This window comes from Nocardia sp. GCM10030253 (assembly GCF_042675075.1).
GTDB lineage: Bacteria > Actinomycetota > Actinomycetes > Mycobacteriales > Mycobacteriaceae > Nocardia.
In genome coordinates this window covers 1-112,500 of the sequence record NZ_JBHTDL010000011.1, presented here as the reverse complement: position 1 = coordinate 112,500, position 112,500 = coordinate 1, and the positions used below count along the sequence as shown (strand labels likewise).

The following is a 112,500-nucleotide window of genomic DNA, read 5'->3' as shown; positions in this document are numbered from 1 at the left end:
GGCGCTGATGGGATCGCGGACCAGCCGGATCGAATTGGGCACCGCCGTAGTGCCATTGCAGGCGCAGCACCCGATCGCGCTCGCCCGGCAGGCGCTGGCCGCGCACACCGCCGCCGGTGGCCGGCTCGCGCTCGGGGTCGGGCCGTCGCACCACTGGATCGTGCGGGACATGCTCGGGTTGCCCTACGACCGGCCCGCTGCCTACACCCGCGACTATCTCGAGGTGCTGAACGCGGGGCTGAGCGGGCCGGGCCATGTCGCGGTGGAGAACACCTCGTTCACGGTCCGGAATCAGCTCGACCTGGGGCCGGTGGAACCACTGCCGTTGCTGATCGCGGCGCTCGGTCCGGTGATGCTGCGCATCGCCGGCGAACACGCCGACGGCACCATTCTGTGGATGGCCGACGAACGTGCGATCGCCGACCACGTGGTTCCCAAGATCACCGCGGCGGCCGCCGGCGCCGGCCGGCCCGCACCGCGTATCGTCGCCGGTCTGCCCGTATGCCTGTGCCGCCCAGCCGAAGTCGACGAGGCGCGGGCCCGCGCCAACCGCATCCTGGGTGAGGCCGAGGTGTCGCCGAACTATCAGCGACTGCTCGAGCAGGGCGCTGCCCGCGATATCGGTGACCTCTGCATCGCCGGCGACGAGGACGCCATCGCGGCCGGCCTGCGCCGTTACGCGGCGGCGGGCGCTACCGATCTCTCGGTGCGGCTGCTGCCCCTGGGCGACGATCGGGACGCGCTGGTGGCTTCCAAACGCCGGACCCGCGAGATGATCGCCACGCTGGCAAAGGAATTGCGGTGACCGCGCCCCTGGCCGGTATCCGCGTGCTCGAGGTCGGCACCATGCTGGCCGGGCCGTACGCCACACTGCAGCTGGCGGATCTGGGCGCGGAGGTCATCAAGATCGAACCACCGGCGGGCGACATCTCCCGCCAGGTCGGCGATTCCTACTTCGCCTCTCTCAATCGCGGCAAGCGCAGCCTCCGCCTGGACCTCAACGACCGGGCAGGCCAGCAGCGGTTGGGCGAACTGGCGGCGGAATCCCATGCGCTGCTGGTGAATCTGAAGCCGTCGGCGATCCACCGGCTCGGGCTCACCTACGACGCGCTGCGGCGCTGGAACGAACGGCTCGTCTGCGTCGCCATCACCGGTTTCGGCCTGGACGCGGGCGATCATCCCGCCTTCGACTACGTCATCCAGGCGGCCACCGGCGTCGCGGCACTGACCGGTGACCCCGCCGGACCGCCTACGCTGCCGGGATATTCGGCGGCCGACAATTCCACCGGCCTGACCGCGGCGCTCGGCCTGCTGGCCCAGATCGTGTCCGGCCGGGGCGGGCAGGTGCAGGTGTCGCTGCGCGATGTCATGCTCTCGCAGCTGAACTATCATGCGTCCGCCTATCTGAACACCGCCGCCGTCCCGCAGCGCCGGCCGTTCGGCGCTCATTCGTATTACGTTCCCGCCCAGCTGTTCCCGACCGCCGACGGCTACCTCGCGTTGTTCATCACGCACGACGGCTTCTGGAAATCCTTCGCCGGGGAGACCGGTATCGAAGGGTTCACGACGATGACCGAGCGGGTCACCCGGCGCGCGGAGGTCCTCGCGGTCGTCACCGAGGCGCTGGGCGCCGATACCGCCGACGGGTGGGAACAGCGGCTGCGGCCCTTGGGTGTTCCGGCCGCGGCGGTGCGGACGCTGCCCGAGGCGCTGGCGGCCGCACCGGACGCGGTCGTGGCGGCGGGCGGCTACCGGTTGATCGGCAGTCCCATCCGGGTCGGCGGCTACCGCCCCCGGTACGGAGCACCGCCGCGGCTGGGCGAGTACGGCGATTCGCAGGCGGGGTAGGGCCGGGGCATGACGGATTCGGTGGCGCTCGCTTTCGAGGAGTGCGAGTACAGCCTGCCGCACCTCGACGCACTCGCCGGTGGACTCGCCGCCGTCCTGCGGGCCCGCGGCGTGCGCAGTGGGGACCGGGTCGCGCTGATGTCGTCGAATCGGCCGGAATTCGTGATCGCCGTGCACGCCGTCTGGCGGCTCGGTGCGGCGGTCGTACTGCTCAGCCCGGCCTGGAAGCAGGCCGAAGTCGAACACGCCTTATCGATCACCCGGCCCGCGTACGCCGTGGGGGATCACCCGGTCCTGGCCGGGTTGATGCCGATGCTGTCGCTGGAGGAGCCCATCGCGGCGGCCTCCGGGGTCCATCCGGCCCCCGAGCCCGGTGCCGATGGGGTGCTGGTGTTCAGTTCCGGCACAACAGGTTTGCCGAAGGCGGTGCGGCATACCCATGCTTCGCTGGCCGCGGCCGTCGAACACTGGCGCGCGGCGCTGCGCTTCACCGCGCAGGACCGCATCCAGGTGCTCACTCCGCCCTCCCACATCCTGGGGCTGCTCAATATTCTGCTGGCGCTGCGGACCGGGGCGTGGCTGCGCCTGCACCGGCGGTTCGATCTGGACCTGATGCTGCGGCACATCGAAAAAGACCGTGTCACAGTGGAAATGGCGGTCGCGCCGATCGCGTTGGCGCTGGCCGCGCATCCGGATCTGGAATCCTATGACCTGTCCTCGCTGCGCTACATCATGTGGGGCGCGACGCCTGTCTCGGCGAGCGTCGCCGAGACCGTCACCAGGCGCACAGGTGTCGGGTGGCTACCCGCCTACGGGACCAGCGAACTTCCGGTCATCGCCTGTAATCCGGTCGGGCGAGCGCGCCTGGACAGCGTCGGCCGCCCGGCGCCCGGGGTACGAGTGCGTGTGGTAGCGCCGGAGAGCGGAAAAGTGCTGGGGCCGGGCGAGATCGGTGAGATCCACGCGCGGTCGCCAGGCCTGATGGCCGGGTATCTGCCCGAAGCCGCGACCGCCTCGGTCCTGCGGGACGGGTGGTACCGCACCGGAGATATCGGCGCCCTCGATGCCGATGGTTGGCTGCGGCTCACCGACCGGCTCAAGGAACTGATCAAGGTGCGCGGCTTCCAGGTCGCGCCCGCCGAGGTGGAATCCGTGCTGCACGCGCATCCGGCCGTGACCGACTGTGCGGTGTTCGGCGTACCCGATACCGCCGACGGCGAGGCGATCGTCGCCGCCGTCGCGGTATCGGAGGCGATCGGCCCCGACGAGCTCATCGAATATGTCGGCGCGCGACTCGCCTCCTACAAACGGCCGCGCCGAGTGGTGTTCGTGCCGCGGATTCCCCGTCTTCCCTCCGGCAAGGTTCTGCGCCGGGTTCTGAAGGAGCAGTATGGACGTACGTCTGACGAGTGAGCAGCGCCAGCTGCGCGCTGCCGCCGCCAAACTCGCCGATGATCTCGGCCCCGGATCCGTCTCGGATCTCGCGGACAGTGCCCGGATCGCCCGGCTGGAAAAGGCCGTCGACACAGCGGGCTGGCGCTCCCTGCGCTCCGACGGGGCCTCTGGTGTCGAAATTGCGCTCGTGACAGAGGAATTCGGCCGGCGACTGGTCGATGTGCCGTTCCTTGGCCCGGTCCTCGCCGACGACCTGCGCGGGTATGGGCTCGACAACGATCGGCGCTGGACCATTTCGGCGGGTGACCGGGCCGTGGACGCCCGCGACTGCCAGAGCGTGCTGGTCCTCGACGAGCGGCGCCTGCTGGCCGGCGAGATCGGGCCCGGCATCGAGGGAGCCGATCTGACCCGCGCGGACGCCGAGATCCGCAAGCCCCTGCGTCCTCTCGCCGAACTCCCGGCCGAACAGGCCGAGCGGTGGCACGCCCTGGCACTGGTAGCCACTACCGCCGATCTGGTCGGTATCGCGCGCGGCACGCACACGCTGGCCACCGAGTACGCGAAAGTCCGTGAGCAGTACGGCAAGACGATCGGTTCCTATCAGGCCGTCGCGCATCTGCTCGCGGAGGGACTCGCGCTCATCGAGGGTTCGATCAGCGTGCTGCGTCATGCCGCCTGGGCCGTGGACGAGCTCGCCCCGGCGGAGGCGGTGCGCGCCGCGCGCATTGCCAAGTTGTACTGCGCCCGCGCCGCGCGCACCGTCTCCGAGTCCGCGATCCAGGTGCACGGCGGTATCGGCAATACCTGGGATTGCCTCGCGCATGTCTATCTGCGGCGGGCCCTGGTCTCGACCGAACTGTTTCCCGTCCGGCTGGAGGAAATCGACTGTGGACTTTCGTGATTCATCGCCGGAGGCCGCGTTCCGGTCCCGGCTGCGGGACTGGCTCGGCGGGGTGGCGGGACAGTTCCCCACCTCCGGTGACGAGTACTGGGCCAAACAGGGGCAGTGGCACTCCGCCCTGTACGAGGCCGGATTCTTCGGGCTGTCCTGGCCGACGCACCTGGGCGGGCAGGAGTTGCCGCCGGTGTACGACGTCATCCTCGACGAGGAGCTCGCCGCGGCGGGCGCGCCTCCGCGGCCCAGCCTCGGCTATCTGGTGAGCGGCCTGGGCCGGCACGGCAGCACCGACATCCAGCAGCGCTTCCTGCCCGGGATGATCGACGGCAGCGAACGCTGGTGCCAGGGTTTCAGCGAACCCGGCGCGGGTTCGGACCTGGCCGCGCTGCGCACCACCGCAACCCGCTCGGGTGACCACTACGTCATCCACGGTCACAAGATCTGGACCAGCTACTCCGATGTCGCCGACTGGTGTCTGCTGCTGGCCCGCACCGACCAGGAAGCGCCTCGGCACAAAGGCATCTCGGCGTTCGTCGTCTCGATGAAGCAGCCGGGGGTGCGGCAGCGGCCGCTGCGCATGATCAGTGGCATCACCACCGAGTTCGGTCAGGTCGAGTTCGACGGTGCGGTCGTTCCGGCCGATCAGATGGTCGGCGCGCCCGGCGAAGGCTGGAAGCTGGCCATGACCGTCGTCGGCCACGAACGCGAGCCCGCCACCCTCGGCTATGCGGCGCGCTACGGAAAACTGGTGCGGCAGCTGGCCGCTCGGGCCGAGGGCACCCCGCCGCCCGAACTCGCCTGGGCCACCGTCGAAACCGAGATGCTGCGCCTGCACGTCCGGCGGCGGCTGTCCGAACAGCTGGACGGCGTCTCGCACGGCCCGGAGGGCTCACTGGACAAGCTGCTCATGACCTGGGTCGAGCAGTCGGTGGGCCACGCCGCGCTCGCCGTCACCGGAACCCGCGACCCCGAACTGTTCGGGGCCTATCTATACAGCCGCGCGCAGTCCGTCATGGGCGGCACCTCGCAGATTCAGAAGAACATCATCGCCTCACGCATTCTCGGATTGGAAGTCTGACCGTGTACGACCTGCCTGACGAAATCACCGTCGAAGCCGACGGCGCTCTGCGCATCATCACCCTGAACCGGCCGGACGCGCTCAACGCCGTCAACGACGCGCTGCACACCGGGCTGGCCAAACTGTGGCCGCAACTGTCCGACGACCGCGACGCCCGCGCGGCCGTGCTCACCGGCAGCGGCACCGCCTTCTCGGCCGGCGGCGACTTCGAGTATCTCGCCGAGCTGGCCCGGGATTCGCGATTGCGCACCAAGACCGTCGCGCACGGCCGGGACATCGTGCTCGGCATGGCGCGCTGCCGGGTGCCGATCGTGACGGCCGTGAACGGTCCAGCCGTCGGACTGGGGTGCAGTCTGGTGGCGCTCAGCGACATCGTCTACATCGCGGAGACCGCTTATCTGAAGGATCCGCACGTGCAGGTGGGTCTGGTCGCGGCCGACGGCGGCCCGCTCACCTGGCCCCTGCACACCAGCCTGCTGCTGGCCAAGGAGTACGCGCTCACCGGTGCGCGCATCCCCGCCGCGCGGGCCCGGGAGATGGGCCTGGTCAATCACGTGGTGGCCGACCCGCTCTCGGAGGCGCTGGCCTGCGCCAAACGGATACTGGGACTGCCGCAGCAGGCGGTCGAGAGCACCAAGCGACTGCTGAACCTGCACCTGGAACGCGCGGTCCTGGCGGCTCTCGACTACGCCACCACCGCCGAGGAGATCTCGTTCCAGCACCCGGATTTCCACGCCATCATCGAACAGCTCACGGCGAAGAAGAGCTGAAACCAACTGTGGCCCCGGGCTTCCCGGGGCCACAGATGTTATTTCGGCGGGAAACGCAGCGCGCCGTCGAGGCGAATGACCTCGCCGTTGAGGTAGTCGTTCTCGATGATCGACTGCACCAGCTGTCCGTACTCGGGGGAGCGCCCCATGCGGCGCGGATGCGGGACCTGCTTGCTCCAATGGGCTTCCAGCTGGTCGGCCGCCTTGCCGTAGGCCGGGGTGTTGAAGGTGCCCGGCGCGATGGTGACCACGCGGATGCCCAGCGGCGACAGGTCACGCGCGGCGACCAGCGTCATTCCGACAACCCCGCCTTTGGCGGCGGCATAGGGTAACTGCCCGATCTGGCCCTCGTAGGCGGCGATGGAGGCGGTGTTGACGATGACGCCGCGCGAACCCTCTTCCAGCGCCCCGGTTCTGGCGATGGCCGCCGCGGACAGGCGCAACACGTTGAAGACCGCGGTCAGGTAGAACTCGATGGTCGTGCGGAAACCGTCGAGCGGCAGCGGCGAGCCGTCCTTGCCGACCAGTCGGCCGCCGCTGGCCGGGCCGCCGTGGGTGTCGACCGAAATCCGCAGTGGGGCCAGCGATTCCGCGACCGCGATGGCGGCGAGCACCGAATCCTCGCTCGTGGCATCGGTGTGGACGTAGCGGATGCCGAGTTCGGCCTCGAGCTCCTTGCCCTTGTCGTCGGCGACGTCGGCCACCACCACCTGGGCCCCGGCGGCGTGCAACCGGCGCACCGTGGCCTCGCCCAAGCCGCCGGTGCCGCCGACCACCAGGGCCGAGCTTCCCTTGATCTGCATCTCGCGTCCTCTCTTGCAATTAACGCTCTCGTTCGGAGAGAATAACATTCTCATGAACATCAACATGATTCTCGATATGGTGTCCGCCGGCGGCGACCGCGCGGTGGTGACGGCCGCGGGTCGCTCCCTGACCGCAGCCGAGTTGTCGGCCCTGTCCCGGCGTGCGGCAGGTCGCTTCCGGGGGCATCCGGCGGTGCTCTACCTGGGTGTGAACCATCTCGCCTATCCGGTGGCGCTGTTCGGATCGGTACTGGCCGGGGTTCCGTTCGTGCCGCTCAACTACCGGCTCGGCGCCGAGCAGCTGGATGCGCTGGTCGCCCGTCACCCCGGTGCGCTGGTGTTGCGGCCGCAGGATCTGGACGCCTTGGTGGAAGCCGATGGGGGACAAGATGTTCCGGAGCCGGACGACCTCGACTGGGGCGGTGAGAGCGTCGCGGTCATCATCTACACCAGCGGCACCACCTCCGCGCCCAAGGCGGCACTGCTGCGGCACCGGCACCTCATGGCCTACGTGCTGAACACCCTCGAGTTCGGTTCTGCCGCCGAGTCGGACGCCACGCTCGTTTCGGTGCCGCCATATCACATCGCGGGCCTGACCAATCTGCTGTCGAACCTCTACACCGGTCGCCGCATCGTGTACCTCACGGCCTTCGACGCCCGGGAATGGCTGGAAACCGTTCGGGCCGAACGGGTCACGCACGCCATGCTGGTTCCCACCATGCTGGCGCGCATCGTCGAAGCCGTCGGCGACGCCGGTGCGCGCACCCCCAGCCTGCGGAGCCTGGCCTACGGCGGATCACGCACGCCCCGGCCGGTGCTGGAGCGGGCGCTGCGCCTGTTCCCGGACACCGGGTTCGTCAATGCCTACGGGCTCACCGAAACCGCCTCCTCGATCGCGGTGCTCGGCCCCGAGGAGCACCGGACCGCCTTCGCCTCCGCGGATCCGGCCGTGCGTGATCGGCTCGGCTCCGTGGGCCGTGCCCTGCCCGGGATCGAGATCCAAATCCGCACGGAGGCAGGCGAACCCGCCGGACCAGGCGTGCCCGGCCTGGTGTTCGCACGCGGATCGCAGATCTCCGGTGAATACGGCGGCCGCAGTGCCCTGGACTCCGAAGGCTGGTTCCCCACCCGGGACCTGGGCCGGCTCGATGCCGAGGGCTATCTGTTCATCGAGGGCCGCGCCGACGACACCATCATCCGCGGCGGCGAGAACATCGCGCCCGCCGAGATCGAGGACGTGCTGCTCGAGCATCCAGGTATCGCCGAGGCCGCTGTCATCGGCGTGCCGGATCCCGAGTGGGGGCAGCGCCTGGTCGCGGTCCTGGTCGGCGCCGGTGACCCGGAGGAGATCAAGCGCTGGGTGCGGGCCCGGCTGCGTTCGTCCAAGACACCCGACGCCATCGTGTTCCGCCCCGAACTGCCCAAGACCGAAACCGGAAAGCTGTTGCGCCGCAACCTGGTCGCCGAACTGGAGAGCTCCCATGCCTGAAGCCGTCATCGTATCCGCCCTGCGCACCCCGATCGGCACCGCCCGGCGGGGGACGCTGCGCGACACCACCGCGTTCGATCTCGCCCACCATGTGGTTTCGGCCGCTGCCGACCAGGTGGGCGGCCGGCCGATCGACGATGTGATCCTCGGGGAGGGCCGCTACGGCGGCGGCGTGCTGGCCCGGCACGCGGCGGTCACCGCCGGACTCGACACCGTCCCCGGTCTCGCGCACAACCGGCACTGCGCCGCGGGGATGGCGGCGGTACAGACCGCGGCGGCCTCGATTCGCGCGGGCATGGACGAGGTGATCATCGCCGGCGGTGTGAACTCCGATTCCACCGCGCCCAAGGCGCGATTCCGGACCGGCGCCGACGAATGGACCGATCCCTGGGTTTCGCCCACCCACCCGGACCGTCCCGACGCGCCGAACCTGGACATGTCGATCACGGTCGGCTGGAACACGGCGGTGAAATACGGCCTGACCCGAGAAGAGATGGACGCCTGGGCATTACGGTCGCACCGCAATGCGATCGCCGCCATCGACGCGGGGCGTTTCGACGCCGAGATCCTGCCCATCGACACCCCGCACGGGCGGTTCGCTGTGGATGAGCATCCGCGCCGCGCCACCAGCGCCGAGCAGCTGGCCGCGCTCAAACCGTTGCATCCGGAGATCGAAGGTTTCAGCATCACGGCGGGCAATGCTTCCGGAGCCAACGACGGGGCGGCCGCTCTGGTCATTGCCAGTTCCGCGGCCGGACTTCCGGCGCTGGGCACCATCCGCTCTTGGGCCTCGGCCGGAATCGATCCGGCGCTGACCGGCTTGGCGCCGATCGCCGCCATCCGCAAAGCCCTTGCCCGCGCCGGTGTTTCGATCGGTGACATCCAACTGTTCGAGTTCAACGAGGCGTTCACCTCGGTGCCGGTCGCGATGATCAAGGAGTTCGGCCTCGATCCCGACCGGGTGAACGTGAACGGCAGCGGCTGCTCGCTGGGGCATCCGGTGGCGGCCACCGGCGCGCGCATGATCGTCACCATGGTGCACGAATTGCGGCGTCGTGGTGGGGGACTGGGTCTCACGGCACTGTGCGCCGGCGGCGGTATGGGATCCGCGACGCTGATCGAGGTGCCCGCGCGGTGACCGACGCGATCCGATGAATGTCGCCGAACTGGTGGCCGATGCGCGGACGGGGTCGGTACGCGCGGTGGGGCGGCTGCTGAGCCTGGTCGAAAGCCCGCGCCGCGCAGAGGTATTGGCGGTACTCGAGCCCGCGTCTGTGCGTGTCGTGGGTGTCACGGGCCCGCCAGGCGCGGGCAAGTCGACCACTATCGCCGCCCTGGTCGGGGTCTACCGGGAGCGGGGACTGCGCGTGGCCGTACTCGCCGTGGACCCGTCCTCGCCCTACAGCGGCGGCGCACTACTCGGCGACCGGATCCGGATGGCCGCGCACATCAACGACCCCGATGTCCTGATCCGCTCCGTCGCCACCCGCGGCCACCTGGGTGGCTTGGCCGAAGCGGTACCCGCCGCCATCCGGCTGCTGGCAGCCCTGTCCTATGACCTGATCCTGCTGGAAACGGTCGGCGTCGGCCAATCCGAAATCGAGATCGCCGCTCTCGCCGACCCCACCCTCGTCATCCTGAATCCCGGTGCGGGCGACGCCATTCAAGCCGCCAAGGCCGGCCTGCTCGAGGTCGCGGACCTGATCGTGGTCAACAAGGCCGACCGTGAGGGCGCCGAGCAAACCGTCCGAGACCTGCGCGCCGAAACCGACGCCCCCATCCTCACCCTCAGCGCCGCCCGCGGCGACGGCCTACCCGCCGTCATCCAAGCCATCGAAGCCCACCACCGCACCGACACCCCGACCCGCCGCACCGCTCGCGCCCGAGCGCAAATCCTCTCCCTCGCCCAAACCCGCCTCCGCGTCCACCCGGACCTGGACCGCCTGGCCGCCGCTGTCGCCACCGGCGACACCGACCCCTACGCCGCCGCGGAGCTACTGCTGCCTCCGCCGAATGGGGCAGCAGTGATACGCCCGAATTCGACTACACGACATCCGGACTAAGGCCGGAAGCGGAGCAGAGCCTCCTGGGTGAAGGAGGCGACCAGTGCGCCGTCGGCGGTGAGGACATCGCCGCGGCCGAAACAGCGGCCGTGGGCGAGGACCGGGCTGTGGTGCCGTAGGAGTAGCCAGTCGTCGGCGCGGAAGGGGCGGTGGAACCAGACGGTGTGGGAGGTGGTGGCGGAGGTGAAGGCGGTGCCGTTACCGCGCTGGCCGAAGCCTTCCATCGGACGCAGCGCCGTGCCGATCAGGTTGAGATCGGTGGCGTAGGCGATGAGGGCCTGGCCGAGTTCCGGGGCTACCTCGGGGGTGCGCATCCACAGGTCGTAGTCCGGTGCGGTGGCCGCGGCGGCGTCTAGGTCGCCGACCGCGCGGGTCTCCCACGGTATGAGGTCGAGGTGCACCGCGTGTTGGGCGTCGAGCACCGGCGGCACCTCGTCGACGGTTTGGTGTTCGGGACCGTCCTCGGCGCCGTGCATGGAGACCGCGGCGGTGGCGACCACGTCACCATTCTGGCGGGCGGTGATCGACAGGGTCGCGAAAGAGCGTCCGCGGTGCTGGATCTGGACGACGTAGCGCACCGGTGCGTCGCTCTTGCCCTCGCGCGCGAACAGCACATGCAGCGACTTGACCGTCTTTCCGGGACAGGCGAGGTCGGCCGCGCGCAGGAACTGGCCCAGCAGCTGTCCGCCGAAGATGCGGTGATATTCCAGCTGCTGGTTGGGCCCTTCGAACGTGGCCAATGTGCCATCGCGCGTCGGGGCGGAGCTCAGGCGCAGCTCGAGGCAGGCAAGCAGATCGGTCCAGAGGTCGGGCATAGACCGATGTAATCACAATTCTCGATGAATGAGAACAGTATTCTCGCTACTGACTGCCGGCGAACCCGGTCGAGCAGAATTCCCACACCTCACCGGCGGTGATGGGATGGATGGTCTCCTCGTCGGTGCTGCCGCTGGACTGCGCGGTGAACATGACCGTCTGCATGACGATCGCCGCCATCCGCTTCGGCTCGACGCTCTGCCGTAGCTTGCCCGCCTCGGCCGCGTCGCTCATCAGCTCGGTGAACAGCGCGAGCAGCGGCGCGTGTGCGACTTTGACCTGTGTCGGATGTGAAACCAGCAGGCGCGGTGCGAAGTCGGTGAACAGCGGGCGCTGCGCGGTCGGGTCCGGGCGGCACAGCTCGAAGAGCAGCTCGACCGCGACCTGCAGCCGGTCCAGCGGATCCTTCTTGCCCGCCGCGGCGGCCTGGATCTGATCGGCGGTGCGGACCAGGGCGTCCTCGAACAGGGCTAGGAGCAGTTCATGTTTGCCGTCGAACTGCAGATAGAAGCTGCGCAGTGACTGGCGGGAACGCTCGACGATCTCCTGGACGGTGAAGTCGGTCGTGCCCTTCTCGGTGATGATCGCCTGCGCGGCATCGAGAAAGCGCTGGACCCGTTGCTCGGCGCGCAATTTCGCGCTGCGCAGCGAGCGCTCCACGGCGCGCTGCTTCCATGCCGGCTCGTCGTTCGGAAGGGTCACGGCGCGACCGGTCCTGCGTTATGTGTGGAGAACATGATTGCACCTTACCGGAAATGGGCCTCGTTCAGATGTTAGGGGTACGCGTGTTGCCCCGCTTGAGACACTTACTTTCCTCAAATGAGAATGCTATTCTCGCCGCAGGATGCGCTCAGGCATTGACGAGGGAGGCCGGGATGATCTTCGAGTTCGACTCGGATCAGCGGTTGTGGCAGGAGACCGTGCGCGACGTAGTCGCGAAACGGTGCCCGCCGGCGGTGATCCGCGAGATCGTCGACCACGGCACCGATCCGGCTCCGATATGGCATGCCTATGTGGAGCACGGGTGGACCGAACTCACGGATCCGGCGAACGCCGTCGAGTTGGCCATCGTGCTCGAAGAGCTGGGCCGCGCCACCGACCCCACGCCGTATCTGGCGACCATGACCCAATTCGCCCCGCTGGCACCGGAGTTCGCGCGTCCCGGCGAAACCGGCGCTGCGGTTTTCGAGGGTGTGCTAGCCCGCCGGGAGGGCACCGGGTGGCGCTTGGACGGGACGGCCCGGCATGTGCTGGACGGGGACCGCGCCGATCGGCTGGCCGTGGTCACCGCCGCCGGGGTTTTCGTGGTACCCGCAGCAGCCGTCACGGCCGCGCGCACCGAGATCTTCGATCCGGTCGTACACCTGGCCGAAGTGTCCTTCGAGAACGTGCGGGTCGGCGACGAGGATCGCAGCGCCACCCAGGTGCGCGCCGCGCGTCAGGTTTCGCTGACCGGAATGGCGCTGACCATGGTCGGCGCCTGCCAGCGGATTCTCGATCTGGCGCTCGAGCAGGTGCGCACCCGGGAGCAGTTCGGCGTGCCGATCGGCACGTTCCAGGCGGTCAAGCACAAGGCCGCCGATATGCACGTGGCCGTCGAAAGGGCGCGCGCGCTGGCCTATTACGCGGCGCTGACCATCGCCGAAAACGATCCCGGCCGCGAACTCGCCGCGGCCATGGCCAAGGCCGCCGCCGGCGAATGCCAATCACTGGTGTTCCGCCACGGCGTGCAGTTGTTCGGCGCCATGGGCTTCACCTGGGAAAACGATTTGCAGTTCGCGCTCAAGCGGGCCAAGCTCGGCGAGCTGCTGCTCGGCGGCGCGGCCACCCACCGGGCGCTGATCGCCGAGGAGTACCGTGCGACTCACTTTTGATGCCGACGTCGAGGCCTTCCGCGCCGAATTCGTCGCCTTCCTGACCGAGCATCTGCCCACGACGGCCGAGGTCGCGCAGCGGTCGCGCTCCAGCGCCGACGTCCCGGACTGGGCGCGCCGCTGGCAACGACTGTTGTTCGACAACGGCTGGCTGCTCCCGGCCAATCCGCCCAAATTCGGCGGGCGCAACGCGACGCTGCTCCAGCAGTACGTGCATCTGCAGGAACTGTCCAAGCGGCGGATCTATCACAGCTTCAATCCGCAGGGCCTCGGCATCATCGCGGCTTCGCTGTTGACCTTCGGTACGCCGGAGCAGAAGAAGCAGTGGGCCGCACCGATATTGCGGGCCGAGATCACCGCGGCGCTCGGTATGAGCGAGCCGGCGGCCGGATCGGATCTGGCGTCGCTGCGCACCCGCGCGGTTCTGGACGGCGAGCATTTCGTGGTCGACGGGCAGAAGGTGTGGACCTCCGGTGCGCACAACGCGGATGTCTTGCTCACCTTCGTCCGCACCGACCCGGAGGCGCCAAAGCACAAGGGCATCAGTGTGCTGCTGATCCCCACAGACACCCCGGGCGTGACCCGGCGGCCGTTCGCCTCGGCCTGCGCCGCGGACGATCTCGACTTCAACGAGGTCTTCTTCGAGGACGTGCGGGTGCCCGCGGCGAATCTCGTCGGTGCGCTGCACGGCGGCTGGAAGGTGGCCAACGGCTCGCTCGGCCACGAGCGCACGCTGCTGTGGCTGAGTTTCGCCGATCGGCTCGAGGATCTGGTGGCCGACTCCCGGCCCCGGACCGAGCTGGACCGGGATCGCTACGCGACGCTGGTCATGGACCTGCAGGCGCTGCGGCTGCTCGGCTCGGCCGCGCTGGGTCGCGAAGCCCGTGGGCAGCAAGACGTTCCGGCGCTGTCGGTCCTGAAACTGCTGGGCTCGGAGGCGGTGCAGTCCGCGTCGGAGGCGGCGCTGAACGCGGCCGGACCGGCGGGCCTGCATCATCCTGCCATGACCGGGCCGTACACCCCGATGAGTCTCGAGCACTTCACCAGCAGCTGGTTCGAGCGCTATCTGCGCAGTTTCGCCGGAACCATCGCCGGCGGCACCTCCGAGATTCAACGCAACATCATCGCCGAGCGTGTGCTCGGTCTTCCTAGAAGCTGAAAAGAGTTCCACCATGCGCACTTCCCTCCGTCGAGTCGTCACCGCGTACGGTCTGGCCGCGCTTACCGCCACGGCGATCGTCGGCTGCGGCGACGACGAGTCGACCGCGCCCGCCACATCCACGCCGACCTCCGTCGTGGCTACCACCGCCGCGGTGAGTTCGGCCGCGGACACCAAGGCGATCACGGACGCGTACGTGACGTTCTTCAACGGACAGACGCCCGCCGCCACTCGCGCCGGACTGGTCGAGAAGGGCCCGGCGTTCCAGCAAGCCCTCGACGGCATGGCCGTCAACCCGCAGGCCGCCGGCACCAGCGTCACGGTCGCGGAGGTGAAGCTCAGCGACAGCACGCACGCCGACGTCAAGTACACCCTGCTGCTGAACGGAAATCCGGTGCTGCCCGATCAGTCCGGTCAGGCACTGAAGGAGGCCGGTCAGTGGAAGGTTGCGGCCGCCACCTTCTGCGCTCTGCTCGCCATTCAGAGCGGCGGCCAGACGACGGCCTGCTGAACCGTACGGCTAGCCGAACACGGAAATCGATTGTGAGAGTGAAGGAACCAGCGTGAAAACGCAGCGAATACTCGTCGGGCTGGTGGCGGCGCTGCTGCTGGTCACAGGATGTGGCGGCCGCAGCGGTCCGGGCACCGAGGAATCCACGGCGACCCAGAGCGCGACCTCGGGTGACTTCGGCGATCTGCAGAACGTCTGCGGTCCGGGCAAGCCCGCCGCCGCGAGCGCGCAGGGCGTCACCGCCGCCGAGATCAAGATCGGCGTCTTCTCCGATATGGGGTTCACCAAGAACTCCGAATTCGTGGACGCGGCACAGGTATTCACCTCCTGGTGTAATGCCGCGGGCGGCATCAACGGCCGCAAGATCGTCACCACGACGCGCGACAGCAAGCTGATGGAAGTCCGCCAGCGCATGCTCGACGCGTGCCGCGAGGATTTCGCGCTCGTGGGCGGCGGCTCCGCGCTCGACGCCCTGGGCGCCAAGGAACGGCTCTCCTGCCTGCTGCCCGACTTCCCTGGCCAGATCTCCCAGCAGCAGAACGTGCAATCGGATCTGCAGTACAACGCCTCGGCCAGCGCCTACGTCAACTACTTTCAGTACACCGGCTACTACAAGTGGCTGCTGCAGGAGGCGCATCCCGGATCGGCGGGTGCGGTCGGCATGATCAACGGCGATTCCCCCGTCACCAAGGTGATGGGTGAGAAATTCGCGGAGGCAATGCGGGCTGGCGGCGCGACCTTCATCTACAACGATCTGTATCCAGCCAGCGGCGTGGCGGACTGGACGCCGTACGCGCAGACACTTAAGAGCAAGGGTGTCAAAGGGCTGATGTTCCTGGGTGACTGGCGCCAGCTGGCCAAGCTGGAGGACGTCCTCACCGGCATGGACTACAAGCTGGACTGGATCGACGCGAACAACAGCGCTTACAACAAGTCCTTCCTGGAGACCGCGGGCCGCTCGCTGAGCTTCCAGAACAACTACGCCGACCTCGGCGGCACAGTTCCGGCCGAGAACCCGGCCGCGTCCTCGGCCACGCAGCAGTTGCTCGATCTGTACGAGAAGCATGCCCCGCAGGCCGATATCACCATGGCCGCCATGCGCGCGTTCTCGGCCTGGCTGCTGTTCGCGAAGTCGGCGGGCAGCTGCGGCGATCAGCTCACGCGGGCCTGCCTCATCGCCGCGGCGGCCAAGGAGACCGCGTGGACGGGCGGCGGATTGAACGCGCCCAATGTGGTCGGGGACCGGGAGACGCCACCCAAATGCTTCAACGTGGTGCAGGCTACGCCGGAGGGCTGGAAGCCAGCTGATTTCAAGCCGAACCAGGGACAGTTCCGCTGTGACGTTCCGGCCTACCGCTACATCGGCGCCTACGACCGTCCCTTTACTCTCGCCGACGTCGGCAAGAGCGTGAGCGACGTCAAGTAATGGAACAGTTCATCACCTTCGGGATCGTGGGACTGAGCACCGCCGCCATCTACGCCGTGATCGGCAGCGGCCTGGTGCTCACCTACACCACGACCGGCGTCTTCAACTTCGCGCACGGCGCGGCGGGAATGATGGCGGCTTTCAGCTACTGGCAGCTGACCGTCGGCTGGGACGTTCCGGTCGCGGTGGCGCTGCCGGTCGTATTACTGGTGCTGGCACCGCTTTCCGGGCTGGTGGTGGAACGGGCGATGCGCTCGGTGCAGCGTCTGGGCGAGGCCGAACGCCTGGTGATGACGGTGGCCCTGCTGAGTGGCCTGATCGCCGCGGCGCGGTGGATCTGGGATCCGAACAAGGCGCGCACGCTGCCCGCCTTCTTCGCCGATGACGCGCCCCTGCGCCTCGGCTCGGCCACCATCACCTGGCATCAGGCACTCACCATGGCGGTGGCTGTCGCGGTCGCGATCGGCTTGCGGCTGTTGCTGTTTCGTACCCGGACCGGCGCGGAAATGCGGGCCGGGGTGGACGACCGGGCGCTGGCGGGCCTGACCGGCGCGGATCCCGTGCGGGCCAATCGGGTGGCCTGGATCCTGGGTATCGAACTGGCGGCGGTGGGCGGAATTCTCATCGCCCCCATGGTCAATCTGGACGCGGCGCAACTGTCTCTGCTCATCGTGAGTGCCTATACCGCAGCGGTTTTCGGTCGGCTGCGGAGTCTGCCGATGACCTTCTTCGGCGCTGTGGTGGTGGGCTGTCTGGAGAGCTATCTCGCCGGATACCTGCCACAGAACGCTTACCTGCCCGGACTACGGCTGGCAGCGCCGGCGCTGCTGCTGTTCCTCGCGCTGCTGGTGTTCCCGCACGGCCGCCTGCGCGGGCGGGACCGGCAGCTGAGCCAGGTGCCGGCCCCGACCCTGCGAGGCACGCTGGTCTTCGGTGTGGTCGTGGTGGTGTTCGGCCTGATGCTGGCAACGGTGCTGGGGGAGTCCGATCTGATCAGCTATGGACGCATCTTCGCCTTCGGTGTGATCGCGCTGTCGTTCGTGCCGCTGGCCGGGTACGCCGGGCAGCTGTCGCTGTGCCAGCTGAGCATGGCGGGTATCGGCGCCATCGCCTACGCCCATCTCGGGCCGCAGGGGCAGGCTTGGGCATTGCCGGCGGCTGTCCTGATCGCGGCGGCGGCAGGGGCGGTGATCGCCCTTCCCGCGCTGCGTCTTTCGGGTGTCTACCTGGCACTGGGCACCGCCGCGTTCGCGGTGGTGCTGGATCGCTGGATCTTCACCCTGCCGTCGTTCGAACTCCTGGGCGTGCGGATCGCACTGTTCGATCAGGGATCGATCGAGTTGACCGGGCCGGGATTGTTCGGATTGCGACTGGATACCACCGCCGAGATCACGGTGTTCGCGGCGGTCTGTCTCGCGGTGGCCGGGTTCGGCGTCGTACTGCTGCGACGCGGCCGCTTCGGCCGGCGTCTGATCGCGCTGCGCGACAGCGAGGCTGCCTACGCCACCCTGGGCGGAAATCTCCTGCTGGCGAAGGTCTCGGTATTCGCGCTGTCGGCGGGCATAGCGGGACTCGGCGGTGCGCTCTACGGGATGCAACTGCGCTCCGTCACCGCTGAACAGTTCAATTTCGTTGCGGGCCTGCCGATCTTCTTGGTGGCGGTGTTCGCCGGGCTGGGCGCGATCGGCGCGGGGCTGTTCGTCGGTGTGGCGCTGTTCGGCCCGCTGACCGCGGTGCACACCGTGTGGCCCTCGACCCAGAACATCGTCGAGGTAGTTCCCGCACTGGCGGGCATAGCGTTCGGCGGCGGTGTGGTGCGCGCCGGGGCGGTGGCGCGGATGCGGGTGGGCTGGGATCCGGCGCTGCGCGACCGGCTCGCGCTGGGACTGCTCCTCGGAATTCCCTTACTGCTGTGGTTGCTGCGACTCGCCGATGTCATCGACGGTTGGATGCTGTTCTTCGGCTCGCTGATCGCCGCGCTGGGCATCCGGAGCTGGGCGCAGGCCCGGCAGCGGCCGCCGGGGGAACCCGATGTGCCCGTGGAGTGGTGGGGTGTGCGCCGGCCGTGGCGCGCCCAGGATCGGGAGGTGCTCGACCATGCCATCACTACTGCGAGTTGAGGGCGTGCGCGTCACCTTCGGTGGTCGCCACGCCTTGGACGGCGCCGGGCTGACCGCCGAACGCGGGCGGATCACCGGCCTCATCGGACCGAACGGGGCGGGCAAGAGCACGCTGTTCGATGTCGTCTGCGGGCTGCGCCGTCCTACGGCGGGCACCGTCCAGCTCGACGGGCGCGACATCACCCGGATGGGTCCCACCCGGCGGGCCCGCCACGGCCTGGCGCGCACCTTCCAGCGCCTGGAACTGTTCGGCCGGTTGACCGTGCGCGACAACCTGCTCGTCGCAGCGGAATTGGGGCCACGCCGCCGCCAGGCCGCGGCCACCGTCACCGGCATCATCGACCGGCTCGGACTCGGCAACGTGGCCGACACCTGCGCCGACGAATTGCCCACCGGCTCCGCCCGCCTGGTCGAGGTCGGGCGCGCCATGGCGGCGCAGCCCAGTCTGCTGCTGCTCGACGAACCGGCGGCCGGCCAGGACGGCGTGGAGACAGAACGTTTCGCGGCCCTGCTGCGTGCGATCGCGGCCGACGGCGCCGCGGTCGTGCTGGTGGAGCACGACATGGGCCTGGTCATGAGCGTCTGCGACGAGGTGTTCGTGCTGGATCTCGGCAAGGTCATCTCCTCGGGCCCGCCCGAAATGATCCGCCGCGACGAGACCGTACTGACCGCCTATCTGGGGGACGTATGAGCACCCTGCTCGAATTACGCGGTGTCCGTGCCGCTTACGACGCCATCACGGTGCTGCACGGCGTCGACCTCGCGGTCGCCGCGGGGCAGGTGGTGGCACTGCTCGGGCCCAATGGTGCGGGCAAGACCACCACGCTGCAGGTCGCCGCGGGCGTGCATCCGGTCGTGTCGGGGCAGCTGCTGCTGGGCGGGCGCGATGTCACCGGCGTGAGCCCGCGTGACTTGGCGCGCGCCGGCGTCTGCTTGATTCCGGAGGGCCGGGGCGTGTTCCCGAATCTGTCGGTGCGGGACAACCTGCTGATGATGACTTTCACCGGTCACCCGCTGGAGCGGATCGAGGAGATCGCGTACTCGCGCTTCCCCATCCTCGCCCAGCGTGCGGGTCAGATCGCCGGCACCATGTCCGGCGGCGAACAGCAGATGTTGGCCCTGGCCCGTGGCCTGGCCACCGAGCCTGCCGTGCTGCTACTGGACGAATTGTCCATGGGCCTGGCCCCTTTGGTGGTCGGGCAGCTCTACGACCAGGTCGCAGAGATCGCGCGGACGGGCGTGGCCGTTCTGATCGTCGAACAGTTCGCGGCCGCCGTTCTCGATATCGCCGACCACGCCGCGGTGCTGGTGCGCGGGCAGATCGAACACCAGGGCAGTCCGGGCGACGGACTGCGCGAAGAATTGGCAGCCCTCTATTTAGGAAGTTCCGTATGACCGAGACACGCGCGGACCGCTTCGTCCGCGAGATAGCCGAATTGAGGATCCCGGACCCGGCCGCGGGCCGAAGCGACCTGTGGCTGCGTGTGGGCGCCGCGCTGCTGGTGGGCGGCCCGGTGGTGACCGTGCTGGCATACCTCATGTCGCACAACACTTCCGATCCGCTGGCCCAGCGCGACGCGATCATTATCGCCCTCGCGGGCGTCGCGCTCAGCGTGGTGGGAGCCGCGGTATTCCTACGTTATTCGCTGACCGGGGTCCTGCGTTTCTGGATGGCCCGCCAGTCCTTCGACCTGGCCCAGCTCGGGGATCGGTTGCCCGGAAAGGAGATTCAGCATGACAGCATCGCCACTACGACCAGGTGAGCAGCTCGCCAGCACCGTCTGCGGGACGCGGGTGGTCGCCGTGCGGGTGCCGGCCACCGGCGCGCCCACGCTGACCTGTGGTGGCGCGCCGATGGTTTCGGCCAGCGGCGCGCCCAAGACGGAGCCTGATTCCGGGGCTGCGGTAACCCTCATCGGCAAACGTTATGTCAACGCCGATGAGTCGGTCGAGGTGCTGTGCACCGCATCCGGATCGGGTGCGCTCAGCTGCGACGGCGCACCGATGACAGTCAAGGCCGCAAAAACCCTGCCCGCATCGGACTGAATGGGTGCGAGTGTGACCGTGGAGGAGTGGATATGCCCGGGGGCATGAGTTTCGAGCTGACCGAGGATCAGGAGCTGATCCGCAAGTCGGTTCGTGAACTGCTGAAGAAGTTCGACGACAGCTACTGGTCGGAAAAGGACCGGGCGCACGAATTCCCTACGGAATTCTACGAGACCGTCGCCCGCGGCGGCTGGCTGGGCATCACCATTCCGGAGGAATACGGCGGCCACGGCCTCGGTATCACCGAGGCCTCGCTGCTGGCGGAGGAGGTGTCGCGCTCCGGCGGCGGCATGAACGCCGCGAGTTCGGTTCACATGTCGATCTTCGGAATGCAGCCGGTAGTGGTGCACGGGTCCGCGGAACTCAAACAGCGCACGTTGCCACGCATCGCACAGGGCGATCTGCATGTGTGCTTCGGCGTGACGGAACCCGGTGCGGGACTGGACACCACCCGCATCACCACCTTCGCCCGTCGCGACGGTGACCACTACGTGGTCAACGGCCGCAAGGTGTGGATCTCCAAAGCTCAGGAGTCGGAGAAGATCCTGCTGCTGACCCGCACCCAGCACTACGACGAGGTGACGAAGAAGACCGACGGGATGACGCTGTTCCTGACCGATCTGGACCGCAGCCACGTCGATATCCGGCCGATAGCGAAGATGGGCCGCAATGCGGTGAGTTCCAACGAGCTGTTCATCGACGATCTGCGGATCCCGGTGGCGGACCGCGTCGGTGAAGAGGGCCAGGGCTTCAAATACATTCTCGACGGCCTGAATCCGGAGCGGATGCTGATCGCGGCCGAAGCGCTCGGCCTGGGCCGGGTAGCGCTGGACCGCGCGGTGAAATACGCGAACGAACGTGAGGTGTTCGGCCGCCCCATCGGAATGAATCAGGGCATCCAGTTCCCGCTGGCCGATTCCCTGGCCCATCTCGACGCGGCGGAACTGATACTGCGCAAGGCGACCTGGCTCTACGACAACGGGAAGTCCTGCGGGCGCGAAGCCAACACGGCCAAATACCTGTGCGCCGACGCCGGATTCACCGCGACCGATCGTGCCCTGCAGACCCACGGTGGCATGGGTTACGCCGAGGAATACAACGTGGCCCGCTATTTCCGGGAAGCACGCGTCATGCGGATCGCGCCGATCAGCCAGGAAATGATCCTCAACTATCTGGGATCGCACACTTTGGGAATGCCGAGGAGCTACTGAATGCCTAGCAGCAACGGACTTTTCGATCTCTCCGGGCGCGCGGCGCTGGTGACCGGCGCGGCCGGTGGCATCGGTTCCGCGGTGGCCGCGGCTTTGGCCGAGGCCGGGGCGGCGGTGCTGGTCACCGATCGGGACGGCGCGGGCGCCGCGGCCGTCGCGGCGAAGATCGTCGCGAACGGCGGTGTGGCACAGAGCTTCGCGCTGGATGTGTCGGACCGCGCAGCCGCCGACGCGGCCGCCGCCCGGGCCGCCGCGCTGGCGGGTGGGACCCTGCACATCGTGATCAACAACGCGGGTGTGACCGATCCGGCCATGTTCGCCGCCACCACCGCGGAGTCGGTGCGGCGGCTGTTCGATATCCACGCGGTCGGCACGTTCACCTGCTCACAGGCCGCGCTGCCGCACATGCCGACCGACGGCACCGGGCGGATCATCAATGTCACCTCCTCGGCCGGCATCGTCGGCACGCTGGGCCAGATCAACTATTCCGCCGCCAAGGCCGCCATCATCGGCATGACCAAATCGCTGGCCCGGGAACTGGCTCGCAAACAGATCCTGGTGAACGCGCTCGCGCCGCTGGCCGCCACGCCCATGACGACCACCATCCGTACCGACGAGAAATTCGCGGCCCAGATGCTGAACCGAATCCCGTTGCGGCGCTGGGCGGAACCGGAGGAGGTCGCGGGAGCGTTCGTCTTCCTGGCCTCCGATGCCGCCTCCTTCATCACCGGCCAGGTGCTGCCGGTGGACGGCGGCATGGTGATGTGATGGGCGAAGCCGACCCGTGCGGCCCGCTGTCCGGTGTCACCGTGATCGCGCTGGAACAGGCGGTATCCGCGCCGATGTGCACGCGCACGCTGGCCGACTTCGGGGCCCGCGTCATCAAGATCGAGAACCCGGCGGGCGGTGATTTCGCCCGGCACTACGACGAAGTGGTGGACGGGCAGGCCGCCCACTTCGTGTGGGTCAACCGCGGCAAAGAATCGGTAACCTTGGATCTGAAATCCGCTGCGGGAGTCGATGTTCTGCATCGCCTGCTGGCCCGCGCGGACGTACTGGTATCGAATCTCGCGCCGGGCGCGACCGCCCGCCTGGGTCTGGCGCCCGCGGAGCTGGCCACTCGGCACCCGCACCTGATCGTCGTCGAGATCGACGGTTTCGGTGCGGGCGGGCCGCTGTCACACAAACGCGCCTACGACCTGCTGGTCCAGGCCGAGGCGGGTGTGTGCGCGGTGACCGGCTTCCCGGACTCGCCCGCCAAGCCGGGACCGCCGGTCGCGGACGTGACGACGGGACTGTATGCGGCGCTGACGATTCTGGCGCAGCTGTGCGAACGCCTGCGCTCCGGACCTGGGCCGGGTGCGCGCATCGCGGTCAGCCTGTTCGACACCATGGCTGACGTGATGGGTTACCACCTGACCTACGCCCGGCACGCGGGAGTGGACCAGCAGCCGCTGGGCATGAGCTCACCCGCCGTCGCACCGTACGGCTCTTACGGCACCGCCGATGGGCAGACAGTGGTACTCGGCACCACGAACGACCTGGAATGGCAGCGCTTGGCGCGAGAGATCCTGCGCCGCCCCGATCTGGCCGACGCGGAGCGGTTCCGCACCAATCCCGGCCGGGTGCGCCATCGCGCGGAACTGGACCAGGCGATCGGCGAATGGTGCGTCCGCCATGAGCTGGCCGAGATACAGAAGGTCGCCGATGCCGCAGGCATCGGCAACTCCCGCTACAACCTGCCCAGCGAGGTGCTCGACCATCCACAGTTGGTGCAGCGGGACCGTTGGCGCACGATCGACACACCCGCGGGGCCGATCCCGTCGCTGTTGCCGCCCGCGATCGTGGAGGGCTTCGTCCCGCCCATGAACGCGGTCCCCGGGCTGGGGCAGCACACCGACGCTGTGTTGACCGAATGGGGTTGCAGCCCAGCAGAACTCGATGAATTGCGGGCCAAGGGTGCGATCGGCCCCGCGTACGCCTGAGCACACCGAGGGCACTGCCGCCTGTCTAGGCCGCTTCGAAATCGACTGTGAGAAGAGATCATGACCGATGAACCCGACCTGCTGGTCGAGGACCGCGCCGGTGTCCGGACGCTGACCCTGAACCGGCCCCGCCGCAAGAACGCCGTCACGTGGGAGATGTGGGCGCGCCTGCGAGATGCCTTGATCGCCGCGGGCGACGACCCCGGCGTCCGCGCATTGGTGCTCACCGGCGCCGGCGGCGCGTTCTGCTCGGGCGCGGACGTTTCGGTGCTGACCGCCGGGCATCCGGCCCGCAAGATGCGGCTGCTCAGCCAGGTGGCGTTGCAACTACAGGAGTTGCCGATGCCCGCCATCGCGAAGGTGGACGGCGTCGCTGTCGGTGCGGGCTGGAACCTGGCCCTGGGCTGCGATTTCGTCGTGGCCACACCGGCATCCACGTTCGCGCAGATCTTCGCCCGCCGCGGCCTGTCGGTGGATCTGGGCGGCTCCTGGCTGCTGCCGCAGCTGGTCGGGCTGCACCAGGCCAAACGCCTCGCGCTGCTGGCCGAGACGATCGACGCGAACCAGGCGCGGGACCTGAACCTCGTCACCTGGGTGGTGGCGGGCGCGGAGATCGACGGTTTCGTCGACGATCTCGCCGCGCGCCTGGTCGCCGGGCCACCGGTGGCGCTGGCCCAGACCAAAGCACTGCTCAACGAAGGGGCGGCCAGCGACCTGCGTGCGGCGTTGGCCGCCGAGGCCAGAGCTCAGGGCGTCAATTTCGCGACCACGGATGCACCGGAAGCCTTCTCGGCCTTCACCGAGAAGCGGGAGCCGCGCTTCACCGGCGGCTGGGCCATGGACGACAGCACGCCCCAACCGGAACAGGAGAGAGCACATGCGTGAAGTAGTGATCGTGGAAGCGGTCCGCACACCGGTGGGTAAACGCAACGGGGGACTGTCCGGGATGCACGCGGCCGACCTGTCCGCGGTCGTGCTGAACGCCCTGATCGAACGGACCGGCATCGATCCGGCGGTGATCGACGACGTGGCGTGGGGCTGCGTGTCCCAGGTCGGCGATCAATCCAGCAATATCGGCCGCTACGCGGTGCTGGCGGCGGGCTGGCCGGAGAGCATTCCGGGCACGACCGTCAACCGCGCCTGCGGATCCAGCCAGCAGGCCCTGGATTTCGCGGCCCAGGCGGTCATGTCCGGCCAGCAGGACGTGGTGGTGGCCGGTGGCGTCGAGGTGATGAGCCGGGTGCCGCTGGGCGCCGCCAAAGCCGGCGGCAGCCCGTACGGCCCGAAAGCGCTTGCCCGGTACGAGGATTTTTCGTTCAACCAGGGCATATCCGCGGAGCTGATCGTGCGCAAATGGGGTTTCACCCGGGCCCAGTTGGACGAGTTCTCGGCCCTGTCGCACGAGCGGGCCGCCGCCGCGCAGGACGGCGGCGCGTTCGACGCCCAGATCGTGTCGGTGCCAACGGATTCCGGGATGTTCACCGCGGACGAGGGCATTCGCCGCAGCACCACGGTGGCGAAGCTTGCCGCGCTGAAGCCGGCCTTCGACGCCGACGGGACCATCCACGCGGGCAACTCGTCCCAGATCTCGGACGGCGCGGCGGCATTGCTGGTCACCACCCCGGAGCGGGCAAGGGAACTGGGCCTGACGCCCATCGTCCGGTATCGGGCGGGAGCGGTGGCTGGTTCGGATCCGGTACTCATGCTCACCGGGCCGATTCCCGCGACCGAGAAGGTTCTGGGCAAGGCCGGAATCGCCCTGGATGACATCGGCGTGTTCGAGGTCAACGAGGCGTTCGCTCCGGTCCCACTGGCATGGCTCGCCGAAACCGGCGCCGACTCCGCCCGATGCAATCCACTGGGCGGAGCGATCGCGCTCGGTCACCCGCTGGGCGGTTCGGGTGCGGTGCTGATGACTCGGATGGTCCATCACATGCGCGACAACGGAATTCGCTACGGCCTGCAAACCATGTGCGAGGGCGGTGGCACCGCCAACGCCACCGTCGTCGAGCTCGTGTCCTGAAGGAGGCGAAATGCGCAGGGAAATCTACACTCCGGATCACGAGGCGTTCCGGCAGCTGGCCCGCGAGTTCATCGATAAAGAAGTAGTGCCGAACTATCCGGCCTGGGAGAAGGACGGGCAGATGCCGCGCACGGTCTTCGAACAGCTCGGCGCACTGGGTCTGCTGGGCACGGCGATCCCGGAGGAATTCGGGGGAGCGGGGCTGCCTGATTACCGCTACAACGCGGTACTCCAGGAGGAGGCCCAGCGGGCGCTGGTCACCTTGAGCACGGTGCGCACCCAGATCGACGTCATCCTCCCGTACTTCCTCGAATACGCGAATGCCGAACAGCGGCAACGCTGGTTCCCCGGCCTGGCCTCGGGCCGGCTGCTCACAGCCGTGGCCATGACCGAGCCCGGCACCGGCTCGGACCTGGCGGGCATGCGCAGCACCGCCGTCCGCGACGGCGACGAGTACGTGCTCAACGGCGCGAAGACCTTCATCACCGGCGGTCTGCTCGCCGATCTGGTGGTCGTGGTCGCCCGCAGCTCCACCGTTCCGGAGAACCGCCGCGCCGGACTCACCCTGCTCGTGGTCGAGGACGGCATGCCGGGGTTCGAGAAGGGCCGGGTGCTGGAGAAGATGGGTTGCAAGGTGCAGGACACCGTCGAGCTGTCCTTCGACAATGTCCGGGTCCCCGTCGCCAACCGCCTGGGCGAGGAGGGCGCGGCTTTCGGCTACCTTGGCCACAACCTGCCTCAGGAACGCATGACAGTGGCCGTCGGCTCGGTGGCGCAGGCCCGCGCGGCGCTCACCGCCACCATCGAATATGTGAAGGAGCGCAAGGCATTCGGCACCCCCGTGGCCTCGTTCCAGAACACCAAGTTCGAGCTGGCCGCCATGTCCACTGAGATCGAGGCCGCCCAGGCCCTGGTAGACAATGCAGTCCTGGCGTTGGTGGAGCGCCGGCTCTCCGGCGCGGACGCCGCCCGGGTGAAACTATTCGCGACCGAGGTGCAGGCCCGCGTTGTCGACCGCTGCCTGCAACTGTTCGGCGGTTACGGCTACATGATTGAGTACCCCATCGCCCGCCTGTACACCGACGCCCGGGTGGCCCGAATCTACGCCGGGACAAGCGAAGTCATGAAGGTGATCATCGCGAAATCGCTGGGCGTCTGAAGGTGCCCGAGTCGGCGGATGCGGTCCGGCTCGCTTCAGACCCAACGGGAGGTGCCGCTGGGTCTATCCGGTGACCGGGTGCTCCAGTGCGTCGATAAGCGGCTCCAACGTGCCGAGATCTCCGCCGCTTTCGGCCATGGCGCTGCGGACCTCGGCGACATCCTTGGCCAGGAAACCGTGTACGGCCGTGACGAATTCACCGACTGAACCGCGGGCGGCCGCGCCGGCGAGGGCGCGCCCGCCCGCGCTGCCGTGGGGTAGCGCGCGCAGCACCATAGCTTCGTCGAGCCCGAATCGATCCGCGAGACGGACGATTTCGACGACCATGCCGAGTTGCGCCGCGAACGCGGCGTTGTTGAGCAGCTTGACCTGCTGTCCGGACCCGAGCGGGCCGACATGCAGGATCGGATCGGCGTAGCAGGACAACATTGACCGTACGCGCCGCACAGCTGTGTCGGTGCCACCGAGAAAGATGGTCAGCGTGCCCGCCGCGATATCATGCGGACCGCCGCTGACCGGAGCGTCGAGTACGTCGACACCGTACTGCGCGGCCCGCTCGGCCACCGCGGTCATGGTGTGCGGGCGGGTGGTCGTGTGCACGACGAGCGCGGATCCGGGTGGCATGGCCGCCGGCAGATCGCCGTCCAGGCACACCGCCCGCACCTGCTCGTCGGTGAAGACGCAGACCACCACCGCATCCGCGTCGGTGCCGATCTCGGACAGCTGCAAGGTGGCCGACACCCTCGATTCCGTCAGTGCCGCACGCTTTTCCGGGTCGTGCGCCAACACGTGGACTTCGTGCCCCGCAGTGCTGAGACGGCGGACCATCGGCGCGCCCATCCGCCCGGCCCCGACGAATCCGATTCGCATCGGGCTTCCTTTCAGTTTCCGAGCAGCCGATCCATGACCGACAGGGTGTCCTGGGCGGCATCGAAGACGATGCCGTCCTTGGTTCCGGCTCGCGCGGCCAGGTCGGCGGCCAGGTCGACATCCTTGCGCAGTAGCCCGGCCGCGTGCTGGGCGATGCTGTCGAGCCCGCCGCCCGCGACGACGCGGCCCAGCGCGAAACTGTTCGCGGTGCCCTGGGAGATCAGTTCGCCCAGGCGTTTCGGATCCAGTCCGAGGCTCTCGCCGAGTCGCAGGGTGCTGACGGCAGTGGCGAGATTCGCGGTGAACAGTAGATTGTTGATGATCTTGGTGACCTGCCCCGCGCCGACAGCGCCGAGATGGACCACCTGGCGCGCATAGCTGTCGAACACCGGCCGGCAGCGCTGCACGTCCGGTTCATCACCGCCCACCATGACCAGCAAGGTGCCCGCGGCCGCGGCCGGACCGCCGCCGCTGACCGGCGCGTCGATCAGTGAAACCCCCTGTGCGCGCACAGTTTCGGCGAGCTCGACACAGGTGTCCGGATGGACGGTGCTGTGCACGGCGATCACGCCACCGGGCCGGAGTCCGGCGAGGACCCCGTCCGGCCGGGTGATGATCTCGCGGACGTCGTTGTCGGAGACCACGCACAGGCACACGAGGTCACTGGCGGCAGCGAGTTCGGCGGGGGAGCCCGCGTAGGCCGCTCCGGTGTCGCGAAATGGTTCCAGCGCCTCGGGGCGGCGAGCCCAGAGCGTGGTGGGGTGCCCGGCTTCGGCGATCCGGCGGGCCATCGGCCCACCCTGGATTCCGAGCCCGATGAATCCGACCCGCATCAGTGTTCCTCCGTGATCGTCTCGACCTGTGGTGCAACGGGTTCGGCGGGCTGCGCACACTCGGTCGGCCCGGTTTCGGGCCTCCAGCACACCGCCAGCAGCCCGGCCGTCGCCACCACACCCGCCCCGAGCGCGACCGCGCCACCGCCCCACCCGGTGATCTCGATATCGGCGAGCCGATCTAGGGACCAGCGCCCCGGTCCGAGCACGCCGAGAGCGAGCGCCACGGTCGCGAGCACCAGCACATACTCGTATCCCTCACGGAAGACGAAGAATCCATTGGCCCGGTGCACGAGCAGCCCGGCGACCAACATCATCGAAATCACCGCCGCACACGCCAGCGGGGTCAGCAGCCCGAGCACGAGCAGTGCGCCCGCGCCGATCTCGGTGATGACGCTGAACCACGCTTGTACCGTCGGGTAGCGCAGCCCCAACCCGCCGAACCAGCGGGCGGTGCCGGCGATCCGTCCACCCCCGAGCCAGTGGTTGACACCGTGCGCGGCCATCGTGCCGCCCACTATCAGCCGCACCAGTAGCAGCACGAGATCCGCGGCCATCGGCTCACCTCCAGTCACGCTAGGTATTCCGGCCGCCGTTGACCCCGAGGATCTGCCCGGTGATGTACCCGGCCTCCTCGGAGATCAGGAAGGCGCAGGCGGCGGCGATGTCCTCGGGCTGCCCGACCCGGCGCACCGGTGTGCGCTTGATGTGGTCCTGCACGCTGCCGCCGAGCAAGCGCTTTTCTTCGGCTCCGCGCAGCATCGGGGTGTCGATGAAGCCCGGCGGTACCGCGTTGACGGTGATGCCGGAGGGGCCGAGCTCGAGCGCGAGCGCTTTGGTCAGGCCGTTGACCGCCGATTTGGCCGCGACGTAGTGCGCCATGAACGGCTGCCCCGAATGCGCGCTGGAGGAGGAGATATTGACGATCCGCCCCCAGCCGGTATCCAGCATGTCCGGCAGCGCGGCCTGGACGCAGTGGAACACACCGTGCAGATTCACCGCGATGACCCGCTGCCACTCCTCGAAGGAGAGGTCGGCGAAACGCTTGAACCCTTCCATGCCCGCCGCGTTCACCAAAACCGTGACCGGACCCAGCTTTTCGCGGATGGCGGCGTGTGCGCCGAAGACCTCGACCGGATCGGTGACATCGGCGGTGAACGCCAGCTCGTCGTCGTGAGACGGGGACAGATCGAGGGTGGCCACCGAATAGCCGTCGGCGCGTAGCCGTTTCGCCACGGCCAGGCCGATCCCCGAGGCGCCGCCGGTGACGACCGCCGTTTTCGATGGTGCCGTCACGCCCAGGCCTCCTCGCCCGCGATGGTGGTGCGGTGCATGGTGCGCCGTGACGCCGGGTCGTAGGGCAGCGCGCGGTGCAGCATGCCGGTGTTGTCCCAGACCACCACGTCGTCGACGGCCCATTCGTGGGTGTAGCGGAACCGTTCCTGCGCGGTCCACTCCAGCAGTTCGTCGAGCACCGCCCGGCTTTCGGCGGGGTTCATGCCGACGATGTGGTCGGCGGTCGCGCCGATCACCAGTGAGCGGCGACCGTCGCGGCGCTGCCAGACCAGGGAGGTCTCGTGGCTGCGTAGCCGCCGCCACGCCGCGAGTTCCGCTTCGGAGGGATCCGGATGGGTGAGCCGTTGCGCCGCTTCGAAACTATGCACGACCCGCAATTGCTCATAGCGCTTCTGCTCTTGTTCGGGCAGGGCCTCGAAGGCGGCGTAGGTACTGGCGAACTCGGTACCGCCGCCGGCCATGGCCACATGCCGGGCGGTGAGCATGGTCGCCTTGGCCGGCACCTCGTTGGTGGTGTCGTCGATATGCCAGTGGAATGTGCTCTTGAGGTATTCGGCCGAGGGCTGCACGGCCGGGTCGAGGGAGATCTTGAATATCTCCTTGCCCGCCGGTGCGAGTACCGCGCCGAGCCGTCGGCTGAAGGCCAGCTGGGCCTCGTCGTCGAGATGCAGGCCCCGGATCAGCAGGACGCCCCGCCAGGTGAGCGCCTCCAGGCAGCGACTGATCACGGTCTCGTCGAGCAGGTTCTCGACACCGGTGACCTCGACGCCCAGGGCTGGGCTGAGCGCTCTCGTCTGAATCACAAGAATCTCCCTTCCATAATTGGAGAACGGTACTCTCGCAAATCTGCTCCGGGCAAGCCTGCTGTTCTCGGCATGGGATGGGGGTTACGGAAAGGCGGTTCGCAGGCTAGATTCGCCAAAAGTGACTGCAAGATTCTCCAACTATGAGAATCTAGTTTTCAAGAACTCAGGAGGCGGGATGCACACTCAGGACCAGGCGCCGTCGGGCACGGGCAGCGGGCACCAGAACGGGGAGCCGAAGGAACTGGGGCGGAGACTGCTCATCGACGGGCAGTTGTTGGCACCCGAACGGACCTTCGCCTCGCTCAACCCCGCCACCGGCGCCGTACTCGGCCACGCGCCCGACGCCACGGTGGCCGATGCCGAAGCCGCCATCGCCGCCGCCCGCCGCGCTTTCGACACCACCGATTGGGCCACGAACACCGAACTGCGCGTCCGTTGCCTGGAGCAGTTGCACCAGGCACTGCTCGACCACCGGGAAGAACTGCGCGAGTTGACGATTGCCGAGGTCGGCGCGACCCGCACGCTGACCCTGGGCAATCAGCTCGACATTCCGATCGGCCTGGTGAGCTATTACGCCGAGCTGCTGAAGAACCATCCGCTGATCGAGGAGCTTCCCGAGATCGAGGCCCGCGGGCAGCGGCACCGGCGCTGGGTCGAGAAGGAAGCGGCCGGTGTCGTCGCGGCGATCGTGGCCTACAACTACCCGAACCAACTGGCGCTGGCCAAGCTCGCGCCCGCCCTGGCCGCGGGCTGCACGGTCGTGCTCAAGGGTGCGCCGGACACGCCACTGATCACCCAGGCACTGGGTGAGCTGATCGCGCGCTACACCGACATTCCGGCCGGAGTAGTGAATGTCCTTGCCTCCTCGGAGGTCGCGGTGGGCGAGGTGATGACCACCCATCCCGACGTGGACATGGTCACCTTCACCGGCTCGACCGCCGTGGGCCGGCGCATCATGGCCGCGGCCGGGGAGAGCCTCAAGCGGGTCTTCCTGGAACTGGGCGGCAAGTCCGCCATGGTCGTGCTCGACGACGCCGACTTCGACCTGACCGCGCTGTTCGCGGCCTTCAGCGTCGTCACCCATGCGGGGCAGGGCTGTGCGCTGACCACCCGGCTGCTGGTGCCGCGGGATCGGCACGACGAGATGGTCGGCAAGGTGGCGGCCAACTTCGGCCACGTTCGCCACGGCGATCCGAGCGACCCGAAAACCTATATGGGACCGCTGATCAGCGCCCGCCAGCGCGACAAGGTCGACGCCATGGTGCAGCGCGCGGTGGCCGCGGGCGCGACGCTGGTGACCGGCGGCACCAAGGTCGATCCGGGCTTCTTCTATACGCCGACGCTGCTGTCCGGAGTGGATCCCGACAGCGAGATCGCGCAGGAGGAGGTCTTCGGCCCGGTGCTCGTGGTCATCCCCTACGAGGACGACGACGACGCCGTGCGCATCGCCAACAACTCCATCTACGGACTCTCCGGCGGCGTGTTCAGCGCGAGCGACGACCGCGCGCTCGCCGTCGCCCGCCGGATCCGCACCGGCACGATGAGCATCAACGGCGGCAACTACTTCGCCGCCGACGCGCCATTCGGCGGCTACAAGCAGTCGGGGATCGGCCGTGAATCCGGCGTCGCGGGACTCGAGGAGTTCCTGGAGCGCAAGACCTTCGCGGCGGTGATCCGATGAAACCGCTGGCCGGCATCAGGGTGCTCGAGGTCGCGATGTACGGGTTCGTTCCGTCGGCGGGCGCGGTGCTCGCCGAATGGGGTGCGGAGGTGATCAAGATCGAGCACGCGGTCACCGGCGACCCCCAGCGCGGACTACGCCGGGTGGGGGCGTTCGAGGTGCCGGACGATCCGAATCCGAACTGGGAGCACGCCAATCGCGGCAAACGCAGCGTCGGGCTCGATATGTCCAAACCCGAAGGGCGCGAGGTGCTCTACGCGCTCGCCCAGCGCGCGGATGTGTTCCTGACCAGCTTCCTGCCTGATCACCGGCGTAAGTTCCGGATCGACGTGGAAGAAATCCGCGCGGTGAATCCGCGGATCGTCTACGCGCGCGGCAGTGCACTGGGTCCGCGAGGGGAGGAGTCCGGCAAGGGCGGCTATGACATGACCGCCTTCTGGGCGCGCGGCGGCATCGCCGCCAGCCTCACACCGGCGGGCGTGGCGGGCATGGTTCCACCGCCCGGTCCTGCATTCGGCGACACCATTTCCGGGACCAATCTCGCCGGGGGGATCGCGGCCGCGCTGCTCAAACGGGAGCGCACCGGCGAGCCGTCGATCGTGGATGTTTCGCTGCTGGGCAGCGGTGTGTGGGCGATGGGGCACGGAGTGGCGCTGTCGGTACATCTGGACAAGCCGATGGTGCCGCCCCCGCTGGGTGCGCACGGATCGCCGACCAATCCGCTGTCGGGCCTGTACGTCACCGCGGACGGTCGCTATCTCTCGTTCGTCATGATGCAGCCCGCGAAGTTCTGGGCCGATGTGTGCAAGCACATCGACCGGCCGGAACTGGCACAGGACCCACGCTTCGCCGACGGCGCGCAGCTGGCCGCCAATACCGCTGCGGCCGTGGGCATCCTGCAGGAGGTGATCGCTACGCGCACGCTGGCCGAATGGTCCGAGCGCTTCGCCACCCTGGCGGGCCCGTGGGCTCCGGTGCAGGATTCGCGGCAGGTGGCCGACGACGCGCAGGTACGCGCGAACGATTACCTGGTCCGTGCCGGCGAACTCGAACTGGTGGCCAATCCGGTGCAGTTCGACCTCACCGCGGCCGATACCGGTGCCGCCCCCGAATTCGCGGCGCAGACCGCGGACGTGCTGTTCGAACTGGGCCTGGACTGGGATCGCATCATCGCGCTGAAGACCGCCGGCGTGGTCACCTAGCGCTGGTGCAGTAGAAGGAATTGGGAGAGTTCGATGCCGCACATCGCCGCGATAGGAACCTATCTGCCGTGCTGGGGCGCCGCCGGGCACCGGGTGCCGGGTGACGACGAGGACGCGGTGACGCTGGCCGTGGAGGCCGGGCGGGCCGCGCTCGACGCCGGCGCGGGCGCGGCGCACGTGGTGATCCTGGTCAGCCGGGACCTGCCGCTGCTGGAGGGCGGGAACGCCGCGGCCCTGCTGGCCGGGCTCGGCCTGGACCCCGAACTAGAGGTCGTCGAACGGCTGGGCGGTGCGCCCGCCGCACTGGACGCGGTCAGTTCGGCCCGCCCGCGCACCCTGGTCATCGGTGTCGACCTGGAACCGGCCGGGGCGGTCGCGGTGCTGACCGCCGACCGTGGCCTGGAAGTGCGTACGGCAGCGCGGATTTCACGCAGCCTGCCGGTGCGTACCCGCACCGCGGCCGGTGACGTGCACGACTACGGCGATCCGCGGCTGCTGCACGCGCGCGGACTGCTGGCCTCCTTCGAGGCCACCTGGCTGGACGTGCCCGTCGCGGTGGCGGGCGTGGAACACGAGCGGGCGGTCGAGCTGTGCGCCGGGAACCCGGTCCCGCTGCCGACTTTCGGTGCGAGTGCGGGTCTGTTCGCGTTGGCGGCGTTGGCGGAAGCGGGCGAGACGGGCCCACTGGTCGGCGTGGAGCAGGGGAGCCTGTTCGGCATCACGGTCGCGGGCGGTAGCGCGCGGGTCTATCGCCGGGAACCGGTCGCCCGGCCCAAACCCGAGGGCATGCTCCGGTCCGGCGCCGAACTGCTCATCTCCCTTGCCGCCTACGAGCGAGCCTTCGAGGCGAAGGTGCGCTGGGTTGCCGGAAAGCACCCCGGTGAAACGGAATTGGACTTCCCGCCGCGCTACCGTGTGGGCGAGGACGGCGCGCTCGGCACCAACTACAGCCTGGTACCGCTGCCGCGCACCGGCACCGTATACACCGAGGTCACCGTGCACGTTCCGGTGCCGGGCCTCAAGACGCCCTACTCGCTGGTCATCGTGGAACTCGACGAAGTGGGGGTGCGAGCGCTGGCCAAGGTGACCGGCACCGAGCCGGGCGCCGTCGACATCGGCGACCGCGGCCGCTTGACACTGCGGCGCGTGGCGGTGCGATCGGGTGTACCCGATTACGGCTACGCGTTCGAGCCGGATCAGGAGGACACAGTATGAAGCGGGTTGCCATCGTCGGCGCGGGGATGACGCCCTTCGCCGAACATTTCGCGCTCGGCATCAAGGATTTGCTGCCGATGGCATTCGCCGAATGCGCCGCCACGGTCGACAAGGGCTTGGCCAAGGCAGACCTCCAGGCGGCCTGGTTCGGCGAGTGCGGCACCGCTGACGGATTTCCCTCCGGCATCCTGGCCGACACTCTGGGTCTGCCCGAGATTCCGGTGACTCGGATCGAAAATGCCTGTGCCACCGGTCATGACGCGCTGCGCAACGCACTCTTCGGGATCGCCTCGGGCGCCTGCGACGTGGCCCTCGTGCTCGGCGCGGACAAGCTGCGGGAATCGGCGTCGAAGGACATGCTGTGGGGCTGGGAGGCGATGTCGCGCGACAATGCGTGGGACTACCCGCTCGGGCTGGTCTCACCGGCCGGGTTCGCACTGCACGTCAGCCGTTACCTGCACGAATCACCGGCCACCCGGGAGCATCTCGCGATGGTCGCGGTCAAGAACCATGCCTTCGGCGCCGGTAATCGCAAGGCGCGCTTGCAGTTCGGGATCACCATGGAGCAAGCGCTCGCCGCGCCGACCGTGGTGACGCCGTTCGGACTCTACGACTGCGCACCGCAGAGCGATGGCGCGGCGGCCCTGGTGCTGGCCGCGGAGGACGTGGTGGGCCGCTACACCGACCATCCGGTGTGGGTGCGTGGTGTCGGACTAGGCCTGGACTCGGTGATGCACCAGCACAAGCGGGATATGACCACCTTCCCGGCGAGTGTGCGGGCCGCCCGGCAAGCGTTCGCCATGGCGGGATTGACTCCCTCGGATGTGGACGTCGCCGAGGTGCACGACTTCTTCACCGGCGTCGAGCTGATGAGCTACGAGGATCTGGGTTTCGCCGAACGGTTCGAGGCCTACAAACTCGTCGAATCCGGGGCCACCGGGCCGGGTGGAACGCTGCCGGTGAATACCAGCGGCGGTCTCAAATCCAAGGGGCATCCGCCCGGCGCGACCGGTGTCGCCCAGTGCGTCGAGCTGTTCGAGCAGCTACGCGGAAACGCCCGCCATCAGGTGGACGGTGCCCGAATCGGGTTGGCGCACACCGTGGGCGGGCCGACGGCCGTCGCGGCCGTCACCCTGCTCGAGGGGCCGGAGCGATAGCGATGAACGAAGTCGTCGCCTTGGTCTGCGGGGGCGCAGCCCGCCGGCGGAAGGTGCTCGAACAGGCAGCGCGGCGCGCGGGATTCGGCGGGGCGGTCCATGTCGTCTGCGACGGCTCGCTGACTGTGAATCTGTCGGGCGCGTTCGCGTTCTACGGCGTCGTCCTCGATGCCGACCTCCTCGAGGATGCGAATTTCGCGCAGACCGCGGACACCCTCGCGCCGCACACCTGTGCGTGGACGTGGTCGCACGCCGTGCTGGGTGCGCGGGCCGAAGCGTTCGCGCTGGCCGCCCGGCTCGGTGCGCCACTGGTGCTGACCGCCCGCCCCGCGCTACGCAAGAGCCGAATTATCGTGAACGAGAACGCGGTCGACGTCAGGGTGTGACACACACCGGAAAGGAGTTGTCATGAGTAGCAACGGTTTCGACGGCGAGGACACCGAGCTTGTCGAGGAGGTCCTCGTAGAAGAGGTTTCGATCGATGGAATGTGCGGTGTCTACTGACCCGCCGCGGACCTTTGAACTGGATCTCGCCTGGGGCTTGTCCGAGCAGGTCTCGGTGCGGCCGGAACGATTCGGTGCGCTGCTGTACCACTTCGGCACCCGGCGCCTGTCGTTCTTGAAGAGCCCCACGCTGTTCCAGGTGGTACGCACCCTGGCCGACTCGGCTTCGGCGCGGCAGGCATGCGCACTCGCCGGGGTCACCGCGGCCGAACTCCCCGCCTATCGCAACGCCCTGGCCGGACTGGCCGCCACCAACATGATCCGGAAGAGGGATGCCGTATGACGGCCGCACCGCTGCCCTTGGTCCAGCATTTCCAATCCGGCCTCGATGCCCCGATCTGCCTGACCTGGGAGCTGACCTACGCCTGCAATCTGGCCTGCGTGCACTGCCTGTCGAGTTCGGGCCGGCGCGACCCCCGGGAGCTGAGCACAGCCGAATGCCTGTCGCTGATCGACGAATTCGAGCGGATGCAGGTGTTCTATGTGAACATCGGCGGCGGCGAGCCTACGGTTCGGCCGGACTTCTGGGAGATCGTCGACTACGCGACCGAGCACCACGTGGGAGTGAAGTTCTCCACCAACGGGGTGCGGATCAACCCCGCCGCGGCCACCCGCATCGCCACCAACAGCTATGTGGACGTGCAGATTTCCCTCGACGGCGCATCCGAAGCGGTGAATGACGCGGTCCGCGGCAAGGGGTCCTTCGCCACCGCGATCCGGGCCATGGAACTGCTGGCCTCCGCGGGCGCGGACGGCTTCAAGCTCTCGGTCGTGATGACCCGGCACAATGTCGGCCAGCTCGACGGCCTGCTGGCCATCGCCGACATGTTCGACGCGCAACTGCGCCTCACCCGGCTGCGGCCCTCGGGTCGCGGCGCCGACAGCTGGGACGACCTCCATCTGCTCCCGGAACAGCAGCGGACACTGTACGACTGGCTGCTCGAGCACGGCGACCACGTTCTCACCGGCGACTCGTTCTTCCACCTCGCCGCCTACGGCGCGCCACTGCCCGGCCTGAACCTGTGCGGTGCGGGCCGCGTGGTGTGCCTGGTCGACCCGATCGGCGACGTCTATGCCTGCCCGTTCACCATCCACGAAGAGTTCAAGGCCGGAAACATTCGCTCCGCGGGCGGCTTCACACGGATCTGGCGCGAATCGGAACGCTTCACCGAACTACGCCGCCCGCAAACCGGTGGCGCGTGCACCTCTTGCTCGGCCTTCGACAGCTGCCGCGGCGGGTGTATGGCCGCGAAATTCTTCACCGGCCTCCCGCTCGACGGGCCAGATCCGGAATGTGTTCGCGGACACGGCGAATCGGCTCTGCTGAGTGCCGATCGCGGCCGTGCGCCACGGCCGTCGCAGGATCATTCGAGGACCGGGCGATCGGTGGGGATAGGGATGCCGAGGGTGCCGTCGCGCGCCTGCGATGAAAGTCCGCTGGCGGGTTGAGCCTTTCCCTCGGCTCGTCGCGCGGCAGATCAGACCGGCCGACCGCCCACGATGGTGGCGGCGACGAGCTCGGCGCCGGCGGTCGGATCGGCGACGAGGTCCTCGGGCCCAGCCGACAGCAGGACAAGGTCGGCTGTCGCCCCAGGGCGGATGGTCCGCGGCCGCGCGGGTCGATCGGGGCTGCCGAAGAAGAGAGACAGCGCACGCGGCAACGAAATCGACTCCGCGCCAGAGGCATTCGCCTGCCGTGTGGTGGCGGCCGCGAGTACACGCCAGGGGTCGGCACTGCCGAACGGTGCGTCGGTTCCCGCCGCTACCGCGACCCCGCGCTTCAGCAGTGAACCCAGTCGCCACAGATCCACCCGATCTGCTTCGGGCACCTCCCTGGCGTATTGGGTGGCCCGCTCGACCGGGAAGTGGGGCTGGGTGACCACGGTCAGTGCCGCGGCACGCAACTGGTCTGTGACCGAATCCGGAACTATCGCACCGTGTTCGATGCGGTCGCCGGGGCGCGTACCCGCGCAGTCGAGCGCCGCGAGGGTGAGAATCAGTTGCACTCGGGTCACACAGTGCACGGCGACCGGGCGGTCCGCCGCGTGCGCCGCGCGCATGGTGTCGGCGAGGTCATCAAGCGTCGGGAGCGATGTATCGTCCAGCAGAATCTTGGTGGGCCCCAGCGTGAACCGCTCGACCACTGGGTCGGTGATCGCTGGGGGAGCCATGCAGTGCAGCCGCTGCACTATCCGCCCATCGGCTACCGCGCCGGCCAACTCCGCGACCTCGTGCTGTGTCAGCCCGGGTGTGGCATCGGTGAACCCCGTGATTCCGTAGCGTGCGGCCCGGCGGCTGACCTCCGCGAGATCCAGTGGCAGGGCGGGGATCCGCTCGCCCAGCCAGGAATCCAAACGCCACAGCCGGCCGGTGGGCTGCCCGGTCGCATCGCGTTCCACTCCTGGGGCGGTGCACGCATCGAGACCGATCTCAATGCAGGCGGCCGAATTCAGCATCCACAGCGCGCCGCTGCGATGCTGGATACGGATCGGGCGGGCCGGCAGGGCGCGGTCGAGTATCCGCCGATTCAGTGACCCGGCGACCGACTCGTGATAGCCGATGCCTCGAATCCACCTCCCGGCCGGCTGTTCCGCGTCGAGCCGTCGCAATTCGGCGAGCAGACCGCCGAGATCCGTAATCCGCTCTGGGCCCAGTGACGCCGAATCAGCGCGGGCGGCCAGCGCCCGCAGGTGAATATGGTGATCGTGCAGCCCTGGCAGCAGCCAGCCGCCCCGTACATCGATATCGTCCTCACCGGGCAGCGGGCGCAGCGCGGTCCCGCATTCGACGATGCGCGCCCCGTCCCATCGGACATCGGTGTGCCCGCTACCGAAGATGCGCGCGCGCCGGATCAGCATCGAGCGCCGCCCGCCCGTGGCGCCGATTCCGGAATGGGTGGTGGCAGCACGCGCTGAGTGTGTTCGTAGGCAGTGCACTCCACGTTCCACCCGTCGCCATGCGGGACAACTCGGTGCGGACCGTGGTCGAGGCCCGGAGCCGCCGCGAACGCCGCGGCCGTGGCCCGCATAGACAGATCGATCAGCACCCCGCCGCCGGCCTGCACGGCGGTCGCGACCGCGAGCGCCGCGCAGATTCCGGACAGCGGGTCCGCGATGGCGTCACCGCAGAACACCGGCCCGTCCACGTCCCAGCCCACCAGACCACCCGCCGCGGCGGCGTCGTCACCGAAGGCGACCCGCAGCGGATCCGCCCGCCCATACCCGGTGAGACTCAGCCACACTCGGCCGGGGCGATGCGCCACCTCCTCCGGAGCCAGGCCGAGCTGCCTCAGCGCCCGCGGCCGCGACGCCTCGATGACGACATCCGCCGCGGCGATCAGATCCGCCAATTCCCTGCGCCCGGCGGCAGCGTGAAAATCGACGGTCCGGAACTCCTTGCCCTCATGTAACCAGCCGAACAACTCCGGGCCCACCGCCCGGCCCCCGTCCGGGCGGTGGGCGCTCTCGACCTTCACGACCCGAGCGCCGGCCAGCCCGAGCAGCCGCGCGCACAGCGGCCCTGCCCACAACGCCGAGAGATCGACCACCAGGCAATCCCGCAGGTTCACAGTGGGATCGGAGGAGGCAATGCGGGAGGCTCTCCACGGCAGTGCACTTCTCGCCCCGAATGGCAGTCCGAGCCCGCTGGATGGCCTCGCCGGCACGACCGCCGCGGGTACGCCGAGTAATTGAGCTCGCTCGGCCAGCGCCCCCGCCGACCACTGACGTGCCGCATCGGCGAGCGCCGTCCAAGCGCCGGCTCCCGTTGCGCTACCGAGTATCGCCGGAACAGCGTCGAAATCGTCGGGCCGGGCCAATGTCACCACGCACCAGCCGTCAGCCGTGCGCAGCATCCGGCTCGCGCCGCCCACCGACCGTCGTCCGTCCCGGCCCCGCCCAGACCACCCGGCCCGCCCGAAAACCGTTGCCGCCGCATCGATCACCACTCGCTCACCCACCTGACCGGTCACGAGTGCCAGCGCGTCCGCCACCGTACCGAGCAACTCATAGGCGGGTGCGGGGGACATCACCGGCACCCCGCCACGGTGTCCGGTGAGCGCCATCCCGCCCGAGGACGCCCAGCTCATGACAGGACAATTTCGAAGCTCGCCGGATGCCAGGGCGTGCAGGTGCCGCGGTGTGTTCTCCAACTTTCAGCCCGCCGTTCCGGTGACTTCGTCCACCAGCCCCCACCGCAGCGCCTTGCGAGCGGACAACGGTGTGCCGGTCAGCATCAGCCAGGCGGCGCGCCAGCGGCCGATGCGACGGGGCACGCTCACCGTTCCGCCCGCGCCCGGGATGAGCCCCATCGCGACCTCCGGGAAGCGAAACCAGGTGTCCGGCGCGGCTACGATATGACTAGCGAACGCCGCCATCTCGGCTCCGGCGCCGATGCACGCGCCGTGCACGTGGGCGGTCAACCGCTCGGCGACCCGGTCCAGCACCCGCCACGGCGCGCGGTCCAAGCGCACCAGGTAGGCGGCGACCGGATCTGTGGCGGCGCCGAATTCGTCCAGGTCGCCGCCGCTGCAGAACACGGGCCCCGCACCGCTGAGCGCGACGGCTTCGATGGCAGGGTCGGCCTCGGCCACTGTCAGCGCGCTGAGCAGTTCTTCCCGAAGCCGGACACCGAGCGCATTCCGCCGCGCCGGTTGATTCAGCACGATCGAGAGCCGCGTTCCCTCGCGCTGCATCCGCACCAGATCACCGCCCAGACCTGAGCTACACCCGAAGTCCGCCCCGCCGGTCACCTCCGATACGTCTCCCGGGCCCGAGCCGCCGATTGCGTCCCAAGCACCCCCGGGTCCCATATCCTCGAGAACCCCTGACGCCCGAGCCGGCCGAGCCTCGTCGCGTTGGCCCAGCCAACGCGCGAACTCGTTCCCGCTCAGCAACATCGAGTACACCGCCGCCTCCGCGGCCAGCGCCGACGTGGTCCTCGCACCATCGGTTCGTCTCAGCAGCTGCCCGCATGCCAGCGCCGCCTGCGGCGCATAGGCGACCGCCGCGGTCAATTGTTCCAGCGCCGCATCGACATCGAGCACCGGCACGACCTCGCGGTGCGGCCGCACCGACCGCTGTGCCGACTCTTCGGTGAGCGTCAGAGTGAGTGCGTCGAGCACGGGTTCGATTCCTCGCACGGATGGCGAGCGCAGCACACCGATCGTAAGTGGGAGGCTCTCGCGCAGTACACCTGCGGCGCGCGCAACGGTTGCTGGCGTAGCCGTTGCGAAGTCATCGAGTTCGACGATGATCAGGGGTGTGCCGGGAACCCCGGCCGGGGAGAGGTCCAACCCCGCGTGCAGCAGTTGGGCATGTATCGCTGCGATCCGGTCGGTCCCTGGCATCCGCGAGCCCACTTCACCGGGCGCCGACAAGATGCGGCAAATCTAGGGTGGTTCTTATCCCCGGTGCGGCGGCGCAGAGGGCGGGAACGGCATTAACTGCGCGGTTCGCTGTATAGCCGGGGGAGACCTCGGCCATGCGGGACAGGGGTATCGGGAAGCGGATATCGATGTCCAAGGGTGCGTCGCCGGCGATGTCGAGATGCCAGCCGGTCTCGCGCAGGTGCCATGCGGCATCGATGTCGGTGGTGCAGTACCAGGTGGCGCGGAAGCACAGCGACGCCTGCCCGGGGGATCGGGTGGACACCGTGATGCGCTGGGCAGCAACGGTTCCCGCTTCGATGGTACCGGCGGCGATGGTAATTTTCCGGAGTGCGGTGGCTGTCTCCCCGTGTGCCGTGACAGTCTCGACGGGAGTGCCGAAGGCGTCCGCGAGCAGGCGTAGCGACGGCCCGAAGCTCGCGCCGAGGTAATCGGCTCGGGCCTGGTCGAATTCGGCCGGTGATTGCCCGAACCCCATGATCTGAAAGAGCATCGCGGGGGAGTCGCGCTGGGAGAGGTCGGCGTATTCGTCGATGGTCAGGCTCTCCACCCGGCGCTGGACCGAGGCGAGCACCAAAGGCAGCGCCTCGGTGATGAACCCGGGGCTGCTGCCGGTGCTGTGGATCGAGGATCCGCCGGCGGCGCACGCCGCCTCGATCCGCTCGCGCAGTAGCGGGTCCATGCTCGGCGGGTGATGGAACTGCCCGCATGTCGTCACCACATTGATGCCCGCTCTCAGCAGCGCGACCACCTCCTGCTGGTCGAAAGCGCGCGGCATGTAGAGCACGCAATCCGCGCCCAGCCCGAGGATCTCGTCCACGCTGCCGGTCGCGAGAATTCCCGTCGCGGGCAGTCCGCACAGGTCGCCCGCATCGCGCCGGGCCTTCTCGGCCGAATGCGAATATACCCCGGCCAGAGCAAGATCCGGATGTTCGAGCACCGCTCGCAGCGAGCGTTTGCCGATGGTCCCGGTGGCCCACTGCGCCACCCGATATGCACTCATATTGTCACTCCTGACGTGCGACGCCCCGCGCGCACAGATTCCACACTTCGTCGGCGGTGATCGCATGGGGGCCATTGCGATCGGGGGTACCGGGTGATTGCGCCGTGAACATGACGGTCTGCATGACCAGGGCCGCCATCCGGCGCGGTGTGATCTCGGCGCGAACGTCGCCTTCCGTTTGCGCCTGTGTCATCAGCTCGGTGAACAGCGCCAGCAGTCCGGTGTGCGCGGTCTTGACCTGGGCCGGGTGGGTGGCCAGCAATTGCGGTGCGAAGTCGGTGAATAGCGGGCGCCGGGTTGCCGGGTCGGGGCGGCAGCGTTCGAAGAGCAGCTCGACGGCGATCCGCAGACGTTCGATCGGCGACACGATATCGGCCGTATCGGCGCGGATCTGCTCGGCCGACTGGTTGAGCGCGTCCTCGAACAGCGCCAGCAGCAGCTCGTGTTTGCCGTCGAATTGAAGGTAGAAGCTGCGCAGGGACTGGCCGGAGCGATCGACGACCTCTTGGACGGTGAGGTCGGTGGTGCCTTTTTCGTTGATGATCGCGTGGGCGGCATCGAGGAAGCGCTGAACCCGCAGCTCCGCACGAAGTTTCGCGGTGCGCAGCGAGCGCTCGACGGCACGCTGTTTCCAGGCCGGCTCGTCGGTTGGACTGGTGGTCACGGTCGCTTCGTCCCTCCACCTGTGAGATCCTTGATTCCGTACTGAGAGAATCGAATTCTCCGATTGTTGCACACGGTGGCGTTCAAGACGCGCCTATGAGGAGCCCCCGATGAATATTCGCTACGAGGTCGCGGACAAGGTAGCGACGATCACGCTGAATCGTCCCGAGGTCGCCAATGCCCAGAATGCGGCGCTACTGGACGAACTCGACGCCGCCTGGCGCCGCGCCGCGGACGACGACGAGGTCGCGGTGATCCTGCTGCGCGCCGAGGGCAAGCACTTCTCCGCCGGTCACGATCTGAAGGGCGACAGCTCCGGGCCCCGCCCCGACAAGATCACCCTGGAAATGCTCTACGCCACCGAATCACGGCGTTACCTGGAGTATTCGCTGCGCTGGCGAAATGTGCCGAAACCGTCCATCGCCGCGGTACAGGGCCGCTGTATCGCGGGTGGACTACTGCTGTGCTGGCCGTGCGATCTGATCATCGCCGCCGACGACGCGCAATTCTCCGACCCGGTGGTGCTCATGGGCATCGGCGGTGTCGAATACCACGGGCACACTTGGGAACTCGGACCGCGCAAGGCGAAGGAGATTCTGTTCACGGCCCAGTCGGTCAGCGGGGTGGAGGCCGAGCGGCTCGGAATGGTGAACAAGGTGGTGCCTCGGGCGGAACTGGACACGCAAGCGCTGGCGCTCGCGCACCGGATCGCGAAGATGCCCGCCTTCGGCCTGCGGCAGGCCAAGCGCGCGGTGAATCAGACGCTCGATATCCAGGGCTTCTACGCCGCGATCCAGTCTGTGTTCGACATCCATCAGACCGGGCACGGAAACGCGTTGAGCGTCAACGGCTACCCGATCCTGGTGGATCTGGAAGAGATGAAACACTCGAATCGCTAGCGGGCTCGTGGCCCGGGTCCGATGACCCGGGCTGGTGCTAGCGACCCCGCTTGACCTGATTGAACGGCAGGTCGCGGTCGGCCGCGAATTCACGTGGCATGCCCAGCAGTCGTTCGCTGATGATGTTGCGCGACATTTCGGTACTGCCGCCCGCCAGACTCCACGCCGCGCGGAACAGATAGTCGAGTCCGATCCGATGCTCGGGGTCGTGCGCGCCCGCGGTGGCGGCGGCGGCTCCGGCGATCTTCACGGCCGTATCCGCCTGTAGCGCGGCGTTATCGGCGCTGAACACTCGCACGAGGGAGCCCGCCGCGGGCGGCATCGCACCCGTGGAGATGGCCTGCGAGACATGGGTGATGAGCTGATCACGGACAATACTCCGGGCCCGTGCCGCGCCGATGTCCTCCCGCACCCGGGAATCCTCGATCCCGCCGACCGCGCGCGCCAGCTCGACCAGCGCGGTGACATCGCCGCCCAGATGCGGCCGCGCCCCACTGGTATAGGGCGAGGTACCGCCGACCGCCGCGCGTTCGTGGTTCAGCAGCCGCTGTGTGGCGGTCCAGCCGTCGTCCACCGTGCCCAGCACCGCGTCGGCGGGCAGCCGCACATCGTCGAAGAACTCCTGACAGAACTCGGTAGACCCCGTGACCTGTCTGATGCGCTGAATCGTCACGCCCGGCGCGTGACACGGGACGAGGAACAGGGTGAGCCCATTGTGTTTGGGGACCTCCCAATTCGTGCGCGCCAGGCATAGCCCGTAGTCGGAGCCGTAGGCCCCGGAACTCCAGATCTTGGCGCCGTTGAGAACCCATTCCGCCCCGTCGCGGTCCGCGCGGGTGGTGAGACCGGCCAGATCCGAGCCCCCGCGCGGTTCGGACAAGAACTGCGACAGGATCTCCTGCCCGCGCAGCACCGCCGGCAGGTGGGCGCGCTTCTGCTCCTCGGTGCCGAGATCCAGGATGGTGGCCGCGCAGATGGCCAGCGTCGGCACATTGAGCACCAGCGGCATCTCGTAACCGAGCGACTCTTCGGTGAAGGCTTGCTGATGCGCTGGTGTAAGCCCTTGGCCGCCGTAGGCGTTCGGGAAGCAGATGCCGGCGAACCCGCCGTCGTAAAGTTGTCGCTGCAGCGTGCGAGCGCGGTCCCAGATGGCGTCGTCGTCCGCACCGGTATAGGCCTTGGACGTCGGCGCGAGGTTGTCTTTCAGCCAGTTCCGGGCGCGTTCGCGGAACTCCGGGACGGTCTCGATATCGGTGGCGCTCATGCGGCGGTCTGCTCCAAGAATTCGGTGATGCGGCGGTACTGCTCCTCGGGGGTGCCGTAGAGCGCCCGGCCGAGGGTGACGCGGCGCAGATAAAGATGCAGATCGTGTTCCCAGGTGACCCCGATCCCGCCGTGCAGCTGCACGCAGTCCTGCACGATGACCGGGGCCCGGTCGCCGACATAGGCTTTCGCGACCGCGGCGCACTCCGGCGCGGATTCCGCGCCGTCGTCCCACGCCGCGGCGGCCGCCCGAGCGGTCGCGCGAGCGGCTTCGAGCCAGGTTTTGTTGTCGGCCATCCGATGCTTGAGTGCCTGATAGGACGCCAGCAGACGGCCGAAGGTATAGCGGTCGAACATCCACCCGACGGTGGCATCGAAGGCCCGGTCGGTCGCGCCGACCATCTCGACGGCGGTCAAGGCGGACGCGACTTGAAGCTGGGCGTGCGCGGCCGCCGAGGCGTCCTGGCCGCGCTGTACCACCGTCGCTGGCGCCACGGTCACGTCGGTGAATTCGACTGCCGCCGTAGTCCGGACCAGATCCAGTGTCCAGGTGCGGGTGACCCGTACACCCGCCGCCGTCGCGGGTACGAGTAGCTGCACCGGGCCGCCGGGGCTGTGCGCGGTCACCAGGAACAAGTCCGCGTCCTCGCCGTACTCGACCCGATCCTTGGTCCCCGTCAGGTGATAGCCGTCGCCGTCGGGTGTGGCCAGGCAGCCGGGAACTTCCAGGTCGAGTCCACGCCCAGGCTCATAGAGCGCCCAGGTAGCGATCGAGGTACCGGCGACGATCGCGTTGATCTGCTCGGCGAACCGATCACCCGCCCGCGCCAATCCGGCGAGCACGGCGCTGGTCGCGGCGAGAGGACCGGGCGCGCAGGCTCTGCCGAATTCTGTAGCGACAGCGGCGAGTTCGGTGAGGGGACGTCCGGAAACGCTACCGCCGCCCATGGTTTCAGGGACCAGCGGTGCGGTCCAGCCCAGTTCGGCTCCGCGCCGCCACCAATCGCGATCCAGCCCAGTTCTGCTCTCCCCGAGGGCGCGCACGGTGGTAAGCGGGACCGTGTCGGCGAGGAAGTCTCGCGTGGTCTCCTGAAAAAGCCGCTGGTCGGCCGTGAGTGCGAGGTTCATGGAATCGCGGTCCTCGTTCGGATGATTCGTGATCGGGTGTCAGGTTCCAGTGCGGAGCAGGATCGCGCCGCCCGGAGTGAGTCCGCCGCTCGAGACCACCCCGACCCGCGCGCCCGGCACCTGCCGGTCGCCCGCTTCGCCGCGCAGTTGCGTGACGGCCTCGTGCAACAGGCCCATGCCGTGGGTACGGCCGTGCGAGAGCTGTCCGCCATGAGTGTTCAACGGCAGCAAACCGTCGCGCGCGATGTTCTTCCCGCCCTCGAGGAAATCACCGGCCTCCCCGATCCCGCAGAAGCCGAGCGCCTCGATCCAGGACAGGCAGTTGAAGGTGAAGCCGTCGTAGAGTTCGGCGATGTCGACGTCGCTGGGGCGCAGGGTGGTTCGGGTCCACAGATGTGCGGCCGGGCCGAGCACCTGCGGTTCATGGGTCAGGGTGCTCTGATCCCATTCGATCCGCTCGATGATCTGGGTGCCCACGGCCTCCACCAGTACCGGTGGTTTGGGCAGGTCCCGCGCGGCGTTTATGGCCGAGACGATCACCGCGACCGCCCCGTCGCAGGGGACGTCGCAGTCGTAGAGGCCGAACGGCGTGGTGATGGTGCGGGCCGTGAGATAGTCGTCCATTGTCATCGGATCCCGGTACACCGCACTGGGATTGAGTTCGGCGTTGGCGCGCTGGTTGAGCGCGATCCAGCCCAGGCTCTCGCGGGTAGTGCCGTAACGGTGGAAGTGCCGCTGGGCGTTCTGGGCCAGGGTGTGCGCCGCCGAGGTGGCCCCGAACGGCGCCATCCAGCCAGCGCTGCGCCCGCCGGACGGGGTGATGCGACCGCTGCGCATCAGCTCGTTGAACGTGGCCTCCCAGACGGTGCGGAAGCACAGCACATGCCGGGCCAGCCCGCCCGCGACGGCCAGCATGGCCGCGATGACCGACCCGCCGGGACCGAAGGTTTCGATGCCGCCGTTGTGCCAGGTGGGCCGGATTCCGAGCGCCGCTTCCAGTGCGGTGACCCCGCCTTCGCCGAACCCACCCAGGTTCCCGCCACCGGGATAGGACGAGAGCCCGTCGATGTCGTCCATGGTGAGTCCGGCGTCGGTGACCGCGCGCTCACAGGCGCGCACGGTCAGTTGTAATGGCGGCACCATGAGTCGGCGGCCGATCTCGGACATGCCGACCCCGGTCAGCGCGACCTCGTCCTCGAATTTGCGCTGCCGGATCATCGGGCGCACGTGCCGCCAGATCTCTTGCGGCGCGATCTCGTCGATCGGCAGCGCGGCGGGCTCGGGTTGATCGCGGACCGGCCGGAACAGCGGCAGCCAGACGTCGCCGTCGGCCCGGAACGTCACCTCGACCCGCATGCCGAGTACGAGATCGGCTGGGTCGCAGTCGATCACGTTGGTGGTCAAGCGGACTCGCGGGTCGTCTTCGAGCGCCACCTGTGCCACCACGTAGGGCGCGGGCAGCCCGGGCCCACCGAAACGCTCGTTGACGGTGAACCCGGCCAGCGTGGCGAAGCCCGAGATGGCCCGCACCCCCAGCTCGTGACCTCTGCAGTAGCGGCACACCGGTTGCGGCGGATGGATCAGCGCCGCACAGGAACGGCACTCCTGGATACGCAACCGGCCGTCCGCGCCGGAAGTCCAGAAGAACTCGTTGTCCAGGGTGAGCAGCGGTAGCGGTCGCCCCGAAGCCTCGGCCACATCGTCTCCTCGCAGTGTTGTCAGGATCGGCTCGGGATTCAGATCTGCGCCGCGTCCTTGTGCACCGTGACCGGTTCGGCGAGCCGCTGCTCATCGCAGACCTTTTGCAGCTTCTCCAGCGTCTCCTCGAGCCCCGGGCCCAGTCGCGGACCGGGCGTGAACGTGGCCGGCAGCTTTCGCATGCCCTGGATGACCGCGATCGTGTCGTAGTGCACCGTGGTATCGGGATCGCAGACGTAGTCGGGCATCCGGTCCAGCACCGCCACCAGCATCCGCTTGAACACCGTGCGCGCCACATTGGAACCGATGCACCGGTGCACGCCGAGGCCGAAGCTGTAGTGCCGGTTGCCTTTCCGGTCCAGGATCAGCTGTTCCGGATCGTCGAACACCTGGGGATCCCGATTGGCCATCGCCCAGGACAACCAGACGCGGTCGCCCTCCTCGAACCGCTGGCCGGCCACCTCGCAGTCCTCGGCGATGGTGCGGCCGTCGCCCGGCGCGGGCGTGTAGTAGCGCAGGAACTCCTCGGTCGCCGCGTCGAGCAGCACATCCCGTTCGTTGCTGAGGGTTTCACGCTCGCCCGGATTCTGCGACAGCCATTCCAATGCGTGCGCGGTGAGCGCCGTGGTGGTGTCGAAGCCGCCGCCGATGAGCAGCGCGAGCATGCCCAGCGCCTCCATGTCGGGCAGCGGTTCGCCGTTCAAGGTCGCTTTGGTCAGCGCGTAGATCAATCCGGGGCGGGGATTCTCCTTGATCTCGGCCATGTTCGTGAGCAGGTCGATCCCCATATTCCGATGCATTTCCGCGACCCGCGGATAGTCCTCGGACATCGGGGGCGTGTACACCGCCGCGTGCACCGGCTCGTTGTAGACCTCCCATTTGCGGAGCGGAACGCCGAGCATGGCCAGGGTCAGCACCGCGGGCACGATATTGGCCAGATCGTCGACGAAATCGATCCGCCCGCTTTCGATCTTCTCGTCGATCGCGGCGCGCACCACTTCGTCGATGAACGGCACCCAGCGTTTGACCGCGGCCGGAGACAGGTACGGGTTCAGCACCGAGCGCAATTCGCGATGCTCGGGTTCGTCCATCTCCAGAATGCCGCCGCGGATACCACGCGCCCGGGCCGGCGGCGGAATGCTGATTCCGCGGTAGCCCTTCCGAACCCCTTGTGGGTCATGGTCATTGGAGGTGTGCGGGCACCGGGCGAGGTCGAAAACCTCCCGATTGCCCGCCGCCACCCAGTGCCCGTCGTAGGTATCGGTCCAGGCGAGCGGGCACTTCTGCTGCATTTCCTGGGTGATGGCCTGGAAGTTGTCGCGATAGTCCGGCGCGAACCGGTCGAAATGAAAATTGGGCTGCTTACGCTCAATTGCCTGGTCGGCGTTCTCTACGGTCATGGTCTGCCCTCTATTCGCTGATGGAGATCGCGCGTTCAGGGCAGGAATGCACGGCTTCGCGCACCTCGGCCTCCTGATCGGCGGGGACGTCTGCGCTGACAGGCGACGAGTGACCGTCGATTTCACTGAGCTCGAAAGCTTTCGGGGCGATCATGGCGCACAGTGTGTGACCCTGGCAGCGGTCCGGATCGACTCGGACTTTCACGATTTCGTTCCCTTCAGATGTGGTAGTCGTACCACTTCAGATATCCGCCGGCATCGACGCGTATCTGTGAACCGGTGATGAATCGGGACTCGTCGGAGGCCAGGAACAGCACCGTGTTGGTGATGTCCTCGGGTTCGACATAGGGGACCGGCATCGCCTGCTGGACATGGAACGCGGGCTCGGCGTCGGCGCGCGTCGGCTTTTCGAGATCCGGCCGGAAGGACCGGTACATCGGCTCGCTCTGCAACATAGGGGTATTGCAGTTGGTCGGATGCACGACATTGGCGCGAATCATCTTGGGCGCGAGGTGGGTCGCGAGTTCGTGGACATACTGCGAGAGCAGCCGCTTGGCGACCATGTAGGCGACACCGCCCGGGTCCTTGCCCGGCCGGTCCACCTTGCTGACGTCCATCAGTGCCGCCACCGAGCCGGTCGCGATGATGGAGGAGCCGTCCGCGAGGTGCGGAATAGCGGCCTGCACCGCATTGATGACGCCCACCAGATTGGTGTCGATGACATCGGACCAGGCCTGCCACTGCGGCTGGCCCTTCATGCCGGCGATGCCCGCCTGGGCCACCACCGTGTCGAGGCGGCCGAATTCGGCAATGCCGCGCTCTAGTACGGCCCGCAGCGCGGCGGCGTCGCGCACGTCGGCAGGTTCGGCGACGATCCGCCGTCCGGCCTTCTCCACCAGCCGGACGGTCTCCTCGAGATCCTCCGGGGTGGACAGCGCGTAGCCGATGCTGTCGATATTGCGGCAGATATCGACCGCGATGATATCCGCGCCCTCTTCGGCCAGCCGGACGGCATGGCTGCGGCCCTGGCCGCGGGCTGCCCCGGTGATGAAGGCAACCTTGCCCTCGACTCTTCCCACGGGACTTTCCTTTCGATCGGTGAAACTGGTGTTCAGAAGTTGGGTCAGTGCGCGCGCTGGGCGTAGAGCTCGGCGTATTCCTTGCGCGAGCGGGTCGAGATGTCGACGTCCTGCGCGCGCGCCCGCAGCGCGCCGACGGTGGACTGCTCGCGCGAAGTGCGGGCGAAGGGGTCGATGCCGAAGAACCGGCAGGCGTTCTGCCAGGTGATCTTGTTGATATCGGTGTCGTCCGCGCCGGCGGCCTGCAGCTCGGCCAGCACGAATTCGGGGGCGTTGGGCCACAGCGAATCCGAATGCGGGTAATCGCATTCCCAGGCGATTGAGTCGATGCCGATCTCGTGGCGCAGTTTGAGTGAGGTCTTGTCGGTGACGTAGCAGGCCAGCACATGCTCGCGGAAGACCTCGCTGGGCATCTTGCCGCCGAAGTCGCGCCGCAGCCAGCGCTGATTGGTGTAGTGCCGATCCGAGCGATCCAGGAAGAACGGGATCCAACCGATGCCGCCCTCGGACAGCGCCACCTTCAGCTTGGGGAAGGTGCGGAAGGCCGGGCCCCACAGCAGATCCTGGGCCGCGAGCTGGGAAATGCTGGGGGCCAGCACCATCAGCGCGTCGATGGGGGAGTTGGGCGCCAGCCGCAGGGCGCCGAAGCCCTGGCCGATGTGCAGGTTCATCACCGTCTCGTTCTCCGACAGTGCGGTGAAGACCGGTCCCCAGTAGTCGATGTCGTGATAACTGGGCAGTCCGTCGATGTGCGGCAGTTCGGCCATCGTCACCGAATGACAGCCACGGGCGGCCAGGCGCTCGATCTCGGCGACCGCGAGAGCCGGATCCCACAGCGGCAGAATGGCATTGGGGATGAACCGGTCCGGGTAGGCGCCCACCCAGTCCTCGAGGTGCCAATCGTTGTAGGCCTGGATCATCGCGACGGTGATCTCGTCCTTGAAGTGGCTGAGATGACCCGCGCTGAATCCGGCGAAGGTGGGAAAGCACATCGAGAGGTGAATGCCGTTGACGTTCATGTCTTTGATGCGTTCGTGAATGTCGTAGACCGCCGGGCGCATCTCGGCGTAGCCGGCGGGATCGCGGCCCCATTCCTCCGGCGGCCAGGACACCACGGCGTTGAGCCCGGCCACGCCGGTGGGCCGGCCGCGGTACATCCACCGGTCGATGCCCTTCTCGTCCACCACTACCCGCGGCGTCTCCTCGGCCCACTTGCTCGGCACCCGGCCATCGAACATGTTGTGCGGCTCGACGACGTGGTCGTCGATGCTCACCAGAATGAGGTCGTCGATGTTCATGTGATTCCTCGCTGTGTGACTGGGTCGGCGGGGCTGTACACGCCGGTCCAATAGAGAGAGATTGTCAATCTCACATATAGAGAATGTCACTCTCCAACGACAATAACAGGACTGCGTTAGCGGAGTCGGTCCTTCTGAACTTTTCCGGTGGCGTTGAGCGGCAGTTCATCCATGAACCGCACCGAACGGGGCACCTTGTAGCCCGCCATGTGCGCCTGCGCCCATTCGATCAGCTCCGCTTCGGTGACAGCGCTTCTCGCGACTACGAACGCGGCGCCGACCTGACCGAGCCGCTCATCCGCGACGCCGATGACCGCGGCCTGTGCCACGGCCGGGTGTTGCAGCAGGACGCCCTCGATCTCGGCCGGGTAGGCATTGAAACCGCCGACGATGAACATGTCCTTCTTGCGGCCGATGATCCGGAGTCGGCCGCCGGGATCGAGCTCGCCCAAATCGCCGGTGTGCAGCCAGCCGTCGGCGTCGACGGCCTCGGCGGTGGCCACCGGATCGTCGAGGTAGCCCTGCATGACGGAGTAGCCGCGGACCAGTACTTCGCCATCGTCTGCGATGCGCAGTTCGATTCCCGCGCAGGGTGTTCCGACGGTGGTGGCGATCTGCTTGAAGGTATCGCCCGGGCGGGACGCGGTCGCCGTGCCCGCTTCGGTGAGCCCGTACCCGGTCATGATCGACTGGAACGGCAGTTCGGTGCTGACCCGCCGGATCAACTCCACCGGGATGTCGGCGGCCCCGGTCACCGTGGCGCGCAAGGAGGACAGATCGTACGCGCCCGCGGCCGAGAGCAGCGACGAGAGCAGGGTGGGTGGCCCGGGCAGCATGGTCACCCGCTCGCGCTGCACGAGGTCCAGCACCCGGTCGACGTCGAAGACCGCGACTGGCAGGATGGTCGCGCCGCGGATCAGCGCGGCGACCACACCGGCCTTGTAGCCGAACGTGTGGAAGAACGGATTGACGATCAGGTAGCGATCGCCCTGGCGCAGGTCGGCCAGATCGCACCATTCCGAGTACATCCGGAGCGTCTGGAGGTGGTTCATCATGACGCCCTTGGGTTTTCCGGTCGTACCCGAGGTGTAGACGATGTCGGCGATATCGGTGCCGTCTACCTCGCACGCGAACGGCGCACCTCCAGAGAGGAAATCCGATTTGAGGTCGACCACCGGCACGCCCTCGGGTGCGGTGTGCTCGACACCGAGGAAACCCTGTTGGACCAGAACCATTTTGGCCCCGCTGCGGTGGATGATGTCCGCCGCCTCGGCGGCACGGAACCGGGTGTTGACCGGCACGAGCACGCCGCCAGCGGTCAGCGCGCCGAAGGCGGCGATGATCCATTCGGCCGAGTTCGGCGCCCAGATCGCGACCCGGTCGCCCTTGCCGATCCCCGCCGAGGCGAATGCGCCGGCGGCCCGGCGCACCCGCTCGGCGAGCTCCGTGAAACTCACCCGCAGCTCCCCGTCCACGACCGCTTCGGCAGCGCCGAAGCGGTCGGCCGCGCTCTGCACCAGCTGCGGCAGCGTGGTGATGGGTTCGGTCATACGCCCAGCAGTCGCGCGAGATTGCCGCCCATGATCTTGGCTTGATCCTCGACGGGCAGGTGGGTGAGCATATCGGCGAAGTGGGTGGGTTCGGCCAGTCCCTCCGGATGCGGATAGTCCGAGCCGAACAGCACCTTGTCCACGCCGACCAGGTCGATCAACTCGGTGACGCCCTCCTCGTAGAACGGGCTGACGTGCACGCTCTTCTTGATCGCCGCGACCGGATCCTGCATGCCGAAGCCCTCGGGCGCCTTCTTGTAGACATCGGTGAGCGTCTCGAGCAACGGCTTGAGCCAGGCCGAACCGCTCTCGATGACCGCGAGCTTCAAATCCGGGAAGCGGAACAGCGCGCCGTGGCACACCCAGGAGGCGACGGTGTCCTGCACCGGCCGCCATTCGTTGACCATCCGGAAGGTGTTGGTCTGGAACGGCAGCATCTCGGTCTTGCTGCCCTCCCATTCGGCGTCGAACCGGGAGTAGCCGCTGTCGGAGGAGTGCATCGCGACCAGGATGTCGTGCTCGACGACCCGCTTCCAGAAAGGATCGAACTCCGGTAGCGCGAACGAGCGCGGGCCCTGGAAGCCGGGCACAGGCGCGGGGCGAACCAGGATGGCCTTCGCGCCGTTGGCGACGACCCAGTCCAGTTCCTCGATGGCCTTGTCCAGGATCGGCAGTGAGATCACCGGGGTGGTGAAGATGCGATCCTTGTAGTTGAACTGCCAAGTCTCCAGCAGCCATTCGTTCAGCGCGTGCACCACGGCGTGGATCAGCTCCGGATCGTCGCGCATGCGCTCCTCGACCAGGCTCGCCAGGGTCGGGAACATCAGACTGCGGTCCACCCGCAGCTCGTCCATGAGCGCCAGCCGCGCGGCAGGCTCCCGGAACGCCGGGAGGGCCTTCATGGATTTGCCGAAGATCTCGCGCTTGCTCTTGCCCTCGGGGTTGCCGTTCTTGAAGTAGTCCTCCATCGCGCCGGGCCGCGCCACCACCTCGAAGGTGGGGTTGGGGATGTAGTCGCTGATGTGACCGCGCACGGCGATCTTGGTGCGGCCGTTCACCTGGACGTACTGGATCGCGTTCTTGTACCTGTCGGGCAGGTACTTGGTCAGCGACTCCTCGGTCTCGTAGAGGTGGTTGTCGGCGTCGAACAGCGGGTACGGCAGGGTGTGCGCCGTCATGGAATCCTCCTTCGCGATTTGCGAGAATTGTATTCTCGCGTTGCGAGCGTTGGCAATGCCTGGCCGGAGACAGCTCGCGACGCCGCTCTGAAAAATGTATGGTTAGGCTGTTCTCCGTAGAAGAGAATCAACATTTCAGATTGGAGCGCCGGTCATGGTCGACCTGGAACTGGACGACGGCGTCGCGGTCATCACGATCGACCGTCCACACGCCCGTAATGCCATCGCGCCGGCCACGATGGACGAGCTGGAGAAGGCCATCGCCGCGGCGGCGGGTGCGCGGGCCCTGGTGCTCCGGGGCGCGGGTGACAAGGCCTTCGTGTCGGGCGGAGACCTCAAGGAGCTCAGCGCTTTACGCACCGAGGCCGCCGCCGAGGCGATGGCCTGGCGGATGCGGGGAATCTGCGATCAGCTGGCGGAATTCCCCGCCCCGGTACTCGCGGCCCTGAACGGGCACGCCTTCGGCGGCGGGGCGGAAGTCGCGGTGGCTGCGGATATCCGGGTGGCGGCCGACGACATCAAGATCGGTTTCAATCAGGTTGCGCTGGCGATCATGCCGGCTTGGGGTGGCGCCGAGCGGCTGGCGGCGCTGGTGGGCCGCAGCCAGGCCCTGCTGCTGGCAGGGTCCGGTGTCGCCCTCGACGCCTTCGAGGCGGAGCGGGTCGGTTTGGTGCAAAAAGTCTTGCCCCGTGTGGATTTCGAGGACGGCTGGCGCGCTCTGGCCCGATCGCTGGCCAATCGGCCGGCGGGGGAGATCAAGCGCGTGCTGGAGGGGGTCACGGCGCAGGAGGCGGTGACCGCGTTCGCGCGGCTCTGGGTCCGGGACGCGCATTGGGCGGCCGCGGACCGAGTCATGAAGCGAAGTAGATAGTGCGAGACGAGGGCAAGCCATGACACTCTCAGAATTCGATCTGTTCGAACTGGAGTACGAGCGCCCGGTGCCGGTGGTCGCTGAGGTCGACGGTATCCCGATGACCGGTTTGCTGGCCGAGGCGCACCAGCCGCGCGCGGTACTTCTCGCGCTGCACGGGGGCCAGACCACCTCCGTCTACTTCGACTGCCCCGGCCATCCTCGGCTCTCGCTGCTGCGCACGGCGGCGCGACTCGGATACACCGCGCTCGCACTGGACCGGCCGGGATACGGTGGCAGCGCGGCATATTCGGAGGTGTTCGAGAACCCGCGGCGGCGGATGGAGCTGATGTACGCCGCGCTCGAGGCGGTCCTGGGGTCGCGCCCACGCGGCAAAGGCGTTTTCCTATTGGCGCACTCGGCCGGCTGCGAACTCGCGGTGCACATGGCCAGCGGTGCACACGGTCCGCATCTGCTCGGCATGGAGCTCGGCGGGACGGGCACCGAGCCGAACCTCGCGGCGCCGGCCGGGTCGGGCCGGACGCCGAATGTCCGGCATCTCGTGTGGTATCCAGAGCGGGCCTATCCGCCCGAGCTGGTCGGCGGCGCCGCTATCGGCGCCCCGCGCCCGGCGCACGAGAGCATCGCCGCCCATCTGCGCTCTAAGAACGAATTCCCAGATCTGGCCGCGCGGGTACAGATTCCGCTGCACATCACCGTCGGTCAGCACGAGCAGGTGTGGCGCACCGATGCCGAGGCCCTCGCAGGGTACGCCGGAATGTTCACCGCCGCACCGCGGGTCGAGGTCGAGGTGCAGCGCGACGCCGGACACAATTTGAGCCTGGGCTACACCGCGGCGGCATATCACCTCGAGGTCTTGGCGTTCGCGGAGGAATGCCTGACCAAGGTCAGCGGCCCGCCCAGGGAGCGCTGACCGCCGGCTGCGCTATTCCGACCGCGACCTGGACTCGGTCCTGATAGAAACCGATATGCCCGCGCAGTAGCGCGACTTCCGGATAGGGATCGTGGTACTCCCAGGCCACCGGGTCCGGTCCGGCGCCGGCGCGCCAGTACCGTGCAGTGCCCTTGAAAGGACAGCGCGACGTGTACTCGTCTGGGACGAGCAGATCGAAGTTCACGTCGTCCTCCGGCAAGTAGAACACGATGCCATGATCCTGTTCGGCCACCAGCAGGCTCGCTCTCGATTCCGCGAGTATCGCGCCCGCATGGGTCACCCGGATCAGATTGCGGACGCGCTGGACGGTGACCCGGTAGTCCGGCCACTCCGCGAAACCCGACGGCTGCATCGGTGGTCCCCTTTCAAAGCACGGTGCGGGCCGGCTGCGGGCGATCGAATACGCGGACCATGGCATGCACGGCGTACGAGGCGACCAAGCTGCCCGCCTCGGTATAGACCCGGCCCTCGCTTTGCGCGTGACCGCGCCCGGCGTAGGTAACCCGGGTCGCGTAGAGCAGCCACTGCGTCACGTCGGCCACATCGTGAAACGTGATGGTGGCCATGGTGATTCCCGTGGAGATGGAGTGGTGCGCCATCGACTGACTCAACTCCGCGTGCGGGCGCAGCGCGGCGGCGACCGTCCAGTGCGTGGTGGACTGGGTCAGCAGCGCGGCATGCAGGTACTGGTGTTCGGGTTTGTCCTGAAACCTGGTCCAGACGAACAGTTCCGGCGGTCCGATCCGCGCCGCCTCGTCGGTGTAGGCGTCATCGACCACGCGAATATCGCGGCCCGCGACCACCGTGCCGGGCAGATCGTGCGAGCGCAGCCGATCCGGTGGATCGACGTCGGGGCCCGGTGCCGCCGAGCGGATGAGGTCGGGCGCTTCCGCGTCCAGCAGAACCAGCCCCGCACTGCACAGCGCATCGTGCTGGTGCGCACGGACTTGCGCGGAGCTGAAGGTTCGCCCGCCGCGCAAAACCTCCACTTCCAGCGATATCGGAGCCGTGTGCTCGGCGGCGCGGGAGAAGATCATCGACGCCGAGACCACCCGCTGGTGCGGCACCTGTTTGGCGGCCGCCACCACCGCGCTGCCCAAGAGTTGCCCGGCCTCGACCACATTGCGCTCGGTCGGGCCGTGCGCGGGCGCGAGATATCGGCCCCCGGCCCGGGGCTGCACGTCCAGCAATCGCAGCAGTTCGGCCTGACTCCACACGTCGCTTCCTTCCGTTATCGGTGCGCGGGTAGATGCGGGACGAGGCCGGGCTCGGGCTCGACTTCGAACGCACGCAATGCCATGGCCACCAGCGCGTAGGTGCCCACCGTGAACACGATGTCCATCAGCTGCCGCTCGTCGAACTCCGCCGCCAATGCGTCCCAGGTCGGCTCGGTGACGGTGCCGTCGCTGAGCAGTTCGTCGGCGGCCCGGACCAGAATTCGTTCGATGGGCTGCCAACCGGGAGCCTCGGGGCCGGCCGCCACCCGGGCGATATCCGAGGGCCGATGCCCCGCATCCGCGGCGAGCAGCACATGCTGCGCCCATTCGTAGTCGCTGCCCCGCAGGTGCGCCACCCGCAGAATCAGCAACTCGCGATGCGCGACGGACAGTGAATTGCCCTGGAGCAGATGGCGATTGAACACCAGGAACGGTTTGGCCAGCGCCGGATACCGGGCGAGAGTGCCCAGCAGGTTGGCCCCGCTCTGACGGCCCGGCTTCGGCTTTCCCGCGCGCGCGGAGGCGCGGAACTCCGCGATGAAGGCGGTCATCTCGTCCGACCAGTCCGGCTCGGGCGTGGGTGGAATACGTGGCATCGCCGCTCTTTCGGTAGGGGAGAACCGGACAGCTCAGGTGTTGCGGCCGCCGTTGACGCCGATGATCTGCCCGGTGATGTAGGCCGCTTCGGAGCTCACCAGGAACGCACAGGTGGCGGCGATGTCCTCGGGCCTGCCGACCCGACCGACCGGGGTCTTGGCGACCTGCTGGTCCATGTCGAATACACCTTTGGCCAGGCTGTCTCGCATCATGGGCGTCTCGATGAACCCGGGCGGAATCGTATTGACGGTGATGCCCTGGCGGCCGAATTCGAGGGCCAGCACCTTGGTGAGCCCAACCATGCCGGCCTTCGACGACACATACGCCGCCATCCCGGCCACACCGCTGTGCATGCTGGAGGAGGAGATATTGACGATGCGGCCCCAGCCCTGCGCGATCATGTCCGGCAGCACCGCCTGGCAGCAGTTGAAGGCGCCGGTGAGATTGACCGCCAGCACTCGGTTCCAGGTCTCCGCGGTGAGGTCGAGAAATGGTCCGGTGACGGTGATTCCGGCGCTGTTCACCAGAATGGCGGGCGAGCCCAGGGCCGCGCGCACCTCGGCTACCGCGCTGTCGATGGCGCTGCGATCGGTGACGTCGGCGCCCAGGCCGATGGCTTTGCCGCCCGCCGCGCCGATCTTGGCCGCCGCGTCGCGCGCGGCCGCGCCGTCGACATCGAAGATTGCGACCAGGGCGCCGTCGGCGGCCAGCCGGCTGCTGATCGCCAGGCCGATCCCGGACGCCCCGCCGGTGACAATCGCTGTGCGAGAGGTCATTTGATCGACTCCTCGCCGATGACGGTGGAGCGATGCATGCGGCGTGGCTGCGAGCGGTCGAACTCGCAGGCTCGGTGCACCAGCCCGGTGTTGTCCCACAGCACCAGGTCTCCGACGGACCAGGCGTGGGTCAGGACGCGATCGGGCGTGGTCGCGCGCTGTTCCAGGTCGTCGAGCAGTGCCCGGCTCTCGTCCGGGTCCAGCCCGACGATATGGGACGCGCTGGCCCCGAAGACCAGTGACTTGCGGCCGGATTCGTGGGTCCACACCAGCGGGTGCACCCGATCGGTCCAGCGAGCCCAGTCGACCAGTTGCTCCGGTGTGGGGTCGGGGTAGCTCAGGCGCTGGATCCGCTCCATCCGATGCACGACCCGCAGCCCGGCGAAACGCTTCTTCTCCGCGGCGGACAGTTCGTCGTAGGCGGCGTAGGTGCTGGCAAACGCGGTTTCGCCGCCCTCGTCGGTGATGACGTGCGCACTCAGCACCGACGTCTTGGCCGGAACTTCGTCCATCGCTCCGTCGATATGCCAATAGTCGTTGCTCGGAAAGTATTTGGCGTTGGGATTGTCCGGGTCGAAGCTGATCTCCATCACGTTCGGGTTCGCGTACTTCCCGAACTGCACCAGTTCGCCCAGTTTGCGGGCGAACGCCACCTGCGCCTCGTCGCCGGCGTGCAACCGGCGGAAGAGCACTACGCCGTGCTCTTCGAGCAGCGCCGCGCAGCTCGCGGCGACCTCGTCGTCGTTCAGCAGTCGCTCCACGTCGACATCGAGTACTTCCACGCCGACGCCGGCGCTGAGTTCTCGCGTGGTGAGCGCGGATCTGGTCATGCCTGCGCACTCTCGGGCGCGTACCCCAGAATGCCCTTGGTCTCCAGGTACTCCTCGAAGCCGAATTCGCCCCATTCCCGGCCGTTTCCGCTCTTCTTGTATCCGCCGAACGGGCTGCCGAAATCGAAGCCGTCATTGATCGATACATAGCCCGCCCGAATTCGGCGCGCGACCGCGCGCGCCTGGTCCAGGTCGGCCCCCGCGACATTGGCCGCGAGCCCGTATTCGGTGTCGTTGGCGATAGCCACCGCGTGGTCGATGTCGTCGTAGCCGAGGATGCTGAGCACCGGCCCGAAGATCTCCTCCCTGGCGATGGTCATGTCGTTGCGGACATCGGCGAATACCGTCGGTTTGACGTAGAAGCCGCGCGCCAAGCCCTCCGGCCGGCCCATGCCGCCGGTAACCAGCGTGGCCCCTTCCTCGATACCCCGCTGGATCAGCGATTGAATCCGCTCGAACTGAGATCCGGACACCACGGGGCCGAGCACGGCGTCGCCGGTCGGGTCGCCCACGGTGACCTGTTCGGCCGCCGCGCGCGCCAACTCGACGGCCTCGGCCATCCGGGCGCGGGGAACCAGCATTCGCGTAGTGGCGCTGCATGTTTGGCCGGAATTGAGGGTCACGGCGGCCACGCCCTTGCCGACGTTGGCGGCGAAGTCCGCGTCGTCGAGCACGATGTTCGGGCTCTTGCCGCCCAGCTCCTGGGTCACCCGCTTCACCGTGGGCGCGGCGTTGCGGGCGATCTCGATACCGGCGCGAGTGGATCCGGTGAAGGAGATCATGTCCACGTCCGAATGTGCCGACAGCGGCACTCCCGCGCCGGGCCCATCGCCCTGCAACATGTTGAACACGCCGGCGGGAACGCCTGCGGCATCGAGGATTTCGGCGAAGAGCTGAGCGGTGAACGGGGACCGCTCGGAGGGCTTGAGCACCATCGTGCAGCCGGTGGCCAGCGCCGGGAACACCTTGACCGAGATCAGGCTCAGCGGCCAATTCCACGGCGTGATCAGGCCGCAGACACCGATCGGCTCCTTCACAATCAGGGTCGGGCCGCGCTGCTCGCTGAAGGCGTAGCCCTCGAGCACCTCGATGGCCTGCGCCAGATGCCCGGCCGCCAAGTCCAATTGGAAGCCGTGCGCCAGCGCGGCCGGTGCACCCATCTCCTCGGTGAGCGCCGCGCCCAGTTCCTCGCGGCGCTTCTGATAGGCCTCCCCAATGGCACGCAGGAGGTCGATCCGCTCGGCGACGGTAGTCGCCGACCAGGCGGGAAAGGCCTGCCGGGCCGCGGCCACGGCACGGTCGATGTCGGCGGCCGTGCCCGCGGCGACGATGCCGGCGACCTCCTCGGTGGCCGGGTTGATCACCTCGAAGGTGTCCGGCCCCGCCGGATCCAGCCACTGGCCGCCGATATAGAACTTCCGATATTCGCGCATCACTGCATTCCTTCTGCGTACCAGGTACGGAATTCGTCGTAGCTGGGCATCTCCTCCGAATTCGCCTTCGGATCGACGGCCACATGGATGACGCCGGGTTTGCCGCTGGCGTAGGCGCGTTTGACGGCGGGCGCGATGTCGGCGTCCCGCTCGACGTATTCGCCGTAGCAGCCGAAGCCCTCGGCCACCTTGTCCAGCCGCGTCGCGGTGCACCAATGCACCCCGGTTTCGAGCGAACCCTGGCCGAATGTCCGCTTGTAGACCCCGACCTCCAGACCCCAGGCGTAGTCGACGGCCACGACGCACACCAGCGGCAGGTTCAGGCGCGCCGCTGTCTCGAGTTCCGCGATGTGGAATTGGAAGGACGAATCACCGGTGACGAGCATGACCGGCCGGTTGCCCCCGTCGGCGACGGACGCGCCGACGGCATAGGGGAGCCCGGTGCCGAGATGGCCGAAGTTCTGGTTCCAGATCACGTCGTGCGGTTTGGCCTGGGAGTAGGTCCAGCCGAAGATCGTGGTGGCCCCGCCGTCGCGGACCATGATGCCGTCGGACGGAAATGCCTGGGTCGCTTCGACTATCAGGCGCGCGGGATGCACGGGGGACATGCCGGACGGCGCGGACGCGGCCAACTCCGCGAGCCGCGCCGCGTCCTGCTCGATCCAGCCCGCCAATTCCGCGGTCGGTGTGCGCGGCGCGTCCTTCAGAGCCGCGGTCAGCTGCGGCACGATCGCGCGCAGGTCACCGACCAGCGGCACATCGATGGGACGGTTCACGCCGATGGCGGTGGGGTCCTGCTCGATCATGATCCACTTGCGCGCCGCCTCGCCCGCGACCCAGTGCCGGCCCCGACCGTAGTGCACCGGTTCGCCGAGTTCGGTGCCGATGGCCAGGCACAGGTCCGATTTCACCACCGCGTCCACCGCCGCGGGGGAGAAGCCGTACGGGAAGGTGCGGTCCTCCAGGCCTTCGATATACGAAGTGCCGCCGGAGGTTTGGATGATCGGGCAGGCCATTTCCTCGGCCAATGCGCGGACCGCCTGCCCGGCGCGGGAGGTGTGGATTCCGTGACCGGCCAGCAGGATGGGCTGTTTCGCGGCGCGGATGAGGGCCACCGCTTCGGCCACAACGTCCGAACCGGCGGTCTGACTGATCAGCCGATACCTGTTGGGCGGCAAGACCGGTGGAACGTCGAGCTCCTCCTGGATGACCTGCGAGGGGTACTCGATGTATACCGGCCCGGGTGTTCCCGACAGTGCCCGGCGCAGGCCCTCGCGGATGATCTCATCGGTCTGGTCGGCGTATTCGATGCTCGCGGCATACTTCACCGACGGTTCGAACAATCCCGACTGCTTCACGAATTGGATGCGCCCGCGCCGCACCCGCTGCTCGGTGATCCTGGCGCGCTGCCCGCCCAGGAAGATGACCGGCGAATTCTCAACCTTGGCGCACATCATCGCGCCTGCCAGATTCGCGACGCCCGGGCCGAGCGTGCCGATGCAGACGGCGGCCTTGCCGGTCATGCGGGAGACGGCCTCGGCCATGAATCCGGCGGATTCCTCGTGGTGCGGCGCGACCACATTCCAGCCGCGCTCCTGCGCGAGATGGAACAGGTGCACGAAATTCGGGTCCGGGATGCCGAAGAGGGTGTTGATCCCCTCGGCCTCGAACAGGTCCAGAATGCGTTCGTAGACTTTCACTCCCATAGTCACTGCCCTTCGGTGGCCAAGGCGAAGCTCTTGGTGATGTGGTCGATGTGTGCGGAGGGGACGACCGGCAGAATCCAGTTGCGGCCGTCGGTGTCGCGAATGGCGTCCAGATGCCCGGCGATTTGCTCGATGGTCCAGGAGGGCTGGTATACGCCGGGGGTCTCGGCGATATAGGCGCGGGCCACTCGGCCCGCGATGGCGACCAGCATTTCGCCGGTGACAGAACAGGATTCGTGGGCGAGCCAGCCCACCGCGGGCGCCACCAGTTCCGGCTGCATGGGCGGGTAGTCGGAGGTGTCGATGCCCTCGGCCATGCGGGTCAGCGCGGCGGGCACGATCACATTGGATTTCACGCCCACCGCCGCGCCCTCGAGCGCGATCACGTTGGACAGCCCGATCATCGCGGATTTGGCGACGGCGTAATTGGCGACCTTCTGATTGCCGTAGAGCCCGCCGATGGAGGAGGTGAGCACCACCCGCCCGTACCCGGCCGCGCACATCCGCGGGAAAGCGGCCCGGACGAGATGGAACGCCCCGCGCAGGTGCACGTCGAGTACGGCCTCGAAATCCTCGAAGCTCATTTCCGTCAGCGAGCCGGGGCGGACGTTGCCGGCGTTGTGGATGAGAATGTCGATGCGGCCGTAGGTGTTCAGGGCCGTGTCGATGATCGATTCCCCGCCCGCGGGCGTGGCGACCGAGTCGGTGCTGGCGACCGCCGTCCCGCCGAACCCGCGGATCTCGCGCACCACCTCGGCCGCGACGTCGGCTTCGACCGCGTCCCCGCGCATGGTGCCGCCGGAATCGTTGACGACCACGCGGGCACCGCGCGCGGCAAGCAGTTCGGCGTAGGCGCGCCCCAGGCCGCGTCCCGCTCCGGTGATGACCGCGACGCGATCATCGAATCTGAGTTGGGTCATGCCACGTCCTGGGTTCCGAGGGTCAAGCCGGGCAGGTCCCCGGTCGCGCGCCACGCCTCCAGCAGATCCTCGAAGGCGTAGAAGCCGGGCCAGTAGGGCTCACCGAGGTGCGATCGAATCTGCTGCTCGCCCTCGTTGTTGTAGTAACCGGGCGTGCATTCGCGCTGGAAGTTGGAATTGTCGACCGCCGTTTCGCGGACGGTGGTGCACCACTCGTCGACGGCCTCCGGGGTGGGCTCGACCGTGTTGGCTCCGGATTCGAAAGCACGGGCCAGGATGTAGGCGATGTGACCCGCCTGCTGGTCGAACATATCGGTGGTGCTGGCGGTGACCCCGCCCTGCAAAAAGCCGGTGAAGAAGACGTTCGGGAAGCCGCTCGTGGTGAGCCCGTGCAGGGTCCGATAACCCCGGGCCCAATGGTCGTAGAGCGACAGGCCGTCCCGGCCGGTGAACGGTTTGATGCCGAGGCGACGGTCCAGATCAGTGGTGATCTCGAAGCCGCTGGCGAAGATGATGCAATCCACCTCGTGCTCGACGCCGTGCGCGTGGATACCCCGGGCGGTAATGCGTTCCACGCCTTTGGTTTCGGACACGTCGACGAGGGTGACGTTCTCGCGATTGAAGGTCGGCAGATATTCGTCGCTGAAACACGGCCGCTTGCAGAGGAATCGGTAGTAGGGCTTGAGCGCCGCCGCGGTCTCCGGATCGCGGACCACTTCGTCGACGCGCTGCCGGACTCGCTCCATCGCCCGGTAATCCTCGATCTCGCGCAACTCCATGAACTTCTCGGGCGTCAGCGTCGCCCAGCCGTCGGTAGCGGTCAGACGTGCCGCCAGATTGCGGCTGACCTCGGTCCAGCCGTCGCAGATCAGATCCGGCTGACCGGGTGCGAACGCCTCGAACGCGGCGGTGTGGAAGTTGCGTTTGCGCTCACGGGTCCAGCCCGGCCGCAGGGAGGCGGCCCATTCCGGATCGGTCGGCATATCGCCGCGGTCGTAGATATAGGAGGGTGTGCGCTGGAAGACGTAGAGGTGCTCCGCGGATCGCGCCAGATGCGGAATCACCTGGACGCCACTGGCTCCCGTGCCGATCACGGCGACCCGTTTGCCGGCCAGCTTGTCCAGCCCACCCCGCACGCTGCCACCGGTGTAGGCGTAATCCCAGCGGGCGCTGTGGAAGGTGTGGCCCTGGAATTCGGTGATGCCCGGGATGCCAGGCAGCTTCGGTTTGTTGAACGGACCCTGCGCCATAACCACGAACCGGGCGCGAATATCGTCGTCCCGATTGGTGCCGATCCGCCAGCGGCCGATCGCCTCATCCCATTCCAGCGATTGCACCAGCGTGCTGAAGACGGTGCGCTCGTAGAGATTGAAGTGCTTGCCGATCCGCTGGGCGTGCTCGAAGCATTCGTCGCCCCGAGCGTACTTCTCGGTGGGCATGTACCCGGTTTCCTCGAGCAGCGGCAGATAGCTGTAGCTGTCGGTATCGACCTGGATGCCGGGATATCTGTTCCAATACCAGGCCCCGCCGAAATCGCCGCCCAGTTCGATGATCCGGAAATCGGCGACACCGGCCTGCTCGAGCCGGGCCGCGGCGATCAGGCCCGCCCAGCCTCCGCCCAGGATGGCCACGCCGATCTCGGCGGTGATCGGTGCGCGCGGCACGACCGCCGTGTACGGGTCGGCTTCGTAGAACTCGGTGAAGCCGTCCTCGGTCACCAGGTACTGGCCCTGGCCCTCGGTGCGCAGACGCTTGTCGCGTTCGGCGAGATAGCGGTCCCGCAGAGCCGTCGGATCGATCTCGGGAGTCTGGGTGGGCGCACAGTCGTGCATTCGAACGTCCTTGCTGGGGTGGATGATTCAGGCCAGATCGCGGGGCTCGCCGGTGCCCATGTACGCGGCGAGATTGTGGTGCAGGTTGACGACGCTGCGTTCGCGATAGGGATTGGGTTTCGGGCCGGAGAAGCCGCGGCTCTTCATGCCCTGCTGAACGGCGGCCATATTGTCGAAGTCCTGGGGCAGCACCGAGCGCCAGTTCGGGTCGCCCACCGGGGTGTACTCCCATTCGGTGTGCGGTTCCTCGCCGGGCGGGAAGAGCTCGAAGACGGCGGCCTCGAAGACGCACTTGTCCGGGTCGGTGCCGAAGGGGCGGAACCGGTAGCAGAGCATGTTGTTCAGCGCGTGGCCGATCTGGAAATTGGGGAAGATCTGCCAGGCGGTGCCGGCTGCGGCGACGACGGCCGGATCGACCTTGGGCCACACGACGCCGCGGGCCTCGTCCTCGGAGCGGGCGGTGTCGAGCCAGTACCGCAGCACCTCGGGCGCCGGTGTGCCCTCGGGCAATTCGTCGACCAGGCGGTTGGCGACGTCGACCAGCGTGCGGGTGGTGTTGGTATTGGCGTTTTCCCAGGTGAAGTTCTGCAGGGTGGCCGTCGACACGCGGGCGTCGGGACCGCTGCCCAGGCGCACTTTGGCCTGGTTCTCCTCCATGCCCTTGGGTGCGTCGTACCCGATATTGCTGTGCTTGCCCTGCACCCGCGCCCAGCCCAGGAACTGACCGAAATTCATGAACTCCGGGTGGGTGTAGGGCACGTGGTAGGTTTCCATGAACGCCTCGAACGCGACTTTCCAGTTGCAGTCGAATGTCAGCCACCGCCGCCAGCGGTACCGCATGTTCTCCAGCTCGAAATGCTCTAGCAGGCCGGCCGCCGGTTCCAGGTAGTCGCGCAGCGGTTCGCAGTCCGGATCCATATTGATCCAGACCCAGCCACCCCAGGTATCGACCTGGACCGGGTTCAGGCCGTCGTTGCGTTCGGTCAGCCCGCACGGCCAGTCCGCGCGCTCGGCCGCGAAGGTGTTGCGGCCCTCCAGGTCATAGCGCCAGCCGTGGAAACCGCAGACGAACTGTTTGCGACTGCCACGCGCGTCGTGCGCGCCGGGCGGAACGTCGACGAGCCGGCGGCCGCGATGGGCGCAGACATTGTGGTGGGCGCGGATGGTGTCCGGCGCGGTGCGCACCACAATGATCGAGTCGACCCCGATCTCGTAGGTGAGGAAGTCGCCGGGGCGCGGGATCTCCTCGACTCGGCAGACCTGCTGCCACACCTTGGCCCAGAGCTTGTCGCCCTCGGCCCGGGCGTAGTCGGGGGAGATGTAGGCCTCCACACCGATCGTCATCGGGGTCGACAGCGGATCGGCCGGTCCGGTTTCGGTTTCGGTCATGGCGTCCTCCTGGGAAACCGGGTGTCAGTGCGTGATGGCAGCGCGGAAGCCGTCGTCCTCGAGGAACAGGGAGGTGTGGTCCGCGCCGAGGTGGGTCCACTTGAGATTCAGGCCGCCGTCGACCAGCAAGGTCTGCCCGGTGATGTAGCCGGCCAGCTCGGACAGCAGGAACAGCACCGCGCCCGCCTGCTCTTGCGGCCGCCCGCGCCGGCCCATGGCGATGGCGCGGCGATCCCGGTCCGGGTCCGCGCCGACATAGGCACGCGAGGCCGGGGTTTCGGTGACGCCCGGCGCGACGGCATTGACCCGGATGTCGTGCTGGGCCAGCTCGACCGCCAGCGTGCGGGTCGCGGCGACCAGGGCCGCCTTGGCGGTGCCGTAGGCGATGTGGAAGGGCGCGGTGTTCATCCCGCTGATCGAGGAGAGCGACACGATCGACCCGGGCCGGCCGTGCGAGGTCAGCTCGGCCGCGACGGCCTGGCTCATGAAGAACATGGTTTCCAGGTTCTGGGTGAAAAGTGCGCGCCAGTCCGTGCGCGTGACCCGGGTGGCGGGCATCCAGGTCGCGGGTGCGGCTCCGCCGGCCACATTGACAAGGCCGTACAGCTCGCCCTCGGTCTGACGGGCCTGCGCGAGCACCGTGGCGATTCCCGCGTCGGTGGCCGCGTCCGCCGCCACCGCAATGACCGGAAGTCCTTCGGCGGCAAGCGGTTCGATATGGGTGGCGAGGTTCTCTTGCGACCGGCTGACGGCGATGACCGTCGCCCCGGCTTCGGCGACCAGCCGGGTCACCGCGGTGCCGATACCGCCACCGCCCGCACCGGAGACGATGACGACGCGTCCGGCCAAGCCGGGAAAAGCATTGTGCGCCATGGCTGCCCTACTCGGCGAACCGCAGCGCCAGCACGCTGCCCTCGGCGTCGGCCGAGAGGTAGACGGTGCCGTCCGGCCCCGCGGTGATACCCGCGAACGGACCCATCGGGCCGGAGAACGGGGGAGTGCCGCGTAGCGGTTTGGCGACTATCCCGGGTGGCGCGCCGACCGGAAGCTTCGCGGCCAGGGTCTGGCGCGCCTTGGTCTCCAGATCGACGGCGATCAGCGCCTTCAGGCCCACATCGACGATGAGCAATTGCTTGCCGCGCACCAGAATGCCCTGCGGTGTCTCCAATCCGTCCACCACCGTGTCCACGCCGCCGCCGCTGATCGCGACGATCCGCCCGGCCCCGGATTCGGAGACCAGCACTGTGCCGTCCGGGCCGAAGGCGACACCCATCGGGGCATTCAAGCCGGAGGCCAGTACCGAGACCTCGCCCGAGCGGATCGAGAGCACTCGGCCGGTGCCGAGTTCGGCGGCCACGATCATCCGATCCGCGGTGGCCACGACACCGTAGAGCTGGTCGAAACCCTGGGCCACGACCTTGGTCTGCGCGTCCGGGCCCTGGCGGTAGTAGGAGACCTCACCGGTGGAGGTGGTGCACAGCAGTTCGTCCGGGCCGACGGCGGTGACGCCGCGCACGTAGCCGGGCGTGCCGGGGCTGAAAAGCGAAGCGATCTGGTGCAATTGGCCACTGCGCAGGACGTAGAGGTAGGTGCCGTCCGCCAGATAGAGGGTGCCGTCGGGTCCGACGGTGAGATCCAGCGGCCACATCAGGCCGCCCTCCAGAATCTCCCGAGTCTCGCCGCCGGCACGGATCTCGGTGATCTCGCCGGTGAAGCTCGAGACGAACAGCCGATCGCCGACGAACGTGCAGTTGTCCAGGCCCGGTGCCAGACGCGCCAGCACCTCCCGGTCGCCGGTGCGCGGATCGATGCGCAGCACCTCACCGGTCTGTACCTGGGTGGAGACGATGAATCCCGCGGCGTCGAACTTGACCGAGTCGGGCACGCCGAGATCGCCGGCCACCCGTTCGGGGACACCGCCGTCGGGATCAATGCGCCAGATGTCGTTGGTGCCCATGACCGGGTAGTAGAGGAGGCCGTCCGGCCCGACCTCCATCGCGTTGGGCATCGGCAGGTTGTCCTGGAGCACGCGCGGCGCACTGCCGTCGAGCGGCAACTCCATGAGGCGACCGCCGACGCGGCACTCGTTGACGAACAACCGGCCGCGGTGCACGGTGATGCCGTTCGCGCCGGGCAAATCGTCGCGGATGACGCGGGTCCGACCATCCTTGCCGCGCAAGCTGACTCGCGCGTCCATGTACTCGGTGGCGAGGAGATTGCCGTCGGAATCGAAGGCGATGTCGTCGGGGGCGATGATGTCGCCGCCCTTGGCGCTGATGGTCTCTATATCGCCGGTGCCGACGTCGAGGGCGCTGATCTGGCTGCCCGCCACCTGGGCGACGTAGATGCGATCGTCGGCGCCGGTGCGCAGGCCGTTCGCGCCGAACAGGCGGCTCGGCGGCGTGAGCCGCTCGACGCTTACCCCTGCGGCAAGGGTGATGGATGTGGTGCTGCTGTAGCGCGCGCCCTGACTCAAGGCGGCCTCCCTGAACGGTGAGAACGTCGATGTGCGTGGCGATCTGCGCGACGGCCGGATCGGGCCGTTTCGTGATGCAGGCCACTGGTTTGTGGGGCCACAGTACGACAATCCTCATAAGGATAGCAATACTTGACATTTCGACGCCCGCACACGAAAAAGCCTGGCGCGCGAACGGATTCGCGGGCCAGGCTGGAAGGGCAGATCTAGATCCGCATGCCCCGGCTGGATTGCATGGCCTGGCGCACCACGTCCGCGGAGGCGTTGACGACGCCGTTGTCGAAGCGGTCCAGGACCAAGGTCTGGGTGGCGGCCAGATGGCTGCGGTAGTAGCGCTCGGCCCCGGCGTCGTCACCGGCCGCGATCGCCTCGGTGATCCGCTTATGGGTCTGCACGGCCTCGGCGGAATCGGCGGGGGAAGGGTATTCGCCGCGCTTGGTGAGCACTTCGGCCCACGCCTCTTCCTGGGCCGACCAGAGTGCGACCAGGCTGCTCACCACGTAGCGCATCGTGGCGTTCGGGATAAACGACACGACGAGGTCGTGGAATTCGCGTGCGGTGTGGGTGAATTCGATGCCCTCGCCGATCAAGGCCTCGCAGGCCGCGATATTGGCTCGCAGGGCCGGGACCACGACCTCGGCTCGGTCAACGCGCCGGGCGCACTCCGCGGCGCCCATGGGCTCCAGGGTGCGCAGGCCGGAGGCCAGGTCGCCCAGGGTGACCCGTGCGCCCTGGAGCGCGAGCCCCAGGTGGTAGGCCGCCGAGGATTCGTTCGGCCGGTGCACCTCGGCGCCGCCGACATTGCCGCGCCGGACGGTCACCAAGCCCTCGGTCTCCAGGATGCGCAGGGCCTCTCGGATGGAGGGATAGCTGACGCCGAAATCCTGGACCAGCTGGTCCTGGGTGGGCAGGCGGTAGTCGTCCTCGCCGGTCAGGATGCGGGTACGCAGCTCCGCGGCAACGGTTTCCGCGATGCGGCGTTGCGGGATCCGGCCACGCCGGGGGTTGGTCACGCAGACCCCTTTCCTTCATCCTCGCGAACTGCCGCTGTTGTCGACCTCGCGAGTTTACCCACAGCGCGCTGACCATTCAAACATTGCTATCCTTATGAGGATTGAAGTACTGTCCGCCGCATGGACTTCGAGATGGGCGAAGCCGCGGCGCGCCTGCGCGGCGAACTGCGCAGCCTCGTGGCGGCGGAAGTGCCCGCGGACTTTCTCGGCGCCTTCACCGACGATCCGGCGGATCTGGCTGTGGCGCAGCGCTTTTGCGGCGTCCTCGCCGATCGGGGACTGCTGTGCGCGGCTTGGCCGGAGGAGTTCGGCGGCCGCGGCGCGTCGGTGTGGGAACAAACCGTGGTGCGCGAGGAGATGTGGGCGCGGCACGAACCCCGCGGTGCGCAATACATGGGCGTGAACTGGGTGGGTCCGGCTCTGATGCGGCACGGCAGTGCCGAACAGCAGCACAAACACCTGCCGTCCATCGCGCGCGGCGAGGTGATCTGGTGCCAGGGCTTCAGCGAGCCGGACTCCGGCTCCGATCTGGCCTCGCTGCGCACCGCCGCGCGCCCGGACGAGGACGGCTGGTCGATCTCCGGGCAGAAGATCTGGACGTCCTACGCGCAGATGGCGCAGTGGTGCTTCCTGCTCGCCCGCACCTCGAAGGCGGAGCGAAAGCAGCAGGGCCTCACCGTTTTCCTGGTCCCGATGTCGAGTCCCGGAATCGAGGTCCGGCCGATTCGCTCGATGCTGGGGCCGCACCACCTCAACGAGGTATTCCTCGACGGGGTGCGGGCGACCGAGGCCGACGTGCTGGGCCGCGTCGGGGACGGCTGGCAGGTGGTGCGCGAGGTACTGGCCTTCGAACGGGTCGGGATAGCGCGCTACGCCCGCTGTGAACGACTGCTGCACGCCGCCCCCGAGGTGCTCGGTGAGCGGCGCTGGCCGGAACTGGTGCCGCAGTTGCATGGCCGGTGGGCGCGGATGCTCACCCACTGCCGGCGCGCCAGGCTGCTCGCCTACCAGGTCCTGGCCTTACAGAGTGCGGGCCGGATCGCGCCGGGCGACACCGCCGCCTACCGCATCGCGGTCACCCGGCTCGATCAGGACAGCGCGGCCGTACTCGCCGAGATCGCGGCCGCCGCACCGGACGACGAAACCGGACGCCGCTACCAGCGCGCAGTAGCCGACCACTGGCGCTACGCCCAGGCTTCGACGGTGGCGTCGGGCAGCATCGAAATGCAGCAAATCTTGCTGGCGCGCAAGCTATTGGAGGCCGTCTGATGGACGTGCAACTTTCCGCCGAGGCCCTGGAATTCGGTGCGCAGGCGCGCCGCGCCTTCGAACTCGCGGGCGGCGATGCCCTGCTCCAGCAGGCCGAAGCGCACCCGCACCTGCGGCGAGAGCTGGTCGAGCCGATTCTGGAGAGCCTCGGCGCCTGGGATCTTTCGCCGCGCCGGGACGCACACGAGCTGGAAGCGGCCGCCGCGCTCTGCCGTAGTGCCGGCTACTGGGCCCTCCCGTACCCGGTGGCCGAGCGCCTGGCCCGCTCGGACCGCCTCGATCCGGATGGCCACGCCCCCGACGGCCTGGTGGTGATCTCCCCGCGAAACCCGCACGGACCACTGGCCGGACTAGGTTTCCACTGGGCCGCGGTGACACCGGACGGTACACCCGGCAACGTCACTGTGACGCAAACGGATTCGCCGCCCCGTCAGTCAGCGTTCAGCACGCCACTGGAATGGCGGCCAGTCGTCCAGACGGCCGGCACAGCAGCAGACGGATGTGACGGACTGCTGGATCTGGCCCTCGGGCTGGTGCTGCCGTGCTGGACATTGCTCGGAATGCTCGATCGCGCGCTGGATCTGACGCGAGCCCATGTGCTGGTGCGGGAGCAGTTCGGGCGGCCGTTGGCGGAATTTCAGGGGGTGCAGTTCCAGCTGACGGAGGCGGAGGTCGAGCGGCGCGGGGTGGACATGCTGGCGCGCTATGCGCTGTGGGGGATCGCCTCCGGTCGCCCAGAGGCGGTAGAGGACGCGCTGGCGTTACGGCTGGCGGCCCTCGAGGCAGCCGAGATCGTGTTCCGGGTGGCACATCAGTTGCACGGGGCGCTCGGATTCTGCGACGAGTCGCCGCTGTCGTGGCTGTCGCGGTACAGCCTGCCGCTGCGCCGGCTGCCGCTCGGCGCCGCCGCCACGGAGGAATTGCTGACGCGCCGGGTCGGTCGCCGGGGCTTGACCGGGCTGTTCTCGGGACCGGAAAACGCGAAGGGGGCGTGAGGGTATGGGATACGAACTGCCGGACGCAGTACGAATCGAGGTCGCGGGACCGATTCGAGTGGTCGTGCTGGATCGTCCCGGCGAGCTGAATGCAGTCGACGCGCAGATGCATTGGGCGCTGGCCAACCTCTGGCGACAGCTGGCAGCGGACCAGGCGGCTCGGGTGGTCATCCTGACCGGGGCCGGGCGCACGTTCAGCGCGGGCGGTGATCTGGAGTGGATCACCTCGTTTCTGGACGATCCGGCGGCACGCGACGAAAGCGTCCGGGAGGGTGCGCAGATCATCGAGGAGATGCTGCGGTTCCCGCTGCCGGTGATCGCCGCGATCAACGGCGCGGCCGTGGGATTGGGTGCGAGTCTCGCCATCCTGAGCGACATCGCGTTGATCTCCGAGCGGGCGTATCTGGCCGATCCGCACGTCGCGGTGGGGCTGGTCGCCGGTGACGGCGGGGCTGCCTTCTGGCCGCTGCTCACTCCGATCCTGCGCTCCCGGGAGTACCTGTTCACCGGTGATCGCATCGACGCGCCGACCGCCGTCGAACTCGGATTGGCCAGCCGGGTCGTGCCGCCGGAGGAGCTGCTGCCCGCCGCACACCGGCTGGCCGAACGCCTGGCAGCCCAACCCCCGGACGCGCTGCGCAGCACCAAAAGGATCGTCAATATGCATCTTTCGCAAGCGCTGGCCGGCCCGCTGCAGGCGGGATTCGCCGCGGAGGTGGTCACCATGCAGTCGGCCGAACATCGCCGGCGGTTGCTGGCGCTGCGGCAGCGGGCGGCCACGCGATGACGACGGCAGAGCTGACCGAATTCCGGGCCGAGGTGCGGGATTGGTGTCGTGCGCACCTGCCGCAGGACTGGCGGGCCACCCAGACCGGAGCCACCGAGGTCGAATTCGTGGCTTTCCAGCAGGATTGGTTCCAGGCGCTGCGGCGCGCGGGATACGCGGTGCCGCACTGGCCGGGCGAGTGGGGCGGTGGTACGCCGATTCCACACCAGGTCGTGCTGTACCAGGAGCTGGCTGCCCACGACGCGCCGCGACTGGTCCTGGCGTTCGTGGCGATCCACCACGCGGCCGCGACCCTGCTCGCCGCGGGCACCGAAGCCCAGCGTGCGCGTCACCTACCGGCGATCCTCGACGGCGAGATCTGGGTCCAGGGTTTCTCCGAACCCGGGGCCGGATCGGACCTGGCTGCCTTGACCACAGCGGCGCGACGCGAGGGCAACGACTACGTGGTGACCGGGCAGAAGGTGTGGGCCAGTGGCGCGCAATACGCCGACTGGTGTCTGCTGCTGGCCCGGACCGACCCGGACGCGCCCAAACGCCAGGGCATTTCGTACTTCCTGCTGGATATGCGCTCGCCCGGTATCGATGTGCGTCCCATTCGGCAGGCCACCGGCGAAGCGCACTTCTGCGAAATCTTCCTCGACGAGGTGCGAATTCCCGTCGCGAACCTGATCGGTGCAGAGCATGCAGGTTGGCAGGTGGCGCAACGCACCCTGGGCGCCGAACGCGGCCTGACCATGCTGGAACTGGCCGAGCGCCTGGGCAATGCCGGATTCCGATGGCTGCTGGAATCGTGCGCGCATCTCGATCCGGAGGGCAGGCGGCCGATCGACGATCCGGTGGTGCTGGACCGGCTGGCCACCTTCGAAACCGAGATCACCGGCTTGCGCGCACTGTGCCGTGAACTGGTGGAACGCCACGACTGCGGGACCGCCGGCCCGGCCGACGCCTCAATCGTGAAGCTGTACTACAGCGAATTGCTCCAGCGACTTACCGATTTCGGCGCCGAACTCGGGGGCGTGGCGGCGCACGGCGTGCTGCGCAAACCGAGGTCGGGCGGCTGGGAATCCGGGGCCTGGGTGCTGGATTTCATCGGATCCTGGGAATGGACCATCCCCGGCGGCGCCAGCGAGATACAGCGCACCATCATCGGCGAACGCGGCCTCGGGCTGCCCCAGGAGCCGGTGGCAGGGCGATGATCGAAACAGCGCCCCCCGGTACCGAATTCGCCGCACTGCATGCGGAGTTGCGCGAGGTGACACGCGATGTTTTGGCGCGCATGAGCCCCGAAACGCCCGTCGGACCGGCGGTGGCAGCCCAGCAGGGCTGGCTCGGACTGGAGGTGCCGGAGGAATTCGACGGTGCCGGAGCCACCTTCGCCGAGACCGCCGTCGTCGCGCGGGAATGGGGACGTGCCGTGGCGGTGGGTGCGTATCCGAGCGCGGTCCTCGCCGTGGGCACCTGCTTGTTGCTCACGCCCGCGCCTGGCCGAGATCAGTTGCTCCGCGCCATCGCAGTGGGCGAGTCGACGGTGGCGGTAGCGTTCACCGGCGATGCTGACGCGTGCCGGTCCGTGGGCGCGCCGTTTCGGTTGCGGCACTCCGGCAGCCGCCGAGTCCTGTCGGGCAGTGCGGAATTCGTGCTCGACGCGCCGCTGGCGGATCATCTGCTGTTGTTCGCGACCGACGAGGACGGTCTCCCGGCCGTGGTTTCGCTCGCCGCGCGGACCGCCGGGACAGTCCACACCGCACAACCGCTGCTGGACCGGACCCGGACCTTCGGTGCCGTCGTGGCCGACGAGCTCACTGTCGCACCGGCTTCGATCCACCGCCTCGCCGGTGCCCCGGCCGTCGCGGTGCAACGGCTCCACGACCGAGCCGCCGTCCTCATCGCCTGCGACAGCCTCGGTCTGAGCGAAGGCATACTTGCCGCGACCGTCGCCTACGCGGGCACACGCACCCAATTCGGCCGTCCCATCGGCTCCTTCCAAGCGGTGAAGCACGCCTGCGCCGACATGCTCGTGCGCTTGACGGTATCCCGGCACCTGGTCGACGCGGCGGTGCGCCGAGTAGCGGCAAACCACCCCGAAGCCGGGATCGCCGTCGCTATGGCCAAGTCCCACGCCTGCGCCGCCGCGGTCGATATCGCCGGGAAGGCGATGCAATTGCACGGCGGCTACGGCTACACCTGGGACAGCGGCATCCACCGCTACCTCGAGCGCGCCACCCTGAACCGTGCCCTCTATGGCACCCCGGCTGCCCACCGTCGCCGCGTCTCCGGGCGCTACGACCCGGCGATCCGGACGAGCACCGGCAAAGGTTTTCAGCGATGACAGCGCACCTGAACCGGCAGCGCCGGTATCGGATGGCGGTCTTCGCACCCAGTGCTCTCGATGCGGTCCGCTCCGCCGGGGGCTGGGTCTGCGACCGCGCCATGGCCGGATGGGATATCACCATCGTCACCGCGCCGACCGATCCCCGGCCCTTGCGCATCCTCGGCGTCCACCTCCTGGATCCAGAGTTGAGCCCGTCGGCCGCGGTGCGCGAACTCGCGCCCCAAGCTATCGCGGTAGCCGGCGACCTGTATCGATCCGACGAACAGGTCCGTGATTGCGTGCTCGGGCAGCTCTCGCGCGCACCGATGGAGATCACCGTCTGGGGCGAGTTGTGGCCGTCCGAGCTCGGACCGCGCATCCGCCCGATGGAGCACCGATTGAGTTATGCCGCACGAGCGTTCAAAGCGCGAGCCTGGGCCGCCGTAGCACTGCCGGACGCACCGATCGCGCCGGTCGAGTCGTTCTACAGCGGCGAGCCGGACCGGCGACTGCGCGGCGTCACCACGCAGCGCTAATGACAACGGCGGCCGACCGGATATCCCGGTCGGCCGCCGTCCGGTACTCAGACGTTCAGCAACCGGGCGAGGTTTCCGCCCATGATCAGCTTCTGGTCCGCGAGCGGGAGATCCTTGATCTCGTCCACGTAGCGGGCGGGCTCGGCCAAGCCCTCCGGATGCGGGTAGTCGGAACCGAACAGCACGTGATCGGCGCCGATGACCCGGGACAACTCCACCAGGTCCTCCTCCCAGAACGGGCTGACGTGGATCTTCTTGATCGCCTCGACGGGATCGCTCGGAAAGCCCTGCGGGGCCTTCTTGTAGACCGTGGCGAGGCTTTCGAGCAGACCGGGCAGCCACGCGGCGCCGTTCTCGATGACGGCGATCTTGAGCTCCGGGAAGCGGAACAGCGCGCCGTGGCAGACCCAGGAGGCCATGGCGTCGCGGATCGGCTGCCATTCGTTGATCATCTTGAAGGTATTGATCTGGAACGGCAGCATCTCGCGCGAGCCGCCGTCCCATTCCGACGCGTGCCGGGCGTAGCCACTGTCGGAGGAGTGCATCGTGACCAGTACGTCGAGTTCGACCACGCGCTTCCAGAACGGGTCGAATTCCGGCACTGCGAACGAGCGGGGACCATACAGTCCGGGCACCGGGGCCGGTCGGACCAGAATGGCCCGGGCGCCGCGCTCCACCACCCATTCCAGCTCCTCGATCGCCTTGTCCAGGATCGGCAGGCTGATCACCGGCACCGTGAAGATGCGATCGGCGTAGTTGAAGGACCAGGTGTCGTGCAGCCACTGGTTCAGCGAGTGCACGACCGCGTGGATGAGCTCCGGATCATCCTTCATGCGTTCCTCGATGAGGCTCGCCAGGGTTGGGAACATCAAGGCCCGCTCGATCTGCAGCTCGTCCATGAGTTCCAGGCGCGGGCCGGGTTCGCGGAAAGCCGGCGAGGACGGGATCGGCTTGCCGAAGATGTCGCGCATGCTCTTGCCGTCGGGGTTGCCGTGTTTGAAGTAGTCCTCCATCGCACCCGGCCGGGCGACCACGTCGAAGGTGGGGTTCGGGATGTAATTGCTGATCTGGCCCCGGATCGCGATCTTGGTCCGGCCGTCGACCTCGACGTATTTGATCGCGTCGCGATACCGGTCCGGCAGGAACTTGGTCAGCGCGTCCCGGGTCTCGTAGAGGTGGTTGTCGGCGTCGAACAGCGGGTACGGCAGGTCGCGCTTGGTCATGGTGATCTCCTTGTCGATACTTCGGAATCGATGGCGTGGGGGACGCGGCTCAGGTCGTCAGCCGCTGTGCGGCCAGGGTGCGCAACTCGCTGGATTTGATCTTGGCGTTGCCGGTGAGGGCGAAATCGTCCTCGGCGAACGGCAATACGTGGCGCGGCACCTTGTAGCTCGCCAGGCGTTCGCGTAGGAAGGCGCGAATCTTGGTTTCATCGAGCGTTACCCCGTCGTGGGCCACCACGCAGGCGACGACCACCTCGCCGAGGGTGTCGTGCGGCACCCCGACGGTGCGCGCGAGTTTGACGCCCGGGTAGGCGGCCAGGGCTTCGTCGACTTCCACCGGTGAGACATTCGCGCCGCCGGTCTTGATGATGTCGGTCAGGCGGCCGACCCAGAACAAGCGACCGGCCGCGTCGAGATAGCCACCGTCGCCGGTGCGGAAGAATCCGTCGGCATCGAGGGTCTCGTCGCGCGGGATGCCGATATAGCCGAGCATGAGTGTCGGTGCCTTGACGCAGATTTCGCCGCTCTCGCCCCGGGGCGGCACCGCGCCCGTGATCGGGTCGGCGATCTTGATCGTCACACCGGGCAGGGGGACGCCATTGCTGCCCGCGTGCTCCGCCTCCGGGGTGTTGGCGGGGAACGACGTGGTGATGGTGAAGGTTTCGGTGTTGCCATAGGCGTGGTTCGGCTCGGTCCAGTTCGATGTGACGGTGGGGTGCTGCGCGAACGGGCTGCGCGCGTCCACGAATCGCATACTGCTCAGGTCGGTGCTGTCCCAGCCGGGTGCGCCCGCGAGCTGCTCCCACTGGTGCGGCCAGGCGAACGGGAAGTTCACCCGCTCGGCTTGCATCAGGGCCAGGGCCTCGGCGGGGTCGAAAGTCGGTTGCAGCACCAGGGATCCGCCACATGCCAGAGTCGCGCCCAGCGCCAGTGCGAAATTGCCGGACCAGAAGAAGCCGTTGGCGGACCAGCCGCGGACCTCGTCCTGCGGGGTGAAGCCGTACATCCGCCGGAAACGCCACATCTGAATGGCCACACCGCGATGCGCGCTGAGAATGCCTTTCGGGGTGCTCGTCGAACCCGAGGAGAAGAACAGCACGGCGGGGTCACTCGGGCGCACCGTCGCGGCGGTCGCTGCGATCGACGCGTCCCGTTCGCCGTCCCCGCGCGCGAGGAAACCAGCCCAGGTGTCGACGGCCGTACCCTCGCCCGCGGTGCCGATGGCGGCAAAATGGCGCAGGAACGGATATCGCGCTGAGCGCAGCATGCCGGGCGCGGCGGTGCCGATATCCGGTTCGAGTTCGGTCAGCACCTCCGCGAAATCCCTTGCCAGCACCCGTTGTTCGAACAGCAGCACCGACACCCCGGAAGACTGGAGCAGCTGGTCGAGCTCCGCCGGTGTGGAGAAGGTGCTGAGGGTGACGGCCACGCCCCCGGCCAGAGCGGTGCCGAAGACCGCCGAGATCCACTCCGGCCGGTTGGTCATCAACACGCCCACTCGGCCGTCCTTGCCCAGCCCGATCGCATGCAGGGCCCGGGCCACTTCTACCGATCGCTCCCACAGGTCGGTGTAACTCCAGCGCGTGATCTCCTCGGAGTTTCGGGCTACCAGCGCCTCGCGGTCGCGGTACAGCTCGGTCACCTCCCGCAGGAAGCCCGGGAGGGTGAGTGTTCCGAGGCCGGGCTCGGTGTCCAGCGGGGGACCGGACAGGATCGAATCCGCCTGTGCGTCCATGTGCTGCCTCTGCTTCTATCCGTGCCGCTAGAGCGGCAGCTCGACTTCGGCGGTGGAATCCACCAGCACGCCGCCGTTCTGATCGGTGAGGCGCAGCTTCACCTCGACCACGGGCACACCCCAGGTCGAGAGCGCCTGTTTGCCAATGATCTCGGCGTCGAAATAGGTCACGTCGCCCTCGAAGGAGGGCAGCCGGAAGTCTGATTTGATGTGGCGCACCAGGCCATCGGTGCCGGCCCAGTAGGCCAGGTAGTCGGTGCACCAGGCGCCCATGGTCGCGCCGTAGCCGTAGGCGCGTGCCATACCGACCTCGTCGGCCTTCGCGTCGTCGGTATGCCCGCGCGAGGGGCCGACGTAGAGACCGTCCCGCTTACGCGGATCGATCTTCGCTCCCTCCTCGTCGAAGGCGAAGCCCTCGATCCAGCCCGGGTCCTGATACACCCAGGGATCCTCGACGCCGGGCGGCGCGACCCATTCGAAAGTGCCCCAGATATTGAACAGGAAGGCCCGGTACTCGGTGGTGAAGCTGGCGATGCTGTGCGGGCCGATTACCCGGCGTGGCAGCGTGTCCCCGACTTTTACATCCTCGAACCGGGGCGAGATCCCCTGCCGGTTGGTCATCAGCCATTCGGTGCGCACCGCGTGCACCGCCTCGAGTTCGGCCGTGCTCCAGCGCTTCAGTTCGCCGGCCTGCTTGTCATACATGCCGCGCTTGCGGGCCTCCTCCGCCAGATAGCGGATGGTCGTGGACCTTTCCCGGGCAACCAGCACACCGTGCTGATTGCGGTGCGTGGTGTCGCCGCGCGAGAACAGCGTGGGCCCCGCGAATTTGGTGTCCGCCACCGTGTAGTCGTGGAAGCGGCGCTCCTGGAAGAGCTGGTCGCCGGGCCGCACCGGCGCGCCGTAGAACCACCACTCCTCACCAGCGAAGATCAGGTGACTGCCCGGGATCCGGCCGACGCACGCGGGTGCGCAGCCGTGCCCGTAATCGAGCGCGACGGCCATGGATTGCGGCGCGACGAGCCCGCCGTAGCGGGATGCGCGGGCGAACTGCTGATCCCAGTGCAGCGGATTCGGATAGTCCATCGCCATGGCCCAGCGCCGGATATCGGAGGCGCTGCACGGCTCCCAGAGTTGTCCGCCGCCGACCGGCTGACCGACCCGGGGTTCGACATCGGACAGATCGAGTTCGACGGTCTGCTTGCTCACTGTGTCTCCTGCTTATCGATTGACATCGACGACGATGCGGCCGCGCACCGTACCGTCCATGAGCCGGTGCGCGGCCGCGATCGCCTCGGTCGAGCCGACCTCTTGCGTAATCGACTCCAGCGCTTCAGGTTTCAGATCCTCCGCCAGCCGGGCCCAGGCCTCGGTGCGCCGCGGTGTGGGCGCCATGACGCTGTCGATGCCGCGCAGGGTCACCCCGCGCAGGATGAACGGGGCGACGGTCCCCGCGAAATCCATGCCCTGGGCCAATCCGCAGGCGGCGACCACGCCGCCGTAGCGGGTCTGGGCGCAGGCATTGGCCAGGGTGTGGCTGCCCACGGCATCGACGACCCCGGCCCAGCGCTCCTTCTGCAGCGCCTTACCGCGCTCGGCGAGTTCGGCGCGGTCCAGCACGGTGGCGGCGCCGAGCCCCCGCAGGTACTCGGCCTCGGAGGTCTTGCCGGTCGCCGCGGCCACGGTGAATCCGGCGGCGGCCAGCAGTGCGACGGCCACGCTGCCGACACCCCCGGTAGACCCGGTGACCAGCACTTCGCCCTGATCCGGTCGCAGCCCGTGGTGCAGCAGCGCATCCACACACAGCGCCGCGGTGTACCCGGCCGTGCCGAGCGCCATCGCCTGACGGGTAGTGAAGGCGGCGGGCAGCGGCACCAGCCAGTCGCCGTCGACGCGGGCCCGCTGTGCCAGCCCGCCCCAATGGCTTTCGCCGACACCCCAGCCGTTGAGCACTGCGCGATCGCCTGGTGACCAGTGCGCGTGCGTGCTGGCGGTGACGATGCCCGCCAGATCGATACCCGGGATCATCGGGTACTTGCGGACGATCGGCGACTTGCCGGTAATGGCCAGCGCGTCCTTGTAATTGAGCGTGGAGTACTCCACCGCGAGGGTGACGTTCCCCTCGGGCAGTTGCGCCTCGTCCACGCTGGTCAGCGAAACCGATTGTCCGGCTTCGTCTTTCTCGACGAGAAGTGCGGAAAACATGAGTGGAATTCCCTCCTGGTTCTGGGTGGCCCTGATGCGGGCGGTCAGCGGGCGGTCCAGCCGCCGTCGACGACGATCGTCTGGCCGGTTACATAGCTCGCGGCCGCGCCGGCGAGCCAGACGATCGCGCCGACCATGTCCTCGGCTGTTCCCTCTCTGGGTAGCGGGGTGTTGCGCCGCAGGTACTCGCCGCCGCGTGCGCTGTCGTAGAGGCCGTCGGTGATCTCGCTGCGGAAGAAGCCGGGCGCGACCGTGTTGACCCGGATGCTGTGGCGCGCCCACTGCACCGCCAGCTCCGCGGTCAGCCCCGAGAGCCCTGCCTTGCTGGCCGCGTAGGAGGCTTGCGGAATACCGGGTACGCCGACTCGGCCCGAGATGGACGAGACGTTGACGATCGCGCCGCGGCCGATGCCGAGCATGTGCGGAAAGACCTGCTGTGCCAGCAGGAATGGAGCCAGCAGGTTCAGCTCCACGGTCCGGTGTATCTCGTCGGGTGTCTCCGATTCGGCGCGCGCGGTGGAGAAGCGGTTTCCGGCCGCGTTGATCAGGATCTCCGGCGGGCCGAGCGCGTCGGCGACCACCGGCACGATCGAGGCGATGTTCGCCGCCGAGGATAGGTCGCACGGCACGGCGGTGCCGTCGATCTCCGCGGCGAGCTCGGCCAATCGGTCGGCGCGGCGGGCTACCACCGCGACCTGTGCGCCGAGCCCGGCGAGGGCCCGCGCGACGGCCGCGCCCAGGCCCGAGGACGCGCCGGTCACGATGGCTACCCGGCCGTCGAGGTCGAAGATGCGCGCGGTGCTCATATCCGGCTGCCGGGAGTGATGCGCACGAGCGTTTCCCGCGCGAGGAGCTCCGGGAGCCGGGTGCGGTCCACCTTGCCCATGGCATTGACGGGCAGCGCTTCGAGGCGCGCCCAGATCTCCGGCACTTTGTAGCCGGCCAGCTCGTCTCGGCACAGCCTGGCGATGGCGCCGAAATCGGGTGTGGGCGATGGACTTTCGATCAAAGCGGCGACTCGCTGGCCGAGCCGGTCGTCGGGGATGGGGCACACCGCGACCTTCGTGACCGCCGGATGTTTCCTGATGACCCGTTCCACCTCGAGGGGATACACGTTGGCTCCGCCCCGGAGGATGACCAGCTTCTTGCGATCCAGCACGCTCAGCCATCCGTCCGCGCTGACGGTGCCGATATCTCCGGTGGGAAAGGGCGTGGGCTCGAGGCGCCGGACGCCGCCGGATTCCCAGTAACCCAGAGCCGGGGTCCACGATTTCGCCCACGGACCGGAAGCTGCCGCGACGATGCGCAATTCACCGAGTTCGCCGGGCGGCAGCCGCCGCGCCCCGTCGTCGTAGGCGGCGACCTCGAACTGCGGCAGCACCCGCCCGCTCGCACCCGGACGCCACTGGGCTCCCACGGGGTCGATAGCGACCACCGTCGGCGCTTCGGTGAGGCCGTAGGTCGCGCGCGGAATCACCCCGTGCGCGTCGGCGAATGCCATGCGCACACTGTCGGGGGTATCGCTGCCGCCGCTCCACACTTCCCGCAGCGAACCGAGATTCAGCTGTGGTTGCCGAGCCAGGTCGTAGAGCTGGGCGGGTGCGCCGTTCCACACCGCCACCTGGCGTTCGGAGATCCAGTCCGCGACACCGTCGGCATCGCGCCGGTTCATCAGGACCGCGCATCCGCCCGCCTGCGCGGTGAGCAGCGTGGACAACACCATCAGGTTCAGGATGGTCAGCGGGAAGCTGTCGCCCTTGCGCAGTTCCGGTCCCCAGCCTCGGGTGGCGACCAGGACCGCACCCGGCAGCAGCAGGTTGCGCTGACTGTGCACCACAGCTTTCGGGTGTCCGGAAGTGCCGCTGGTGAAAGCGATTCCGGCGGGTGCGTCGCTGTTCGGTGGCACGCGTGGGGCCGCGTGGGGCTCGGCCAGGAGGTCCGACCAGCGATCCGGCGTTATGCACACCGGGGACGTGAGGTGGCAGTTCGGCCCGGCCAGAACGGTTTTGGGCTCGCACAGCTCGGACAGGTCCTCCTGCTCACTCGCCGACAGGGCCTCGCCGATGCCCGCCCAGATCGCGCCGATCCGCTGCGCGCCATGGAAAGCCGCGACGATATCGAGGTCGTTGGGCAGGCAGGCCGCGACGCGATCCCCGGGCCGCACGCCGAGCGACCACAGCGCGCCCGCCGCGAGGTGCGCCCGCTCGTTCAGCTCCGCATAGGACCAGACGCCCGAAATCGCCTCCACCGCAGGCGCTTCCGGGCGGGCGGCGAGCGCCGCATCGAGCACCGTCGCGATGGACGTGGGCCGCGGTACTACCGCGACTCTACTGGTTTCCACGCCCCCTTGATATCAGCATCCTTACTATCCTTGCAAGGATTAGTCAGATAATGTGGCATCCGTCGTCCAGATCTGGTGGAGCGGAGGCAGATGAGGCACACAGGCCCGTTGACCGGGGTGCGCGTGGTCGATCTGACGGCAATGGTCATGGGGCCGTATTGCACTCAGATCATGGCCGATATGGGCGCCGACGTCATCAAGATCGAACCGCCGGCCGGGGACAACACCCGTTACATCTCGGTGGGGCCGGAACCAGGGCTCGGGGGTGTCTTCGTCAACGTGAATCGCGGCAAGCGCAGCGTGGTCATGGACCTGCGCAGGGCGGAAGGTGCACGCGCACTGCGGGATCTGCTCGCCCACGCGGATGTCTTCATCCATTCGATGCGCGCACGAGCGATCGCCGAACTCGGCTTCGCCTACTCGGAGGTGGCCGCGGTGAACCCCGCGATCGTCTACACCAACTGCTACGGCTACGGCCGCCGCGGCCCCGACGCGAACCTGACCGCCTACGACGACACCATCCAGGCCGAATGCGGCCTGCCGTTCGCGCAGGAGCAATTGACCGGCGCGCCAGGCTATGCCGGAACCATCATGGCCGACAAGGTGGCGGGTCTGACCGCACTGTGGGCCACCGTCATGGCGCTGTTCCACCGCGAACGGACCGGAGAGGGCCAAGAGGTGGAGGTCGCCATGTTCGAGACCATGGCGGCCTTCATGCTGGTGGAACACGCCAATGGCGCGATGTTCGAACCGCCACTGGGCGCTGCGATCTATCCGCGCGCCGTCGCGCCCAACCGCAAGCCGTACCGGACCAAGGACGGATACATCTCGGCGCTGGTCTACAACGACAAACAGTGGTCGGCCTTCGTCGAGGCGGTCGAACCCGAATGGGCCGGTGCGGAATTCGCGACTCTCGCGCAACGCGCGGAGCAGATCGACGCTGTCTACGCCTTGCTGGGCAACACATTCTCCGAGCGGACGACGCAGGAATGGCTGGAACTGCTGCGCGCACTCGACATTCCGGCCGCACCGGTGCGCTCCTTCGACGAACTGTTCGGCAATGCGCATCTGAACGCGGTGGGATTCTTCGAGACCGTCGAGAGCCCGAACGGCCCGGTCCGCTTTCCCGGAATGCCCGCGTGGTTCTCGCGGACACCCGGCGCGGTCGCCGGGCCCGCTCCGCGGCTGGGTGTGGACACCGCGCAGGTCGGTGCCGCCCTGGCCGCCGATGGCACCAGCTGGCCGACCACCGGCGAATCCGACCGGCCGATGTCCCGGGAGCGCTCGTGAAGCTCATCGAGGATCCCGCCGAGCTGGACCTCGGGGCGTTCCTGCGTGCGGGGGACCGGATCGTCGTCGGCCAAGCGTGTGGAGAACCGACCTCCCTGATCGAGGCGCTGATCGCCCAGGGGGCTGCGATCGGGGGACTGTCCGTCTTCACCGCGACCAGTTTCTCGGGCCTGTTCACCCCTGCGACGGCCGAGAGTTTCGCGCTGTCCAGCATGGGTGCGATCGGCGCTCTACGTGGGATGGCCAAAGCGCACGCACTGCAGGTCATTCCGTGCCATGTCAGCCAGATCGGCCCGATGATCGGAGGCGGCTCCCTCGCCTGCGACGTTGCTTTCGTGCAGGTCGGACCGGCGGACTCGTGGGGCAATCACAGTTTCGGTCTGGTCAGCGATTATGTGGAGGCGGCGGTCACCGTGGCGCGGATCGTGGTGGCGGAGATCAACGATCAGGTGCCCCATACCTACGGTGCGACGCTTCCCAGCTCCCGGATCGATGTCGGTGTCCGCGTCTCGCGGTCGCCGGTTCAGGTGCCACCCTCGCGGGTCAGCGAAACCGATACGGCTATCGCGCGTTTCGCCGCGGATTACATCGGTGACGGTGCGGTCCTGCAAACCGGTGTCGGAGCGGTGCCCGACGCGATCCTGCCGATGCTGTACGACCGCCGGGATCTCGGCGTGCACTCCGGCATGGTCGGAGATGGCCTCGTCGGACTTGTCGAGGCCGGTGTTGTCACCAATACGCGCAAACGCATCGATCGGGGCGTGTCGGTGACCGGCGCGCTCATCGGGACCCGGCGGCTCTACGAGTTCGCGCACCGCAATCCCGGTATTCGCATGTGCGCCACGTCCTACACCCATGACACGGGAGTGCTCGCGGCGCTGGAGCGGCTGGTGACGATCAACTCGGCGGTCGAGGTCGACCTCAGTGGTCAGGTCAATGCCGAACAGAGCGGCACGACCTATCTCGGCGGAACCGGCGGGCAAGTGGATTTCGTGCGCGGCGGCGCGCGATCGCCCGGCGGGCACGCGCTCATCGTGCTGCCCGCCACCGCGAAAGGCGGTGCGGTGAGCCGGATTACCGCCGGGCTTTCGGGTCCGGTGACCACCGCGCGCAGTGACGTGGACGTGGTCGTCACCGAGTTCGGCGCGGCCGAACTGCGAGCGTGCAACCTGGCCGAGCGTGCCCGCCGGCTCGTCGCCATCGCCCACCCCGACTTCCGGGACGAACTGGCCCGAACAGCACACGCCATCGCGCGGAGAGGTTTCTGATGAACGACGCGGTGCTGTTCGACGCGCGCCCCGACGGCATCGCCGTCCTCACGCTGAATCGTCCGGAGCGACGGAACTGCCTGGCACAGGATGTGCGCGACGGGCTCTACGCGGCCTGGGACCGATTCGAACGCGATCCACGGTTGCACGTCGCCATCCTCACCGGCGCGGGGGAGCAGGCATTCTGCGCGGGCGGCGATCTGGCGGAGATGGTCGAGACGGAGATGGCGGTGCCGCCGCGTTCGATGTTCCCGCTGCCCTACGACACCATCGAACTGTCCAAGCCCACGATCGCGGCCGTCAACGGTGTCGCCTTCGCCGGCGGCTGGATGATCGCCCAGGCCTGCGACCTGTGCGTGGCGAGCACCAGCGCGCGCTTCGCGATCACCGAGGTGCGAGTGGGACGCAGCTCGCCGTGGGCGGCGCCGCTCATCCATATGATTCCGCAGCGCATCATGATGGAGTTACTGCTCACCGGTAGACCCATTACCGCGCAGCGCGCCTACGAGATCGGCCTGGTGAACCGGCTCGCCGAACCCGCGGAATTGCTGGATACCGCAATCGCATTGGCGCGCGAGATTCTCGAAGGAGCGCCGCTGTCGGTGCGAGCCGCGCGCGAAACCGTCATGCTCGCAACGGAAATGGGGAGAGGGGCGGCGTTGCAGGCAGCGCGCACCGCGTCCGAGGTCTGCTATCGCAGCGAGGATGCACAGGAAGGGCCCAGAGCGTTCGCCGAGAAACGACCACCACGGTGGCGGGGTCACTGATTCCACCGCGAGCCCCGCCCACCGAATGGCGGTGCGCCGAAACCTGCTCAGCCGCCGTGGTTTCGCGCTACTGCGGTACCGGGGCGACCAGGTTCTGCCGGACCCGGAACTTCTGCACCTTGCCGCTACCGGTGCGCGGAAAGTCCGCCACGACGTGAATCTCCTCGGGCCACTTCTGTTTCGCCAGCCCGGCCGCGGCGAAGTGTGCCCGCAGTTGTTCGAGTGACGGGGCATGACCGCCCGGATGCAGGCGCAAGACCGCTGCCACGTGCTCGCCGAGGCGATCGTCGGGGGCGGCGACAGCCGCCGCCTCGGCGACACCGGGCAGGCTCAGCAACACCTCTTCTACCTCGAGTGCGCTGATGTTCTCGCCGCCGCGAATGATCATGTCGGACTTGCGGTCCGAGATGGTGAGATAGCCGTCCGAGTCCAGGGATCCGATATCGCCGGTGTGATACCAGCCCTCGGCGTCGAAAGCCGCCGCTGTGAGGGCGTCATCGGTGTAACCGAGGCACAGATCCGGGCCACGGCTCACGATCTCACCCTCGTCGGTGAGCCGAACCTCTACCCCGGGCTGGTTGGTGCCGTCGGTATAGAGCCGCTTGGCTTCTGGTGCGGTGCACAGTGATCCGGTGATCGACGGGTGTTCGGTGCTGCCGTATGCGCGGTACACCGTGATCCCCAACGCGGTGAGCCGTTCGGCGACCGAGGCCGGGACCGGCGCACCACCCATGCCCGCGTACTTCATGTATCGCAGATGCTCGGGCGTAAAAAGCGGATGGTCGATCAGGCTGGTCATGTAGTACGGCACGCCGCCGCCCACTGTACTGTCGTAGGTCCGCATCAGATCCAGGATCAGCGCCGGATCCCAGCGATCGACGAGATCGACTGCCACACCGTCGATTACCGGGATCAGCAGTCCGTTCACCATGCCGATGAAATGGCCGACCGGAGCGGCGGTCAACTGCGGACCCAGATCGGCCGGATAGTGCGCTGCCAGCTGACGGGTCTCACACCCCAGCGTCTGATGACTGTGCACCACGCCCTTGGGCGCCCGCGTGGTGCCGGAGGTGAAGGCGTACACCGCCGGACTCCGCGGATCGACCGCGGCCACGCCCGTCATCGGCTCGGCGGCCAGCAGCTCGTCGAAATCACGGCCGACCACGCCCACGATCGGCACCTCGGCGCACAGCTCCTCGCGAAACTCCCACGCGCCGAACCGTTCCGCGGTCACGAACACCTGCGGTCGCACCGACTCCAGGATGTAGCGGACCTCTCGGTGTCCGTAGATGTGCACGATCGGCACTACCACCGCACCCAGGAACGACGAAGCCCAGAAGGTCGCCGCCGCCTCCATCCAGTTCGGCAACTGGAAAGCGACCACGTCTCCGGGTCCCACCCCGCGAGCCCGCAGCCCCGCCGCCAGCCGCCGAGCCACCACCTCGACCTCTTGGAACGTCCCGGACCACGGCCGGACCGCGGAATGTACCCGGAAGCAGGTGCCGGGTGCGGCCGCGAGCCCGCGCGCCAGCATGTCGCCGATGGTGTCCCGATTCCACCACCCCTCGACCTCGTAGCGCTCGACAAGTTCGGGAGGGATCGTTCGCATGGGTGACTCCGGCAGTACTCGGCTTCGGAATGTGATTGCCGTGTGTGAATATATCATTCGCTTGGGATGAGAATGCTGTTATCGCAACGTCGGGACATTGCCGACGGGGGCCAGCGTCGACCTCAGCGCAGATCTTCCGGCCGATCGACATCGTCGCCGACAGCCACGTCGTCGCAGGGCACCATGTGGACGTCGTGTCGTGCGAGATACGGCCGCGCCCCTTCGTCGCCGATGGCGAGTTTCGCAGCTTCAGCCCAGTGATCCCTGCCGAGCAGCACGGGATGTCCTGGATTTCGGTCATAGGTAGCCCGCGCGAGCGCAGCCGGTGCGGCCAGATCTACCAGCCGCCGGACGGCGGCCTCGGTAACCCCCGGTGTATCGACCGGCAGCACGACAACAGCGTCACAGTCACCAAGTGCGGAGAGGCCTACGCGCAGCGACGATCCCATCCCGGTGGCCCAGTCCGGATTGTCGATCAGGGTCGACCCCGTGAGTGTGGCGACTTTCCGCACCTCACTGGCCTGGGCCCCGAGCACAACCACCACCGGCCCACACCCGCCCGCATGTAGCACGCCGGCCGCGAGCTCGACGAACAGACTTCCCCGATACCGCACCAACGCCTTCGGAATCCCATACCGTCGCCCGGCCCCGGCCGCCAGCAGCAACCCCGCAACTGTCACCGAAGCAGCGTAGTTGTCGAACCTCGACTTGTGGAGCGTCAGCGAATCGCGTCCTCGTCGACGACCATTAAGTCTCACACGCACGCTGCCAGTCCGCGGCGACCTGCGACGTGCTCACCGCGGCCGCGCATCTGGCGCTCTTCTGCCTCCCGGATCAGCCCCGCCGGCCCGCTCGGCCGTGCGGTTTGCTGTGATGCCGGCCGATCTATCGCGCTAGGTAAAGCCGATTCTTTCGCAGTCTCAGGCGGCACCAACGACGGAGGCTTGTTCCTTTAATCGATGCGCTGAGCGACCTTCCGCGCGCAGGAACTGCACCGCGGTGTCAAGGGGCAAGAGATTGCCACCGTGGCCGTTGACGAGATGACGTCCGCGAAACGGTCCGCGGAGTGGACGAGTTCGACGAGCAAGCAGTCTCAACGCTGCCCGTCCGATGGACAGCGTGGCGGGGAAGGCCGCGTGTTCGCCACTGGAGCCGTCGGGAATCGCCGCCGACGAACCCCGCCGTGTGCGGGGTTCGAGGCGCCGCAGCGGGGCAGGGATTGCGGCGCTGGCGAAATTAGCGTCGCCGCCGTACACGCCGACGTCGAACATCGGCGTCCAGTCCCGGGTCGTGGTTTCCCAGAGCCGACGATCGCGATGGGAACGTCACTCATCACAGACCACGTGTGAACCCATCCGGTGCCAGCACATCGTCCGGGGTCAGATCATGGATCGAGGCGTGGCCGAGTCCGTACAGCGTGGCATCGATGCCCTGCCGCAAGACTTCGAGGACATTGTGAACGCCGTGTTCACCCGCGGCGGCCATTCCCCAAAGGTAGGGGCGGCCGATCATGACGGCGTCGGCTCCGAGCGCGACGGCCTTGACCACGTCACTGCCCCGGCGGATACCACCATCGAGGAGGATCTCCACCTGTCCGCCAACAGTTGTCGCGATGCCCGGCAGTAGTCGGATCGACGCGGGGGTGGAGTCGAGGTTATTGCCGCCGTGGTTGGAGACGGAGATGGCGGTCACGCCGATATCGACGGCGCGCTTGGCGTCATCGGGCCGGGAGATGCCCTTGATCAGGAACGGGCCGTCCCACTGTGACCGCAGCCAGGCGAGATCATCCCAGGTGGCCGGGGGAGTGGCCATCCATTCGGCGTAGGCGCCGAAGAAGGTCGGCCCGGTCTCACCACGCGGGGCCAGATTCGGGGTGGTCAGATCCGGGAATTTGCCCGAGCGGGCGAAGCGCCACAGCCAGCCAGGCCTGCTCAGCACCTGGGGCGTGAAAGTGAGTGCGGTCTTTATATCGATCCGCTCCGGCAGTGCGGGACTACCCCAGTCGCGGGCCGTCGCGCAGATCCAATCCAGGGTGATGATCAGGCCCTTGGCTCGGGCGTCACGGGCCCGGTCCAGCCGTGTCACCATGTCGTCTTTGTTCCCCAGCCAATACACCTGATAGAAGGTTTTCTCGTTCGCGGCGACTACCTCTTCGATCGGCTTGGAACCGAACGAGGACAACCCGAGAGCCGTTCCGGAGCGCGCCGCGCCCCGGGCGACGCCGACCTCACCAGACGGGTCGACAGCCTGCACGCCGGTCGGCGAGCAGATTACCGGCATCGAGATCTCTTGCCCCAGCGCGGTGGTGGTCAGGTCACGTGTCGCGTGCAGGTCGGCGATGTGCGGTCGCATGCCGAGTTCGGCGAAGGCGGCGGTGTTGTCCGCGAGGGTGATCCCGCCTTCCGAACCCGCCAGCAGTGCCAGATACACCGACTTGGGACTCGCTTCTTCGCACGCCGCTGTGCCTCGGCGACGGACTCGAACCAGTCGCGAGTGCTTGCCATGTGAAAATCCTTCTCTGATAAGGGAGTCAGCGCAGACCAGCCAGCGGGCTGGTGTCGCAGGCGCGATCCGGTGGGCCGATCGGCAGGGTGGTTCCGGCTGCTGAGGGCATGCCGAGTACCACCGCGCGCCGCGCCGGGCGTGTGCGGGAATGGTCTTTATCAGGCTGCGGCCGATTACTGCCCACCCCGGCGAGAGCGAGTTCGGCGTTGCCACGTACACATTCGGGATCAGGGCGTCCAGCGGCAGGCCGGTAAAGAACTTGGCTGCCATGCAGCCGCCACGGCAGGAGTCGTAGGCCGAGCATGAGGTGCACGCGCCGCCGGTCTGTGGCTCGCGCAATCGCGTGAAGAGTTCCGATGCGCGCCAACGGTTTCGAAGCCGCCCGAGTCCGGCGTCAGAAATGACAGCCGACGGGTTGCGTAGTCGTCGACCAGTGCGCCGAAGGACTCGGCACGGTAGGACTCCGACCCCGCCAGGGCGTACGGCAGGGGCGGGCCGAAGGCGGTTGGTTCAGTAGACACTGCACATGCCGTCGATCGAGACCGCTTCTACGGGCAGATCTTCCTCGACAAGAGCGTCGCCTGTGGCGACTACTGTCTGGTCTTGCGTTGGGTTGCTCATGGGCTACTCCATGGCGAATGGATTGGATGTGAGCCACAGCATAATGTCACCCAGTGCCATAATGGAAGAGGTGATGGTGAAAAGCTCATCAGCCGACGGCATGGCGTCCGTCATTCGGCCTGGCCGTCGGCGGTCGACGAATGCGGACGAACTGGAACGCGCGGCCTTCGAGCTATTCGATCAGCACGGTTTCGACGCAACGACAGTGGAGGCCATCGCCGCAGCTGTAGGTATCAGCAAGCGCACCTTCTTCCGGTACTTCGGGTCCAAGAACGACGTCGTATGGGGCGATTTCGGCAAGCAGTTGCACGTGATGCGGGAGCGCTTCCGCGACTGCCCGAATGATCAGCCGATCATGGATGCGATCCGAACGGTCGTCGTTGAGTTCAACCGCTTCGATCCAGCTCACGTGCCTTGGCACCGCAAACGCATGGAGCTGATTCTGGGTGTTCCCGCGCTACAGGCGCATGCGACGTTGCGGTATCGCGAGTGGCGCTACGTTGTCGCTGAATTCGTCGGTCGCCGTCTCGGCCTTCCAGCCGAGGAACTACTGCCGCAATCGGTTGCGTATGCGGCGCTCGGGGTAGCGATTGCCGCATACGAGCATTGGCTTACGTGGCCATCGGAGCCGTTGACCGATGTGATGGACCGCTCGTTCCGGGGGCTGGCGGACGGATTCATCGTGTAACCCGCAGTGGATTCGCTCCGCTCGGTCTGCGCGTCCGGAGGGGCTATCCACTGTCGTAGCGCCTTTTCGGGGTCTGCGACCTCGGCGACTGCGCGCGCCACGCGACGAGTTCCGCTGACCAGGGCTGATGCTAGATGAGCTCGTCTGCTTCGACGCACCTCATGCTTCGAAGATTTGCCCCGACACTGACCGCAACAATGAAAGGAACGGCGATGCCGACTCTGGGAATAATCGGAAGCGGAAATATTGGGGCCGCGGTGGCGCGGCTGGCAGTAGCGGCGGACATCGATGTCGTGATCGCCAACTCGCGTGGGCCGCAGAGCTTGGCTGATCTGGTCGACGAACTGGGCTCGCGAGCTACGGCGGGCACTGTGGAGCAGGCTGCCCGCGCCGGGGAGACAATCCTGCTCAGCATCCCGCTGAACGCGTACGGTTCCCTGCCCGCTGAGTTGCTGCGGGGCCGGACCGTGCTGGATACCGGCAACTACTACCCCTACCGTGATGGCCGGATTGCCGAACTCGATGCCGAAAAGATGACCACTACTGAATTGGCCGAGCAGCTCTTGCCCGGTGTCTTGCTGGTCAAGGCATTCAACAACATCCTGGCCCACCATATCCCGCAGCTCGCCCGCCCCTCCGGGGCGCCGGACCGCAGCGCCCTACCCATAGCGGGCGCGGACCAGGGGGCGAAGGCTCGGGCGGCAGAGCTGATCGACCGCCTCGGATTCGATACTGTCGACGCCGGAACTTCGAGTGAGGCTTGGCGTTTCGAGCCTGAGGCCGGTGCGTACACCCGGATCTACCTTGCCGACCCCAGTGTGCCGGTCGAGCGCATTCTCGAGGCCCCGGCCGCGCCGCTGTCGGCCGACGAACTGCGCGCCGCGTTGCTGGCGAGTGAACGGGTGAAGGTAGCCGAGCGCACCTTCTGAAGCTCGCGACGGTCCCTCCGTCGGAGCACCCGGCGGAGGCTTCGTCTATCCGGGGGATCCACTACGCCTGCCTTTCCAATTGGGTGCTGCACTGGTGGGCACAGTGGCGCCATGTCACCCGTTTGAAGACGCAGTTCTTACCGGCGTCCTGTGTAGGCCGGGCCACCGGTCGCGGTGAGCGCGAGTGTGGTTCGAGCAGGTCGGGTGTCAGGTCGACTCGACCGGGTCACGGTCGCGCGGGGCGGTCTCGCGTTCGAGCTCGGCGCGGATCTCGGCGATGTAGTCGAGGGGGTCTTCGCGGATGCGGGTGATCACCCGTTGCAGGGGCGCGGCCGCCGGTTCGTGGTTCATGCTCCACAACGCCATCTCGAACAGCGCCGGCAGCGTGTCGACGGCTTTGCCGGTCGGGACGTAGTGGACCTGGTTGCGCTCCCCGCTACCCACGCGACGCACCATCTCGGCGGCCTCGAGCCGTTTGAGTCGATCGGACAACACACTGGTCGAGATCGCCTCGGCGGAGTCGAGGAATTCCGCGGGGCGCCGTTTGCCGACCAGCAGCATGTCACGCAGCACCAGCAGGGTCCACGGATCGCCGAACACCTCGAGGAACATGTTCATCGGACACGTCGATTTTCCATCCGACCGTTTCATACCTCCAGCATAACCATAACAGTTGCATAATCGAAATGTTGAAGTTAGATTCTGTCGGTCCCCACAAGCACACCCTCGGTGAACCCGGCGTCACCGAGCAGGCACAGACGAGGAATCTCGATGGAACAGAACGTGATCGACACCGTCGCCGCGATGACCGCGGCCCTGGAGAGCGGCGATATCGACGCGGTGTTGTCCTACTACGTCGACGACGCGGTCGTGGCGTTCGAGCCGGGCGCCCAGGTGCGCGGCGAGCGGCAACTGCGCGAGGGGTTCGCCGCTTTCGCCGCGCTGAGCCCCCACTTCCGCTACGGCAACGGCCACGAGGTGATGATCGCCGGTGACACCGCCGTGCACATCGCGCCGTGGACCATGACCGGTACCGCCCCGGACGGCACCCCGGTCGCTCAGAGCGGACTGTCGGTGGCCACCCTGCGCCGCCAACCCGACCACAGCTGGAAGATCGCACTGGACAACCCCTTCGGCGCCCGACTCATCCCCTGACCGACACCCCGGCACCTATACGCGGGGACAGTCGAGAACGCCGGCAGTGCCGCGGGACCCAGTGAGAACAACGTGTCGCGCACCCGCAGCGGCCGATAGCCTGTCGGGCCGAGTTGAGCGAGTTCGGCATCGATGTCGACCTCGATCGCTCCGAAGAAGTTGATGTTCTCGCTGTGCGCCGGGGAGATGTGGGCCAGCACATCGTCATCGATGCGGCGACCCCTCGCGCGCATCTGCTCAACCGCGAGGCCGTAATACTCTGTGGTCCAAGCGATCACGGCGTTCGTGGCCAGGGTGCCGCAGCGCACCGTATTCCTTGAGCGCCGCGGCGAGGGCGTTCTGGCGGCCCGAGGCCTGTTCCGCCCCCGGCGGAGTCCCCGCAGCATCAATGTCCGTCAGGGCTATTCCACCGTTGGTGGACGGGCCGCCCGGCGCCGGTAAGCACAGGGCGGGGATGGTCAGGCCGGGCCGGCCTCGGCGGCGGCGGACAATTCGGCCCACTCCTGCCAGCCCTCGACCCGGTCGGCGTAGAGCTGCGGGACGATCTGGAGGGGGAAGGTGCCGAAAAAGATTCGGGACGGTGGGGCGCCGGCGTCGACGACCTTGAGCAACGCGGGGCCGACGCCGGCCGGGTCGGGGTTGGGGACGGTGGCGAAGCTGGCGTTGACAGTCTCCCGGAAGCTGTCGTAGGCGGACAGCGGTGCGGAATGGGCGGAGGAGGTGTTGAATTCGGTGCCGAAGGGACCGGGTTCGACGACGGTGACCTTGATGCCGAAGGCGGCGACTTCCTGGGCCAAGGAGTCCGAGAGTCCCTCGACGGCTGCTTTGGTGGCGGTATAGCCGCCCGTAGTGGGGAAGGCCGCGAGGCCGAGCAGGCTGGACACGTTGATGATGTGGCCGCTGCCCTGATCGCGGAGGTAGGGCAGTGTCGCCTGGATGACCCATAGGGTGCCGAACAGGTTCGTCTCGAACTGGGCGCGGACGTCGTCTTCGGTCAGTTCTTCGACCATGCCGAACAGGCCGTAGCCGGCGTTGTTGACGACTACGTCCAGGCGTCCGAAGTGCTCGTGGGCGCGCTGGACGGACTCGGTCACGGCCGTTTTGTCCGTAACATCCAGGGTCAGCGGCAGGATCGCGTCGCCATGGGTGGCGACCAGGTCGGCCAGTGTGTCCGTATTGCGTGCGGTCGCCGTGACCTTGTCGCCGCGCGACAGCGCGGCCTCGGTGAACCGGCGGCCCAAGCCGCGCGAAGAACCAGTGATGAACCAAACCTTGCTCATGGGAAGCACTCCTCTTTTAGATACGAAGACAACATTAGAGACCATATCCCAATATGGAATGGAGTACCACTTAGGGTCTGTGAACTACACTCACGACATGGCTGAGACATCCAGGGGCGCGCGCTTCACGCTGCGGGAGCGGACACGCGCCGCGATGCGCGATGAGGTCAGCAAAATCGCGTTCCGGCTCTTCGCTGAACAGGGGTTCGACAACACGACAGTCGAACAGATCGCCGCCGAGGCCGGCCTGTCGCGCACCACGTTTTTCCGGTACTTCGGCACGAAGGAGGAGCTCATCCTCGGCAAGATGGGTGAGTTCGGTCATAAGATCGCCGCCGCGCTCGCCGCGCGCCCCGCCGACGAGCAGCACTGGGAATCGCTGCGCCGCTCATTCGACGTGATCACCCAGCCGAAGCCTGACGAGCCTCAACCGTTCCTGGACCTGATGCGGCTGCTCGACGACGCTTGCGCCCTGATGACCCGCCAGTGGGAGAAGACGCAGGGCTGGCAGAGCCTGTTGGTGCCGGAGATCTTCCGTCGACTGGGCGGTGAACCCACCGATGACCTGCGCGCCCGGGCCCTCGTAGCGTCGGCGATTTCCTGCCTGGATGCCGCGACCGACGCTTGGACGGCCGGCGGCGGGGCCACTCCGTTGTCCGAACTCCTCGACGAGGCAATGGGCGTACTGGTCGAGTCCACCGCGTTGCGACGCACCCCTTAATCGGATGCTGCGAAGTGGCACGGATGCCCCGGCCCTCGCCACTGGTCAGGTGTGTTCGCCGGGCAAGGCGACGGCGGCGCTGGGGCTTACCTGCGGCGCCAACCGCCGGGTGACACCTGGCAGGCCAGCGCGTCACTACCTCACCGCGAAATCTTTTTGCTGTTGACCGCCGAGCGCACCGGCGGGGCTATACCGACGAGAACGCCGGCCACGTGTGCGACCACAAGGCACTCTTCTGGACCAGCGGGCCGACGTTCTGGGCAGAACGCCACTACCTACCGACAGGCCTCGGTCACCGACAGCCTTCCTGCGCCCGTAGCAATCGGCCCACCCCGCATGAGACCGGAGGCTTCCTCCGCTTTATGCTATGAAGGTATCCGGAGGCAGTATCCGTTTTGTTGTGGATCTTGGAGCAGGGAGGAGGGCGTATGGGTGCCAGGCAGCCGGGCCGCGGGCCGCGGGCGGATGTTCAGCGCAACCGAGTTGCTCTGCTGGAGGCGGCTCAGCGTCAGTTCCTGAGGTTCGGGGTCGGCACTTCGCTGGAGGCCGTCGCCAAGGACGCCGGCGTCGGGCCGGGCACGTTGTATCGGCACTTCCCGAACCGCGAGACACTGCTGGCGGCTGTGTTGCAGTCTCGTTCGGACGAACTGGAGGCACGCCGAGCCGATATTTCGCAGCTCGACGACGCGGTGGAAAAGCTGCGGCGATGGCTGCGTGCGATGGAGGAATATTTCAGCGCGTTCAGCGGGTTACCGGAACCGCTGATGGCTGCCGCGAGGGCGTTGGAACCGGACAACCCGCTGACGGTGCCCTGCGAGAACATCATCGCGACCACCGATGAGTATGTGCGCGCCGCGCAGCTCGCGGGGCAGGTGCGGGCCTCGGTGACGGGGCGCGACGTGTTCCTTTTGGCCGTCTCGGTGGCGTGGACCATGGGCGCCGCCGAGGCCGACCATGAGGTGCTCGACCGTCTCCTGACACTCATCGAGAACGGCTACCGCGAACGAGACGACAAGCAGTAGAGCAGCATCGGCCTCCGCAGGGTAGTCCGCGAATCCAAGGTGGAGCTGTCGCATTGCGTTCGGCAACACCCGGAGCCGGAACCGGCCTTCGTTGTTCGGTTGATCTGTGCGACCCGGCGTTGCGGTGGCCGGTACGGCACCTGCGAAGTGTTCACACAACCCTGCCCGATGAACGAAACGATAAACAACCCAAGGAGTTTCGTATGAGAATTGGCATTCTCGGTGTCGGCCATATCGGTAAGACCCTCAGTCGAAAGTTGAGCGCGGCCGGACACGATGTGAAGGTGGCCAACTCGCGCGGGCCAGAAACGATCGATACCACGGTCCTTGCCACGGGAGCACGTGCGGTGCCCGCGTCCGAGGCCGTGAAAGACGCCGACGTCGTCATCATCTCCATCCCGCTGGACCGCGTTCCCGAGATCGCGCCGCTGCTCGCCGGTGTACCCGCCGAGACGGTCGTCATCGACACCTCGAACTACATTCCTGGGCGTGATCGCGAGATCGCGGCCATCGAAGCAGGCCAGGTCGAAAGTCTGTGGGTCGCAAACCATCTCGATCGGTCGATCGTCAAGGCATGGAATGCCATCGGCGCCGACTCCTTCGCCCTGAAAGGCACGCCCGCAGGGACTCGGGGCCGTATCGGGATCCCGGTCGCGGCCGATGACGACGGCGATCGCGCGATCGCCATCGCACTGGTCGAGGACACCGGATTCGATGGATTCGATGCCGGACCGCTGGCGCAATCGTGGCGCCAGCAGCCCGGGGCGCCCGCTTACTGCACCGATCTCACCCGCGACGAGATCCCGGCCGCCTTGGCAAGCGCCGAGGCTGCAAGGTTGCCGAAGCGGCGCGACCTGTCGGGCGCCGCCATCGCCGAAAGGTTCGGCGAAAGGACCAACCCCGACTCGAAGTACCTCGTCCGCCTCAGCCGCGCGTTGTTCATGTAGCTATCCGGACACGACAGAAGGAAGGAACACGATATGAGGATCTCCGTTATCGGCGCCGGAGCCATCGGCGGCAACATCGCACGCCGGCTCAGCGAGGCCGGACATGAGGTACTGGTCGCGGATGCCCGCGGGCCGCAGGCCGTCGCCGCAGACGTCCGCGAGGCGGGCGCTCGCGCAGTCGACCTCGACGCCGCGACCCGGGACAGGGAGGTCATCATCCTGTCGATCCCGTTCGCGAAGCAGCCCGAGCTCGCCGGCGTCCTCGCCGGCATTTCCGGCGATACGGTGATCGTCGACACGTCGAACTACTACCCCGCCATGAACGGACACGTCGAGGCGGTCGACAACGGACAGGTCGAGAGCGTGTGGAGCGCGGAGCAGCTCGGCAAGCCGATTGTGAAGGCGTGGAACGCCGCGCTGGCGGGGACACAGCAGACCAAGGGACTGCCCCCGGGGACACCGGGTCGCATCGCGATCCCCGTTGCCGCCGATTCCGAACGAGCACGCCGAACGGTAATGCAACTCGTCGACGACACGGGCTTCGATCCCGTCGATGCCGGCGTTCTGGCCGAATCGTGGCGACAGCAGCCGGGGACCCCCGCCTACTGCACCGAACTGAACCTCGAGGAATTGGGGCAGGCCCTGGCGGCAGCCGACAAGGACGAAGCGCCCCGTACTCGTGACCGGCTCTGGGAGCATTTCGCCAGCCTCACCGCGATGCCCTCGCTGGACGAGACCGTCACGATCAACCGCGCCGCACACCACCGGCCCAGCACCCGCTGAGTGCCGAGGTCTCTCCCTCGGGAACAGAGACCTCGCGTGGTTCCGTCCTGGCCAGCATTACTCCGGACAGGCCTGGCAGATCGCGTAATTGGTCGAGGTCGTCGGTCCAGAAGGTGGTCGACCGGTCGTTGATTCGCACTCAGGCATGGTGGTCTTCGAGCCAACGGGCGACCGTAGCGCGCGGAGGGTTTGGCGGCCGGATCGACGGCATCTTCGATGTCGAGCGCGATCAGTTCGGCGCACGTCTGTACGGCGCAGTCGAGGGTGCGGGGGTCCGTGGCGTTGACCAGCAAATGGGAACGGGCGGCAGTGGCATCGACGCGGCCGGTGCCGTGGCGGGTGGTCATCGGCGCGCCTGCTCGGGCACGCCGACCAGGTGCGCGGGTTCGCGGCGGGCCAGGACTTCGATGACAGCTCGAGCGGCCGACAGGCCGGCGCGAAGCCGGGCTTGGACGGTCTGCCCCGCCAGGTGTGAGGTGATGATCAGGTTCGGCAGCTCCCGTAGCGGGCTGGCGGCGGCCAGGGGTTCTTCATCGAGTACGTCGAGGGCGGCGGCGGCGATTTCACCGGTGGCCAAGGCGTGCTGCCGGGCGTGGTGATCGACGAGGCTGCCGCGGGCTGTATTGATCAGCACGGCGGTTGGTTTCATCGCGTGCAGGCGGGCGCGGTCGATGAGGTGGCGGGTGGTGGCGTCGGCGCGGCAGTGGAGGCTCAGGTAGTCGGCGGTGGCGCAAACCGTGTCGAGGTGGTCGAATTCGACGTGGGTGTCGTATGGGTCGGGGTGGGAGGTGGCGACAGCGACGGTCATGCCGAAGGCCTGGGCAAGGCAGGCCACAGCGCGCCCGCTGGGGCCATAGCCGATGATGCCGAGTCGGGCGCCGCGTAGTTCGCGCCCGGCCTGGCGGGGCCAGCCGCCGTTGCGCACGCCGTCGATGACGGCGGGCAAATCCCGGGCGGTCATCAGGATCAGGGCGAGGGTCATCTCGGCGACGGCGTCGTGGTTGACCCCGGGGGTGTTGCAGACGCGGATGCCGCGGCCGGCTGCGGCGGCCAGGTCGATCGACTCGTAGCCGACGCCACTGCGGGCGATCACCTTCAGCCGGGGGGCATGGTCGAGCATGTCAGCGGTAACGGGTTCGCTGGCCATGATCGCGGCCTCGGCCCGGCCAAACAGTGCCCGCGCTTCGTCGCGGCTACGCGGGCTGGTAGCCGGCGAATAGATCGTGGTGTGGCCGTGACTTCTCAGCAGTTGGTCGACCTCGTCGCCCTGACGAAGGTAATCGGTGGTCACCAAAACCTGTGCCATGCGGTTCCCTAAGTTAGTAGTGGTCTGGGGTTGGTGCCCTGGATGCCCAGGGCGGTGGGGTGTAGCTGATGCGGTTTTGCTTCTTTCGAGGCTCGAAAGGACTGGCTGCCCCGCCGTTTTGGACGCTCCGACCGCTGATTGAGAGCTGTTGCGGGTCGTCGCTGTTTAGGGATCTGCCGGCGGGGTTGTCCACGGGCTCGAGTTGCGAGCGCAGGAGATTGCGGGTGGCTGATCGCCCAGAGGTTTGGGTCGGGATCGATGTCGGTAAGTCGACGCATCACGCGTGCGCGATCGATGAGGCCGGGAAGGTGGTGTTCAGTCAGAAACTCGGCAATGATCAGCGCGCGATCGGGCAGTTGATCGCCCGCGCGGGCAAGGTCGCGGGGCGGGTGCGGTGGGCGATCGATCTGACCAGCCCGATGGCGTTGCTGCTGATCACGGTGCTGCTCGCCGCCGAGCAGGCGGTGACCTATGTGCCGGGCCGGGTAGTGAACACGATGACCCCAGGGTTTCGCGGTGAAGGGAAAACCGACGCCAAAGACGCCCGGGTAATCGCCGAAACCGCGCGGCTGCGAAGAGATTTGACCGAGATCACCATGCCGGATGAGCTGGTGGTCGGGCTGACCCAGCTGACCGCCTACCGCACCGACCTGATGGCTGATTGGGTCGCTGGAATCAACCGGCTGCGCGCCCTTTTGGGATCGATCTTCCCGACCCTCGAGGCCGCGTTCGACTACTCGAACCGGACCCCGCTGATCCTGGTCGCCGGGCTGTGCACTCCCGGCGAGATCCGATCTGCTGGAATTGGTGGCGTCACAACACATTTGGTCCAGAACGGGGCCTGGCGGCCCGGTATCGACAAGACCGCGGCCTCTGCGGTCGCCGCCGCTGAGGCTCAAACCATCGCGCTGCCCGGCGAAGCCGACACCGCCATGCTGGTCAAACGCATCGCCGGCAAACTGCTCGATCTCGACCGCGAGATCAAGGACACCGACAAGCTCATCACCACCCGATTTCGGGCCCATCCGTGGGCGAAGATCATCGAATCGTTGCCCGGCATGGGACCGGTCCTGGGCGCGGAGTTCCTCGTCTCCACCGGCGGTGACCTGGCCAATTTCGCCACAGCCGGCCGCCTGGCCTCCTACGCCGGATTGGTGCCGGTCCCGCGCGATTCCGGGCGCGTCAGTGGCAACCTGCGACGCCCGAAACGATACAACCGGCGCCTGCGCCGAGTGTTCTACATGGCCGCGCTCTCCAGCCTGCGGGTCGAGGGCCCGTCGAGGCGGTTCTATGACCGCAAACGCGGTGAACGGCTCATCCATACCCAAGCCCTTCTGGCTCTCGCTCGTCGCCTGGTCGATGTGCTGTGGGCGTTGCTGCGCGACGGACGCGAATTCACCCTCGACACACCCACCCCGGCTACCGCTGGGGCTTGACAGGGTCATTGAGAGTCCTTTCGGCGAGAAGCGCTGATTTCGTGGTGGTCCTGCGGGGAATGCGGGTCAGTCGTCGACCGGCTGGGGACGTTTGCGGGCGAGGACCGCGCGCGCCTTCTCGGCGTCGAAGTCGTTCTCCCACTTGCCGACCACGATCGCGGCGAAGGCGTTGCCCAAGACGTTGATGAACACCCGGCCTTCGTTGAGGATCCGGTCGATACCCACGATCAACGCCAGTGCGGCCAGGGGGATGTGCCCGACCGCGGTGATGGTGCTGGCGAGCACGATGAACGCGCCCCCGGCGATACCGGCGGTGCCTTTGCTGGTCAGCATCATCACGCCGACCATGACCAGCTGCTGCTGCCAGGACAGGTCTATCCCGACGGCCTGAGCCAGAAACAGCGAGGCCATGGTCAAGTAGACGATGAGCATCACTCCGCTGCGCGAGGCCATACGCCGCCTCAGCAGCGAAGGACTGGTAGCCGTGGAATCCCACCGCGACGTTCGGGTGGCCGCGATGAGCGCTGAGGAAGCCCAGCAGCTGTTCGAGGTCCGCCTCTCACTGGATCCCACCGCCGCTGAACTGGCTGCGCTCCGACGCACCGACCACGACATCCTGGTCATGCGCGAGGCACTCGATCGCCTGGTACCGGTGACCCGCCAGTGGGGCGAGGAGGGTTTGCTGGCCCACCGCAACTTCCACCGTGCGCTGTATCTCGCCTCCCACAACGATGTGCTGATCCGGCTGCTCGATGACGTCTGGGACAAGTCCGATCGCTACCGGCGCATGGGCCTGGAACTGCCTCCCGGTGACGAGCCCCGCACCCGCGACCTCAACGAGCACCACCAGCTGTTCGATCTCGTGGTCGCCGGCGACGGCTCGGCGGCAGCAGCGCTCATGCGCGCCCACATCATCGAAAGTCTCACCGCCGCCGCGATCCGCGAACTGCAGGACCGCGAGAACATCACCGGCACCACCGCCGAGTCGGCCTGACCCGCCGCCCCTCCCGAGGCCGTACAACCGCAGTCCACCGGCCGTATGAGAAGAAAACTTCTCGCGGCCCGATCCGGCCTGCCCACACCAAGGAGCGACCCCATGGGATCCACCCACCGCATCGCCGTCATCCCCGGCGACGGCATCGGCACCGAAGTCGTACCCGAAGGGCTACGCGTGCTCGAAGCGGCGGCTGCGGCCTTCGATTTCACTCTCGACTACGAGCAGTTCGACTACGCCTGCGCCGACTACTACACCCGCACCGGCGCGATGCTTCCGGAGGGCTGGTTCGACCAGCTCAACCGCTTCGACGCCATCTTCTTCGGCGCGGTCGGCTGGCCCGAGGTCGTGCCCGACCACATCTCGCTGTGGGGCAGCCTGCTGCAATTCCGCCGCCACTTCGACCAGTACGTCAGCTTGCGCCCGGTCAAACTATTGCCCGGCATCGCCAGCCCGCTGGCCGGGCGCGTCCCCGGGGATGTCGACTTCTACGTCGTGCGTGAGAACACCGAAGGCGAATACTCCAGCATCGGCGGAAAGATCTTCGAGGGCACCGACCGCGAAACCGTCGTCCAGGAGACCGTGATGACCCGCGTCGGAGTCGACCGAATCCTCGACTACGCGTTCACCCTTGCCCAATCACGGCCGCGCAAGCATCTGACCTCGGCCACCAAGAGCAATGGCATCTCCATCACCATGCCCTACTGGGACGAACGCGTCGCCGAAGCCGCCACCCGTTACCCTGACGTGGCGGTGGACAAATATCACATCGACATCCTCACCGAGAACTTCGTCCTCCATCCCGACTGGTTCGACGTGGTGGTGGCCAGCAACCTGTTCGGCGACATCCTCTCCGACCTCGGCCCGGCCTGCACCGGCACCATCGGCATCGCCCCCAGCGGCAACATCAACCCCGAACGCCGCTTCCCGAGCCTGTTCGAACCCGTCCACGGCTCGGCCCCCGATATTGCAGGCAAGGGTATCGCCAACCCCGTCGGCCAGATCTGGAGCGCCGCGATGATGCTCGACCACCTCGGCGAAACCAAAGCCGCCGCCGCGATCATGACCGCCGTCGAAACTGCCCTGGCCCGCGGCATCAGCACTGAACTGACCCCCGATATCGGCGGCACTGCCACCACCGCCTCACTCGGCAAAGCCATCGCCGACCAGATCAATCGCCGGTGACCCCGTACAACGGACAGACGCGGTCGTCATAATCCAGCCGCGCGCCAGCCGGACGACCCCGCCTTGGCAGCCCAATATGCGACCCAGCTCGGTTATATGTTCGACGCATACCGCGCGAGCGCGCCTCGGTATAGCTCGATCGGCTGCTGCGCGGGCAGCTGGACCCGTCCGACACACTCGTATGGGCTGCGTCACCTACTCGAATGTCGACTGCGACTATGTCGGACTTAGACTGTTGCGGATGAGCTGGTGAGACTTGCTGACATTCCAGCCACTCGGCACGCGCGACGGGGGTGACGCGGTCAGAACCAAGGGGAGTCGATGAATGACGGCAAGATGCTGCGGGCCTGGTGGCACGACTCGGTCGACTACCGATGGCTGGTACACACCCTACGTGCTCGATCGGCGCTTACCCCTCTGAAAATCCTGATGGGCAGCGTGGGAGCCGCGATCGCGGTCATGGGCATGGTGATCGCGGGCACGCCAGTGGGGCCGCCCGGACACCCCGGCATCGCTTCGACGATCGGAGTGCTGGCGGGGACCCTATGGGCATTGCGATGGTGGCTGCTTCCCTGGCCGAGCAGGATCGAGTCGCTGGTTCTGATCGGTTGCGCCGATGTGCTGTTCACGATCGAGTTCCTCCAGGTACCTAATCGACTGTTCGGGGCAATGGGCGCGGTGCTGCTCGTGGTCACCGGCAGCTACCTGAGCTTTTTCCACAGTGCACCTGCTCTGGTCGTACATTCAGCGTGGTCGCTGTTGTCTGTGGCGGTCTTCTCGGTGCGGATAGCCACCGGCGGCGAAGACATCCGCTTGGCCATCGCGGTCGCGCTATTGCTGCTCGCGTCAGTAGTCAGCGCGCTGCCCGCGTTCAAGATCCTGTACTGGCTGATGCGCAACGAATCGCTCTCGGACCCGCTGACCGAACTACTGAACCGTCGCGGCCTCGAGACCCGGCTGCCCTTGCTGATGGACCGCCATCCGGCGATCTGTGTCATGTGCTTCGATCTCGACCGATTCAAGAGCGTCAATGACACCTGGGGGCACCGCATCGTCGACATGGTTCTGGTGCGGACCGCCCGGCGGCTTCGTGATGCTGCCGGGGGCGTGGCAGTGGTGGCGCGCACAGGCGGAGAGGAATTCGTGGTGGCCACACCGATCGCCGCGTCCGCCGCACGCACCGAGGCCGAACGACTGTGTCGGGTGGTCGCCGAACCTCCGGAAACCACGGTGCCGGTCACCGCGAGCGTCGGGGTGGCGCTCTTCGACGCGACCATTTGCCCGCGGTGCCCGCGGCCGACAGCGGACCGGTTGTTGCAATCGGCCGACGCCGCGATGTACCGGGCAAAGCAATCCGGCGGAAATCTGGTCGTGGTCGACGAACTCGCCGCGTTGCGGCATCATCAGCACACCACGCCGGACAGCCGCTGACGACACCTGATGGGTGACTTCGCATTCCGATAGCGCACCGCCTCCAGGCCGCACCACCCCAGGCTCCGACGCGGGACATTTCGGCCGCCGCGCCGTGGTCAGGTTTCGGATGCCGCCGACAGTCAGCTATCGCCCATCGAACGGCGTCTCCGACCAAACCGTCCACCTCTATCGAGCCGACGAGGCGGCATATGTGAGCACTCCAAAGATCAGTCCGAATCAGAGCGGATCGAGTGGGTACCCGTCAACGACTCCGATCAGGTCAGATTCCGGATGGGGTATCACTGACGGCGCTGTTGTGGTCTTTGACGTTTTAGCTGTCCTCGGTGCCACTACAACTCAGCGAGCGGAGAAGCGAAACCTAGCAAAGTTATCCCCCTTCACTGCCCGTGGGCCACGACTGCCCGCCCAGCGGTCCAATGAAGGCCAGAATAGGTGAAATTGCACTCGCGATGCCGAGAAATGCATTGGCGTCATGGCAAGAACCCCCTGTAGTTGATTGTTGTCGCCGAACTCGGCCGAGCACAAGACAGCCCCATCCACGCTCGACCTGTCTATGCAACGTAACTTGTTGGAAGGGAACGTATCTCATCCTCGCATACCTGACGATAATGGCGCCGACACCGACGATACTGACGACTTTGAAGCGCACGAATACCGCTGCGAATCGGCATGATCCACCGCTAATCCGACAGTCCCGTGGCATGCTTGAATCTTGTCGGTCGGATCGGGTTTCCGAATAGGGTGCCACGCGATGAAGTATCCGGAGTCCCGGTTGTTGATCGGTGCGCTGCTGTCAGTTGTGATTGCGGGATCAGTTCTGGTTGTCGGTGCAGTTGCGCTGGAGCGTGGTTCCGATCAGGGCGGCGCCTCGCGCCAGGAACGGCATTGCGCGGAGCGCGGATGGCGATCCGCCGTCGTCGACGTGTCGGGCAAGCCGCGTGACGTGCAGTGGAAAGGCCCGGCACGGTCCTGGTCCAAAGGTGCGATCATCGTCATGCATGGCGGCGGTGGCGAGCATGTCCAGTGGTGCGGGTCGAATTTCGGCTCGGCGGCGGCGCAAGTCGGTTTCAGTGAGCTTGCCGTCGAGGAAGGTTTTGCCGTCTTTCTGCTGAATTCGTCGAGCGAGGTGAGCGACAACCAAGGTCGTATCTGCGGCAAGATCTGGGACGACGAGGTTCGAGACCGCCCAAATCTGCTCTGCCGTTCATCGAACAGGTGATACAGCAGGTGATTCCGTCGCTGCGGCCCGCCGACAGTGAGGACGCGATCTTCCTCACCGGTTTATCCTCCGGCGGATACATGACAGTGCGGGCAGCTACCCATTTCAACGCCCTCGTCACGGCATTCGCACCGGTTTCCAGCGGAGATCCCTACGGCTGGCATCGGATTTGTGAGGCGGGACTGACACCGCGCATCAAGGTCGAAGGCGCGGGATACGACAACGAGACCGGCAAGCAGATCATCGAGCGGAATTCCTGTGTGTCGCAAAGCTACCCGAACGAAGCCCTCTGGGATGACGGGCAAGCACCGGCCAAACCGACCTTTCGGCTCTTTCATCACGAGATGGACGGCATCAACGATGTATCGTGCGCCGACAAGGTCGCACGCCAGCTAGACTCGCGCGGCTATCCAGGTGAACCGGCTTTCCTGCTTCGCGGAGGACGGCGCAGTCTGGCGAATCATCTCTGGCAGGACGAGTACAACCGTCCCATCCTGGACTTCTTCGCGAGCAGTCTCGATCGATGAAGGACCATGTCTCTTTGAGAAATTGGCTCTGCGAAACTTGGCCACGCGATACAACTCTGACGGCCGCCCCCAGAACATGGTGCTCACAGTCGACACCCAACGGCACCGACCAGAATGCACGACAGCCGGTGCACGCTCGCCTTCGCGAGGACAACTGACACTATTGCAACGCTGTCGAATCTAGACCGCGCACATCGACTGCATCACACCGCGCATGATCGGCGCACCGTAATCGGTCGGAGCGAACACCAAGTCCTGGACGATCGACAACGGTGTGGTGACCACCCCGCCGACTCCGGTGAAACCGACGACGGTGGTGCCCGCCGAGAACAGCAGGCTGGTGATGTCGAGAGTCAGCGTCGCCAGATCGAAAGCATTCTCCACCTTCACCTGCGCCAGCGGCACGGTCTGTAGTGCCTGGCCCTCGGCCAGGTCGGCCCCGAGGTTGGCCAGGAAGGTCACCGGACCCATATCGAGGGCCTCGACCAGAGGTCCGAGATCATCAGCGCGGCGCATCAGCATCACCTTGGCCACCCGGTTGCTCGCCAGGAAGCTCTGCAACGCGTCGGCGGTCTCGTGCATCGCGACCCGGTCCACCTGCACGGCGCCGGAGTCGAGATAGGCGCGTGCACGTTCGACGACCGTGGCCAGGGTTAGTTCGGCAACCGGTGTGCAGCTGCCGTTCGCGGCCATGACCATCGCGGCCAACGCTTCGGTCGCCTGCGGAACCTGGACTGGTTCGATCACGGCTTCGTCGAGCACCAGCGGCGGATACACATTCGGTGCGACGCATCCCGCGTCGATCGAATTCTGTACCGCGCGAGCCAGTGCTTTCGTGCCGTTGAACATCGCACTGACCACCGGCTTGAGGAAGAATCCGACTGTGGGCACCATGCCGGCGGCGAGCTTGGCTGGGATCTTCACGATGCCTGTCGCGAGCACGAACACCTCGATCGCGTCATTGACCGTGAGGTGAGAGACCGACATCGTCTCGTCGATCCGCCCGGTTCGCACCGCATCGAGGCCGTTCACGAGGTAGGTGACGATGGGATCGTCGATCTCGGCGGTCCGGGTCCCGACCAGTTCCGGACGCATCGGCAATCCGTCTCGATGCACTCGCACTGCGGCGATCGAGGTGCGGAAGTCGGTGACCTGCTGGTCGTAGCCGGCGAGCTGGGCGGGACCGACTATGCCGCGCAGGACCGACGCCGCAGCGGTCACCACATCGTCGAATGTCGGTGCGCCACTGGTGCACATCTGCCCGGCCTCGGCGATGGGGGTGGCCGCAAGTGTTTCGACAGTGTCGGCCCGAGCGACCCCCGGCGCGTAGATCGCGCCCGTGATCAGTGTCAGCGCTGTGAGCGAGCCGATGGTGGCGGCGGCCAGACGGGGCAGTGGCAATTGCATGCGGCAGTCTCCGGCTAGAACGGTGGCAGGCGAGTCGTACGATCCGAACCTAGGGCGGCGCGGTTGCCCGAATGGTGCCGCTAAATGAACAGTTGACCAACTTGGTCCTGTGTTCAGTTCGTCGAGATCTGGAACCCGGGGCAACTCAAGTAACCGTGTTACCGTACGACGGCTTTACTGCGACGCGCCGCACGCGCGGCGTGATCGCTGTTCACCTCGGTCGACTGCCCGACCAGGGTGGACACGACGCGGTTTCGTGAATTCCGAACGAAGGAAGTTATGCGTCAATTGGCAACTGTCACCGCGATGCTGTCCGCAGTGGTCTCGGTGCTGGCACTCACCGCCCTTGCGGCGCCCTCAGCGGCCGAAGGCCTTCCCGCGTTACCGGCGGACTTCGAGTTCGGGGTCGCTCAATCCGGTTTCCAGTCCGAAGGTTTCAACCAGGATTCGAACTACCTGCGCTACGGCAACGAAGGGAAGTTGCACGAGCCGGTGGGAAACGCCGTGGACTTCTTCCACCAGTACGAAGGGGATATTGACAGGGCGGCCTCGATCGGTGTGGACAACTATCGATTGTCGGTGGAGTGGTCGCGCATCGAACCGCAGCCCGGTGTCGACGACGCGGCCGGCTGGGCGTTCTACGATGCGGCGATCGGTCGCATCGTGGCCTCGGGCATGCGCCCCATGATCACGCTGAATCACTGGGTCCATCCTGGCTGGGCAGTCGATCGTGGGGGGTGGAACAACCCGGAGATGGCCGCAGCCCTGGCCGCTTTCGGGCGACGTGTCGTTGATCGCTACGCATGGGCCAAGCCGATCTGGATCACATTCAACGAGCCCAGCGAATACGTCCGGCGGGAACTGACCTACGGTGGTTTGGCGCCGTTGAACACTGGGCTCATGGTCGATGGGATCATCGATGCTCATCGGGCGATCACGACCTATATCCATGCCGTGCAGCCCGGGGGCCAGGTCTCCTCGAACATCGCCTACATCCCACTGCCCGGTGTGGAGCCGGCGCTGGAAGCCGTGTTCTCCGACCGTATGGTGGATTCCTTCGACTTCATCGGCGTCGACCAGTACTACTCGATCGCGCCATCGGAACTGTCGGCGTTCGTCGCCTCGGGCGGCTCGTTCTGGAATCTGCCGCAATCGCCGGAGAGCATGTACTACGTGCTGCGCTACTTCGCCGCCAAATATCCGAACAAGCCGCTGCGGGTCATCGAGAACGGATTGGCTACCGACGCGGATCAGAACCGTGCCGACGGGTACCGCCGCGACGACCATCTCCGCGACACCGTCTATTGGATTCAGCGCGCACGCCAAGACGGCATCAACATCGTCTCCTACAACTACTGGAGCCTCACCGACAACTACGAGTGGGGTGAATACGGTTCCCGGTTCGGTCTCTACAGCGTCGATGCCGTCCACGACCCTGCCCTGACCCGCCGACCGACAGTCGCGGTGGCGGCCTACCGCGAGATCACCGAACACCACGGAGTTCCCTCCACCTACCGGCCGACGCGCCAACCAGCACAGTGCTCACTGATTGCGCTGCCCGACAGTTGCCGCGATCCGGTGTTGGTAGAGCCACGCTGAGGTACACGCCTCCGATCTCACGGTCGTCGGGGCATGCGTCTACAAGCAGGAGAATCCCTGATGAAGCATCGATCCTTGGTCACGCTGGCCTGCTCGGCCCTGGTACTCACCAGTCCGGTCTCGGCCACCGCGACAGCGGAGCCGATCCCTTCCGTCAACAACTTGAACTGTAAACCGTTGCCCGACAGCGCATTTCCCAGGCCGATCGTTTTCATCCACGGCATCATCGGCGACATCGACAACTGGCGGGCGGAGATCGATGACCTCACCGCACACGGCGCCAGCCGTTGGAGCAACAGCGTGGCGGTCTGGATGTCGGCGCTCGAGGTCATTGCTCACGCACCTCGTCCATCGCAGCGGCGCAGGCGTGTCGCACGATCTCCTCGACCGTGATGGGCGCGAGTACGAAGAGCAAGCAGGCGTTCGGGTCCGCCGCGAGCATGACGCGATCCCCGGCCCGCACCCTGATGGTGCGCCGCAAACGCGCTGGTAGCCGAAGGTCGCCACCTGCGGTGATGTTCAGCCGGGACCCGCCGAGGCCGCCGATCACGACAATGCCGTGGTGGGACCGCCAGCGGAGTTCGGTGCCCGGCTCCCATCCCAGCATCGTCAGTAGTCCCTTGTCGATCACTCTGCCGTTGGTATCGACTCGGCGGATGCTGCACATCCAACTCGGCTCGGTTGCGAGGTCGGCGCGAACAACTCGGCAACGGGCCGATCGTCACCGTACCGATGAAACGACCTCGCATTCCGCAGGGGCACGCCCGGTAGCAGCGGCGTCAGAGTCTTGAGGCTCAACGTGTCCACCTCCGCATATGCCCACGACCTGCACCGGTGAGTCGGACTCGCCGAGTGCAAGGACGGCGGAACTGCACATTGAGTGGGGCGAATTCGCTGCGGAATAGTGTCCTAACACCCGATACAAGTCGCCCGAACCGGGCCCCACTGACGTCAGGATTAGCCGATAAGTGGTGTCAGATTTCACCCCTACAGCCAGAAGTCCGCGTAACAGCTGGTGAGAGCGTTGATGCTGTCCTTTGCCAATTGACCTGACGTATTGCCATCGTTCTGGCACAAGTGCGGGGTTTCTGCCACTAGCCTGACGCGGATCGTTCATTCCGACTGTTTGCTCGCGGGTCCGGATCGTGGGTGCTGTCGTCGCCGTGCCGATGCGCATGGCTCGGGAGTGTATTGCGAACCCCCGGCACGTTGACATTGGCGCGTACACGGCAACCGTTACAGATTCGATGGAATCTGACCTGCGGGAATCGTCAGCGGCCCAACATGTCTCGCGAACCTTCGTTCATGAAACACAGCTCCGTGCGGCACCCCCGCCATGAGCGGACGAGGCGCCAGTGCGACTCGATCGGTTGCGTGGTGCCGGTTCGTCGGTCATATGGTGGTGAGCCAGGTGGCGATGTCGGTGACGACCTGTGGGTCGACATGCTGGGACGCAGCGTATTCGGCCGGGGTGGAGGGGCCGGTGCCGGGAAAGAACAGGTGGTTGTCGGCGTCGTAGACCCGGATGGTCACCCCGGGACGGCCGACGAGCCCGGCCCGCCAACGGGCCAGATCATCGTCCACGGTGACCTGATAGTCACGACCGCCCTGCAGGATCAGCATCGGTTT

General features: G+C 67.4%; 109 protein-coding genes and 3 pseudogenes (1 of these 112 only partly in view). 58 read left to right on the top strand and 54 right to left on the bottom strand.

Annotated features, from left to right (window positions below; all coding sequences use genetic code 11):
- The 6 genes in view from ACFQZZ_RS24965 to ACFQZZ_RS24940 are tightly spaced (at most 9 nt apart) and all read left to right on the top strand, a layout consistent with a single transcriptional unit that may run on beyond the window.
- Positions 1-805 carry the 3' portion of a TIGR03564 family F420-dependent LLM class oxidoreductase gene (locus tag ACFQZZ_RS24965; protein WP_378685436.1) on the top strand. Its footprint begins 152 nt before the window's first position, so the window shows 805 of its 957 coding nt (coding positions 153-957); its start codon lies off the left edge, out of view; the stop codon is at positions 803-805.
- Positions 802-1,848, top strand: a complete 1,047-nt coding sequence (locus ACFQZZ_RS24960; protein WP_378685434.1) for a CaiB/BaiF CoA transferase family protein — start codon at positions 802-804, stop codon at positions 1,846-1,848. The genes ACFQZZ_RS24965 and ACFQZZ_RS24960 overlap by 4 nt, the downstream gene beginning before the upstream one ends.
- Before the next feature lie 9 nt (positions 1,849-1,857).
- Positions 1,858-3,261 carry a class I adenylate-forming enzyme family protein gene (locus ACFQZZ_RS24955; protein WP_378685431.1) on the top strand — a complete coding sequence of 468 codons (1,404 nt, stop codon included), beginning with the start codon at positions 1,858-1,860 and terminating at the stop codon, positions 3,259-3,261.
- Complete coding sequence (locus ACFQZZ_RS24950; RefSeq protein WP_378685429.1) at positions 3,239-4,144, top strand: acyl-CoA dehydrogenase family protein; 906 nt, start codon at positions 3,239-3,241, stop codon at positions 4,142-4,144. The genes ACFQZZ_RS24955 and ACFQZZ_RS24950 overlap by 23 nt, the downstream gene beginning before the upstream one ends.
- Positions 4,131-5,219, top strand: a complete 1,089-nt coding sequence (locus ACFQZZ_RS24945) for an acyl-CoA dehydrogenase family protein (protein ID WP_378685426.1) — start codon at positions 4,131-4,133, stop codon at positions 5,217-5,219. Before ACFQZZ_RS24950 ends, ACFQZZ_RS24945 begins: the two co-directional genes overlap by 14 nt.
- Before the next feature lie 2 nt (positions 5,220-5,221).
- Entirely contained in the window at positions 5,222-5,989 is a 768-nt protein-coding gene (locus ACFQZZ_RS24940) for an enoyl-CoA hydratase/isomerase family protein (protein WP_378685424.1), read from the top strand.
- A gap of 38 nt (positions 5,990-6,027) precedes the next feature.
- Here ACFQZZ_RS24940 and ACFQZZ_RS24935 read toward each other — a convergent pair whose 3' ends face one another.
- A complete protein-coding gene (locus ACFQZZ_RS24935; RefSeq protein ID WP_378685421.1) occupies positions 6,028-6,792 on the bottom strand; it encodes an SDR family NAD(P)-dependent oxidoreductase in 765 nt (254 codons plus the stop codon).
- Positions 6,793-6,844: 52 nt separating this feature from the next.
- On the opposite strand from ACFQZZ_RS24935, the gene ACFQZZ_RS24930 reads away from it, so the two are divergent.
- From ACFQZZ_RS24930 to meaB, 3 genes are read left to right on the top strand one after another with little or no spacing between them, the layout of a single operon-like run.
- Complete coding sequence (locus tag ACFQZZ_RS24930; RefSeq protein ID WP_378685418.1) at positions 6,845-8,281, top strand: class I adenylate-forming enzyme family protein; 1,437 nt, start codon at positions 6,845-6,847, stop codon at positions 8,279-8,281.
- On the top strand, positions 8,274-9,419 hold the full coding sequence (locus ACFQZZ_RS24925; RefSeq protein ID WP_378685416.1) for a thiolase family protein: 1,146 nt from the start codon (positions 8,274-8,276) through the stop codon (positions 9,417-9,419). The genes ACFQZZ_RS24930 and ACFQZZ_RS24925 overlap by 8 nt, the downstream gene beginning before the upstream one ends.
- A 13-nt stretch (positions 9,420-9,432) precedes the next feature.
- A complete protein-coding gene (gene meaB / locus ACFQZZ_RS24920) occupies positions 9,433-10,344 on the top strand; it encodes a methylmalonyl Co-A mutase-associated GTPase MeaB (protein ID WP_378685413.1) in 912 nt (303 codons plus the stop codon).
- Here the strand turns inward: meaB and ACFQZZ_RS24915 are convergent.
- Positions 10,341-11,159: an acyl-CoA thioesterase gene (locus ACFQZZ_RS24915; RefSeq protein ID WP_378685410.1), complete on the bottom strand. Its 819-nt coding sequence runs from the start codon at positions 11,157-11,159 to the stop codon at positions 10,341-10,343. The two genes, meaB and ACFQZZ_RS24915, sit on opposite strands and share 4 nt — an antisense overlap.
- Positions 11,160-11,205: 46 nt before the next feature.
- Positions 11,206-11,862 (bottom strand): TetR/AcrR family transcriptional regulator, encoded by a 657-nt coding sequence (locus ACFQZZ_RS24910; protein WP_378685407.1) that lies wholly within the window; start codon positions 11,860-11,862, stop codon positions 11,206-11,208.
- 173 nt (positions 11,863-12,035) lie between these two features.
- Between ACFQZZ_RS24910 and ACFQZZ_RS24905 the strand changes: the two genes are divergently transcribed.
- Genes ACFQZZ_RS24905 through ACFQZZ_RS24835 form a run of 15 tightly spaced genes read left to right on the top strand, consistent with a single transcriptional unit; the run spans position 12,036 to position 26,674 of the window.
- The gene (locus tag ACFQZZ_RS24905; protein ID WP_378685404.1) at positions 12,036-13,034 is read left to right on the top strand and encodes an acyl-CoA dehydrogenase family protein; all 999 of its coding nucleotides are present in this window, start codon (positions 12,036-12,038) and stop codon (positions 13,032-13,034) included.
- Positions 13,018-14,193 carry an acyl-CoA dehydrogenase family protein gene (locus tag ACFQZZ_RS24900; protein WP_378685401.1) on the top strand — a complete coding sequence of 392 codons (1,176 nt, stop codon included), beginning with the start codon at positions 13,018-13,020 and terminating at the stop codon, positions 14,191-14,193. Before ACFQZZ_RS24905 ends, ACFQZZ_RS24900 begins: the two co-directional genes overlap by 17 nt.
- 13 nt (positions 14,194-14,206) lie before the next feature.
- Positions 14,207-14,704: a hypothetical protein gene (locus ACFQZZ_RS24895; protein WP_378685399.1), complete on the top strand. Its 498-nt coding sequence runs from the start codon at positions 14,207-14,209 to the stop codon at positions 14,702-14,704.
- Between the two features lie 52 nt (positions 14,705-14,756).
- The gene (locus ACFQZZ_RS24890; protein ID WP_378685396.1) at positions 14,757-16,130 is read left to right on the top strand and encodes an ABC transporter substrate-binding protein; all 1,374 of its coding nucleotides are present in this window, start codon (positions 14,757-14,759) and stop codon (positions 16,128-16,130) included.
- Positions 16,130-18,250 (top strand): ABC transporter permease, encoded by a 2,121-nt coding sequence (locus ACFQZZ_RS24885; protein ID WP_378685393.1) that lies wholly within the window; start codon positions 16,130-16,132, stop codon positions 18,248-18,250. The genes ACFQZZ_RS24890 and ACFQZZ_RS24885 overlap by 1 nt, the downstream gene beginning before the upstream one ends.
- Positions 18,228-18,941 (top strand): ABC transporter ATP-binding protein, encoded by a 714-nt coding sequence (locus ACFQZZ_RS24880; RefSeq protein ID WP_378685390.1) that lies wholly within the window; start codon positions 18,228-18,230, stop codon positions 18,939-18,941. The genes ACFQZZ_RS24885 and ACFQZZ_RS24880 overlap by 23 nt, the downstream gene beginning before the upstream one ends.
- Positions 18,938-19,645, top strand: coding sequence for an ABC transporter ATP-binding protein (locus ACFQZZ_RS24875; RefSeq protein ID WP_378685387.1), 708 nt, complete (start codon positions 18,938-18,940; stop codon positions 19,643-19,645). Before ACFQZZ_RS24880 ends, ACFQZZ_RS24875 begins: the two co-directional genes overlap by 4 nt.
- Entirely contained in the window at positions 19,642-20,013 is a 372-nt protein-coding gene (locus tag ACFQZZ_RS24870; RefSeq protein ID WP_378685384.1) for a hypothetical protein, read from the top strand. The genes ACFQZZ_RS24875 and ACFQZZ_RS24870 overlap by 4 nt, the downstream gene beginning before the upstream one ends.
- Positions 19,985-20,296 carry a hypothetical protein gene (locus ACFQZZ_RS24865; protein WP_378685381.1) on the top strand — a complete coding sequence of 104 codons (312 nt, stop codon included), beginning with the start codon at positions 19,985-19,987 and terminating at the stop codon, positions 20,294-20,296. The genes ACFQZZ_RS24870 and ACFQZZ_RS24865 overlap by 29 nt, the downstream gene beginning before the upstream one ends.
- Before the next feature lie 44 nt (positions 20,297-20,340).
- The gene (locus ACFQZZ_RS24860) at positions 20,341-21,507 is read left to right on the top strand and encodes an acyl-CoA dehydrogenase family protein (protein WP_378685378.1); all 1,167 of its coding nucleotides are present in this window, start codon (positions 20,341-20,343) and stop codon (positions 21,505-21,507) included.
- Positions 21,508-22,275: an SDR family NAD(P)-dependent oxidoreductase gene (locus ACFQZZ_RS24855; RefSeq protein WP_378685375.1), complete on the top strand. Its 768-nt coding sequence runs from the start codon at positions 21,508-21,510 to the stop codon at positions 22,273-22,275. It abuts the gene before it with no gap.
- Positions 22,275-23,492: a CaiB/BaiF CoA transferase family protein gene (locus tag ACFQZZ_RS24850; protein ID WP_378685372.1), complete on the top strand. Its 1,218-nt coding sequence runs from the start codon at positions 22,275-22,277 to the stop codon at positions 23,490-23,492. The genes ACFQZZ_RS24855 and ACFQZZ_RS24850 overlap by 1 nt, the downstream gene beginning before the upstream one ends.
- Positions 23,493-23,552: 60 nt before the next feature.
- The gene (locus ACFQZZ_RS24845) at positions 23,553-24,377 is read left to right on the top strand and encodes an enoyl-CoA hydratase/isomerase family protein (RefSeq protein WP_378685370.1); all 825 of its coding nucleotides are present in this window, start codon (positions 23,553-23,555) and stop codon (positions 24,375-24,377) included.
- Positions 24,370-25,515: a thiolase family protein gene (locus tag ACFQZZ_RS24840; protein WP_378685367.1), complete on the top strand. Its 1,146-nt coding sequence runs from the start codon at positions 24,370-24,372 to the stop codon at positions 25,513-25,515. The genes ACFQZZ_RS24845 and ACFQZZ_RS24840 overlap by 8 nt, the downstream gene beginning before the upstream one ends.
- 10 nt (positions 25,516-25,525) lie before the next feature.
- Positions 25,526-26,674 carry an acyl-CoA dehydrogenase family protein gene (locus ACFQZZ_RS24835; protein WP_378685364.1) on the top strand — a complete coding sequence of 383 codons (1,149 nt, stop codon included), beginning with the start codon at positions 25,526-25,528 and terminating at the stop codon, positions 26,672-26,674.
- A gap of 63 nt (positions 26,675-26,737) precedes the next feature.
- Here ACFQZZ_RS24835 and ACFQZZ_RS24830 read toward each other — a convergent pair whose 3' ends face one another.
- From ACFQZZ_RS24830 to ACFQZZ_RS24810, 5 genes are read right to left on the bottom strand one after another with little or no spacing between them, the layout of a single operon-like run.
- Positions 26,738-27,544: an NAD(P)-dependent oxidoreductase gene (locus ACFQZZ_RS24830; RefSeq protein WP_378685361.1), complete on the bottom strand. Its 807-nt coding sequence runs from the start codon at positions 27,542-27,544 to the stop codon at positions 26,738-26,740.
- Positions 27,545-27,555: 11 nt separating this feature from the next.
- On the bottom strand, positions 27,556-28,377 hold the full coding sequence (locus ACFQZZ_RS24825) for an NAD(P)-dependent oxidoreductase (RefSeq protein ID WP_378685358.1): 822 nt from the start codon (positions 28,375-28,377) through the stop codon (positions 27,556-27,558).
- Positions 28,377-28,934 carry a DoxX family protein gene (locus ACFQZZ_RS24820; RefSeq protein ID WP_378685355.1) on the bottom strand — a complete coding sequence of 186 codons (558 nt, stop codon included), beginning with the start codon at positions 28,932-28,934 and terminating at the stop codon, positions 28,377-28,379. The genes ACFQZZ_RS24825 and ACFQZZ_RS24820 overlap by 1 nt, the downstream gene beginning before the upstream one ends.
- A 19-nt stretch (positions 28,935-28,953) precedes the next feature.
- Entirely contained in the window at positions 28,954-29,673 is a 720-nt protein-coding gene (locus ACFQZZ_RS24815) for an SDR family NAD(P)-dependent oxidoreductase (protein WP_378685352.1), read from the bottom strand.
- Entirely contained in the window at positions 29,670-30,476 is an 807-nt protein-coding gene (locus tag ACFQZZ_RS24810; protein WP_378685349.1) for a TauD/TfdA dioxygenase family protein, read from the bottom strand. The genes ACFQZZ_RS24815 and ACFQZZ_RS24810 overlap by 4 nt, the downstream gene beginning before the upstream one ends.
- Before the next feature lie 178 nt (positions 30,477-30,654).
- Between ACFQZZ_RS24810 and ACFQZZ_RS24805 the strand changes: the two genes are divergently transcribed.
- Genes ACFQZZ_RS24805 through mftC form a run of 8 tightly spaced genes read left to right on the top strand, consistent with a single transcriptional unit; the run spans position 30,655 to position 37,687 of the window.
- A complete protein-coding gene (locus ACFQZZ_RS24805) occupies positions 30,655-32,160 on the top strand; it encodes an aldehyde dehydrogenase family protein (RefSeq protein ID WP_378685347.1) in 1,506 nt (501 codons plus the stop codon).
- Complete coding sequence (locus tag ACFQZZ_RS24800) at positions 32,157-33,362, top strand: CaiB/BaiF CoA transferase family protein (protein WP_378685344.1); 1,206 nt, start codon at positions 32,157-32,159, stop codon at positions 33,360-33,362. The genes ACFQZZ_RS24805 and ACFQZZ_RS24800 overlap by 4 nt, the downstream gene beginning before the upstream one ends.
- Positions 33,363-33,395: 33 nt before the next feature.
- On the top strand, positions 33,396-34,577 hold the full coding sequence (locus tag ACFQZZ_RS24795; RefSeq protein ID WP_378685341.1) for a Zn-ribbon domain-containing OB-fold protein: 1,182 nt from the start codon (positions 33,396-33,398) through the stop codon (positions 34,575-34,577).
- Positions 34,574-35,734 carry a beta-ketoacyl synthase N-terminal-like domain-containing protein gene (locus tag ACFQZZ_RS24790; protein ID WP_378685338.1) on the top strand — a complete coding sequence of 387 codons (1,161 nt, stop codon included), beginning with the start codon at positions 34,574-34,576 and terminating at the stop codon, positions 35,732-35,734. The genes ACFQZZ_RS24795 and ACFQZZ_RS24790 overlap by 4 nt, the downstream gene beginning before the upstream one ends.
- Before the next feature lie 2 nt (positions 35,735-35,736).
- Entirely contained in the window at positions 35,737-36,120 is a 384-nt protein-coding gene (locus tag ACFQZZ_RS24785; RefSeq protein WP_378685336.1) for a hypothetical protein, read from the top strand.
- Between the two features lie 22 nt (positions 36,121-36,142).
- Positions 36,143-36,238 carry a mycofactocin precursor MftA gene (gene mftA / locus ACFQZZ_RS24780; protein WP_378685333.1) on the top strand — a complete coding sequence of 32 codons (96 nt, stop codon included), beginning with the start codon at positions 36,143-36,145 and terminating at the stop codon, positions 36,236-36,238.
- Positions 36,228-36,521 carry a mycofactocin biosynthesis chaperone MftB gene (gene mftB, locus ACFQZZ_RS24775; protein ID WP_378685330.1) on the top strand — a complete coding sequence of 98 codons (294 nt, stop codon included), beginning with the start codon at positions 36,228-36,230 and terminating at the stop codon, positions 36,519-36,521. Before mftA (ACFQZZ_RS24780) ends, mftB begins: the two co-directional genes overlap by 11 nt.
- Positions 36,518-37,687 (top strand): mycofactocin radical SAM maturase, encoded by a 1,170-nt coding sequence (gene mftC, locus ACFQZZ_RS24770; RefSeq protein WP_378685327.1) that lies wholly within the window; start codon positions 36,518-36,520, stop codon positions 37,685-37,687. The genes mftB and mftC overlap by 4 nt, the downstream gene beginning before the upstream one ends.
- A 29-nt stretch (positions 37,688-37,716) precedes the next feature.
- Here mftC and ACFQZZ_RS24765 read toward each other — a convergent pair whose 3' ends face one another.
- The 5 genes from ACFQZZ_RS24765 to ACFQZZ_RS24745 all read right to left on the bottom strand — a co-directional run bounded on the left by ACFQZZ_RS24765 (position 37,717) and on the right by ACFQZZ_RS24745 (position 43,291).
- On the bottom strand, positions 37,717-39,096 hold the full coding sequence (locus ACFQZZ_RS24765; RefSeq protein ID WP_378685324.1) for an amidohydrolase family protein: 1,380 nt from the start codon (positions 39,094-39,096) through the stop codon (positions 37,717-37,719).
- Positions 39,090-40,325 carry a CoA transferase gene (locus tag ACFQZZ_RS24760; RefSeq protein ID WP_378685321.1) on the bottom strand — a complete coding sequence of 412 codons (1,236 nt, stop codon included), beginning with the start codon at positions 40,323-40,325 and terminating at the stop codon, positions 39,090-39,092. Before ACFQZZ_RS24760 ends, ACFQZZ_RS24765 begins: the two co-directional genes overlap by 7 nt.
- 66 nt (positions 40,326-40,391) lie before the next feature.
- Positions 40,392-41,585, bottom strand: a complete 1,194-nt coding sequence (locus ACFQZZ_RS24755) for an enoyl-CoA hydratase/isomerase family protein (protein WP_378685318.1) — start codon at positions 41,583-41,585, stop codon at positions 40,392-40,394.
- Between the two features lie 13 nt (positions 41,586-41,598).
- A complete protein-coding gene (locus tag ACFQZZ_RS24750) occupies positions 41,599-42,627 on the bottom strand; it encodes a dihydrodipicolinate reductase (RefSeq protein WP_378685317.1) in 1,029 nt (342 codons plus the stop codon).
- A gap of 4 nt (positions 42,628-42,631) precedes the next feature.
- Positions 42,632-43,291 carry a TetR/AcrR family transcriptional regulator gene (locus ACFQZZ_RS24745; RefSeq protein ID WP_378685314.1) on the bottom strand — a complete coding sequence of 220 codons (660 nt, stop codon included), beginning with the start codon at positions 43,289-43,291 and terminating at the stop codon, positions 42,632-42,634.
- A 109-nt stretch (positions 43,292-43,400) separates the two neighbouring features.
- Here ACFQZZ_RS24745 and ACFQZZ_RS24740 point away from each other — a divergent pair, with 109 nt between their 5' ends.
- Positions 43,401-44,189 carry an enoyl-CoA hydratase gene (locus ACFQZZ_RS24740; protein WP_378685311.1) on the top strand — a complete coding sequence of 263 codons (789 nt, stop codon included), beginning with the start codon at positions 43,401-43,403 and terminating at the stop codon, positions 44,187-44,189.
- A 37-nt stretch (positions 44,190-44,226) separates the two neighbouring features.
- On the opposite strand, the gene ACFQZZ_RS24735 is transcribed toward ACFQZZ_RS24740, so the two are convergent.
- The 9 genes from ACFQZZ_RS24735 to ACFQZZ_RS24695 all read right to left on the bottom strand — a co-directional run bounded on the left by ACFQZZ_RS24735 (position 44,227) and on the right by ACFQZZ_RS24695 (position 54,783).
- The gene (locus tag ACFQZZ_RS24735) at positions 44,227-45,453 is read right to left on the bottom strand and encodes an acyl-CoA dehydrogenase family protein (protein WP_378685309.1); all 1,227 of its coding nucleotides are present in this window, start codon (positions 45,451-45,453) and stop codon (positions 44,227-44,229) included.
- Complete coding sequence (locus ACFQZZ_RS24730; protein WP_378685307.1) at positions 45,450-46,580, bottom strand: acyl-CoA dehydrogenase family protein; 1,131 nt, start codon at positions 46,578-46,580, stop codon at positions 45,450-45,452. Before ACFQZZ_RS24730 ends, ACFQZZ_RS24735 begins: the two co-directional genes overlap by 4 nt.
- 39 nt (positions 46,581-46,619) lie before the next feature.
- A complete protein-coding gene (locus tag ACFQZZ_RS24725; RefSeq protein WP_378685304.1) occupies positions 46,620-48,278 on the bottom strand; it encodes an OB-fold domain-containing protein in 1,659 nt (552 codons plus the stop codon).
- Positions 48,279-48,316: 38 nt separating this feature from the next.
- Complete coding sequence (locus ACFQZZ_RS24720) at positions 48,317-49,678, bottom strand: cytochrome P450 (RefSeq protein ID WP_378685301.1); 1,362 nt, start codon at positions 49,676-49,678, stop codon at positions 48,317-48,319.
- Positions 49,679-49,688: 10 nt separating this feature from the next.
- Entirely contained in the window at positions 49,689-49,883 is a 195-nt protein-coding gene (locus ACFQZZ_RS24715; protein WP_357323735.1) for a ferredoxin, read from the bottom strand.
- Between the two features lie 13 nt (positions 49,884-49,896).
- Positions 49,897-50,757 (bottom strand): mycofactocin-coupled SDR family oxidoreductase, encoded by an 861-nt coding sequence (locus tag ACFQZZ_RS24710; RefSeq protein WP_378685298.1) that lies wholly within the window; start codon positions 50,755-50,757, stop codon positions 49,897-49,899.
- A 44-nt stretch (positions 50,758-50,801) separates the two neighbouring features.
- Positions 50,802-52,055, bottom strand: a complete 1,254-nt coding sequence (locus tag ACFQZZ_RS24705) for an amidohydrolase family protein (protein ID WP_378685297.1) — start codon at positions 52,053-52,055, stop codon at positions 50,802-50,804.
- Positions 52,056-52,171: 116 nt separating this feature from the next.
- Positions 52,172-53,605 carry a FadD3 family acyl-CoA ligase gene (locus tag ACFQZZ_RS24700; RefSeq protein ID WP_378685294.1) on the bottom strand — a complete coding sequence of 478 codons (1,434 nt, stop codon included), beginning with the start codon at positions 53,603-53,605 and terminating at the stop codon, positions 52,172-52,174.
- Complete coding sequence (locus ACFQZZ_RS24695) at positions 53,602-54,783, bottom strand: amidohydrolase family protein (protein WP_378685291.1); 1,182 nt, start codon at positions 54,781-54,783, stop codon at positions 53,602-53,604. Before ACFQZZ_RS24695 ends, ACFQZZ_RS24700 begins: the two co-directional genes overlap by 4 nt.
- A 154-nt stretch (positions 54,784-54,937) precedes the next feature.
- Here ACFQZZ_RS24695 and ACFQZZ_RS24690 point away from each other — a divergent pair, with 154 nt between their 5' ends.
- Together ACFQZZ_RS24690 and ACFQZZ_RS24685 are read left to right on the top strand one after the other, a co-directional pair.
- A complete protein-coding gene (locus ACFQZZ_RS24690; protein WP_378685288.1) occupies positions 54,938-55,654 on the top strand; it encodes an enoyl-CoA hydratase/isomerase family protein in 717 nt (238 codons plus the stop codon).
- A 19-nt stretch (positions 55,655-55,673) separates the two neighbouring features.
- Positions 55,674-56,567, top strand: coding sequence for an alpha/beta hydrolase family protein (locus ACFQZZ_RS24685; protein WP_378685285.1), 894 nt, complete (start codon positions 55,674-55,676; stop codon positions 56,565-56,567).
- On the opposite strand, the gene ACFQZZ_RS24680 is transcribed toward ACFQZZ_RS24685, so the two are convergent.
- The 13 genes from ACFQZZ_RS24680 to ACFQZZ_RS24620 form a co-directional block, all read right to left on the bottom strand.
- On the bottom strand, positions 56,542-56,940 hold the full coding sequence (locus ACFQZZ_RS24680) for a DUF427 domain-containing protein (RefSeq protein WP_378685283.1): 399 nt from the start codon (positions 56,938-56,940) through the stop codon (positions 56,542-56,544). The two genes, ACFQZZ_RS24685 and ACFQZZ_RS24680, sit on opposite strands and share 26 nt — an antisense overlap.
- A gap of 13 nt (positions 56,941-56,953) precedes the next feature.
- On the bottom strand, positions 56,954-57,805 hold the full coding sequence (locus ACFQZZ_RS24675) for an acyl-CoA thioesterase (protein ID WP_378685281.1): 852 nt from the start codon (positions 57,803-57,805) through the stop codon (positions 56,954-56,956).
- Positions 57,806-57,819: 14 nt separating this feature from the next.
- Complete coding sequence (locus tag ACFQZZ_RS24670) at positions 57,820-58,401, bottom strand: carboxymuconolactone decarboxylase family protein (RefSeq protein ID WP_378685278.1); 582 nt, start codon at positions 58,399-58,401, stop codon at positions 57,820-57,822.
- A gap of 33 nt (positions 58,402-58,434) precedes the next feature.
- Positions 58,435-59,178: an SDR family NAD(P)-dependent oxidoreductase gene (locus ACFQZZ_RS24665; RefSeq protein WP_378685275.1), complete on the bottom strand. Its 744-nt coding sequence runs from the start codon at positions 59,176-59,178 to the stop codon at positions 58,435-58,437.
- On the bottom strand, positions 59,175-60,008 hold the full coding sequence (locus ACFQZZ_RS24660; RefSeq protein ID WP_378685273.1) for a TauD/TfdA dioxygenase family protein: 834 nt from the start codon (positions 60,006-60,008) through the stop codon (positions 59,175-59,177). Before ACFQZZ_RS24660 ends, ACFQZZ_RS24665 begins: the two co-directional genes overlap by 4 nt.
- Entirely contained in the window at positions 60,005-61,441 is a 1,437-nt protein-coding gene (locus tag ACFQZZ_RS24655; RefSeq protein WP_378685271.1) for an aldehyde dehydrogenase family protein, read from the bottom strand. The genes ACFQZZ_RS24660 and ACFQZZ_RS24655 overlap by 4 nt, the downstream gene beginning before the upstream one ends.
- Entirely contained in the window at positions 61,441-63,147 is a 1,707-nt protein-coding gene (locus ACFQZZ_RS24650) for a thiamine pyrophosphate-binding protein (protein ID WP_378685268.1), read from the bottom strand. Before ACFQZZ_RS24650 ends, ACFQZZ_RS24655 begins: the two co-directional genes overlap by 1 nt.
- Before the next feature lie 2 nt (positions 63,148-63,149).
- Complete coding sequence (locus ACFQZZ_RS24645; protein WP_378685265.1) at positions 63,150-64,067, bottom strand: SDR family NAD(P)-dependent oxidoreductase; 918 nt, start codon at positions 64,065-64,067, stop codon at positions 63,150-63,152.
- Entirely contained in the window at positions 64,064-65,899 is a 1,836-nt protein-coding gene (locus tag ACFQZZ_RS24640) for a flavin-containing monooxygenase (RefSeq protein WP_378685262.1), read from the bottom strand. Before ACFQZZ_RS24640 ends, ACFQZZ_RS24645 begins: the two co-directional genes overlap by 4 nt.
- Positions 65,900-65,926: 27 nt before the next feature.
- On the bottom strand, positions 65,927-67,288 hold the full coding sequence (locus tag ACFQZZ_RS24635) for an SRPBCC family protein (protein ID WP_378685259.1): 1,362 nt from the start codon (positions 67,286-67,288) through the stop codon (positions 65,927-65,929).
- Positions 67,289-67,312: 24 nt separating this feature from the next.
- Entirely contained in the window at positions 67,313-68,161 is an 849-nt protein-coding gene (locus ACFQZZ_RS24630; protein WP_378685257.1) for an SDR family NAD(P)-dependent oxidoreductase, read from the bottom strand.
- Between the two features lie 7 nt (positions 68,162-68,168).
- Complete coding sequence (locus tag ACFQZZ_RS24625) at positions 68,169-69,764, bottom strand: SMP-30/gluconolactonase/LRE family protein (RefSeq protein ID WP_378685254.1); 1,596 nt, start codon at positions 69,762-69,764, stop codon at positions 68,169-68,171.
- Between the two features lie 206 nt (positions 69,765-69,970).
- On the bottom strand, positions 69,971-70,777 hold the full coding sequence (locus tag ACFQZZ_RS24620) for a FadR/GntR family transcriptional regulator (RefSeq protein ID WP_378685251.1): 807 nt from the start codon (positions 70,775-70,777) through the stop codon (positions 69,971-69,973).
- A 120-nt stretch (positions 70,778-70,897) separates the two neighbouring features.
- Between ACFQZZ_RS24620 and ACFQZZ_RS24615 the strand changes: the two genes are divergently transcribed.
- Genes ACFQZZ_RS24615 through ACFQZZ_RS24590 form a run of 6 tightly spaced genes read left to right on the top strand, consistent with a single transcriptional unit; the run spans position 70,898 to position 76,675 of the window.
- On the top strand, positions 70,898-72,046 hold the full coding sequence (locus tag ACFQZZ_RS24615) for an acyl-CoA dehydrogenase family protein (protein ID WP_378685249.1): 1,149 nt from the start codon (positions 70,898-70,900) through the stop codon (positions 72,044-72,046).
- On the top strand, positions 72,046-73,041 hold the full coding sequence (locus tag ACFQZZ_RS24610) for an acyl-CoA dehydrogenase family protein (protein WP_378685246.1): 996 nt from the start codon (positions 72,046-72,048) through the stop codon (positions 73,039-73,041). Before ACFQZZ_RS24615 ends, ACFQZZ_RS24610 begins: the two co-directional genes overlap by 1 nt.
- A 4-nt stretch (positions 73,042-73,045) precedes the next feature.
- Entirely contained in the window at positions 73,046-73,828 is a 783-nt protein-coding gene (locus ACFQZZ_RS24605) for an enoyl-CoA hydratase/isomerase family protein (RefSeq protein ID WP_378685244.1), read from the top strand.
- Positions 73,825-75,024, top strand: coding sequence for an acyl-CoA dehydrogenase family protein (locus ACFQZZ_RS24600; protein ID WP_378685241.1), 1,200 nt, complete (start codon positions 73,825-73,827; stop codon positions 75,022-75,024). Before ACFQZZ_RS24605 ends, ACFQZZ_RS24600 begins: the two co-directional genes overlap by 4 nt.
- Positions 75,021-76,157 carry an acyl-CoA dehydrogenase family protein gene (locus ACFQZZ_RS24595; RefSeq protein ID WP_378685238.1) on the top strand — a complete coding sequence of 379 codons (1,137 nt, stop codon included), beginning with the start codon at positions 75,021-75,023 and terminating at the stop codon, positions 76,155-76,157. The genes ACFQZZ_RS24600 and ACFQZZ_RS24595 overlap by 4 nt, the downstream gene beginning before the upstream one ends.
- On the top strand, positions 76,154-76,675 hold the full coding sequence (locus ACFQZZ_RS24590; protein ID WP_378685234.1) for a hypothetical protein: 522 nt from the start codon (positions 76,154-76,156) through the stop codon (positions 76,673-76,675). The genes ACFQZZ_RS24595 and ACFQZZ_RS24590 overlap by 4 nt, the downstream gene beginning before the upstream one ends.
- 47 nt (positions 76,676-76,722) lie before the next feature.
- Here ACFQZZ_RS24590 and ACFQZZ_RS24585 read toward each other — a convergent pair whose 3' ends face one another.
- From ACFQZZ_RS24585 to ACFQZZ_RS24560, 6 genes are read right to left on the bottom strand one after another with little or no spacing between them, the layout of a single operon-like run.
- Positions 76,723-77,898 carry an amidohydrolase family protein gene (locus tag ACFQZZ_RS24585; RefSeq protein ID WP_378685231.1) on the bottom strand — a complete coding sequence of 392 codons (1,176 nt, stop codon included), beginning with the start codon at positions 77,896-77,898 and terminating at the stop codon, positions 76,723-76,725.
- A 49-nt stretch (positions 77,899-77,947) separates the two neighbouring features.
- Entirely contained in the window at positions 77,948-79,633 is a 1,686-nt protein-coding gene (locus ACFQZZ_RS24580) for a class I adenylate-forming enzyme family protein (RefSeq protein ID WP_378685228.1), read from the bottom strand.
- A gap of 27 nt (positions 79,634-79,660) precedes the next feature.
- The gene (locus ACFQZZ_RS24575) at positions 79,661-80,842 is read right to left on the bottom strand and encodes a MaoC family dehydratase N-terminal domain-containing protein (RefSeq protein WP_378685226.1); all 1,182 of its coding nucleotides are present in this window, start codon (positions 80,840-80,842) and stop codon (positions 79,661-79,663) included.
- Positions 80,843-80,854: 12 nt separating this feature from the next.
- Complete coding sequence (locus tag ACFQZZ_RS24570) at positions 80,855-81,838, bottom strand: MDR family oxidoreductase (RefSeq protein ID WP_378685223.1); 984 nt, start codon at positions 81,836-81,838, stop codon at positions 80,855-80,857.
- A 44-nt stretch (positions 81,839-81,882) separates the two neighbouring features.
- Positions 81,883-82,644 (bottom strand): SDR family NAD(P)-dependent oxidoreductase, encoded by a 762-nt coding sequence (locus tag ACFQZZ_RS24565; protein ID WP_378685220.1) that lies wholly within the window; start codon positions 82,642-82,644, stop codon positions 81,883-81,885.
- Positions 82,641-84,179, bottom strand: coding sequence for a class I adenylate-forming enzyme family protein (locus ACFQZZ_RS24560; protein WP_378685218.1), 1,539 nt, complete (start codon positions 84,177-84,179; stop codon positions 82,641-82,643). Before ACFQZZ_RS24560 ends, ACFQZZ_RS24565 begins: the two co-directional genes overlap by 4 nt.
- A gap of 90 nt (positions 84,180-84,269) precedes the next feature.
- Here ACFQZZ_RS24560 and ACFQZZ_RS24555 point away from each other — a divergent pair, with 90 nt between their 5' ends.
- Genes ACFQZZ_RS24555 through ACFQZZ_RS24545 form a run of 3 tightly spaced genes read left to right on the top strand, consistent with a single transcriptional unit; the run spans position 84,270 to position 87,504 of the window.
- Positions 84,270-85,469 carry a CaiB/BaiF CoA transferase family protein gene (locus tag ACFQZZ_RS24555; RefSeq protein ID WP_378685216.1) on the top strand — a complete coding sequence of 400 codons (1,200 nt, stop codon included), beginning with the start codon at positions 84,270-84,272 and terminating at the stop codon, positions 85,467-85,469.
- Positions 85,466-86,737 (top strand): acetyl-CoA hydrolase/transferase family protein, encoded by a 1,272-nt coding sequence (locus tag ACFQZZ_RS24550; protein ID WP_378685213.1) that lies wholly within the window; start codon positions 85,466-85,468, stop codon positions 86,735-86,737. Before ACFQZZ_RS24555 ends, ACFQZZ_RS24550 begins: the two co-directional genes overlap by 4 nt.
- The gene (locus tag ACFQZZ_RS24545; protein WP_378685210.1) at positions 86,737-87,504 is read left to right on the top strand and encodes an enoyl-CoA hydratase/isomerase family protein; all 768 of its coding nucleotides are present in this window, start codon (positions 86,737-86,739) and stop codon (positions 87,502-87,504) included. Before ACFQZZ_RS24550 ends, ACFQZZ_RS24545 begins: the two co-directional genes overlap by 1 nt.
- Positions 87,505-87,571: 67 nt before the next feature.
- On the opposite strand, the gene ACFQZZ_RS24540 is transcribed toward ACFQZZ_RS24545, so the two are convergent.
- From ACFQZZ_RS24540 to mftA (ACFQZZ_RS24525), 4 genes and pseudogenes are all read right to left on the bottom strand, one after another.
- The gene (locus tag ACFQZZ_RS24540) at positions 87,572-89,113 is read right to left on the bottom strand and encodes an AMP-binding protein (protein WP_378685206.1); all 1,542 of its coding nucleotides are present in this window, start codon (positions 89,111-89,113) and stop codon (positions 87,572-87,574) included.
- 122 nt (positions 89,114-89,235) lie between these two features.
- Positions 89,236-89,793: an NTP transferase domain-containing protein gene (locus tag ACFQZZ_RS24535; protein WP_378685203.1), complete on the bottom strand. Its 558-nt coding sequence runs from the start codon at positions 89,791-89,793 to the stop codon at positions 89,236-89,238.
- A 652-nt stretch (positions 89,794-90,445) separates the two neighbouring features.
- A pseudogene (gene mftD / locus ACFQZZ_RS24530) lies at positions 90,446-91,617 on the bottom strand (pre-mycofactocin synthase MftD).
- 511 nt (positions 91,618-92,128) lie between these two features.
- Positions 92,129-92,239, bottom strand: a complete 111-nt coding sequence (mftA, locus tag ACFQZZ_RS24525; protein ID WP_378685200.1) for a mycofactocin precursor MftA — start codon at positions 92,237-92,239, stop codon at positions 92,129-92,131.
- On the opposite strand from mftA (ACFQZZ_RS24525), the gene mftR reads away from it, so the two are divergent.
- Entirely contained in the window at positions 92,238-92,927 is a 690-nt protein-coding gene (mftR, locus tag ACFQZZ_RS24520) for a mycofactocin system transcriptional regulator (RefSeq protein WP_378685197.1), read from the top strand. The genes mftA (ACFQZZ_RS24525) and mftR overlap by 2 nt on opposite strands.
- Positions 92,928-93,139: 212 nt before the next feature.
- Entirely contained in the window at positions 93,140-93,856 is a 717-nt protein-coding gene (locus ACFQZZ_RS24515; protein ID WP_378685195.1) for an NADPH-dependent F420 reductase, read from the top strand.
- 207 nt (positions 93,857-94,063) lie between these two features.
- On the opposite strand, the gene ACFQZZ_RS24510 is transcribed toward ACFQZZ_RS24515, so the two are convergent.
- Complete coding sequence (locus tag ACFQZZ_RS24510) at positions 94,064-94,507, bottom strand: winged helix-turn-helix transcriptional regulator (protein ID WP_378685192.1); 444 nt, start codon at positions 94,505-94,507, stop codon at positions 94,064-94,066.
- A gap of 120 nt (positions 94,508-94,627) precedes the next feature.
- On the opposite strand from ACFQZZ_RS24510, the gene ACFQZZ_RS24505 reads away from it, so the two are divergent.
- Entirely contained in the window at positions 94,628-95,011 is a 384-nt protein-coding gene (locus ACFQZZ_RS24505) for a YybH family protein (RefSeq protein WP_378685189.1), read from the top strand.
- A gap of 65 nt (positions 95,012-95,076) precedes the next feature.
- On the opposite strand, the pseudogene ACFQZZ_RS24500 reads toward ACFQZZ_RS24505, so the two are convergent.
- Together ACFQZZ_RS24500 and ACFQZZ_RS24495 are read right to left on the bottom strand one after the other, a co-directional pair.
- A pseudogene (locus tag ACFQZZ_RS24500) lies at positions 95,077-95,313 on the bottom strand (Tn3 family transposase); the annotation flags it as partial.
- A gap of 156 nt (positions 95,314-95,469) precedes the next feature.
- Positions 95,470-96,291: an SDR family NAD(P)-dependent oxidoreductase gene (locus ACFQZZ_RS24495; RefSeq protein ID WP_378685186.1), complete on the bottom strand. Its 822-nt coding sequence runs from the start codon at positions 96,289-96,291 to the stop codon at positions 95,470-95,472.
- Between the two features lie 97 nt (positions 96,292-96,388).
- On the opposite strand from ACFQZZ_RS24495, the gene ACFQZZ_RS24490 reads away from it, so the two are divergent.
- From ACFQZZ_RS24490 to ACFQZZ_RS24475, 4 genes are all read left to right on the top strand, one after another.
- Positions 96,389-97,012, top strand: coding sequence for a TetR family transcriptional regulator (locus ACFQZZ_RS24490; protein ID WP_378685183.1), 624 nt, complete (start codon positions 96,389-96,391; stop codon positions 97,010-97,012).
- 428 nt (positions 97,013-97,440) lie between these two features.
- Positions 97,441-98,034 (top strand): TetR/AcrR family transcriptional regulator, encoded by a 594-nt coding sequence (locus ACFQZZ_RS24485; RefSeq protein ID WP_378685180.1) that lies wholly within the window; start codon positions 97,441-97,443, stop codon positions 98,032-98,034.
- 203 nt (positions 98,035-98,237) lie between these two features.
- Complete coding sequence (locus tag ACFQZZ_RS24480; protein WP_378685177.1) at positions 98,238-98,981, top strand: NADPH-dependent F420 reductase; 744 nt, start codon at positions 98,238-98,240, stop codon at positions 98,979-98,981.
- A 33-nt stretch (positions 98,982-99,014) separates the two neighbouring features.
- Positions 99,015-99,764 (top strand): NADPH-dependent F420 reductase, encoded by a 750-nt coding sequence (locus tag ACFQZZ_RS24475; protein ID WP_378685174.1) that lies wholly within the window; start codon positions 99,015-99,017, stop codon positions 99,762-99,764.
- Between the two features lie 343 nt (positions 99,765-100,107).
- Here the strand turns inward: ACFQZZ_RS24475 and ACFQZZ_RS24470 are convergent, their stop codons facing one another.
- A complete protein-coding gene (locus ACFQZZ_RS24470; RefSeq protein WP_378685171.1) occupies positions 100,108-101,070 on the bottom strand; it encodes a phosphoglycerate dehydrogenase in 963 nt (320 codons plus the stop codon).
- A gap of 218 nt (positions 101,071-101,288) precedes the next feature.
- Here ACFQZZ_RS24470 and ACFQZZ_RS24465 point away from each other — a divergent pair, with 218 nt between their 5' ends.
- Positions 101,289-102,506, top strand: coding sequence for an IS110 family transposase (locus ACFQZZ_RS24465; protein WP_378685168.1), 1,218 nt, complete (start codon positions 101,289-101,291; stop codon positions 102,504-102,506).
- Positions 102,507-102,572: 66 nt separating this feature from the next.
- Here ACFQZZ_RS24465 and ACFQZZ_RS24460 read toward each other — a convergent pair whose 3' ends face one another.
- Entirely contained in the window at positions 102,573-102,938 is a 366-nt protein-coding gene (locus ACFQZZ_RS24460) for a cation:dicarboxylate symporter family transporter (RefSeq protein ID WP_378685165.1), read from the bottom strand.
- Between ACFQZZ_RS24460 and ACFQZZ_RS24455 the strand changes: the two genes are divergently transcribed.
- The 5 genes from ACFQZZ_RS24455 (at position 102,931) to ACFQZZ_RS24435 (ending at position 107,865) form a co-directional block, all read left to right on the top strand.
- Positions 102,931-103,500: a GntR family transcriptional regulator gene (locus tag ACFQZZ_RS24455; RefSeq protein ID WP_378685162.1), complete on the top strand. Its 570-nt coding sequence runs from the start codon at positions 102,931-102,933 to the stop codon at positions 103,498-103,500. The genes ACFQZZ_RS24460 and ACFQZZ_RS24455 overlap by 8 nt on opposite strands.
- 102 nt (positions 103,501-103,602) lie before the next feature.
- The gene (locus tag ACFQZZ_RS24450; protein ID WP_378685159.1) at positions 103,603-104,685 is read left to right on the top strand and encodes a tartrate dehydrogenase; all 1,083 of its coding nucleotides are present in this window, start codon (positions 103,603-103,605) and stop codon (positions 104,683-104,685) included.
- Positions 104,686-105,006: 321 nt separating this feature from the next.
- Positions 105,007-106,116 (top strand): GGDEF domain-containing protein, encoded by a 1,110-nt coding sequence (locus ACFQZZ_RS24445; RefSeq protein ID WP_378685156.1) that lies wholly within the window; start codon positions 105,007-105,009, stop codon positions 106,114-106,116.
- A 775-nt stretch (positions 106,117-106,891) separates the two neighbouring features.
- Entirely contained in the window at positions 106,892-107,338 is a 447-nt protein-coding gene (locus ACFQZZ_RS24440; RefSeq protein WP_378685153.1) for a hypothetical protein, read from the top strand.
- Positions 107,339-107,346: 8 nt separating this feature from the next.
- On the top strand, positions 107,347-107,865 hold the full coding sequence (locus ACFQZZ_RS24435) for a hypothetical protein (protein WP_378685151.1): 519 nt from the start codon (positions 107,347-107,349) through the stop codon (positions 107,863-107,865).
- 180 nt (positions 107,866-108,045) lie between these two features.
- Here the strand turns inward: ACFQZZ_RS24435 and ACFQZZ_RS24430 are convergent, their stop codons facing one another.
- The gene (locus tag ACFQZZ_RS24430; protein ID WP_378685149.1) at positions 108,046-109,272 is read right to left on the bottom strand and encodes a hypothetical protein; all 1,227 of its coding nucleotides are present in this window, start codon (positions 109,270-109,272) and stop codon (positions 108,046-108,048) included.
- A 279-nt stretch (positions 109,273-109,551) separates the two neighbouring features.
- Here ACFQZZ_RS24430 and ACFQZZ_RS24425 point away from each other — a divergent pair, with 279 nt between their 5' ends.
- Positions 109,552-110,871, top strand: coding sequence for a family 1 glycosylhydrolase (locus ACFQZZ_RS24425; protein ID WP_378685147.1), 1,320 nt, complete (start codon positions 109,552-109,554; stop codon positions 110,869-110,871).
- A gap of 17 nt (positions 110,872-110,888) precedes the next feature.
- On the opposite strand, the gene ACFQZZ_RS24420 is transcribed toward ACFQZZ_RS24425, so the two are convergent.
- The 3 genes and pseudogenes from ACFQZZ_RS24420 to ACFQZZ_RS24410 all read right to left on the bottom strand — a co-directional run.
- Positions 110,889-111,203 (bottom strand): hypothetical protein, encoded by a 315-nt coding sequence (locus ACFQZZ_RS24420; RefSeq protein WP_378685144.1) that lies wholly within the window; start codon positions 111,201-111,203, stop codon positions 110,889-110,891.
- The gene (locus tag ACFQZZ_RS24415; RefSeq protein WP_378685142.1) at positions 111,200-111,502 is read right to left on the bottom strand and encodes a hypothetical protein; all 303 of its coding nucleotides are present in this window, start codon (positions 111,500-111,502) and stop codon (positions 111,200-111,202) included. Before ACFQZZ_RS24415 ends, ACFQZZ_RS24420 begins: the two co-directional genes overlap by 4 nt.
- A gap of 761 nt (positions 111,503-112,263) precedes the next feature.
- Positions 112,264-112,500 (bottom strand): annotated as a pseudogene (locus ACFQZZ_RS24410) (hypothetical protein); the annotation flags it as partial.

Coding starts and splice junctions, on each gene's coding strand:
- ACFQZZ_RS24760 (WP_378685321.1), bottom strand. CDS start 40,325: ATGAGCTGGGCGTCCTCGGGCGGGATGGCGCTCACCGGACACCGTGGC.
- ACFQZZ_RS24835 (WP_378685364.1), top strand. CDS start 25,526: ATGCGCAGGGAAATCTACACTCCGGATCACGAGGCGTTCCGGCAGCTG.
- ACFQZZ_RS24600 (WP_378685241.1), top strand. CDS start 73,825: ATGACGACGGCAGAGCTGACCGAATTCCGGGCCGAGGTGCGGGATTGG.
- ACFQZZ_RS24680 (WP_378685283.1), bottom strand. CDS start 56,940: ATGCAGCCGTCGGGTTTCGCGGAGTGGCCGGACTACCGGGTCACCGTC.
- ACFQZZ_RS24670 (WP_378685278.1), bottom strand. CDS start 58,401: ATGCCACGTATTCCACCCACGCCCGAGCCGGACTGGTCGGACGAGATG.
- ACFQZZ_RS24765 (WP_378685324.1), bottom strand. CDS start 39,096: ATGCTGATCCGGCGCGCGCGCATCTTCGGTAGCGGGCACACCGATGTC.
- ACFQZZ_RS24685 (WP_378685285.1), top strand. CDS start 55,674: ATGACACTCTCAGAATTCGATCTGTTCGAACTGGAGTACGAGCGCCCG.
- ACFQZZ_RS24695 (WP_378685291.1), bottom strand. CDS start 54,783: ATGACGGCGCACACCCTGCCGTACCCGCTGTTCGACGCCGACAACCAC.
- ACFQZZ_RS24515 (WP_378685195.1), top strand. CDS start 93,140: ATGCCGACTCTGGGAATAATCGGAAGCGGAAATATTGGGGCCGCGGTG.
- ACFQZZ_RS24795 (WP_378685341.1), top strand. CDS start 33,396: ATGCCGCACATCGCCGCGATAGGAACCTATCTGCCGTGCTGGGGCGCC.
- ACFQZZ_RS24805 (WP_378685347.1), top strand. CDS start 30,655: ATGCACACTCAGGACCAGGCGCCGTCGGGCACGGGCAGCGGGCACCAG.
- ACFQZZ_RS24730 (WP_378685307.1), bottom strand. CDS start 46,580: ATGAACCTCGCACTCACGGCCGACCAGCGGCTTTTTCAGGAGACCACG.
- ACFQZZ_RS24450 (WP_378685159.1), top strand. CDS start 103,603: ATGGGATCCACCCACCGCATCGCCGTCATCCCCGGCGACGGCATCGGC.
- meaB (WP_378685413.1), top strand. CDS start 9,433: ATGAATGTCGCCGAACTGGTGGCCGATGCGCGGACGGGGTCGGTACGC.
- ACFQZZ_RS24480 (WP_378685177.1), top strand. CDS start 98,238: ATGAGAATTGGCATTCTCGGTGTCGGCCATATCGGTAAGACCCTCAGT.
- ACFQZZ_RS24565 (WP_378685220.1), bottom strand. CDS start 82,644: ATGAGCACCGCGCGCATCTTCGACCTCGACGGCCGGGTAGCCATCGTG.
- ACFQZZ_RS24570 (WP_378685223.1), bottom strand. CDS start 81,838: ATGTTTTCCGCACTTCTCGTCGAGAAAGACGAAGCCGGACAATCGGTT.
- ACFQZZ_RS24850 (WP_378685372.1), top strand. CDS start 22,275: ATGGGCGAAGCCGACCCGTGCGGCCCGCTGTCCGGTGTCACCGTGATC.
- ACFQZZ_RS24720 (WP_378685301.1), bottom strand. CDS start 49,678: ATGACCGTAGAGAACGCCGACCAGGCAATTGAGCGTAAGCAGCCCAAT.
- ACFQZZ_RS24855 (WP_378685375.1), top strand. CDS start 21,508: ATGCCTAGCAGCAACGGACTTTTCGATCTCTCCGGGCGCGCGGCGCTG.
- ACFQZZ_RS24610 (WP_378685246.1), top strand. CDS start 72,046: ATGGACGTGCAACTTTCCGCCGAGGCCCTGGAATTCGGTGCGCAGGCG.
- mftA (WP_378685333.1), top strand. CDS start 36,143: ATGAGTAGCAACGGTTTCGACGGCGAGGACACCGAGCTTGTCGAGGAG.
- ACFQZZ_RS24865 (WP_378685381.1), top strand. CDS start 19,985: ATGACAGCATCGCCACTACGACCAGGTGAGCAGCTCGCCAGCACCGTC.
- ACFQZZ_RS24425 (WP_378685147.1), top strand. CDS start 109,552: ATGCGTCAATTGGCAACTGTCACCGCGATGCTGTCCGCAGTGGTCTCG.
- ACFQZZ_RS24875 (WP_378685387.1), top strand. CDS start 18,938: ATGAGCACCCTGCTCGAATTACGCGGTGTCCGTGCCGCTTACGACGCC.
- ACFQZZ_RS24845 (WP_378685370.1), top strand. CDS start 23,553: ATGACCGATGAACCCGACCTGCTGGTCGAGGACCGCGCCGGTGTCCGG.
- ACFQZZ_RS24860 (WP_378685378.1), top strand. CDS start 20,341: ATGAGTTTCGAGCTGACCGAGGATCAGGAGCTGATCCGCAAGTCGGTT.
- ACFQZZ_RS24460 (WP_378685165.1), bottom strand. CDS start 102,938: ATGCTCATCGTCTACTTGACCATGGCCTCGCTGTTTCTGGCTCAGGCC.
- mftC (WP_378685327.1), top strand. CDS start 36,518: ATGACGGCCGCACCGCTGCCCTTGGTCCAGCATTTCCAATCCGGCCTC.
- ACFQZZ_RS24455 (WP_378685162.1), top strand. CDS start 102,931: ATGAGCATCACTCCGCTGCGCGAGGCCATACGCCGCCTCAGCAGCGAA.
- ACFQZZ_RS24540 (WP_378685206.1), bottom strand. CDS start 89,113: ATGCGAACGATCCCTCCCGAACTTGTCGAGCGCTACGAGGTCGAGGGG.
- ACFQZZ_RS24635 (WP_378685259.1), bottom strand. CDS start 67,288: ATGACCGAAACCGAAACCGGACCGGCCGATCCGCTGTCGACCCCGATG.
- ACFQZZ_RS24510 (WP_378685192.1), bottom strand. CDS start 94,507: ATGAAACGGTCGGATGGAAAATCGACGTGTCCGATGAACATGTTCCTC.
- ACFQZZ_RS24950 (WP_378685429.1), top strand. CDS start 3,239: ATGGACGTACGTCTGACGAGTGAGCAGCGCCAGCTGCGCGCTGCCGCC.
- ACFQZZ_RS24880 (WP_378685390.1), top strand. CDS start 18,228: ATGCCATCACTACTGCGAGTTGAGGGCGTGCGCGTCACCTTCGGTGGT.
- ACFQZZ_RS24580 (WP_378685228.1), bottom strand. CDS start 79,633: ATGGACGCACAGGCGGATTCGATCCTGTCCGGTCCCCCGCTGGACACC.
- ACFQZZ_RS24490 (WP_378685183.1), top strand. CDS start 96,389: ATGGCTGAGACATCCAGGGGCGCGCGCTTCACGCTGCGGGAGCGGACA.
- ACFQZZ_RS24630 (WP_378685257.1), bottom strand. CDS start 68,161: ATGGCGCACAATGCTTTTCCCGGCTTGGCCGGACGCGTCGTCATCGTC.
- ACFQZZ_RS24505 (WP_378685189.1), top strand. CDS start 94,628: ATGGAACAGAACGTGATCGACACCGTCGCCGCGATGACCGCGGCCCTG.
- ACFQZZ_RS24445 (WP_378685156.1), top strand. CDS start 105,007: ATGAATGACGGCAAGATGCTGCGGGCCTGGTGGCACGACTCGGTCGAC.
- ACFQZZ_RS24665 (WP_378685275.1), bottom strand. CDS start 59,178: ATGACCTCTCGCACAGCGATTGTCACCGGCGGGGCGTCCGGGATCGGC.
- mftR (WP_378685197.1), top strand. CDS start 92,238: ATGGGCTACTCCATGGCGAATGGATTGGATGTGAGCCACAGCATAATG.
- ACFQZZ_RS24420 (WP_378685144.1), bottom strand. CDS start 111,203: ATGACCTCGAGCGCCGACATCCAGACCGCCACGCTGTTGCTCCAACGG.
- ACFQZZ_RS24785 (WP_378685336.1), top strand. CDS start 35,737: ATGAACGAAGTCGTCGCCTTGGTCTGCGGGGGCGCAGCCCGCCGGCGG.
- ACFQZZ_RS24915 (WP_378685410.1), bottom strand. CDS start 11,159: ATGCCCGACCTCTGGACCGATCTGCTTGCCTGCCTCGAGCTGCGCCTG.
- ACFQZZ_RS24655 (WP_378685271.1), bottom strand. CDS start 61,441: ATGCGCGAATATCGGAAGTTCTATATCGGCGGCCAGTGGCTGGATCCG.
- ACFQZZ_RS24830 (WP_378685361.1), bottom strand. CDS start 27,544: ATGCGAATCGGATTCGTCGGGGCCGGGCGGATGGGCGCGCCGATGGTC.
- ACFQZZ_RS24755 (WP_378685318.1), bottom strand. CDS start 41,585: ATGCCAGGGACCGACCGGATCGCAGCGATACATGCCCAACTGCTGCAC.
- ACFQZZ_RS24735 (WP_378685309.1), bottom strand. CDS start 45,453: ATGAGCGCCACCGATATCGAGACCGTCCCGGAGTTCCGCGAACGCGCC.
- ACFQZZ_RS24430 (WP_378685149.1), bottom strand. CDS start 109,272: ATGCAATTGCCACTGCCCCGTCTGGCCGCCGCCACCATCGGCTCGCTC.
- ACFQZZ_RS24820 (WP_378685355.1), bottom strand. CDS start 28,934: ATGGCCGCGGATCTCGTGCTGCTACTGGTGCGGCTGATAGTGGGCGGC.
- ACFQZZ_RS24925 (WP_378685416.1), top strand. CDS start 8,274: ATGCCTGAAGCCGTCATCGTATCCGCCCTGCGCACCCCGATCGGCACC.
- ACFQZZ_RS24585 (WP_378685231.1), bottom strand. CDS start 77,898: ATGACCAAGCGCGACCTGCCGTACCCGCTGTTCGACGCCGACAACCAC.
- mftA (WP_378685200.1), bottom strand. CDS start 92,239: ATGAGCAACCCAACGCAAGACCAGACAGTAGTCGCCACAGGCGACGCT.
- ACFQZZ_RS24905 (WP_378685404.1), top strand. CDS start 12,036: ATGATCTTCGAGTTCGACTCGGATCAGCGGTTGTGGCAGGAGACCGTG.
- ACFQZZ_RS24705 (WP_378685297.1), bottom strand. CDS start 52,055: ATGAACATCGACGACCTCATTCTGGTGAGCATCGACGACCACGTCGTC.
- ACFQZZ_RS24750 (WP_378685317.1), bottom strand. CDS start 42,627: ATGAGTGCATATCGGGTGGCGCAGTGGGCCACCGGGACCATCGGCAAA.
- ACFQZZ_RS24545 (WP_378685210.1), top strand. CDS start 86,737: ATGAACGACGCGGTGCTGTTCGACGCGCGCCCCGACGGCATCGCCGTC.
- ACFQZZ_RS24660 (WP_378685273.1), bottom strand. CDS start 60,008: ATGACCAGATCCGCGCTCACCACGCGAGAACTCAGCGCCGGCGTCGGC.
- ACFQZZ_RS24690 (WP_378685288.1), top strand. CDS start 54,938: ATGGTCGACCTGGAACTGGACGACGGCGTCGCGGTCATCACGATCGAC.
- ACFQZZ_RS24555 (WP_378685216.1), top strand. CDS start 84,270: ATGAGGCACACAGGCCCGTTGACCGGGGTGCGCGTGGTCGATCTGACG.
- ACFQZZ_RS24870 (WP_378685384.1), top strand. CDS start 19,642: ATGACCGAGACACGCGCGGACCGCTTCGTCCGCGAGATAGCCGAATTG.
- ACFQZZ_RS24470 (WP_378685171.1), bottom strand. CDS start 101,070: ATGGCACAGGTTTTGGTGACCACCGATTACCTTCGTCAGGGCGACGAG.
- ACFQZZ_RS24825 (WP_378685358.1), bottom strand. CDS start 28,377: ATGCGGGTCGGATTCATCGGGCTCGGAATCCAGGGTGGGCCGATGGCC.
- ACFQZZ_RS24895 (WP_378685399.1), top strand. CDS start 14,207: ATGCGCACTTCCCTCCGTCGAGTCGTCACCGCGTACGGTCTGGCCGCG.
- ACFQZZ_RS24485 (WP_378685180.1), top strand. CDS start 97,441: ATGGGTGCCAGGCAGCCGGGCCGCGGGCCGCGGGCGGATGTTCAGCGC.
- ACFQZZ_RS24605 (WP_378685244.1), top strand. CDS start 73,046: ATGGGATACGAACTGCCGGACGCAGTACGAATCGAGGTCGCGGGACCG.
- ACFQZZ_RS24700 (WP_378685294.1), bottom strand. CDS start 53,605: ATGACCGAACCCATCACCACGCTGCCGCAGCTGGTGCAGAGCGCGGCC.
- ACFQZZ_RS24930 (WP_378685418.1), top strand. CDS start 6,845: ATGAACATCAACATGATTCTCGATATGGTGTCCGCCGGCGGCGACCGC.
- ACFQZZ_RS24640 (WP_378685262.1), bottom strand. CDS start 65,899: ATGCACGACTGTGCGCCCACCCAGACTCCCGAGATCGATCCGACGGCT.
- ACFQZZ_RS24475 (WP_378685174.1), top strand. CDS start 99,015: ATGAGGATCTCCGTTATCGGCGCCGGAGCCATCGGCGGCAACATCGCA.
- ACFQZZ_RS24645 (WP_378685265.1), bottom strand. CDS start 64,067: ATGACCCAACTCAGATTCGATGATCGCGTCGCGGTCATCACCGGAGCG.
- ACFQZZ_RS24935 (WP_378685421.1), bottom strand. CDS start 6,792: ATGCAGATCAAGGGAAGCTCGGCCCTGGTGGTCGGCGGCACCGGCGGC.
- ACFQZZ_RS24650 (WP_378685268.1), bottom strand. CDS start 63,147: ATGGGAGTGAAAGTCTACGAACGCATTCTGGACCTGTTCGAGGCCGAG.
- ACFQZZ_RS24615 (WP_378685249.1), top strand. CDS start 70,898: ATGGACTTCGAGATGGGCGAAGCCGCGGCGCGCCTGCGCGGCGAACTG.
- ACFQZZ_RS24740 (WP_378685311.1), top strand. CDS start 43,401: ATGAATATTCGCTACGAGGTCGCGGACAAGGTAGCGACGATCACGCTG.
- ACFQZZ_RS24885 (WP_378685393.1), top strand. CDS start 16,130: ATGGAACAGTTCATCACCTTCGGGATCGTGGGACTGAGCACCGCCGCC.
- ACFQZZ_RS24790 (WP_378685338.1), top strand. CDS start 34,574: ATGAAGCGGGTTGCCATCGTCGGCGCGGGGATGACGCCCTTCGCCGAA.
- ACFQZZ_RS24495 (WP_378685186.1), bottom strand. CDS start 96,291: ATGAGCAAGGTTTGGTTCATCACTGGTTCTTCGCGCGGCTTGGGCCGC.
- ACFQZZ_RS24840 (WP_378685367.1), top strand. CDS start 24,370: ATGCGTGAAGTAGTGATCGTGGAAGCGGTCCGCACACCGGTGGGTAAA.
- ACFQZZ_RS24595 (WP_378685238.1), top strand. CDS start 75,021: ATGATCGAAACAGCGCCCCCCGGTACCGAATTCGCCGCACTGCATGCG.
- ACFQZZ_RS24800 (WP_378685344.1), top strand. CDS start 32,157: ATGAAACCGCTGGCCGGCATCAGGGTGCTCGAGGTCGCGATGTACGGG.
- ACFQZZ_RS24955 (WP_378685431.1), top strand. CDS start 1,858: ATGACGGATTCGGTGGCGCTCGCTTTCGAGGAGTGCGAGTACAGCCTG.
- ACFQZZ_RS24590 (WP_378685234.1), top strand. CDS start 76,154: ATGACAGCGCACCTGAACCGGCAGCGCCGGTATCGGATGGCGGTCTTC.